Raw genomic sequence first — 115,343 nt, 5'->3', positions numbered from 1 at the left:
CAACCCTTTCTGCTTGTCGTCAAGCAGGGGTGAAATTGGAAGACTCGGTTGTAGGTCAAATCGGATTGGGCGCAGCCGGACTTGCAATCAGTCGAATGATGATGGCCTACGGGGTTAAAAAGATTCAAGGTATTGACATGAATGAACAAGCGTTAGAGCGCCTTGTGCAATACGGTGGTTCACCTGCTAAATCGTTGGAAGAGATTATGGCTACTAGTGATATTGTTATTGCGACAACCGGTGTACAAGGGCTGATCAAACCAGAAATGGTTCGTCCAGGTCAGATTATTTTAGCATTGTCCAATCCACACGCTGAGATTCAACCTGAAATTGCGCTTGCAGCAGGCGCTGCTTTTGCAGCAGATGGACGACTTGTGAATAATGTTCTTGGATTCCCAGGTATTTTCCGAGGTGCATTAAATGCAAAAGCGACTAAGATTACGTATGACATGCTAATTGCAGCTGCACTTGCTATTGTAGATTCAACGAAACCAGGTGATCTCGTGCCACATCCGTTAGACCCGAATGTCCATCAAAATGTTGCGGATGCTGTTGAAAAAGTAGCGAATTCAAGCTTGTTGAAAACTCATGCACATACTCATGCCTAAGTAGTCCATACTACTTTAAAAAAGGATGGGATTACTTTGGCAGATGGAAAATTCACAATGTATGTATCAGTCGCTCATAAACAGATCAATATCCATAAATTCGATTCACCTTACGAATATGTAGTAACTATTCCAAAGGAGTACATTGAAGTTTTTCATCACTTGTTTGATCAGACGCATGAATTAGAATTTACAAACTTTCTGAGATCCCATTTACCATATGTGCCTTATCATTATGACCGGGATAATCATAACGTAGACCTGCGCTTATACAAAATGTATGCGCTCATCCATGAATTTACAGATGATGAATCAAAAGCGTTCATTGAACAACTCCCATTTTTCCGTCAGCCAGTTGTGAATTATAAAGGTGCAGGAAACATGTAAATGGGTAGATCAGCTAGATAGGGTGTGCAAGCGATGTTAACATTTGACGATCTCAAAGGCAGTCGTGTGGAACTCATTTTTGGAGAACAAGAATTAGAAGCGCGTCACGTCCTTGTTGTGCTTAAGCACGAAGGTAAGTGGTTGCTGACCACTCATAAGATACGCGGAGTGGAATTTCCAGGTGGCAAAGCAGAACAGGGTGAAACGATAGAAGACGCTGCAATCCGAGAAGTAATGGAAGAAACAGGGGTAACCGTTAAGAATTTAGTGAAATTTGCTGAGTACGTCGTATATACCGAACCTCCATTTTGCAAGGCAGTGTTTACCGCAGATGTTGCCAATATTGACGAAGACGCAGAACGTTTTGAAACAGATGGAGCTCTTTGGTTAACCGGCGTACAATTAGATCGTTGCGATACGCTTAGCTTCCATATGAAGGATAAAGGGATGAGTGAACTTAGAAGTTGGGTGGAGCAGCATGTACAATGATGCTCAGATCGTTTCGAAGCGAGCCTATCCATCACCGAATCCTTTAGTAGAACTTACTGAAATCACGTATTTCTCAGACGGATTAAAAGTAAAAGGGATGCTTGCTGAACCGAGAGAAGCAGGTAGCTACGAAGGGCTCATTTATTTGAGAGGCGGTATCCAGCACGTCGGGATGGCGCGTCCGGCTCGCGTTGCACAGTTCGCCAGCCAGGGATTTGTTGTATTTGCTCCTTATTATCGCGGAAATCGTGGTGGAGAAGGAAGAGATGAATTTGCTGGTGCGGATCTTCAAGACGCGGTAAATGCGGTCGATGTATTAAAGCAAAGCCCTAAATGGAAAGAAGGACGGGTTCATTTGTTTTCGTTCTCAAGGGGTGGTATCATGGCGCTCTGGACGGCAATTTTACGTGATGATATTACATCAACAGTGCACTGGGCAGGTGTATCAGATGTTGTCTTTACGTATAAGGAACGACAAGATATGCGTCGGATGATGAAGCGTGTAATCGGTGGATCTCCAAATAGTGCACCTGATGCATACCGGGAACGAACAGCGTTGTTCAGAGTGGAAGAAATCGATGCTCCCGTACTCATCATTCATGGCATGAAGGATGAAAACGTGTCGTTTGAACAAGCCATCATGTTAGAGGACGCACTTCGGGAACATCAGAAAACTTATGAAACATGGTATTTCCAAGACTATACCCACCACTTCCCATCGTGGCATAATGCGCAAATTGTTAGGGATCTGACCAAGTGGATGTGCGCTCATCCATAAAAAAAGAAACTTCCTGTTTGGAAATTTCTTCAGACTGTAGACAAACTCCAGAATTTATGGAGTTTACCTACAGTCTTTTTTTACAATAGGATAATCTATGAAAAGTTGATTTTCGCTTCGAGCGGACGCTTTCCGAGGGGCTTGCTCTCAACCGCTTCCCTCACTTTGCTCAGTCCAGGGTCTTCAAGCTTCGCTAATCCCTCCGGAGTCGCCGCTCTCCGCTACAATCAACAGAATCTCCCAACTATCAAATGAGGTGATAGAAATGATGATGAAGAATTAAGTTAATGAACAAGAACAAATGGAAATGCTTACGATTGAACAGTTAGTTCCGCAAGACCGTCTGGTTCTTAAATTAGAGGCAGCAATTGATTTTTCCTTCATTTATCAATAGGTTGGAGAACTACATATACCTATTTGGGAGACCCAGCATAGATCCAGTTGTACTTAATAAAATGTCATTTATTCTATACACTAAGCCCTCTTAGGGGTGTCCATCGCATACCATGCTTCTCCTTGGCATCCACAAAAACGTGTTCAGCGGTCTCTATACATTTCCATAGAATTCTTTGATTTCATACCGGTGTCTCAAGTCTTCTGCTACATCTAGTTAGTCTTGCCAGCTGGACATGTAGCATTCCGGTTGCATTCTTTGATTGAATGGTGTGAACGTCTCATGAGAAATTCAGTTGATCGAAGTGCAGGACGGCGACTCCTGGGGATCAGCGAAAGCTGTGACGAAGAACAGCTTTTGCGAGTAAAAGCGAAGCGTTAGGAGCACATGTTTTTGAAGACCCCGTAGTAGCGAAGCGACGAGGAGGCTGAGGGCAAGCCCCCGGAAAGCGCCAATCCGGAACGGAGATCAACGGCCCGTTATCCTTCTTTTTAAGAGACAACTATGCTAAAAGACAAAAGGGAAGGAAATCAAATCGATTCCCATCCCTTTTATCTACAGTTTGAAAATGAAGAACCTTCCAGTCTGTAAGGTTCTTTTTGATGCTATTAAATAATCGGACCGCCTTTTTGAATGATCTCTTCAGAAACTTGGTCGAACTTTTTGAAGTTGTCTTTAAATAGTTGTGAAAGTTCTTTAGCCTTTGCATCATACTCAGATGCATCGCTCCAAGCGTTACGTGGGTTCAATACTTCACTAGGAACACCTTCAATTTGTTTTGGAATCTGAAGTCCGAATGTTGCTGAAGTTTCTGTTTCTACGTTATCCAATTCTCCGGATAATGCTGCGCGAACCATTGTACGTGTGTGTTTCAAGTCCATACGCTTACCAACGCCATAGACGCCGCCAGTCCATCCTGTGTTGACAAGGAATACGCGAGAACCATGCTCATCGATCTTCTTACCAAGCATATCCGCATAAACTGTTGCAGGTAGTGGTAGGAATGGTGAACCGAAGCATGTAGAGAATGTAGCTTCTGGTGACGTAATTCCACGCTCAGTACCAGCAAGTTTCGATGTGAACCCACTTAGGAAATGATACATGGCTTGCTCCTTCGTCAATTTCGAGATTGGAGGCAACACGCCGAACGCATCAGCTGTTAGGAAAATGATAGTTTCTGGGTGTCCAGCAACTGATGGAAGAACGATGTTGTCGATATTCTCAATCGGGTATGCTGCACGTGTGTTTTCAGTTAATGTAGTATCATCGTAATCAGCAATGCGTGACTCAGTATCGAGTACCACGTTTTCTAGAACTGTACCGAATTGAATGGCACCAAAGATTTCAGGTTCTTTTTCTGGTGATAAGTTGATGCACTTCGCGTAACATCCACCTTCAATGTTGAAGATTCCGTGATCAGACCAACCATGCTCATCGTCACCAATCAGTTTGCGGTTTGCATCAGCAGAAAGTGTTGTTTTACCAGTACCTGATAATCCGAAGAAGAGTGCAGCATCGCCTTTTTCACCAACGTTTGCTGAACAGTGCATAGAAAGTATTCCATTTTCAGGAAGTAAGTAGTTCATAACAGAGAAAATTGATTTCTTCATTTCTCCGGCATATTCAGTACCGCCGATTAGCACGATACGCTTTTCAAGTGAAATGATGACGAATGTTTCTGAATCCGTGCCGTCAACAGCAGGATCAGCTTTGAATGATGGTGCTGCAAGAATCGTGAACTGAGCTTCGTGCATCTTCAATTCTTCTTCAGTAGGTCGGATGAAGAGCTGATGAACGAAAAGGTTTTGCCAAGCAAATTCGTTGATAACTTGGATCGAAAGTTGTGAAGCTTTGTCAGCTCCTGCAAATCCTTTAAATACAAATAGTTCTTCTTTTGCTTGAAGGTGGTTTAAAACCTTCTTATATAGATTGTCGAAGTGAACTTCTGAAATTGGCCGATTCACAGAACCCCAGTCAATTTTATCTTTAGAAGTAGCTTCTTCAGTTATGTAACGGTCTTTAGGGGAACGGCCGGTATACTTCCCGGTTTGCGCTGTAACGGCTCCATCTGCTGAAAGCGTAGCCTCGCCTCGGGAAACTGCTTTTTCGACTAATACAGGTACAGATGGCTGTAATGTAATATTAGTACCAGAAAGAAGTTCTTTGAGTCCATTATCTATTTTCGCTGAAATCATAGGTAGATACCGTCCTTTTCATTAAAGCCCTTTTGTGGGGCTGTCTTATTTTGAATTAGTATAACACATTAAGAATAATAAACTATACTAATTCAAAACTCAAGTGAGAGCTCCAAAAAATTTGACAAGAACTGCGTTTTCTCGTAGCATGGATAGATGAACGGATACTCTTATCCCGAGTCGGCGGAGGGACAGGCCCTATGATGCCCGGCAACCTGCATGGACGTCCTTGTCTATGAAAAGGTGCCAAACCTGAAGCAGGGGGGAACCCTGGACGATAAGAGTGAAAGGTGCCTATGAAACTCATGCCTTTCCTCATGTATGCAATACGTGAGTGGAAGGCTTTTTCTATATGTTTGCCTTTATCCTTGTGAACGTTGAACGACGCTTCTCTTCAGGCGCGGGACGAAAACTGGGAAAACGAGAGTACCGTATCACGAGTTCGCTGTAAGGAAACTTGCGGCTGAAGGAGGAAATCATATGACAAATCGACGACTGTTTACATCTGAGTCGGTAACAGAAGGTCATCCAGATAAGATGTGTGACCAAATTTCAGATGCGATTCTGGATGCGATTATCGAGGAAGACCCGAACGCACGCGTAGCGTGTGAAACGACAATTACAACAGGATTAGTTCTCGTTATTGGAGAAATTACGACGACTACGTATGTCGATATTCCAAAAGTGGTTCGAGAAACCGTAAAGGAAATTGGCTACACACGTGCGAAATACGGATTCGATTTTGAAACGTCTTCCGTGCTAACTTCTATTGATGAACAATCGCCAGATATCGCAGCAAGTGTCGATCGTGCACTCGAAGCACGTGAAGGCTTGATGGATGACGAAGAACTAGAAGCCATTGGTGCTGGCGACCAAGGTCTCATGTTTGGGTATGCATGCAACGAAACAGAAGAATTGATGCCTCTACCAATTAGCCTGGCTCACAAACTTTCCCGTCAACTGACAAAAGTACGAAAAGAAGAGACACTTGACTACTTACGTCCAGACGGAAAAACACAAGTAACGATTGAATATAACGAAAAGAACGAACCGATTCGTGTCGATACAATTGTTATTTCTACGCAGCACCATCCTGAAGTGACACTTGAGCAATTACAGCGTGAAGTGAAACAACATGTCATTGACACTGTCGTTCCAAAGAACTTGCTAGATGATGAAACAAAGTATTTCATCAACCCATCAGGGCGCTTTGTTATAGGTGGCCCTCAAGGGGATGCAGGACTTACAGGACGTAAAATTATCGTTGACACGTATGGCGGTTATGCGCGTCATGGTGGCGGAGCGTTTTCTGGAAAAGATGCGACTAAAGTCGATCGCTCGGCATCATACGCAGCACGTTACGTAGCGAAAAACCTTGTCGCTGCAGGATTAGCGGATCGCTGTGAAGTGCAGCTAGCGTACGCAATCGGTGTCGCTAAGCCTGTTTCAATTTCTGTAGATACATTCGGGACAAGTGATATTTCTGAAAGTCATCTTGTTGAGCTTGTCAGAAATCATTTCGATCTCCGCCCAGCGGGGATTATTAAGATGCTTGACTTACGTCGTCCTATTTATAAGCAGACAGCGGCTTACGGTCACTTCGGTAGAACGGATATCGATCTACCTTGGGAACGTACAGACAAGGCTTCCGCATTGAAAGAAGAAGTTCGTCAACTTAAAGGATAATTACGAAAAAGCAAGGGAGCCGATTTAAGCACCCTTGCTTTTCTTATTTACAGCTTAGTCTTGAAGTTGTTTGTAATGCTGACCTTTTTCTACGTAGCTTTCAACAATTCTTTTCATATCTGCCCGGTCTTCTTCTGTTACTTCACGAACGACTTTTGCAGGGGATCCAAGTGCTAACATACCTGGTGGAATGACTTTACCTGGAGGAACGATACTGCCTGCACCTACAAAGGCACCCTCGCCGACTACGGCGCCATCGAGAATGATTGACCCCATCCCGACTAGTGCTCCTTTTTTAATCGTACAACTATGTAACGTAACTTTATGACCGATTGTGACGTCATCTTCTATGACTAACGGGTTGTTAGGACTTTGATGGAGACAAGATAAGTCTTGAATGCTAACGCGTTTACCAATCCGTGTCGGTGCAACGTCTCCACGAATGACAGTACTAAACCAAACAGAAGAATCAGCACCAATTGTAACATCTCCACTAATTACAGCAAAATCGGCAACAAAAACGGTTTCATCGATGTCTGGCCAAACATCCTTATATGGAACAATCATGAAAATGTCCTCCTTGTTGTACATTGATGTATAATAATCCTATCAAAGTTTTAGGACCTTGTACAAAAAGGAGTTTAAAGTATTGAAATAAATGGAGGGAAGCGCTATGTGGAAATGGGAAGCAGACGGACAAGCAAAAGCAGTCATTGTCATTGTACATAACGCGTACGAAGACCATCAGCGATATGCATGGCTGATACAAAGATTACGTACTTCAGGATTTGACGTAATTACAGGTGATTTACCTGGACATGGACCTGATGAGAAAGGTACACCACATGATGAGACATTCGATTCGTATGTGGATTTTGTGAAAAAAATGATAGATGCTGGATTGAAAGAAAGTGTACCTGTCATCGTCTTGGCACATGGTTTAGGCGCAACGGTCATGATCCATTTACTCCAGCGGCAACGGATTGAATGCGCAGGACTCGTCATCAGTTCACCTTGGTTATCTCTGATTCATCATCCACCAAAATTTTCATCGATGCTGACACGGTTAGCATCTTCCATGAAGTTGGATCATGGTGTCACCTATGACATGCTCACTAAAAACCCTGAAGAGCGTCCGAAAACCCGTCATGCATCCGACGTGAGATCAGTTATGACGGGTGGATGGTACAAAGAACTCACATCATTCATGAAAGGCACTCTTCAGACAGAGAAATCGATACAAGATGTACCAGTGCTCCTACACATTGCTGGAGAGGATCGGATGACAGATACTGCGGAGTCGAAGAAGTGGATGAAACGTCAAAATCTAAGTGAGTTTCAGTATAAGGAGTGGCGTCATTTATATCATGACGTCTATCATGAACCGGAACGTGAAGAGGTCTTATTATATACAAGGTCGTTCATTGACAATGTTTTACGATCACTCGGATACGTGATTGAAAATTGATAAACGGAGGGTCAACTATGGAAGCTGAGTCAAAGAAAGAATTTTGGTCATGGGGGAAGTCCTTGATTGTCGCAGTACTTGTTGCATTCATCGTACGGCAATTCTTATTTACACCTGTCATTGTGTCAGGGGAGTCAATGGAGCCGACGTATCACGATCATAATCGAGTAGTCATTTCGAAAATATCATCACTTGAGCATTTTGATAAGATTGTATTCCATGCGCCAAATGCCGAAGAGGATTTCATTAAGCGAATAATCGGATTGCCAGGTGATACGGTGAAAATGGAAAATGATGTGCTATCTATTAATGGAAAACAGTATAAAGAACCTTACTTGGATTCAAACAAAGCAGCACTTCCAGAAGGGCAGAAATTGACACAGGACTTCGAGGTAAACGTCCCTGAAGGTCAATTGTTTGTTATGGGAGATAATCGAGCAAACAGTATGGATAGCCGAATCTTCGGTAGTATAGATGAAGAATCTGTAGTTGGTAAAGTGAAATTCCGCTTTTATCCATTTAATGAAATCGGGAATCCTAAGTAATCATCTGTTCTGAAAAGGAATATTTCACCTGACTAAGCCAAATGCTTTTGAGACATGCTAGCATTAGACACCTTAGAAAAGGAGTGGCGGCATTGACTGAAAAGCAAACAGGCAAAGACAGACGAGAGAAACAACAGACAGATAGCATGTCTGGAACGGAATACACGGACGGTCAACGACGAACCGACGAAGTCGCGTCGACTGCTTACACAGGAAGTGCAAAAAAGAAGGTCGATTTGCAAAACGATCGGCTGGAAACAGGTGGCTTTTAACTTTTCTACAAAGCCACTACCAAACCTCTGCAGAAATTATGCGGAGGTTTTTTTACTTCGTTCTAGTCTTCATGGACCGCGTTTTATGATAAGTTTAAAAGAACGTATTATTAAGGGAGATTTGATGTACATGGAAGATTTTTTTGAACGTAAAAAAAGACAGCTGAATATCCAATTGAACGATGTGCAAAAACAAGCGGTGCTGACAACGGATGGCCCACTACTTCTCCTGGCTTGTCCAGGTTCTGGAAAAACGACAACCATTATTATGCGCATCGGGTACTTAATAGAAGAACTTGGGATCAAACCAAAACGTATTAAAGCAATCACGTTCAGCAAAGCATCTGCGAGGGATATGCTGAAACGGTTCTCTGCACTGTTTCCGGAATTACCTGCTGCAGACTTTTCTACGATTCACAGCTTAGCCTTTACGATTTCTAAAAAGTGGATAGCAAAGCAAGGGCGACAGTTCACATTACTTGAAGGATATCCTAAGCAGAATGCTTTGAAAGCGGCTTGTCGTCATGTGCTAAAGGAAAATGCAACAGAAGATCAGTTGAACTCATTATCAACCTATATTAGTTTAATGAAGAACCAAATGGTCCCTACAGAAAAGTGGACGGAAAAGGATGAGCCATTTCCGCAAGCGGCGAAAATAGCACGTCAGTATGAAACGGTAAAGAATGTGTCTGTCGAAACCACATTGCTCGACTTTGATGATCTTTTATTAACAGCTGAACAAGCTATGCGAACGGATGAAAATCTTGCTGAAGAATTCCAATCGAAATATGACTATATCCTAACTGATGAGAGTCAAGATACCTCACTCGTTCAGCACAAAATTGTAGAACACCTGACAGCCATGCATGGAAATTTGTGTGTCGTTGCTGATGATGACCAATCAATTTACGCATGGAGGGGAGCGGATCCTGATTACTTAATGGACTTCAAACTTGTGTATCCTGAAGCCAAGCTCTTGTATATGGAACAAAACTATCGATCGTCATCTGAAATCGTGACCACGTCAGCAACATTCATTAAGCGAAATAAAAAGCGTTGGGATAAAAAGATGCATACGGAAAACGGTTCAAGAGGGGCAATTCAACTTAGACGTGTTTATAATTCGAAGCAACAACTAGAGTATGTCACATACGAACTGCTTGCTGAAGAGGATTTAAGTGAAGTGGCAATCCTGTTTAGGAATAATGCGTCCTCTACACCATTTGTTAATGAACTACACCGTCGGGGCATCCCATTTTACATGAAAGATGCTGATGATAAGTTTTTCTCCCATTGGGTTGTACAAGATATTCTCAACTTCATGCGGCTTAGTTTCAATCTGGAACGAAAAGATATTTTTGCAAAGGTCGCGGGAAAAATGCAATTATTTGTTTCAAAATCGATCTTACAGCAGTTCGAACGAAGTACAATCGAGGGGAATGTGTTCGAAGCATTTCAAGGGATGGCGGTTTTAAAAGACAGTCAGGTGAGGAAACTTGATGCGTATAGAGAGGTATACAAAAAAATCCCTGATATGCGACCTGCACAAATCATCCGTATGATTCGCTACGAACTCGGTTATGAAGAAAGTCTACTAAGTATGTCGACGAAGTTCGGCTACCGTGCAGACAGTTTGAAAGGGATTTTAGATACGTTAGAAGGAATTGCTGAACAAACGAGGACGATGATTGAATTTGCGGAACAGCTGAAAACGCTTGAAGAAGCCGTGCAGGAAGCAAAGCGAGAGCCTGTTGGACAAGCAGTGACGCTATCGACTTTCCATAGTGCCAAAGGATTGGAGTTTAAACGGGTGTTTATGATTGACCTTGTTAAAGGCACCATTCCTTCGGAGGAAGACCTCACAGATACACGATTGTTAGAAGAAGCACGACGCTTATTTTATGTGGGCATGACTCGGGCAAAAGAACGCCTAGAATTGTTGTCCTACTCCTCGGAAGACGGGAAGTCGAAAGAAGACTCGAAATTTGTGAATGAAGTTCGAGGGATTTTGTTGCCGAAACGCACTGATTCCAAGAAACCAACGAGTAGCTTGGTGAAGTCAGCACCAAAATCTGTTGCGGTAAATCCGAATGGAATTGGAGACCTCAACCAGTTAGAAACAGGTGCACTTGTCAAACATCGAGTTTTTGGTAAAGGAGAAATCATAGAAGTAAGCGCGGAGTCCATCGAAATTAGGTTTGCTACTGCAACGAAGCGATTAGCGCTACAACCGGTACTGGAAAAGCGAATGTTAGAGACGGCTGACCTATGAGAACGATACTCGCGATCGGAGCCGCTGGGGCATTAGGAGCGTTAGCACGGACTCTCATCGGAATGCTCGTTCCATTGACAAATGGATTTCCTGTAGGAACATTTGTGGCGAACATTGTTGGGACTTTCATTCTTTGTTTTTTGGTTGAAAAAACAATGCATTGGACGTTGGTGAACAAAACGACATATGATGCCATCACAGTCGGTTTTCTAGGTTCGTTTACAACATTTTCGGCTTTTAGTTATGAGACGTTGACGTTGATGCAATCTCACGTTGAAATCGCGTTGTTATATGTGGCTTGTAGTCTACTATTCGGATTATTCGCAGGCGCACTCGGAATTCAACTTGGCGGAAGGGGACAGCAAGGATGACGTGGGTAGATTTAGTAGCTGTTGCGGCAGGGGGATTCACAGGTGCAATCATTCGTTATTTTGTATCAAAAAAATTGAATACTAACTCACTTATTCCATATGGGACACTTGTAGTCAATTTGCTAGGTTGTCTCCTCATCGGTCTCGTAGTTGGATTACAACTTTCATCATCACTAACTTTTTTACTAGCAACGGGCGTAGCAGGGGCATTAACGACCTTTTCCACTTGGGTGAAAGAAATAGTAGCTATGGCGCGTCTTCAAGAATTTGCAAAGTCGGTGGTGTATTTGTTGGGTTCTATCATTTTTGGAATTGCATTTGTCTATGTGGGATATATTGGTGGTACTTTTTTCTAGAGTAACAGTTTAAGAAGCCCCTGTTCGGGAATAGACTTGTGACTGATATTCTTGAACGGAGGCGGACAAGCTTGCAAAATCAAAGTGAAGAACAAAACAAAAAACACCGTCAACTCGAAACATTTCGAACAGACGACAAAAACAAATCTCTTACAACAAACCAAGGCTTGAAAGTGTCAGAGGATGAACACTCCTTAAAAGCAGGAACACGGGGGCCGACACTCATGGAAGACTTCCACTTCCGTGAAAAAATGACCCATTTTGACCATGAACGTATCCCTGAAAGAATCGTCCATGCGAGAGGTTATGCAGCTCATGGAGAATTCGAATTATACGAATCAATGAGTGAGTATACAAAAGCGGATTTCTTACAAACTCCAGGTAAGAAAACACCTGTTTTCACTCGCTTTTCAACAGTGGCAGGAAGCAAAGGATCTGCAGAAACGGTTCGGGATGTCCGTGGATTTGCAGTGAAGTTTTACACGGACGAAGGAAACTATGATCTTGTAGGAAACAACATGCCGGTTTTCTTTATACAAGATGCTATTAAATTCCCGGACTTAATACACGCTGTAAAGCCGGAACCTCACAATGAGATGCCTCAAGCAGCATCGGCACACGATACATTTTGGGATTTTGTTGCGAATAATCAAGAGTCTGCCCATATGGTCATGTGGCATATGTCAGACCGAGCAATTCCACGTAGTTTGCGCATGATGGAAGGATTCGGTGTACATACGTATCGATTCGTGAATGCAGAAGGCAAATCCCACTTCGTCAAGTTCCACTGGAAACCGAAAATGGGTGTAAATTCCCTTGTTTGGGACGAAGCTCAGAAAATCAGCGGGAAAGACCCGGACTTCCATAGAAGAGATCTATGGGAAGCGATTGAAAATGGAGACTATGCTGAATGGGAGCTTGGTGTTCAGCTCATCGAGGAATCACAGGAATTTGACTTTGATTTCGATATTTTAGATCCTACGAAACTATGGCCAGAAGAAGATGTTCCCGTTAAAATCATCGGGAAAATGACATTGAATCGAAATGTTGATAATGTATTTGCGGAAACGGAGCAAGTTGCTTTCCATCCAGGACACGTTGTACCGGGAATTGACTTCTCGAATGATCCGTTGTTGCAAGGTCGTTTGTTCTCGTACACAGATACACAACTAATCAGACTTGGTGGACCGAATTTCCATGAGCTGCCCATCAATCGACCGGTTTGTCCATTCCATAATAATCAGCGAGATGGTTATGGCCGTCAGACCATCAATACAGGTCAGGTGGCCTATCATAAGAATTCGTTAGCAGATAATACGCCATCGACTTCTACTGAAGAAGAGGGAGGATACGTTCACTATCAGGAAAAAGTGGACGGACGCAAAATTGCAGCCCGTAGTGATTCGTTCAAAGATCATTTCTCTCAAGCAAAATTGTTCTGGAACAGTATGTCGGTTGTAGAGAAAAAACATATTGTGGAAGCATTTAGCTTTGAAGTAGGAAAAGTGAAAAGCAAAGATATACGCCAACAAGTCGTAGATATGTTTGGTCATGTAGATAATGGATTGGCTTCTGCTGTTGCTCATGCAGTAGGTGTACATGCACCAAATGCCAGTGAGGAAAGCACGGTTACGAAAAGTTCACCTGCATTGAGCCAAGAGAACAAAGCGAAGTTGCCGAATACACGTAAAGTAGGCGTCCTAATTGGCAACCAATTCGATGACTCTGAAGTGGAAACCATCGTGGAAGCTTGTTTAAATGCAGGCATGAATGTGGATTTAATTAGCGAAAAATATGGAATGGTAACTGGTGCAAATGGGTTGGAAGCAGAGGTGGACGAGACGTTCTTGACGATGCACGCTGTTCTGTATGATGCAATTGTCGTTGCAGGGGGCGATGCTGAAAATCCACAGAAGTTCAAAATGGATACGATTGACTTCCTGAACGAAACGTATAAGCATTTTAAACCGATTGGGATTTTATCAAAAGGTCAAGAATTTGTAGACAATTCCAACGTGGAAATGACAGCGGGGGTTATCTCTTCTAAGAATGATGACTTTGCACAACAGTTTGTGAATGCAGTGGCAGAACACCGTCACTGGGATCGATAAAATACGAAGAGGCAGCTGTCCATTGGGCAGCTGCTTTTCATTCGCTTCACAGTCCAGAAGACATTGTAACAAATAGTAATTTGTATAAAGAAAAGCAAGATAGAAGGATTACGCTAAAAACTATAAATAGGGGCAATGGTATTTCCACCTGCAACGCTACAAGAAGCTGGTGAGGATACAAATAATAATGTTAACAAGGTGGATATAATTCTAAAGTTATAGACCTTGGATTTTTCAGGGCTGCCATGTAGCAGTCCTTTTTTGTGGTTTAAAAATATACACTTGCGTATATAAGTATATGATTATATAATGTGGAAAAGCCTTGGAGGGATGAAAGGTGAACGAATCAGAGGTAGTAGAATTGTATAAAGCATCACAAATTTTCAAGTTGCTTGGAGACAAAACCCGTTTAACAATGATGAAGCTGCTCCAAACACATGATTGTTGCGTGTGTGAATTCGTTGAAATCTTTAAGATGAGTCAACCTGCTATCAGCCAGCACCTAAGGAAACTAAGAGATGTTGGATTGGTGAAAGAAGAACGTAGAGGACAATGGATCTTTTACTCGATAAACAACGAGCACGAAGACTATCCTTTTGTTCAAAGTATCTTGAATCATCTACCTGAACAAAATGGATTGGTTGTTGAATTGGAAGAGCAAGGATTGCGCATTTCTTGCAATTAAGGAGGAGCGTACATTGGTTTCAGTCTTTATCGCATCATTGATTTTTGTTGTGACACTCATATTTGTAATTTGGCAGCCTAAAAATTTGTCTATTGGCTGGTCTGCCTGTATCGGTGCCCTGATCGCTTTACTCCTGGGTGTAGTTGACTTTGGGGATGTTTCCGATGTAACAGGTATTGTATGGAATGCAACGCTTGCTTTTATTGCTATTATTATAATCTCTTTAATATTAGATGAGATCGGTTTCTTCGAATGGGCCGCTCTTCATATGGCACGATTCGCTAAGGGAAGCGGAGTTCGTATGTTTGTGTACGTTAGTATTTTAGGTGCTATCGTTGCTGCATTATTTGCAAATGATGGCGCGGCTTTAATACTGACACCGATTGTTCTAGCGATGGTCCGGAACTTGAATTTCAATGAGAAAATGATTTTTCCTTTTATTATCGCTAGTGGATTCATAGCAGATACGACCTCCTTGCCGTTTGTTGTGAGTAACTTGGTGAATATCGTTTCCGCTGACTTTTTTGATATCGGATTTGTAGAGTATGCATCTAGGATGATCGTTCCGAATCTGTTTGCTTTAGTAGCGAGTATTCTAGTGCTATATCTATTCTTTCGTAAAAGTATTCCTGGCGACTATGAAGTTTCTGCACTAAAAACACCGAGTGAAGCGATCAAAGATCACAAGATGTTTCGACTTTCTTGGGGTGTTCTTAGCATCTTACTAATCGGTTACTTCACAAGTGAATTTATCGGAGTCCCAGTCTCATTTGTTGCAGGAATCGTAGCCCTATTCTTCTTGTACATGGCAAAAAAGAGTTCAGCGGTTCAGACGAAACAAGTGTTGAAAGGGGCACCCTGGGCGATTGTATTCTTCTCTGTAGGCATGTATGTAGTTGTGTACGGCTTGAAAAATGTTGGCTTAACGAGTGTATTGGCGGATGTGATTCAATGGGCTGCCGACCAAGGCTTATTTACCGCAACGATGTCTATGGGCTTTATAGCAGCATTCCTTTCCTCCATCATGAATAATTTGCCCACTGTCTTGATCGATGCTTTGGCGATTGGGGAAACAACGACTTCTGGTCCAATACGAGAAGCTTTAATTTACGCGAATGTGATTGGAGCTGACCTCGGTCCGAAAATCACACCAATTGGATCACTCGCAACTCTTTTATGGTTGTATGTCCTTTCGCAAAAAGGTATTAAAATCAGTTGGGGAACTTATTTCAAAATCGGTATCATCTTAACAATCCCTACTTTATTTATTACATTAATGGGTCTCTATGTGTGGCTATTGGTAGTCTAATATGAAAAAAGAAAAGTATGACAGTAATGCTGAAAAAAACAGTCTATTTCTTATGTACAGGTAACTCATGCCGTAGCCAAATGGCTGAAGGGTGGGGAAAAAAGTTTCTTGGTGAAGACTGGGAAGTTCTCAGTGCAGGCATTGAAGCACACGGAGTAAATCTGAATGCGGTTAAAGCTATGAATGAAATTGGAGTTGACATTTCAAGTCAAACTTCGGATATTATTGATCCTAAAATCTTAAATAGTGTGGATTTTGTTGTAACTCTTTGTGGAGATGCTGCTGACAAATGCCCAATGACACCACCTCATGTACATCGTGAGCATTGGGGATTTGATGATCCTGCAAAAGCAAAAGGAACAGATGAAGAAAAGTGGGCATTCTTCAGGCATGTACGAGATGAAATAGGTGCAAGGATAGAAGTGTTCGCTAAAACGGGTAAATAAGTTATAGGCCGCGGAGACGTCTAGCGATTTTTATTGTGCATGACATATAAGTATATATTTATGAGCTTATGTTAAAGGTTAAATGGCTATTATAGTGGAATTTCTAATCGAACAATTGAATAGACCTTTTTCTGTTCCTTTTACTTCCTTTAATGATAAGGTTCTGGATTGATGGCGGTTGTAAATCCCCGTTCTACTCGAACTAAAAGGAAAACTATTACATAATACGTGGAGGTATTATCATGAAAACTCAAACTGCATGTTGTTCAAGTGCTGAATTACCAATAACTACTAAAAGTAAGAGAAAAGAACACTCGTCGCTGCCAATTGCTATCATAGGAGCTGGTCCTATTGGATTAGCCGCCGCCGCCCACCTAGCGAAGGCAGGAGAGAATTTTATCGTTTTAGAAGCCGGTCCAAGTGTAGGACATCATGTTTTACAGTGGGGTCACGTTCGTTTGTTTTCGCCTTGGCAATATAATATCGATAAGGTAGCCAGAGAGTTACTTGAAGAAAATGGATGGGATACACCAACTCCTGAAGTGCTCCCAACTGGCAATGAGTTAGTGGAAAATTACCTACTACAAGTTGCTGAATTACCACAAATCAGACCTTCAATTCGACTGAATACTAAGGTGATTTCTATTAGTAGAAAAGGGTTTGATAAAATGAAATCAGCCAATAGGGAGAACATTCCTTTTGTGCTGTATATTGAAACTCAGGGTCAAACAAAGCAGATCGAAGCGAAAGCAGTTATTGATGCTACAGGAACATGGGGACAACCGAATCCCATGAATTCCACTGGTATTTGGACGAAGGAAGAGAAGTCTTTTGAGAACCAGGTATTTTATGGCATTCCGAACATTAATGGTAATGAGTATGAAAGGTTTATTGGAAAAAGAGTGGCTGTCATCGGGGGTGGACATTCCGCAATCAATACGATTCTGGAGTTATCCGAGCTGAATGAAAAACATTCTGATCTAAAAATAACATGGATTCTTCGTAAAAATAGTGTGGAAGAAGCATATGGTGGCGAAGAGAAGGATGCCCTTCAGGCACGGGGGGAACTTGGATCGCGCATTCATCAATTAGTTAATTCAGGACGTGTTCATGTGTACACACCTTTTAGAATCCATAGTGTAGAGAAAAATGAAAGCTCTTTGAAACTAAATGGAGACTTAAAGGGAGAAAGCTTTTCAATTGAAGGACTTGATGAGCTAATCGTCAATACGGGGAGTCGCCCTGACTTTTCTTTCTTAAGTGAAGTAAGGATAAATATTGATGCAGCAACTGAGAGTATTAGTATGCTAGCTCCACTAATTGATCCAAACCTCCACAGCTGTGGGACGGTTCGACCACATGGTGAAGAGGAGTTGAGACAACCTGAGAAAAATCTATACATCGTTGGCATGAAAAGCTATGGACGTGCTCCAACCTTCCTAATGGCGACAGGTTATGAACAAGTACGATCAGTTGTAGCCTATCTGACAGGAGATTTTGAATCCGCGAAGAATGTGGAACTAGACTTGCCCGAGACCGGTGTGTGTAGTATAAACTTAGAATCTACAAAAAAGGATGAGACTTGTTGCGGTGCTACAGCCGGAAGTTGCTAAAGTAGTGAACTCACGATGAGGGTAGGTCATGGAGTTGTTTATCAGTAGGATTGTTTTCCACCTATTTGCTTTTAGTTGTGAAATTGAGAAACTAAAATTTGAAAGAGCAGATGTCTCTGAGACATCTGCTTTTCAATCTTTTCACAACCTGCTAAACTTGTAAGAATGACGAATTGAGTGAGGAATGAACAAAATGGCACAAAGATCGAAAAAAACGAGTAAAACTAAGGGGAGTCTATCTGCACTAATAATTGCTGTGCTTCTCGCAGGCGCCTATTATTTTTTCTTTCAAGAAGAAGATGCAACACCTACACGTGAAGGTCTAATCCCAGTTGAGTTAGTCAAAACGATTGACGGCGATACGATTAAAATCATGTTTGAGGGGAATGAAACGAACGTCCGTTACTTACTCATAGATACACCAGAGACAAACCATCCAAGACTAGGGAAACAACCTTTCGGAGAAGAAGCGAAGCGACGTAACCAAGAACTGATGAATAGTGGAAAGTTGGAGATTGAGTTCGATATTGGGCAAAAGTATGATAAATACGGTCGATTACTTGCCTATATTTACATAGACGGGGAAAGCGTTCAAGAGAAGTTACTGGAAGAAGGGCTAGCTCGAGTTGCTTATGTGTATCCACCGAACACCCGTCATCTGGATGAATATGAAAAAGTTCAAAACGAAGCAAAGAAAAAAGGCATTGGAATTTGGACGTTAGAAGATTATGCAACTGATCGTGGATTCGACAGTGACACCTATCCTGTTAAAGGTGAGACTACTTCAAATCCTGATACGAAAAATCCCTCCACACAACCTACCGAACAGTTTGCAAATTGTACCGAACTTCGGAAAGTCTATCCAACTGGTGTGAAAAAAGCTCATCCTGCCTACAGTGAAAGAATGGATGGAGACAAAGACGGTGTCGCTTGCGAACCTAGATAATTAAAATGGATGACTTGACAAACTTAAAAGTCATGGTAAGATTTCAATAATCATTCAAACCGAAAAGTAAATAGTCATTCAAAGTGATGATGCAGTAGTGAACGAAGATAGCAGCAACCAGAGACTGGATAGGCGGTGTAAGTCCAGGCACTTCGTTCGTGAATTACGTCAACAAGCAATCTTTGAATCCAATGAAGTGGATAAGCGATGTCAGCTTGTCAACATGGGTGGTACCGCGGAGAACTCCTTCGTCCCTGTTTTAGGGAACGAATGGAGTTTTTTTGTACGCAAAAACCGAGGAGGACATCGTCATGTTTCACATTCAACCATTACTCAAACCCACATTCACAGAGTCCATCTCACTGATTGCTGTGATCATTTGCATGATTAGTGCAAGTATTATCGGATTTGGAGCTGTTCCACATTTACCGATTTTGGCATCCATTTTACTTCTAATCGGATATGGACTAGTCAAAAAAGTATCATACCGCAATATCCAAGATGGGATGACAGAAGGATCTGGAGCCGGGATGGGCGCAGTATTTTTGTTCTTCTTCATCGGGATGCTCATAAGTAGCTGGATGATGAGCGGAACGATTCCGAGCCTGATCAATGCTGGTTTTCAACTCATAACCCCGTCCTACTTTTACGCGATTGCGTTCACAGTAACCGCGATTATCGGGATATCCATCGGGAGCTCGTTGACAACTGTTGCAACAGTAGGCGTAGCGTTGCTCAGTATGTCAGGCGTACTCGGTCTATCACCTGCGATTGCTGCAGGTGCGATTGTCTCAGGTGCATTCTTCGGGGATAAAATGTCTCCATTATCCGATACAACGAACTTGGCTTCCTCAATTGTCGGAGTTGACTTATTCGCCCATATTCGCAATATGATGTGGACGACCGTTCCGGCATTTGTTCTCTCGTTTGGGATATTTGCGATTCTTTCACCCTCAGCAGGGGATGCTAAGTTGGATACAATCCGGTCGTTTCAGGAGGCACTTAAGGAAACCGGTCTCGTTCACTGGATTTCGTTCTTGCCTTTAGTAGTACTTATTGTTTTGACACTAATGAAAGTCCCAGCCCTCTTGACGTTGGCGGCAAGCACAGCTTCAGCAGTCGTAATCGGATGTGCCTTACATGCATATAGTGTCTCTCAAGTTTTTGCAATCTTGTTTGATGGGTTCAAGTCCGAAACAGGTGTCGAAGCGGTAGACAGTTTACTAACTCGCGGTGGTATTAGCAGCATGTTCTTCACGATTACACTAGTCATCTTAGCGCTTACTATGGGCGGATTGTTGTTTAAGCTAGGAATCGTCCAAACATTACTTGCAACAGTGGAGCAATCCTTACGTTCTGCAAGTTCAGTAATTGGAGCGTCTGCGTTAACTGCTATCAGCATCAACGTACTGATTGGTGAACAATATTTATCAATCTTACTAACAGGTCAAGCATTCCAAGGTCAATTTAAGAAATTAGGACTTGCAAGCAAAAACCTGAGCCGGGTTATGGAAGATGCAGGGACCGTCGTCAACCCTCTTGTCCCATGGAGTGTGTGCGGGATATTCATTGCAGATGTCCTAGGCGTGCCTGTAGGCGATTATTTCGGATTTGCGTTCTTCTGTCTATTTTCACCAATTTTAACAGTTCTGTTCAGCCTGTTCGGTAAAACGCTAACGTATGAAGACTCCGCAAAAGAATCCCATTCCTAACATATAAAAAGCAGTGGCACCGAAACTTGAGCCACTGCTTTTGTTCATTCTAATGAAAACTTTTCTTTGTAGTTGGTCGCGTCTTTCAATGCTTGTTCCTCTTGCGGGATGCGGACGGACATCATCCAGGCATTTAGCAAAGTGAAAGTAATAGCCGTGAAATAAGCACCGAATATCATGGGTAGGACAAGGATTTCTGTTGCAACGATGACATAGTTAGGGTGCCTGATGAATTTATAAGGTCCCTTCATGACAACATCTGCACCTGGAAGAATGATAATTTTAGTGTTCCAATACTTTCCGAGTGAAGCAAGACACCAAACCCGCAACACCTGTGTTAACAAAAATATCGTCAATAAAATTCCCCAGATTGGAGATAATTCTGGTTTTCGGATGAGTACTTCTACTAGTAAGGAAACAAAAAAGGCGGTATGAAGTAGTACAATAGCAGGGTAATGACTCGCACCGACTTCGTATGCCCCTTGAGCTTTCATCCGTTTCTCATTGTTTTTAGCAATGACTAATTCCGCGAGTCTTTGAAGAATGACGATTGAAATAACAATCCAGAAGAACAATGTATCCACCTCATTCCCATTTCAGCAGTTGAAGTTCCCCACAAAATCCTGGACCGAGGGCAGCGAGCACACCATATTCCCCTTGTGCAGGCTTTGCTTCCATGAATTCCTTCAATACGTAAAGAACCGTGGGGGACGACATGTTTCCATTCATCCGTAATACATTCCTTGATATCTCAGTCATTGAACTATTGAAGTTGAGCGCCTCTTCGTACGCTTCTAACACTTTTTTTCCTCCAGGGTGGGCGACGAAATGGGAAATGTCTTTGTCTGTGACGTTGTACTTGTTTAAAAATTGATGAACAAACGGTCCAAGCCAGTCACTGATGATGACAGGAATACTTTTGGAGAAGACGACGTATAATCCGCTATTTTTTACATCCCATCCCATGACGTCTTCAGAATCAGGCATCAGCTTGGACGTCGTAGCAACAATCGAAGGGCGGACTTGCTTCGAACGTAACTTGGATTGATCACCAGCAATAAGTGCACAAGCGACTCCGTCTGAAAATAACGAGACACCGACGAGATTACTCTTTGAATAATCGTCTTTCTGGAACGTCAGACTACACAATTCAATTGCAAGGACGAGTACATTCGCTTCTGGATACGCCATGCAAAATTCATTGGCACGACTTAGCCCGGAAGCGCCACCAGCACAGCCAAGCCCCCATAAAGGAATACGTTTCACATCATCTCGAAAGGGTAGATTATTCATAATACGTGCATCGATACTAGGGGTGGCAATGCCTGTACTCGAAACAAAAATAATGGCATCAATATCTTGATAGTCTACTTTCTGATCTAGCATACTGGATTCGAGGCACGCAGTGATTGCAGCTGTGCCATATTCAATCGCATGTGATATGTACAATTCGTTACGCTCTTCAAAATCATGGGCTTGCCCATACCAATCGAGTGGCATGCAGACATTGCGTTGTTCAATATCACCGTTTTGAAACACAGTTAACAGCCGTTCAATATCTTTAAAACGTCCACTGAAAACCGAACGTGATAATTCAACTGCTTCTTCCTGCTTAATAAGATTAGGTGGTAAATGTGTGCTTACGGATACGATTTGGGGCATGTGTGGACCTCCTATTGTCTTTAGTTCACTAATTTCCTATAACAAGATCGTGTAAACGTTATTAAACAATAAATGAGAAAGCGATGAGGAGTCTTGTACCCTTATTAGAACAAGGCAGCATACAAGTACCTACGGAAGAACACTAATTGGCTATTACCGTCCAACATAAACCAACTAAAGGAGAGGATTAGTATGAAGCTGATTGAAACGCCAAGGCAACTTGACAGTAAAGCGAAATCTGTAGAACAAGTATGTGCGATTCCAAATGCCAACGTATTAAATATCCAGCTGCGTGCAGGTGAGGAAGTGTCCGAGCATGACACAGACAGGGAAGTACTGATCATCGTTAGAAAAGGGAGAATCCGTTTTATGGTTGAAGGTACACCAACTACAGTCACAGGGGAAACTATCCTTCACATGGTCCCTAACGAGAAACATAGTTTGATCGCAGAGACCGATTCGGATATTTGCGTTCTTCAAATTACACCTTAACGAAATAATGGTATGCAGAAAGATAAAGGATTATGAGTACAAGCCTGAACGAAACGTATAATTAATTACTGAGAAATAAGCTTCGAAAGGCTACTTTGAAACGCTTCGTTTTGTTCAACGGAGCGTTTTTTAGGTCCTTTTAAGCGACCTCCCGCTTGGCGAACTTTTTGAGCAAAGTGCCGGGAATACAACAGCTGATCGATGTTTTCATCCGTGTACCATCTTCCGTTTTGGTCAATCGGACGCCCTCCTTTAGCTAGCGCCATGGCAGCAAGACCATAATCTTGGGTGACGACAATGTCTTTGGGCTGAATACGGTTCACAAGAACAAAGTCTACCGCATCCGCTCCTTTTGAAACAACGATTGTTTCAGCACCATCGCGAACCATTTCGTGAGCGGTGTCGCAAATCAGCAAACAAGGAATTTGATGGGCCATTGCAGTGCTAATGGTGATGTCAACAACAGGACATCCATCGGCATCGACTAATATTTTCATCTTTCTTCACCCCACTTAATAAGAGCGTATCACAGCAACCTATAAAAAATCATTTTTTCAGTCTTTCGAATGTTTTTTATCAAACTCCATAGGGAATACTTAAAAAAAAGTAAGTGATCAGAAGGGAGAGATTTTGTTGAATACACCTGAGAATAGTCAAATGACTGTGGAAGAAGCGGAAGAATATGGACGGCAGATGGATGCTAAAAACCGCGCTTTAGAGAAAACTCATTATCTGGATGAAACTCCTGTGGAAGAAGGAAAAGTGACACCTCCCCTTTCGGATGAAGAGATTAAGAAACGTACGGGTGCTGGAAATTTTGACAAAGTTCAAGATACAGGAGCGATGGGCTCCATTAATAGTTAAACCATTCCTTACTCGGGATGGTTTTTTGTATGCTATCAATTATTAGAATCCTCTGTTTTCACATGGTACACTAGTGAAGGATTATTAGTTACATAACGAATCTATAGAAGAATGGGGATAACGATAATGACTGAAGTGAAGTTGCTCTTTTCACAAGACGCAGTAATTCAACAGAATGAGGGGCTTAAAACGTTTGTAAACCAATTAAAGGCTGGGTCAGGAAGTGCAGTCTTTTCAGAAGGGCAGCAATGGTATGTAATGTCAGTGAAAGGCGGGAAAACAGGTTGCTTGGAAACTATTCGGGCGACGGCGGGAACTGCAGCTAGAGAATTGAGCCGTGCGAAAGTAGCTTCAGCAAAAATAGAAGTTAGTGGGCTCGGTAATGAATTTTCAGATGTAGAAATCGAAGAAGCGGTCACTGCTTTTGTAGAAGGCTGGCATTTGGGAGCCTATCAGTTCCTAACGTACAAATCGGATGCAGAACCGTTCTGTACTAAATTAACAATTGAAGGTGCATCTGAAAAAGCTGTTCAAACTGGTGAACAACGCGCTGAAGCAGTCTCGTACTCACGTGATCTGATGAATGAATTATCGGATGTATTGAACCCGGAATCCTATCCAGACCGTCTGAAAGAAGTGTTCCAAAATACAGATGCGAAAGTAATTGTTCATGACAAAGCGAAGCTAGAAGAGATGAAGATGAATGGTGTCCTTACTGTCGGCAGAGGAAGCCGATATGCTCCATCATTTGTAGAAGTCTCTTATTGCAAAAATCCTTCCAAACCATTAGTTGCACTTGTAGGTAAAGGCGTCACGTTCGATACGGGCGGAATCAGCTTGAAAAGCGGAAAAGATTTAAGTGATATGCGAATGGACATGGGTGGCTCAGCTGCGGTTGCAGGAGCTATGAAACTACTTGTAGAAAGCGAAGCTGATGTCAACGTTGTGGCGCTCATTCCAATGGTTGAAAATACGCCAGATAATACAGCTGTGTTGCCAGGAGAAGTCATTCAGTACAAAAACGGTAGTACGGTCCAAGTTGGTAATACGGATGCAGAAGGCCGTTTGATTTTAGCAGATGGATTAATTCGTGCGGGCGAACTGAATGCGGCTTTTGTCGTGGACATCGCAACATTAACAGGATCAATCGAAAACGCATTAGGATCTGATATCGCAGGTGTGTTTGGTGATGATGAACTTGCAACCAAGATGAAAGAAATTGGTGCGAAAAACGGAGATGCGGTATGGCCAATGCCGTTAATCGATGCGTATGATGAAACCCTGCAAAGTGATTATGCAGATTTCAATAACATCAGTTCACTCAGCTTTGCAGGATCCATTACAGCAGCGCTCTTCCTACGCCGTTTCGTATCTAAAGATACACGCTGGTTGCATGTGGATATGGCAGGAATGATGCAAAAGACATCAAACTCGGGATATTATCCTAAAACAGCAACAGGGTATGGCGCACGTTTATTGGCGGATTATGTGGTTGAGATTTCTCAGTAACAATAGTGGAATGTTGGACCAAAACGCATTGCTCTCAGCAGTGCGTTTTTTTGGTTCTAAGATGAAGGATAAAGATTTTATTTCATGTGATGCAATCGTGAATCTGTCCCTTTAGATATGATTTCTGTTATGATAGGCGGACTTATTAGAATAGGAGAGTGAAACATGGATACGAATGTCTTTGAAGAGATGGCTAAAAAATACGATACAGAAGAAAGAAAGGAATTAGCTAAAATCATCGTTCAGGAAATAAAAAAGGAATTACAAAATAGTGAAACAAAATCTTTAATCGACTATGGAAGTGGTACAGGTCTAATCAGTTTAGAATTATCACAGGTAGTCGATTCTATTTTGTTAATAGATTCATCTAAACAAATGTTGGAGATCGCAGAAGGAAAAATTTCGCAAAAAGGAATTCCGAATGCAACAGTTCTTTACTCAGACTTTACGAAAGAAACACCAGAACTAAATGCAGATATCGTTGTCGTCTCACTAGTTTTACTTCATATTCCAGATACTAAAAAGATATTAACAGAACTATTCAGCATTCTAAATAAGGATGGCAAGCTAATTATAGTAGATTTCGATAAAAACGAACAAATAGATCATCCGAAAGTACACAACGGTTTTTCACATGAAGAGTTGAAAAACATATTGAAAGAAGTTGGATTCAAGACAGCTGAAATTAGAACATTCCATCATGGTCGTCGTATTTTCATCAAACAAGATGCTTCCATGTTCATATCTAGTAGTATAAAGTAATTACTTATTAGTACTCTTTTAATACTAATGAATAGTTGACATGAAGATAAAAATTGCCACAGATACACCAAAAGCGCATTGCTCATTCAGCAATGCGTTTTTTTTGATCAGCGTAGCAAGTGGGGAAGTTAAGATCGTCTACATTTGAGTACAGAACTCTTATAAAATGTCTCTTGTAAAAGTATTTATATACTATTTGATAAGGAATGGAAATATTATCTAATAAATAATTGTTAAAAATGTTACAATAATACTGTCTATTTGAAATGGATTTTAAAATGGTAAACTTCAAGCCATTTGATTGAGTATGAGTGATACTAAATAGAAACCATTAGGGGGAAATCAAATTGAGTAAACAGGAGTTATATGTAATTGATAAAAAAGAAGGCGTCGAATGGGAATATGGTAAGTTACTGTCCATGATGGAATATACAAGAGTGACCACATTAGCTGAAGTGAAAGATTTAACAATTGAACAACTGGATTTCCTCATCAACGATGAAGCAAACTCCATCGGTATGCTTCTTGAGCATATGAATTCTGTCGAAAAAGCATATCAAATCAATACATTTGAGAAACGTGAATATACGGAAGAGGACATCAAAGTGCTTAATCCAGGCTTGGAACTTGGCGCTGCAGCAAGGGAACAAATTAAAGGGAAACCAGCTGAATTCTACTTAGAACAATTGGAGCAGACGAGAGAAAAGACTATTGAGACATTCCGGACATTGCCCGATAACTGGTTGTTTGAACAAACGCCATTTTGGGACGGAGAGCTCACAAATAACTATTTCAAATGGTTTCATGTCATGGAGGATGAATTGAATCACCGTGGCCAAATTAGATTGATTAAGAAAATCATGAGAAACTCATGAAAATGATAGGAAGTGTAAAGGGTTTTCAAGAATCATGCCAACCTGTCTGAAAACCTTTTACATTCCGCTTTAGACGGCACGCTGATTCCTACGAAGTCGGCCGTCTTCAGAGCACATTAAAATAAGTAGCATTTTCTTCAAACGGGATAAGATAACAAGCTAGCATGAACAGTTGCTTTCCGTTACGGTGCACGCTTTCCGCGGGCACGGCCTCAGCCGCTTCCTTCGCTTCGCTCCGTCCAGGGTCTTCGGCTCGCGCTGTTCCCACAGGAGTCGGCGCCTGCACTTCAAGCAATAGAAAGTATATTCATAAAGGATTCTTTCATCAATCGGCCATTAAGTGTAATGATCGATGGTTGGAGTACAAAAAATTAAAACGGAGTAATTTATGATTATTTTAATAAGTGCTGTAGGCAGTACAGGTAAAACCTTGATGGCTCAAAAGTTGTTAGAGAAGTACCACATTTCTTATCTCTCTATAGATCATTTGAAAATGGGGTTGTACAGAGGAGATAGGCTTTGTGGATTCACATCACTTGATAACACGGAAGTCATTGGAGATAAGCTTTGGCCAATAATAAAAGGAATCATTAGGACAAATATTGAGAATGAGCAACATCTCATCATTGAAGGCTGCTATATATTACCTCACTATCTGAAGGACCTTGACATCAATTATTCAGAGAAAATTATTTCAGTATTTCTAGGTTTTTCAACGAATTATATTCAAGAGAACTTTGAAGCGAGAATAGTGAAATATAGGAATGCTGTTGAACTTCGTAGTTGGCCAGAAGAGAGAACGATAACAGAATTGATCGAGGAACATAAGGAATTTAAATCACACTGCTTGCAATTAGGTGTTAGATATTTTGAAATCGATAACGACTATGACAAAGAAATATTGGAAGTCTATGACTATATAGATGCTGAAAAACTGAGAATCGATTTAATATAAATTGAGACTACTATTGATAATCATTTAACTATTGAGGAGATTGCTTAATAAGTAAATACATCTATACCGCAAACGTGCCATATAGACGAAGAAGGCGTTTGCCATTCATAAGAGAATTAATTAGATAGCATCGTTTTTGGGGGGAAATATAGTGGAGAATAACGAACTTTTAAAAAATGTAAATGCTTTGATACAAATGCACTCAGATGGACTTTTAGGCGGAGAAATAATGCCCGAGGATGTATTGGTTGATGTAGTTAAAGAAAATGAACTAATGGATGTTTTAACACTTGCCATGTCCTTAAATTATCAGAGAAATTCTTATTCGTTGTGGGAGTCCGTTGTTAACGCATATCAAGATCCACAAACGAAGTGGATATTTAATCCTATTCTTGTTGTAAACAAAAATACAGACGAACTTCGTGAAGCGTTATTACTACATCGTGTCGGACTACAACCGAATCGTCATCCTGAAATTTGGCAACGTGTTGCCAAAGGGATTGTAAAATCATCGGAACAAGGAAATGTGCAGGGATTAATTGAGTCTGTTCAATTCGACATTTCACCCCTGAAAGAGATAATGCAAGTATCAAGAAAGCCAGAATTCCCATACCTTTCTGGTCCAAAGATATTTAATTATTGGTTATATGTTTTGGAAAGCTATACACAAGTTTCCTGGAGATCGCGGGAACTAATTACTATTGCTCCAGATACGCATATTCTAAAAGCCACTGTGAAATTGGGATTATGTTCAGAAGATGTACTTAATGGTGGAGTAGATGACCGAATAACTGTTGCATCTGCTTGGGGAAAAGCTCTTGAAGGAAGCGAATTAGCACCGATTGATGTACATACTCCGCTATGGTTATGGAGTCGGGCTGGGTTTCCTAAAATATCTTATTCAACAAAAGGTCCTTTTACGGCATAAGGGAGTGCCGTTAACGAGCGCATTAGCTGAACAGCTACATAGCAGAATCGGACCATTTTATCTAAGTGTAGGGAGGAATTCAAATTAAAAAGTTTTATGTAGCATCTAGCCTCAAGAATATTGATTTAGTTCGCCATGTAAGCACGAGATTAGTAGATAAGGGGTTTATTCATACGTATGATTGGACTAAGAACGAAGATGCTTCAACGATTGCAGATTTGAAGGAAATAGGATTCCATGAAAAAAATGCGGTTTTAGATGCCGATTTTATTATAGTTTTATTGCCAGCTGGAAAAGGAAGCCATATTGAATTTGGAATTGCACTCGGTCAAGGAAAAAAAGTATATCTTCATTCACCAAATGACGATCTAAATAATTTAGAAACAACTAGCACATTTTATCATTTATCAAGTGTCAAAAAGAGTAATGGAACAATTGATGAATTAATAAGCAGAATCACAAAAAAACAAATGACATTCAACTAATAAGGGGGAATTGCCGCATAAGGTTTTTCCTCCAATCGGGCCATTTTTTTTAAGATTAAAATGTGATTTTAATGGGGTGAGAAACATTCTTCAGTTTGTAAATATTAACCTAGATTCAGAAAAGCATCGTGAAATAGTGACTAAATTCCGAAGAGATTCGTTTGAAGTAAGTTTTGGTGATGGAATTGATTTTGATGAAGAAGATTACCTACATTGGTTAAAAGAAAAAATAGTCGATAACCCAAATGGTTTTGTTTTAGTTATGGAAGACAATAAATATGTGGGGCAAATTGAATTAACAATTAGGGAATACGAGGGTAAAAATATAGGTTACGTTCACTTGTATTATCTAATTTCAGAGGAACGGAGCAAGAGCAAAGGTCAAAAATTAGATGACTATGCAAGAGAGTTTTTTAAAGACAATAATATTAATGAATTTCATTTAAGGGTATCCCCAACCAACATCTCTGCAATTAAATTTTATTGTAAAATTGGTATGAATGAAATTGGCCTTGAAGTGAATGGAAAGGTAATCAGAATGCAAGGATTTGTGTGATTTTTTAAGGATAGATATTCCGAAATTGGGCACTAGTCTGGAACAAGGAGTAGCGCACATTAAACAATCAGGCCAGATTGCGGAAGGTCAGATAGGTATTAGAAATATGAAGGGGGAGTTATTAAGGATTACAATTATAGTGAGATAACACAAGAGCAAGCAGTAAGTATTGCTTCAAACTGACATTATGACGGGAAATATTCCTTTTATGGCGAATTATAGAATCAAGTAAATGACTAATGTTCTCGTACTTTATTCCATATTAATTGTACTCCTATTAGTTGTAGTGATGTATTTTGTTAAGTTTAATACTAAAAAGTGAATTCATATCATAGGCAAGCAATTGGTGCAATTCTGGTATATAGGATCTGCACCTATTCAATAATAGAGCCAGATTTAGAAAAAAGTATGATTAGTGGGAGTGGAGTGAACTGGTTAAAACAGTAACTTTTTCATTTGCCAGTAGTACATTCGAAGGCACTGAGGTAAGAGAGATATTTACTTTTGAAGAATTAGAGATCGATGAAAGTCTGGATGAAAAAGAATTAGGAGTTGAACTCGATCGAATTTATCAGATGTGGATTTGGGATAAGATTAATATAGCGGGAAGTATCGTTATAGATGAACCTGATATATTTCAATAACGCCTGTCTTATAAACTGGGGAAGTTGCTGAAGAAGAACTGTTCCCAAATGGGGGGCTTTAACAATACAAGGTTTGCGCATCAAACGAACCAGATTCTGAAATGAACCGAACCGATTGTGTAAAAGTTCTAATATCTAAAAAGAGTTTGCTTAGAAGTATTGTTCATACTCCAAAAAGTCATTATTAGAAAGGAAGGAAAGCCAAAATGGCAAAAAAAATATTAATGAGTGATCCATTAGTTTCTGAAATTAGTGTGCCATTTTCTCAAGAGCCATTTGTAGACCTAATCAACTTTGATTCGGAAATCATAGTGGATCAATCACTTTCCAACAGAAGTCATTACTTTTCTTTTGTTCGCCTTTCCGTAGCCGAAAAACTTACTGTAGCTAAAAAGTTTCTTCCAAAAGATATTCGTTTTTTAATTAAGGAAGGTTATAGACCATTACATATTCAAGAGTTAGCTTATGAGAGGTCGATACAGCGTGTGAAAGAAAATACTTTAAATCATGATTTAGAATTTTTAAGGGGTGAGGCATCTAAGTACGTGGCACCCCCAGATGTAGCACCACATTCAACAGGTGGTGCAATAGATTTAACCTTAATTAATTCAAATAATATTGAACTAGATCTTGGTACAGTTTTCGATGCAATTCCACATGAAACGGAAAATGCAACTTTTTTGGATGCAAAAAATATCACTGAACAAGCAATACGAAATCGTCAAATTTTAGCACATGCTCTTCAGTCAGCTGGCTTTGTTAACTACTTTACTGAATGGTGGCATTGGTCGTATGGTGATAGGTACTGGGCTGTTATGACTAACGTGGATCAGTCGCTTTATAATCCTATTTCTGAACATGATTTGCAGGAACAGTTTTAAAGGTATAAATTCTAACCAATTGATTATGAAAGAAGCTTAAGCAAAAGGGCCATTTTGTGAGAAGTAAATGAGGAAGAGAAAAAAATGGTGTTAAAAGAAACTTAGGATCAATAATTTTAACGAGTGTTATTGTAATATCTGTGGTATTTTGGTTCGTGCAAAAAGAGCCATATAGTACAGAGCTGGTTATGGATTCATTGTGGGCTAAATATGAAGTGCAAAGTACTCAAATTGGCATTACTGATCCTGTTATAACGATAGACGTATACGATAAAAATGATATACCTGAAATTGAAAAGTATTTAAAAGCCAAATTGTCTAAAGATGATTTAGAGCACTATGAAATCGAGATATTTTCTCGGTGGTCGTGAATTATTTGGTAAGACTATAATAAACTATTTACCACAATAGGGCGCTTATCTGGAATAAAGATATGCGCCCTGCATTGAAGAATTGGGACATTTTGATGAAGAAGAATGAGATTGTAAATAATCGAGGGTGGAGAGTTAATGAATAACAGCTCTTACCATATTTCCGTCCATATCGTCAATGTTATACTATTGGGATTTATATGTCTTTTTTGCTAATCGCTAGTTTTAGTGTTAGCGCACCTATAGATGATCCTATCGATAAAGCATTTCGAAACTGTTCTATTGGTTTTATGTTCGTCCTGTGGGCAGTTAATTATTGGCTCCAATACAAATCCAAGAAGAAAAAATGGTATCTGCCAATAGCTGGAACTGTCCTTTACCTTGCCATCGTTTTGTTTGTCTTGGGGTATGTTACCCCATTCATAGGAGAGTTGCTTATAAAATAATCGTTTCCTAATAGAGTGGGAATTTTTGATAGTGTACTCTAGTTGATTGGAGTGGAAGGCGGTGACTCCAGCGGGAACAGCGCGAGCTGAAGACCTCGCAACGAAGCGTAGCGTAGTGAAGAGGCTGAAGACGTGCCCGCGGAACGCGTCCGCCCGGAACGGAAATCAACGGGTTGCAGACTGTTCCGTAATTGGGCGAGATTCTAGCATGGGGTTTGTGCAGCAATCGGACAATTTTAAGCACTATGATAATTTAATAAGAAGGAGTGATTAAACTTTGAAGATTAAACAGTGGATGTCAAATCAGGGAAAGGCAATTACAATTTCAACTTTAATAGTCGTAGTTGGTTTTTTAGTAATTTCACAAATGTATTTTACTTATAGTGAAAATCGTGCAATGTCTAATGGTTGTTACGACAAAGGTGGTTTACCAATAGTTGAAAAATCTTGGCTTAGTATTACTAATTTTGATTGCGATATGAATCCTTAATAACAGAATCGTTGGAATTTCAGTAACGCGACGATGTCGCAATAAGGACATTTAATTAAAAAAATATTAAAAATATAGAATGATTATTTATTAATAAAAACGAAGTACAAAGGAGCCTACTATTGGAAATAGAGTTTAATAATTTTTTTAAGGAAGAATTAACTATTAATGAAATTCAAGAAGCCATAGAAAACGGAGAAGTGACCTCCAAAGAGTTGATTATGTATTATCTTCACAGAATAGCAGAGTATGACCAAGATGGTCCTAAAATAAATTCTATTCTTGAAATAAATCCTGATGCAATATTCATTGCTGAAGCATTAGACCATGAACGAAAGGTGAAGGGTGTTAGAGGTCCTTTACACGGTATTCCTGTTGTTCTGAAAGACAATATTGAAACGAATGATTCAATGCATACTAGTGCAGGAACACTTGCATTAGAGAATCATATTAGTAGTAATGATGCATTCCTTGTTGAAAAGCTCCGTAACGCTGGTGCAGTAATCTTGGGTAAGGCTAATATGACCGAACTAGCTAATGGGATGTCAAATACAATGTGGGCAGGCTATAGTTCCAGAGGTGGGCAAGTATTAAATCCATATGGAGATGCTAATCTTTTTGTTGGTGGATCAAGTTCAGGTTCGGCTGTGGCTGTAGCTGCAAATTTCTCCGTATTATCCGTAGGGACTGAAACAGATGCATCAATTCTTAGTCCTGCTATTCAAAACTCGGTAGTCGGCATTAAACCCACTGTGGGTTTAATAAGCCGACAAGGTATAATCCCTTTTACATATTCTCAGGATACGGCGGGGCCAATGGCAAGAACTGTTAAGGACGCATCTATTTTATTGGGTGCTTTAGTTGGTGTTGATAAACATGACCCCGCTACCCATAAGTATGAAGGAATATCACGATTGGATTATTCGGAATTTTTAGACCTCCAGGGATTGAATGGAGCGAAAATTGGTGTATTCAAAGGTGGTTCTAAAACGTTTTATGAATCTGAAGAATATGACGCGGAATTGTTTGAGCATGCCATACAGACCTTAAATGAAGAAGGTGCCCTGGTCATTGAAGATATAGAAATCCCTTCTTATCATAGAGAGTGGAAAAGGGAAGTACTACTATCGGAGTTGAAACATAGCCTAGAAAATTATCTTTCCAAACTCCCTTCACATTTACCTATACATTCAATAAGTGAACTGATTCAGTTTAACAAGAGGATTGCAGACAGAGCATTGAAATACGGGCAGAATAAGTTGGAGGAAATTGTTGTATTACCCAATACGTTAAGTAATCCGGACTATTTAAATGCAAAACTAGAGGATTTATATTTTTCCCAATATGGGATTGATTTTGCTTTGAAAAAGTATGATCTTGATGCAATACTTTTCCCCTCATATATAGGTTCAACAATCTGTGCTAAAGCCGCGTATCCATCGATAGCTCTACCTGCTGGATACAAGGAAAGTGGAAGACCATTTGGTATAACTTTTGCAGGTGGCGCCTTTAGTGAAGGGATATTAATTAAATTAGCGTATGCTTTTGAACAAGCTACAAAACATCGGAAAAGCCCAAAATTAATCTAGAAGACAAATATAATTCAGCCCAAAAAGAAATACACCCCCTAAAAAAATTCGCTTCGGATATAAAATCTATTATTAAGTAAACCAACTAACGTGAGCGATTGCGGGATAAGGATCATGCCACACTAGGTCCACATAAAAATGAAGAAAGGAAGGAATTAAATTGAAAAAATACTATGCTTCTCACTCTTTAATCGTTGTGATTTTTACTGTCGTGTTGCTTTATAGCCTCATGAGTAAACTGTTTATTCCGGTTTTAATTGCAGCGATTATTGGAATACCTTTAATAATTTTAAACCAAAAGAAAAATCATCCTCAAAGTAAATCTGGAAATGCTAAAATGAGCAGAAACTAGTGGAAAAAAACTTTTTATACTTTTTATAATCGTGGGCAATTTCGCAACAAGAATTTGTCCGCGTTCAGCAATATGGCCATTTTACAGAGCAGACCTAGTAAAGGAGATATCTTAAAATGCGATTTTACGATACACCACTTAAAGAGTGTTGTTTAATGATTTAATTGCTGTTGAAGAACATGACCATGAACATGAACTCATTTACTTTTTTGAAAAGGGATACGTGACAGCTCTTGGTGAATCCGAAGTGTTGAGTAGTGATTTAAATATAGTTCTTGAAAACAATCAAGTAGCTCCTGAATTTGGGATACAAAGTTTATCTGGTGAAAAGATTAGATTGTCCGATTACAGAGAGAAAAAATTATTTTTTAATTTTTCTTTAGTCTCGCACGTTATTCCATATTAAGTTCACTCATAGTAATTGTGGTTATGTATTTTGTTAAGTTTAAGACTAAAAAGTGAGTCATGTCATTGGCAATACATAGGGGCAGTAATAAATTAGGGTGCACCCTCAAATGGGCAGTCTTGTGAATATTCAATAGTCTGGTTCCTCGCTAAAACAGAGGAATTAGGCTATTTTGTTTTCGATTAGTATGTTGTAGTAGACGTTTTTGTTTCGTTAGAGATATCTAAGAAGCTTGTAATTATAGAACTTGAACTAGCTTGTAGATGAAGTGAAAATGTTGTTTGTTTAAAAATTTGCAACCGATTTACTTCCTCAATCGACTATCTTGTATAACGGAGAGGAGAACCAAAATGGATATAACAAAACTAGTGAAAAAGGCAAAAAGAGGTGATGATGTATCATTTGAACAACTGATTAGTTCTGTGCGACAAAAACTGTATAGAACAGCTTTTGCATACGTCAGAAATGAACAAGATGCTCTTGATGTTTACCAAGAAACAATTTATACAGCCTATATTTCAATAAGGACATTAAAAAAGCCGGAAAGTTTTTCTAGTTGGATTACAAAGATTCTAATTTTTAAAGCGGTTGATTTTATTCGAAAAGAGTCTCGCCATTTTACTACAGACAATGAGGAGATCTTTACTGAATTATACGCTTCTGAAAACTTTGATTTTATTACGCATTCGGCAGACCTATCAGAGTCCCTCAAATTCATAAATCCAACTGCTAAAACCATAATTCTTTTGAGGTATTATCACGATCTGTCCATTAAGGAAATTGCCAAACTCATGAATTATCCGGAAGGAACTGTAAAATCGCACTTAAACAGAGCGAAAAAAGAGCTAAGACCTATTTTAAAGGAGGGTTATCTTTATGAATAAAGACAAATTTACGCAATCTATGGAAAAGATAAATGTTCCTGTTGAAAAGCTAATGGCGAGGGAGAATGCGGCTATATTTCGAGCAAGAAAAAAAAGAAAAGTAGGCAGTAACACTAAGCGTTCAATTTTGGTTGCTTGTGGATTATGTATAACTCTGCTTGGTTCTGGATTTGTTTCAACAGGAATGGCAGAAGCACTATCAAATATTCCTCTTATCGGACCGATTTATAAGGATTTCAAAGACATTGCGTCAGATGAAATTGAAGACAACAAACTTACGACAATAATTGATAAACAAGATAGCAAAAATGGCTTAACAATGACTGTAAAAGAGGCGGCATATGATGGTAACCGGTTAATCGTCACAGTGGTTTATGCGGGAGAAAAAGACTTATCGATGAAAGAAGAAGTTGTCGGGCATAATTATATAACAATTAATGGAGAACCGATTAAGCCGGCAATGGGTTCTACAGGGCAAAATGATGTGAATTCGAAAACAATAATTGAACATCATCAATTTACCTTTTCTAATTTTAATGAGTTTGGCGAAAAAGTTGAGATTGCCGTCCATGGAGAAAACCTATTTGGCTATGAGGGCAAATTGATGGTGGATTTCCAGCTTGAAAAAGTAAAAGGTGATGTAACTGAGATTTATCCGGAAGTTACAACTGAAATGCATGATGAAGTTTTAATTACAGCAGACAAAGTAACATTTTCACCTCTATCGACAAGAATTGATCTCACAATTGATTACCCTATAGAAATGGATGAAAATGATAGCTGGCCATGGTTTGATTTCAGCGTTGTCGATGATAACGGTCATATATATGATAAACTGAAACTACAAACAGGTATGGCTGCTGGTACCTATGGTCATCACATGGTATTGACTTTACCTCCGATGGATACAAGACCAAAATCATTTACACTTAAGCCAAGTCATTCAAATATTGAAGGTTTTAGTAAGGAAATAAAGGAACTAGAATTACTCGTTCCTTTAAGTGAGAGTAAATAAAACTTTGTTTGCTAAATTACTTATTCTAGGGAATATCTTAAGCTAACGCAAGAATGGTTAAAAGCTTATAAGAATCTTGTGAATAATAAACGGACGTATTTGCTTAACAAGCAATTTCGTCTATATGGCAATCAGACCAGATAGCTTAGGAATCACTTTCGGTATGTGAAGATGATTGTTGTTAATTAAATCGGGGGGGAAATTGAATAGGTTTTACACATAGACGAATACTCAGAAATTTTTATCTGAGTATTCGTTTTTTAACTCTGCACAATCTTATTATTCTCCTGTTACAAATAGCTGATAGCCCATATACATGGCCAACCCCCAAATAATCAGAGCGGAAATTTGATTCATACGCTTTAACAATTTTCCACTGGTGTCGATTTGACCAATTTTTTTCCGGTAATAGCTAATGAAAAGAACCAAATCCAAGAAATCAGGATACAGGTTAACGTGAAAATCCATTTATCAAATCCTGTATAGACTAATGAACTTGTTCCAATCACCCCTATTGTGTCCAGAATAGCATGAGGATTCAATAATGAGACAGAAGCTGCAAATACTATTTGACGTTTTGAAGAGAAAGGACTGGATTCTTGTTGTTTCTTTAGTTCTGGATTATCTTTCCAAATTAACCACCCCATGTATGTTAAGAAGAGAACCCCAATACAAAACATGACTGTTCTTAGCCACTCTATGCTAAAAATAATAATAGATACCCCACCGACTGCCAATGAAATGAGTAATGAGTCACAAAAACCTGCAGTAATAACAGCAGTCAATGCATGGGTAAATTTCTTATGAGTGGCCCCTTGGTTAAAAATATAAACAGTTTGTATGCCTAAAGGCAAAATTAAACCAAAAGCCAGCATTATTCCGTGAAGTAATGGTTCCACTATGTTCCCCTGCTAATCGTATAGTAAGAATAACGAATATTTCTTTATATGTCTTCAATCAGTTGGATGGAAATGAGCCAAACCATTTTGATACGATTAAAGAAAGAGGAGAATTAAGAGGAGAGAAGGAATGTATTAGAAATGGAATGGAAACCACAAAAGTCAATCTCAATATTTCTATATCAGCAAATCTTGAATTATATGAAGCTGAAAATATTGAATGGAAATGGACAATCGGTACGAAAATACCATTACAACGAATTTTAGCAAAACATTATGAAGTAACCGATGTACTATAGTCACTGCACTTGAGGAATTGACAGCTGATGGATAGATAGAATCTAATGCAAATCGTTAAAACAAGTATATTTTCAGAAAACCAGAGAGGAGACCGTATATATGTATGAACCGAAGATGAAAGAAAACGACAATATTGTAACGGGCTTTATAGAAAGTGTGGAAAATGAAAAGAAGAAGGCAGATGCCTATCAGTTATTAGAAATCTTTGAAGAGGTGACTGGTTACGAGGCCAAAATGTGGGGGACAAGTATAATAGGCTTTGGCAACTATCACTATAAATATGCATCAGGACGCGAAGGGGATTCGCCTTTAGTGGGGTTTTCACCAAGGAAGGCAAAGATAAGTCTTTATTTGGATTATGAAAGTGAAGAAAGAGAAGAGCTATTAGAAAACTTCGGTAAATACACGAAGAGTAAGGCTTGTATTTATGTAAATAAATTGGCTGATATCGATACCAATGTTTTAAAAGATTTAATTAAACATACAGTAGGAAAGTACCGGAATCTATATCCTAATGAATGAAGTTAAGATTAAGTTATTCCGCAGACATGAACGCTTGTAGAACATGCGTCATTTCTATTATTCAACAACTAAGGGCTTAATATAGGGAGGCGGATAAAATGGATGAAAAAAATGATACAGAAATAAAACGCTCTTCAAAAGCGGAAAATATTCTATCTCAGATCAATAGGAACACTAAACTAGGCGACTTACGAAAAATCGCAAAGGACATTAAAAAAGATCACGAACTAGCTATGGAACTGTGGTCAACCGAAGAGTTTTTGCCCAGACTATTAGCGATCTTACTTATGGACAAAAAACTTCTTTCAAAAGATGTGCTAAATGAGCTTGATAAAGATATGCAGACTCACACGTTTAAAGAGCGGAATAATTTAATGGATTGGTTAATGGCTAATCAGCTCACCAAAGACAAGAAGAAAATCGCATGGATGGAGTCGTGGGAAAATAGTCCTTCTGCTCTTCAAAGGCGAGCTTTTTGGTATTATCAAGGGAGATTGAGATGGACTGGACAAACACCGCCTGATAACACGGCAGACTTGCTATCTGCAATAGAAGCTACTATTACGCAAGAAGAACCAGAAGTTCAATGGGCTATGAATTTCACCGCGGGCTGGATAGGGGTTTATGATGAAAAGAATCGTGCACGTTGTATGAAACTTGGGGAGAAAACGGGTCTTTACAAAAATGAAAAAGTAGGTAAAGGATGTACTCCTAGCTATTTACCAGAGTTCATAGTGATTGAAGTGAACAAACGACGTAATAAGTAGTTACCTCTGAAATAGTAGTAGGGATTAAGGTGAATAATAAATGAATTTAAAGACTTAACGTGAAAATTGTATTGAGCTTGGACCTAAATATTTAGAAAACAACGGGTATTGCGACTGATTAGTGAAATATGAGAGGAAGATGTAAAGGATTAACCACTATTGCATTTTAAATCTGCAGAGCGCTGATTCTCAAGAAGAATAACTTTCCAGCTGTGCAGTACTTCGATACTTTTCATTAGATGAACAGACTTCAGAGGAAGAATTTCTAATGGAATGGAAAAATGTTAAGTGTTCTTAGATGTATTAGAGGAATATAAGAAATTAGAAGGGTATGCACTTCAATGGGGGGGCAATTCTGGAATAAGGATTATGCCGCTAAAGGTCCAGATTCTTTAACAAGGATTAACAATTATTTGAATTATAGGCTAAGAGGACGGGAATTTTGAAATAATAATTTCCAGCCATATATGATAATCCTAGGGAGTGATACATATCGAAAGCTATACAGATCTCTTGCCTAGACATAAGTACGATGATGGTCGTGTTGAAATGATTAAAAAAATGGATAGAGATGAAATATTACCATTATTACCTGGTTTACTCGAATGGATTCAAGATATAAATTGGCCAGTGGCACCAAGTGTAGTGAAAATACTTTTAACCTTTCCAGAGGAAATCGTCCCACATGTGCAAGATGTGTTAGCTTCCGATGATGATAACTGGAAGTGGTTTATTCTACACTTTTTAGTTGTTGAATTGCCAGTAGAGTCAAAAGTTCAGTTTGAAGAGTATTTAACAAGGGTGACCAAAACACCTACAAAAAATGAGCTCTTTGAAGAACTTGCTGAAATTGCAAAAGAAATTTTAGAAGCCCTGTAAAATAAGTTGTTTATACAACCAACGAGCCGATTAAGGGATTAAGTATTCCCTTTAAAACGGAAAAAGCTAGTTCAATCAGGAGTCGAGAATTTAGGTAAATACGAAAAAATATACCTAGGAGGGTTTGTTTGAAAAAGTTCCGGGGGAAAAGACGGTGGTTTCGTAATTTATCGAGAGAAGTAACATTAGAAGATTGTAATTTACAATGTGATAATGATGCTTGGTTTGACTTATGGCATAACCATCTCGATTTTTCTGGATATGGAAATCATAGTTTGAGATTACGAAGAAAACAAATTCAGGCACATATAGACTTATATAAAAATATATTAAAAAAGCTTGAAACTATAAAAAAACCATACCAATCCTGGGTTCATATTGACGATGAAAACGCAGGTAGTGATGCAGTTTTTATTCATACACCAAATCCAAATGAAGATAAATTCCCTCTTAAAGTAGAAAGTTTGAACTGGAATTGCACAATCCCAACTGTTTTCCAAGATTTAATTAATACAAAAGATTTTATGGTGGGACAATATAAAGCTGAAGGTGGTTATATTATCCAGTCCAAAACTCATGGGAATAGAGTGAATTCATATTGAACTAACGGGGCAATTCTTCAAAAAGAATCGTGTCAATCCCCATAAAATAAGTCGTGAATTTAAAGGAGAGTTGCAGATTTATAATCATGTAGGAAGGTAGAGGATTTGAATGGAAATTAATATAAAAATAGCTAGTATTGATGAGTTCTACGATATTAACTTGATTGTTAAAGATGGACAGGACGAACATTCAAAAGCATTACCCTATATTTTTACTAAGGTTGATCAAGTAATGCCTGAAAGCTACTTTCGCAAATTATTGGAAGATCCAAAAACTGATATTTTGGTCGCGAAAATAGGTGTAGAAGTAGTTGGGTATGCAGTAATGGAACTGAACGAGTCACCACCATTTCAGTCTATGACGCCAAGGACTTTTGCCTACATGAATGATTTTGGTGTTAAAAGCAGTTGTCAAAGAAGAGGAATTGGAAGAGCATTATTTAATGCGTGTGTGGAATGGGCTAAAAATAAGGGGGGATCCTCATTAGAATTAACTGTTTGGGAGTTTAATGAGAAAGCTATTACTTTTTATGAAAGTTTAGCAATGGAAAATCTCAGTAGGAAGATGACTTTGCGATTATAGTAACTTTAAGCGATTAGGGGACAATTTTTTATAAGCGATTTACTCATTGCCTCAATAAGTACTAACGAGGTATAGAAATAGCAAAAGGATGGCAATTGCCATCCTTTTTAATTTAATCGCAATAGATTCATTATCTGGATTCTATCTTGGATTCCATTTACGACCACCACTTTAAAAATATAGTATCATATTGTAGATAGTCTTTATTAGTTCATTTATGTGGTAAGTTTTTTAAGACTATTATTCACTTGTAATAATAAAATCACCTCGACGAATTACTGCGAATACAGCCCCGAGGCCTAACAAAATTGCTGCAAGAATAAATGTTAACCTAACATCCCAAAGCTCTGCAATCGCTCCGAAACTTAATGAGGAAATACCGAATAACAGTGATATTAAAGCACTTTGAACGGCATAAATCTTAGGAAGTTCTTCAGTAGTTGCAGATTTTTGAATCATTGTCTCACTAACAATGCCTTTCACTTGCTGAACAATTCCATTCCCTATAACAAGTAGAATAGCAATCCAAGGAATGGAGGTTACTCCGAAAAGGAGGGTGACCACGCTAATGCCGAATGAAGACAGAATAAGCAAGCGTTGTAGATTGTATTCAATCCCACGTACAAATCGAGAGCAGATGACCCCACCAATTATCATGCCTAAGAAGAAGGCTGTATTAATGTACCCCCACCAAGCTTCCGTTTGACCGAGAACTTCTGACACGAAAATATAAAGGATAGAAGCAATCCATACAACATTGGCGATTGCCTCAAAAATAATAATCACATGCAGACTTCTGAAAAGCGGGTTTCTCCATATAATCTGCCAACCTTCTGTAAGCTCACTACTTCGTTTACCTTCCGCTTCCTTTTTTTGGAATGGAGTCGAATCGCGAATTCCGAACATCATCAGCGTTGCAATGATATACAACCCAACTGTACCCCAAATAACAAATTGCCCACTCGTTAATGCGACGGCTATCCCTCCTAGTGCCCAGCCACCTAAATTCACGGTTTCCGAGACAATCGAGAAGAAACTGTTCGCTTTCACGAGTTGTTCTTTTGGTACCAATCGCGGTAGCATAGCATGACTTGCGGGGGCCGCCCAGCCATCTAGAAAGGCAATCGACCCCACAAACATTAAAATGATGAACAGACCTGAAGTTGTTTCAAAGATTAACAAAATCGATAGGACAACTAACAATACGGTCTTACATACTTGCGAGTAAACGAGCAACGTCTTTAAGGGAAATCGATTCAGCAACCAAGGAGAAATCATTCCACTTATAAAACGACCAAACATATTGATGAAAGGCACCAATGCTAATGCAAAAGGCGACTCAGTAAGTGTATATAAAACAGAAATGATCCCAACAATATAAAAAACATCCCCTAGATTAGCCATTGCTTGGCCGATCCAAAGAAAACGAAACGATTGGTTTTTCATTCTTACTACCCCTTTGTAATTAAATTTGAAAAATTAAGTTCATAGGGTAGTTTTACACTCGTATTATTCCTCCTTTGATTAGAACAACTTCATACGTAAAAACATAAAAACCTTTAACTCATGAATTGCTATCTAAAAGAAGGGTAGTAAGAATGAAAGAAATTTCATATAATTCCCATTATATCAACAAGCCGAATATATTACTAGTCTATTTTGACTTCTTTAAAACCATACCTAGATATCAAATTCAAAATGCTATCGGATGTAAGTCTTTTCTCTATTTCTAATCATTCTATTAATTCGAGGGTAGAATACGTTATTAGTTAAGGTGGTAATGGAAATTAGACTATAGAAACAACAGTACCTGATGTTGAGGGGCATATACCTCACTTGCAGAACAAAGGTTATTAGATAAACTTAACAACCATTATTTTGTTCGAGATAACGATCAAAATAATGGTTGTTTCTATTTGTGTAAGTTCAATGGAAATAGATAGATGTGTACTAGTGTTTATCATCATATACGCAATAAGGAGATGGAATATTGTGATAAAATAGAAGTGGAGGTGACAAATTTGACTGACCATGAAGTAAAGAACTGGGGACGGGTGATCAAGTATCATCGTCAGCAACAAGGACTAAAGCAAGATGATGTATCAGTGGGGATTTGCACACCATCTTACTTGAGTCGTATAGAAAATGGTGTTGTCATCGCTGAACAAAAAGTATATGAAATGTTATTAACCCGCTTAGGGATTGACCTGGCTCAAGAAAAAGGGAATTTGGAGATGAAGCATTCTTTCCTTGAAACAATATATGCGAAATTACTATCAAATGATAGCCTTACAGAAAACGAATTAACGAGATTAGAATCTTATCATACGGAGATTTTACAACAAGAGATCGATTTGGTAGCTGGACTTGTTTATTGTCGGTACTTGTTGTCTATGGATGCGATAAACAAAGCTCGAGTGCTACTTGTGAAAATCGAACCATTTATCACCTGGCATCAGGACAGAATCACCCAAATGTATATTGCAATCACGACGAATGTCCATCTAGCCTTTTTAGAGTTCCACCAGATTATCTTAAGAGAAGACAAACAACATGTCAGTAATTATATGAATACTGCCAACCGTTTTGAACAAGCAAATTATTTTTATCACTTGGCATTTGCTCATCATCGCTATTATTCATTCCAACAAGCGCTAGATTACATTAATAAGGCGACACAAGTTTTTACTCACGAATTCAAACCATTGTTTCAATTAAAGTTGTATTCAATGAAGGGAGTTATTCTGAATGATCTACATAGATTCCAAGAAGCATTAGTAGAGTTTGAAGCTGGGCAGGACTTGTTGAGCAATGTTGAAGCTATTCAAACACCTAGGCAATGGAGTTCTCTTTACAATAACATTGCCTATTGCTACGAATGTCAGGGCTTATTTAAGGAAGCTATGTCCTATTATGAACAAGCGAATCGCTTTGGCGAAGATTTACATACCGTTATTAATTGGATGCGTGCTAGTTATCAAGAACGGGATGAAGCAATGTTAAATCAGTTATTTATCGAATACCCGAAAGAACGATTTAACGTGACTCATCATCACTATCAACTGCTTTTATTAAAATGTGCAAGTGATGCGAACTTTACACTCACAAAGTTAAAAGACCTTGAAGAACTCGTTTTCCCATATTTCAAACAGCAAGAATACTATTCACTTACATTGTACTACGCTCCATTATGGGCAGCATTTTATGAGGAACTTCATGCTTATAAGCAAGCAACTATCTGTTTAAAACATGCATTGATTGCGAGTGAAAAAGTACGTCAGCGTATGAGTAGCTAGAAGTACGTATGGCGATTTAAGCTTCTCTTTATGTACAGGTTGGCACAGTGACCAAGTGTTAGAAATGATTACAGGTCTGATGAAAGGAGTATGGAAAAGATGAAAGAAGACAATTTTCAAGAACCCTACAATGACTTGATGAGTGACATTATTAAGAAGCACGCAGAAGAGGGTGGGATGGACAATTTACCTGGAAAAGGGAAACCTTTGAGTCCAGACTATTTCTCGGGAGATACGTTACAACATTTTCAACGAATAGCTAAGGACGCAGGATACAAGCCTCATTGGCTAATTTTACAACAAGAAATTCGAGAAGATGTTCACCTACTTGCTGATTTTTACAAGGCCGATATAACACTAGATCTAGAAAAGCGTTTAGAGAAAATTAACGAAAAGGTCTACAAATATAATCGAATATGTCCTCGTCCCATGCAGAAGGGCCATGTTTCCTTGGATACTATAAAAAACGTGTTAAAAAGAAGTGAGTAACCTCTATAGTGAGTAGATTTCTTTACGAAGGGGTCGTTTTGCGTTGGGTACATTAAAGGAATGGAAAGACCCTGGCATATTGTTGTCGTCAATAGCGATTGCCAATATCGGTAACTTTATTTACCTGATAGCGATTAATATAATTGTATTTCAACTCACGGGTTCTGCAGCAGCTGTTGCGGGACTCTGGATTATTAGTCCACTTACGAATATCTTCACTAAATTTTGGACAGGAAGCCTTATCGATTATAGAAGTAAGAGGAAAATTATGATGAGTACGTATGTAATTCGAGCTGTATTCATTAGTCTTATTCCTTTTGCTCCAAATATGATTGTTGTATATGGAATCCTGATTGTGCTCAGTATAGCGAACTCTTTCTTTCATCCAGCTTCAACGACCTATTTAACCATTGTGGTGCCAATCGAAAAAAGAAAGCGGTTTAACGCAATCCGTTCTTTTGCAAGTTCAGGTGCCTTCATTATAGGTCCAGCTATAGGAGGCGCTTTGCTCTTTTTATTGTCTTATGAAATAACGTTATGGATCAACGCTGTATTATTTGTTGTAGCGGCCTTGTTGTTGCTCTTGCTCCCAGAGAAAGAAACCATTGATAAAAATAAGGTTCCTGCGTTGACGATTTCGCAAGTAGTGAGTGATTTCATCGTTGTTAAGGACTTTTTCGTTGCGAATCGATATGTTTCTGCGATTTATCTTGGATTCACCATAATTATGATTTTCTCTTTTACAATGGATACTCAAGAAGTCGTCTTTACTCAGCGGGTGATTGGTCTTTCTGAAATTGACTATAGCTTGCTTGTCAGTATCACGGGTTTAGGCTCTGTGCTCAGCGCTATATTATTATCGCTTTTTTCAACTAAATTTTCTCTGAGATATATGATTTCTATAGGACTAATTATGATGACAATAGGTTATGTGATTTACGCGTTCTCATGGTCGTTTTTATCAATAGTGATTGGTTTTTTGATTTTAGGGTTCTTTAACGTGTTTTTAAATGCAGGGATCATGACGTTCTATCAAAATAATGTGCCAGTTGCGGTAATGGGGAGAGTAACCAGTATTTATCAGCTCATTCAAAGCGTGGTGCAGGTTGTATTTATACTTGGTATCGGCGTCTTAGGAGATGTTTTGTCTTTACGAGTTGTCATTGCTTCATTAGCAATTGTGATGCTTTTAATATCTGTTATATATACCTGTTTAGTTCTGAAAACAGATAAAAAGCGATTTTTTCTAGAGGATATAAACTAATCAAAGGAAGAAGAAATCATTCAATTTTCAGGTTGTATAAAAGAGTAAAAGCTACTATACAATCTGGCAATTCTAATGTTTAATAAATTCAATGAATGCCCCCGCGATGGTTGATATAACTGACAGTCGCGGGGATGTTTTTATAGCCAAGCCTCCTTTAAAATCTTCACACCCTTCTGTATTTCCTCGCAGGTTAGATTACTAAAGCCAAGTTTTATAATAGGCATTTCTGGATAGTTATCAATGAAATAGATGGATGTAGGATACACTTTAATGCCTTCCGCGGCAGCACGCTCAATTAGCCAGCTCTCAGAATGTTTTTGATGGATCTGAACTAATAAGTATAAACCAGACTGTTCTCCAATAATTGAAATATGTTGTTTGAACTGCTTGTTTAGCTCGGCAACTAAACAATTCATCTTACGCTTATAAACAAGGCGCATTCGTTTAATATGGCGGTTCCATTCACCCTCTTCCATAAATTTAGCCATTGAAAGTTGGCTAAGAAGGGAAGTCGTGCTCTCGAAATGCTGAAATTGTTTTTTATAATTGTCTAAAAGCAACTTTGGCAAAACCATATAACTTAAGCGGATTCCTGGGAGAAAGGATTTTGAAAAATTGCCCAGATAGATGACTTTTTTTGAATCAATGGAAGCTAGTGCTGGAAATGGTTGTTGTGTGTAACGAAACTCACTATCATAATCGTCTTCAATAATATATCCATCTCTCTTATTGGCCCATTGAATGAGTTTTTGTCTTTGTTGAATAGACATACTTACCCCCATTGGACTCTGATGGGAGGGCGTTACGTAGATTAAACGTGACACCATGTTTTCTAAATGTGAAAAATCAGCTCCTGATGCATCGACAGGTAAAGTTTCAAGTGAGAAAGAATGGAATAGGAAGGCCGCTTTTGCACCGTCATACCCGGGGTCTTCCAAGATCGTGCTTCCGAAATCATTCTTCAGGATATGTCCAAGATTTATCAACATATGCTGAGTGCTACTACCAATGATAATTGCGTTCGGGTCTGTTTTTACCCCGCGAGATTCGAACAAATAGGTGGCGATTTGTTCACGCAAACACATTTCACCAAAGGGATCCCCATATTGAAAGCTTTCCTGAAGTGCTAATACTGAATTAGAAATTCTTCTCCAAGTTTTTAAGGGGAAGTTTTTCTGATTTACAGCGCCTGCCTTAAAGTCGATTAAATATGTTGTCTTAGGCTCAGTTTGACTTTCAGAACTATTAATAGGGATAGAAATGTAACCCTCTTGGAATAAGGAAGGTTCTAGTTCATTAACTGTGTAGCCTTTTCTTTCTGCTCCACGGATATAGCCTTCTGCAGCAAGCTGTTCATAAGCCATTAAAGTCGTATTGCGACTGACTTGCAGGGATTCTGCCAACTGACGTAAGGAAGGTAATTGTTCGTTTGCTGGCAGATCCCCATTCTCGATTAATAATTTAAACTGATTATATATCTGTTTGTATTTAGATGAATGGCTCTCTAAAGCAAAGATAATGTTTTTCATTTTAAATAACCTCTGTCATGTATATTTTGTCAAAACTGTGCCTTTTGCAATGTCAATTATTATATTACTATTATCTCTAACGGAAGTCACCTTTGCTTAAAAAAGCCTACGTCTCATCGATCAGGATACTGAAATGGAGAGATGGGCTTAAGAGTTGCACTAAATAGGGATAGGCGTGGAAGTACCCTTTACCCATAAACTTCCTTAGATAGTGGAAAACTCTAGCGAAGTGTGATAGTAAATGATTTAAATCTGAAAGGAGCATTAAATTCATATGACTATACATATAAAGAGGTGTACTTTAGAAGATTTATACAGTCTTCAGAAAATTAGCATTGAGACATTTGAAAAGACATTCAGCAAACAGAACTCACCAGAGAACATTACCGGTTACATGGAGAAGGCATTTACCTTAAGACAATTAGAAAAGGAATTATTTAATCCATCTTCACAATTCTTTTTCATTTATTTCAATAATGAGGTCTCTGGATATTTAAAGATAAACGTTGATGAGGCTCAGTCTGAAGATGTAGATCAAGATTCACTTGAGATTGAGAGGATATATATCAAAAAAGAATTTCAAAAACGAGGACTTGGAAAGTGTCTTCTAAATAAAGCGCAGGAAATTGCTAAAGAATGCGGGAAAAAGAAAATCTGGCTTGGAGTATGGGAGAAGAATGAAAATGCGATTGCATTTTATAACACACAGGGATTTTTCCAGAGTGGAACCCACACTTTTGTTATGGGGGATGAAGAGCAGGCGGACTTTATCATGACGAAAACACTGTTATAAATTCTTGAAAGGCGGTTTATCATGTATATTCCAGATTACTTTAAAGTCGATAATATCGAAGAAATTTCACACTTTGTACAAAAAAACTCATTTGGTACAGTCGTAACAACAGTACAAGGGAAGCCAATTGCCACACATTTGCCGATGCAATTATCAAAAATAGCAGATGATTATTTTATAACAGGGCATCTTTCTTATGGGAACCCTCAATGGAAAACTTTCGACACTTGCGATGAAGTACTGGTTATGTTCCAGGGGCCCCACGCATATATCTCTTCTTCCTGGTATGAAGGTGAGAATGTCCCAACATGGAACTATCAATCTGTTCATGTATATGGCGAAGTAAGTATTTTGGACAAGGAAGAGTTGAAAGAGGACTTGACAATGCTATTGCAAAAATACGAAAAACATCGTGAGGAACCGGTTTTATGGGATAGACTTTCAAATTCTTTGTTAGAAAAACAACTAAATGGTATTGTCGGATTTAAAATCAAAATACAAGAAATCCAAGCGGCATATAAACTAAGCCAAAATAGAAATAAAAAAGACTATACTAACATTATTGATAAACTGAATGAGGAAGAGGACTTCAATTCTCATAAAATTGCAGAGGTTATGTCGAAGAGAAATTCGTAATTATTGGAGGTAACAGCTAAACTTACCTTATAACAGATAGCGGTAGATACAAAGTCAATTTCATATACATTTTTTATTTCTCTTTAATTAATGTAATATTTAGATATCCGTGTTAAAGTTTAAATATACTATTGAAAGGTGTGATTACAATGGAAAATATTATTACTTATAATCAGGAAAATCGTTTTATCGGGGGACGTTACGAGTAATTCATGAAGAATCTCATTGAATGCTCGTAAATTTGATAATTATTGGAGGAGCATTCATGTTAACAAATCAAGGGTTTAATTTATGGTCGGATAACTATGATCAAACAGTTCAAGTCAGTGAAGAGAATCATCTATACCCTTTCGCTGGATATAAGAAAATACTAAATACGATTTTTAATGAAGTGATGCAAAAGGAGAATTCCAAAGTTCTTGATATTGGATTTGGAACAGGTGTCTTAACAAGTAAACTTTATGCAAATGGACACCAAATTGATGGAGTAGACTTTTCATCAAAAATGATTTCCATTGCTCAATCTAAAATGCCTAATGCCAACTTGTTCGAGTGGGATATTTCAGTAGGTCTACCTCCAGAGATTCTTGAAAATAAATATGATTCTATTATAAGTACTTACACATTGCACCACTTAACTGACGAAGAAAAAATATCATTTATTACCGACCTAATTCCTCTTCTTAAGAAGGGGGGTAAGATAGTCATCGGAGACATTTCCTTTGAAAATCGAGGGAAATTAGATAAATGTCGTCAGGAAAGTATTGAATACTGGGATGATGATGAATTTTATTTTGTGCACGATGAAATTAAATCTTCCTTACCGTATCCGTGTGAATTTCATTCGATTTCTCATTGTGGGGGCGTATTCATTATTTCTGAATGACAACTTATTCTTTATCGTAGCGGCAAAGGGTTTACCTTTTGCCATCCCGTGGATTTTAAACGTAAGGTAATTAGGCATTGTGCCATGTTATCATCATCGTTTTAACCACTTATAGAGAATGAAGAGTGCGCTGCAAATTAGCTCATCCTATCCTTATTACGAAAACAGAAGACGAGCTTACCTGTAAAGTCAGGTAGGCTCGTCTTGTTAGTTCACATGAAGTAGAACTTCGTTTTTCAGTTTAACGACACACGACAACTTCACGTTCAAAATGTGCTTTTTTAGCAATACAACGATCTACTATTTCAAATCCAGAATCGATGAGTAAATCATCCATCGATTCTATAGTGACGATGACAAGTTTGTCTGTCAGTGTGCGGGCTGATTGTAAAATCGATGCTTGTTGCTCCCGGGTAACGTGTGTGTACAAGTTATATGGCATATCGATGATTGCTGCGTCATAATGGCCAGGGGCTTCTTCGATTGGGCCAGGTGTTACATCACCCGTTAATCCGAAGTGCGCTATGTTTTTTCGTGAGCCGAGCACAGCAAGTGGGTTGATGTCCCTGCCGTCCATGTCGATTCCCATTGATAATGCTTCAACAAGCACGTTCCCGATGCCGCAGCATGGGTCAATTGCTTTTACCCCTTTGGGATGTGGAACGGCGATATTCGAAACCGCTCGAGCGACACGCGTGCTGAGGGCAGTGGAATACATTTCAGGTTTTTTTACGTGTAGGTTCCATACAGCAACACTTTCTGTTAAATACCCAAATAGATAGCGATTACCAATCTGGACAACACCATAAAGAATGTCCGGATTATCTAAATCTGCTTCACCAGACATAGCCATTCCAATGTCCCGTTCAATTTTTCGGCGATTTGGATGTGACAGTTTAGGTGTGTCTCCTAACGGTATTGTATTGAGGCAACGGATGAGGAATGTTTGTCCCTCATCAGAAAATGTTGAAACGTACTCAGTAATCTCTGAAACTGAATCGCACATAATCAGTACATCTAAACGCTCCCTCATGAAAGGACTACGACTCGGGTCAATACAGACGTTATTGAGGATGAAATTTTCATACGTATCCTGATTGAAAAAAGCGCGCATTTCAAGCCGACACAAGTCGTGTTCATCGACATGCCGGCTATATGTGTAAAGGTAATTGACTGCTACCTCGTTCACGCTTCTTCCTCTAATGCGATGAGCATGTTAAAAACAAATTTATAAACAAGTTCTAGCGTTTCGTCAAATGTGTCATTCTCCGAGAAACCGTCCACATAATCAAGAGCGATATTTACATCCCACAGTCCATCATCGGATGAAAACATTAAACTGCGTGTACCAGGTGCAGTTCCAAGTTGTGCGTCGATGTATTTTTTTAGCCATTCGCCATGCTTTTTCTGAACCTGAAGTCCAAATAATGCAGTAATCGTTCCAAATACATCATCCATCTCAAGGACAATCCCATCGATTCCAATTGTCGCAAATAACGATTCTTCTGCAAACATGTAATCATTTGGCTGCGTCTTCACATATGAGACAGCTAGTTTCCCAGCATTTACAGGCGTTTCGATTGGCTCATCTGTTTCTTTGTTAGAAAGGCTATAGGACGGTGCGAAAGCAGGTGCTTCAAGTACCTTTACATCCGATGAAAGTAATCCGTTCTTCTCTAGAAATTCCTTTTGCAAGGCGTTCAACGGAATACCTTCTTGCGCATCGTGTCCTGCCATATAATTGGTCATCCATTTTGTAATCATTTATCACAACTCCTTCAATACTCTCCAGTATACCTTAAATGATCGACCACAGTCACTCGTTCTCATCGTACCAAGGATTCACATGAATCAGGACCTCACCGACGTCAGGATTCGCTTCCTTAATAGCGTTTCTAAGGGTACTCGTGATGTCGTGTCCTTGTTGAATCGTGAGCTCTGCTGGAATACTTATCCGTATATCCACAAGTACATAATGGCCGTGCTCACGTGCCCGAAGGCGGTCAATTCGTTTGACCTCGGGAATTTCTTCTATTAATTGATTGAACAACAGCAGCCGTTCTTCACTAACGGTTTTTTCCATTAGAATATCAAGCGCTTCTCTTCCAATATGAATCGCAAGCCGCAGTACGAGAATTGCAACGATCAGTCCAGCAAACGGATCGCCATATGAGAGAATTGGGATGTCGAAGTGAAAACCGATTAATCCAAGCCCAATACCGACAACAGCTGCCATGGAAGCATACACATCAGCTAAATGATCATAGGCTGTTGCGATGAGGCCTTTACTGTTTTCTTGTTTTCCAATTCGCATTGTGTAGAAATAGAGCGCCTGTTTCCAAATCATAGAAACGATTGCAGTGATCAAGGCAAGGACACTTGCTTTAGCAGGCTCTTCGAAAAACGTGAGAAAGGCTTCTATAGCGATGTAAATGGCAGCTGCCCCTAAAATGAGTCCTACGAGAGCGGAACTGATAACTTCTGCTTTTCCGTGCCCATATGGATGATCTTCATCTGGCGGACGTTTGGAAAAGCGCATTGAGGTTAAGGCTGCGGCAGAAGCTACCACGTCGCCTGCGTTGTGAAAGCCATCTGCTAACAAAACAGGACTATGAAATAGATAGCCTACAATGATTTTTAAGATGGTGAGGAAGATGTTGCTAATTAGACTAACCCAGATTGCAATTAGGGAAGACAATGAGTGTGTTGTGTTTGTCATAATCAGATAACCTCCAATTTATAAAGTTGCAGAGGGGAAACAAAAACCCCTGACGTAGGTTTGTCAGGGGGGGAGATAGAAAATTTATAGGATTGGTCATTAATGAGCATAGTATACATAGTTATCACTCGATTCCTATTAGATGCGTACCGATAAGTATACCTCTTTGACAAACACAATACAAGCTGAGAAGCTAAGGAGAGAAGATTGCAAAAAGTATAGTTATGAATTATAATTCATCTATTATAATAATTATACATAAAGATGGAGGCTGAGCTACATGAAACTTTGGGGTGGAAGATTTTCATCTAAAGAACACGAGCGTATGGAACAATTTAATACATCTTTACCTGTAGACAACCGATTAATTGAACAGGATATCGCTGGAAGTCTCGCCCATGTGGCTATGCTTGTCCACTGTGATTTGTTGACACCTGAAGAAGGAGAACTGCTCCTCAATGGATTGGAAGAGATTCAAAATGATATTTCTTCTGGAAAGTTATTAGTAGAAGGGGATTATGAAGACGTGCATTCGTTCGTCGAAGTTCAACTGACAAAGCGAATCGGGGAAACAGGGAAGAAGCTACATACAGCACGCAGTCGTAATGACCAAGTCGCAGTCGACATGAGACTGTATGCTAAAGCTAAAGCGAAGGAAGTCTCAGATTTGCTGCAAAATCTGATGGATTCCTTAACTACAAAGGGACAAGCAAATGATGTTATTATGCCTGGATATACACATTTGCAACGAGCACAAGTCATCACTTTCAGCCATCACTTAGGTGCATATGTCCAAATGTTTTTACGCGATAAGAAACGAATTGAAAACGCCGCAGAACTCATGGATGAAAATCCATTAGGTTGCGGTGCATTAGCAGGAACAACACATGAAATTGATCGTGATGTAACAACAGCACTCCTTCACTTCGCTAAGCCAGTGGACAATTATATCGACGGCGTAAGCGACAGAGACTATCTATTAGAACTCATGTCGGATTTCTCCATCATAATGATGCACTTAAGCCGCTTAAGTGAAGAGCTAATTCTTTGGAGCAGCCAAGAATTCAAATTCGTCACGATGTCCGATGCATTTTCAACAGGCAGCAGCATTATGCCCCAAAAAAAGAATCCGGATGCTGCCGAACTCATTCGAGGTAAAACAGGACGTGTCTACGGTTCGTTATTTGCGTTATTAACCACACTTAAAGGATTGCCACTCGCTTATAACAAAGACATGCAAGAAGACAAAGAACAATTCTTCGACGCAGTGGACACCATCATTGATTGCATCGACATCATGTCCAGCATGATCGACACAATGCAAGTCAACGCCGACCAAATGCGCAACGCCGTTAAAGCCGGATTCCTAAACGCGACAGAAGTCGCCGACTACCTCGTCAGCAAAGGCACACCATTCCGCGACGCCCACAGCATCGTCGGTCGCCTCATCATCTATTGCGAACAACAGAAAAAAGGCATCGAAGAACTAACAATCGCAGAACTAAAAAACTTCAGCGAATCCCTAGACGAAGACATCTTCGTCTACATCGACTACGATGAAATCTTAAATAAAGGCACAAAGAAATTTATGAAAGTGGGTCAATGAGTTTATCTTCATGCCCTCTTTGAAGTGACAGTGAACTAGATGTTTCCCCTAACACTCCGTTGATTGGAGTGAAAGGTGGCGACTCCTAGGGGATAAGCGAAGATTGAAGACCCCACAGAAGCGCCGAGGAGGCTGAAATCACCCCCCCTGAAAAGCGTCCACCTGTAACGGAAATCAACACCGTCTAATTTTACTCTTTTCAAGAAAAAGGCTGTCCAGAAATCAGTAAAACTGACATCTGAACAGCCTTTTTAATCTCTAAATTACCCCATAATGTGATAACCGGCATCCACATAAACCACTTCGCCAGTCACGCCACTAGACAAATCACTCAACATCACCATACTCATCTTCGCCACTTCTTCCAACGTAATGTTTCTACGCAATGGCGCCTTTTCTTCAATTTCATGAAGAATCGTATTAAACGAAGGAACCCCTTTAGCAGACAACGTACGTACCGCTCCAGCTGATACCGCATTCACCCGGATATTCTCTTTTCCAAGATCATGAGCTAAATAACGCATCGATGATTCAAGCGCAGCTTTTGCAACACCCATCACATTATATCCATCCAATACCCGCTCAGCTCCAAGATAACTCATCGTAATAATCGATCCGCCCTCAGTCATATAGCGACGCGCTTCACGAGCAGTCGCAACTAGAGAATACGCACTCGTATCTTGCGCAAATGCATAGCCATCACGTGACGTTTCTACAAAATCATTATGCAAATCTTCAGCGTGTGCAAATGCTACAGAGTGAACGACACCGTGAATGACACCAACTTCAGTACCAATCTTTTCAAACGCAGTACGAATGCTTTCATCTTCGTTCACATCACATTCTGCAACGAAACGAGCCGTCAGTTCATTTTTCTCGAGTGCCTTTTCAAGTTTCGCGAGAGAACGCTCTTTACGATAAGTGAAAATAACATTTGCGCCTACCTCAAAAAGTGTTTTCGCGATTCCCCAAGCGAGACTACGTTCGTTCGCAACACCCATAACAACAATATTTTTCCCTTTAAGTTTCAGTAAATCTTCCATGATTCAGTGGCCCCCTTAAAATCGTTCTATTATATTTTTTAGTTAGCAGTCAGTATCAATACCTGGTCACAAAATAATTATAGCACAGTTTGTTTTTACAGTTCCATCATGAGTATGAAACGGAATTAGAAGGTGACACTAAGGTCAACTTTCTAAAAAAAGGAGTGCTCATGATGATCCGTTTAAAGACAGGGCTAGAAGGTAGGAAAACACAATTTGGTATCATGCAAGATCGACTCGAAGAATCTGGCTATCATCTCGGAGGAAACTGGGACTACCACACAGGATATTTTGACCGGATTCTGAATCGGGAAGAAGGGGAGACCATCTATATCCGTGCACCATTCGATGTCATTGCAGGTATGTTGGATCAAGACAATGCATCCATCCAGTTTAAAACTCCATATATCATTAAGCATGTCATCAATGTCGGATTTGACTCGGAAGAAAATTCACTTTTGACATCCACATTCAACCAATTTCAGGAGCCTCTCGATAAGGACGGAAGGATTCCAGATAAATCAAAATGGCAGGAAATTGGTGTAAGAGAAGTGGATCGTCTCCTTGCCATTTTAGAGTGAAAAATGAAATGATTATTTTCTGAAAAATATCTATACAGAAGCCTCTGATTCGTGTACGGTATAGGTATTAAACCTATTCAGGAGGCTTCTAATGATTAAGAAAATCCTATTCCAACTTCTTATCCTTGCACTCATATTTTCAATAAGCAATCCAGCATCGGCAGGGAAGGTGTTCAGTGACGTTGGTGATCAATATTCAGCAAAAGCTGAACTTGAATTTCTAGCTGAACAAGGCATTGTTCCTTCAGGTCCTTCTGTTGCTTATGGCATCAATCAATCGATTACACGATTAGAAGCTTCTGAAATGCTTGTTCGTGCGCTGAAACTCGACACTACAAATCGTCCTGACCCACAGGTGGTAGATGTAAAAAAAGGATCTGCTGCTTATGACATCATTGCAACCGTTGTAGATGAAAACATTATGGTTGGGAATTTGAAAAAGGAATTCAATCCAAATGCCTTGTTAACGCGTGCAGAAATGGCGGCAATACTTGTGCGTGCTTTCGATCTACAACAGCCTAGCAGCTCAAAGAAGTTTCAGTTTGTAGATGTGAATGTAAAAAGCTTTGCTGCACCATCAATCAGTACTCTATTCGCCAACAACATCACATTCGGTTATCCGGATCATACGTTCAAACCGACGATGACATTAACACGTGCCCATTTCGGAATTTTCCTAGCGCGAATATTGAATCCGGAATTCCAGGAAACATTAACGTGTTTTAATCCAGTAACGGAAAAGACGTATTATGTAAATGTGGCGGTTACGACTCTATGGAAAGCACCTAATGCGGCTAGATTAATTGACAGACCAGCTGTTTCAACACCAACAGATATTCGAAAATGGACGAAAACGATGACGATACCACAAAAACAATGGCTCGTCGGTAAAACAGAAACACAAGCCCTCTACGGACAAGAGGTAGTTGTACTTAAAACTTCAGGAAAATGGATGCAGATCGCTGTAAAAGATCAGTATTCACCTAAAAACAAAGCTGGCTATCCAGGTTGGGTTCCTGTGTCTCATATTAAAGAGTCATATGCGGATTTTGGACAGTGTGCAACTGCTAAGGTGAAAGCACCAATCGCAAACTTATATCAAAATGAAACCACTGCTAGACCGTTCATGGAAATCAGTTTCAACACGATTCTTCCTGTTCTCGAAGAGAAAGGGGATTGGGTAAAAGTTCAGACTGCAATAGATGGGGCCAAATATGTACGTAAACAAGATGTGAGTGTGCTTCAAAAAGGAAGTCAACTTCCTGCACCAACATCACAGGATATCCTAACAACTGCGAAAAAATTTAACGGACTCCCATACTTATGGGCTGGTACTTCAGGGTTTGGTCTGGATTGCTCAGGGTTCACGTACTCAGTTTATAGACAGCATGGCATTGATATTCCTAGAGATGCGAGTGTTCAAGCTACACATGGAACAGCCGTGAAAAAGAGTGAACTTCAACCAGGTGATCTATTGTTCTTTGCTTACAATAAAGGTAAAGGGTCCGTACATCACGTCGGAATGTATATCGGAAACGGGAAAATGATTCATTCACCAAATCCAAAGAAAACAGTCGAAATCCTATCGATAGATGCAGAGCCATATCGTACAGAATTCTCAGGAGCTCGTCGGTATTTAAAATAGGATGCACAAAAGCCCATTCGCAAATAAGAGCGAATGGGCTTTCCTATGTGTTACTTAAGAATATCGTTATATAACAAACCGTCATCGTCTAAAGAAATCACTTTCAAACGATTTTCTTTTTTCACATAGACGCTTTTAACCTTTTTTATGCCGCTTTCATCTTCAAAGAGAATCACACGTGTTCCAGGATTATCCGACTCTACGATTCCTTTAAGACCTTCAATATCCCCAACTTCTGCAATCTTGCTGTACTCCTCGTATGTTGCAAGATCACTATTCTTTGTAGCTGTTTCAGAAGCTTGTTCTTCCGCTTTGTTATTGTCTTCAGGAGCAGTGTTGACGGAGTTTTCTTCTAATGAATTTGTGTTTTCATCAGAAGTATCCGACTCTTGTGCCGGCTCATTACTCGTACAACCCGCTAGCATGAATGACAACGCACCTAATAGTAGTAATTTTTTCATTTTTAATGACCTCCGTAATAGTTTTTCCAATTAGGCATTTTAACGAGCTTGGTTCTAGAAGGCAACAAATTGGTCTGACTTCGTCCATATTCAATAGTATTTCGACAAAATCCTTTATAATTCGTTCGATGTTTGTTACGCTCTAAATGAGAATAGGTCGGCTAATCCATTTATGTAAAGTTTCTTGAGGAGTTGTGACTGTATTGACGTTTAAAAAGAATTTCATCATTGGTCTCATGCTATTTGCATTGTTTCTCGGCGCTGGGAATATTATTTTCCCACCAAAATTAGGTCAATTAGCAGGAAGCGAATTGGCGCTAGCAATGTTTGGTTTTTTAATTACAGGTGTCGGGCTACCGCTTTTAGCGGTTTTGGCAATTGCCCATGCTGGAGGCGATTTACGCTCAATCGCAGATCGTGTTCATCCAACTTTTGGGTTGTTCTTCACTATGATTGTGTATTTAGCAATAGGTCCGTTTTTTGGCATTCCAAGGACAGCTACCGTTTCTTACGAAATTGGTATCGCCCCATTTTTGTCTGGTGATTTTGCGACTACACAATGGCCAATCCTTATTTTTAGTATTCTGTTTTTTGCGATTACTATAGGGCTGGCATTGAACCCTGCAAAACTCGTAGACCGTATCGGTAAGTATTTAACACCAATTCTGTTCTTAGTAATTGCACTCCTTGCCATCAAGAGCTTTGTAGATCCAATTGGTGCCATTAATCGTCCAGATGAAACATTTGGAACACATCCTTTCTTTAAAAGCTTTGTTGAAGGATATTTGACAATGGATGTCATCGCGGCGCTTATTTTTGGTAGTGTCATTACGGCTGCCATCCATGCAGAGGGTGTAAAAACCTCTAAAGGACTTATGAAGTCCATGGTTGTAGCTGGAAGCGTCGCTGCAATCGGCTTAAGCTTTGTATACATATCATTAGGGTTCATTGGGGCAACAAGCCTAGATGCAATTGGAATTCAAAAAAACGGGGGTATCGTTTTATCACTTGCATCTGAACTGTTGTATGGCTCATTTGGTCCTGTAATTTTAGCAATTACAATTCTATTCGCTTGTTTAACCACTTCAGTGGGTCTTGTTTCTGCTTGTGCTCAATTTTTTTCTCAAGTTGTTCCAACCTTGTCGTATAAGACATTTGTTGTGATCTTTGCGGTGTTTAGTACCGTAGTTGCAAACGTAGGGCTAACTCAATTGATTTCACTTTCTATCCCTGTTCTGTTGATGATTTATCCACTCGCTATTGTGTTAATGTTGTTATCCTTTGTAGACAATGCTTTTTGTAGAAGACCGATTGTTTACATACTTGCCTTATTTGGAACAGCCCTAGTTAGCATTTTTGATGGTCTTGCCGGTGGCGGAATCGTCGTTCAACCGGTTGTGAACATTCTTCAGCATTTGCCGCTGTATGAACAACAAATAGGCTGGCTGTTACCAGCAATTATTGGCGCTGGAATTGGCTATGTCATCACTTTGGTTTCCCCCTCTAAAGTATAAGAACAGCTAACGCTCCATGTTTAGATTTGGTCTATTGAAGGAAGACTAAAGGTAACTGGACAAAAAGGAGAGGGTACCATGAATGCAAAAGAAACTGCACAAAATATTTTGGACAACAGCTATATCGGAACGATGTCAACTGTAGAGGCGAACAAACCTTTTAGCAGATATATGACGTTTTATCATGAGGATTTCACTCTGTACACAGCGACATCTAAAAAAACAGAAAAAGTCGATGAGCTCGAGAAGAATCCAAACACATATATTTTACTTGGGTACAATGACGAAGGATACGGGGATGCTTTTTTAGAGATAGCAGGGACTGTCACGATTTCTGACGAAGAGCGATTAAAGGAAAAGGTTTGGAACGAGCACATGAAACCTTGGTTTACGGGTCCAGAAGATCCGGACTTAGTCATTTTAAAAGTAGTACCGGATTCCATTAGGGTGATGAACAAAAAAGGTGAAGCACCCCAAACAATCACGCTTTAACAAATAAAAGGATGAGCATTGTGCTCATCCTTTTTTACATGTCACCTTCATATTCACGACGTGCATCTTTTACTATGGACTTTAACTCTTTTTCATCAGCTCCACGCAAAAAGTAGGCAACAGCGGCTTTTCCAATTGCATACGTACCCCCGCTAGCAATACTTGCACTAATTGCAGAACCGGCACCTGGAATGACGAGATTTGCAAACTTACTCCCTTGCTGGGCAATCATGCGCAATGTAAAACCGGTTGCGCCAATACCACCTAGTGATATGAGAACTTCGCGTGCAGTTTTAAAGTCAAGTTCACGCCCTGACAAATAGGCAATAATCATGAGCAATATCGATTGTAATGCAAGTAAAACAGCGATGTCCGTAGCAATTAGCGGACTCAGTGCGACCGTCCCAGCTAATGCAGTGAAGACTTTTATGAATCGCAATGCAATACGCTCAGAAATGGTGTTCAGTCGAATCGATAATCCCAGATGAATGGCTGCCCGGATGTCCAGGCTGTCTTCTAAAAAATCGATCAGTTCCTCGATTCCATAGCGTCCATCAAATTCAATTGTGCACTTGTTATCATCTTCATCAGACCATTCAATGTATGAAGATACGGGGAGAAATGCGGTAGCTGACAAATCATTCTTTTCAAAAATCCGTTTAAGTTGTTCGGTTTTTTCAGTTATCAATTGAGTTTTTGCAGCAGGGTAGTTTTCAGGTTCCTTCACACGAGAGGGATTTAAGTCATCCACTTGTGTAATGACCGCAATCAATGGAAGTCCTTCTGCTGCTTTTTTCATGATCTTTTTCGTCACAGCAACATCTTTATCGATATGAGCCCGTTCCGTGGCTTTTTGCAAAAATAGGACCGCATCCGGCTCGAATGAATGTATGACGTCTTTTAATGTATCCTCAGCTTTTGTATCGAATGTTTCCGATTCTCCAATACCACGAGTGTCAATCACTTCAAAGTAAACATGCCCATCTGCCTCATAGGCATAGCGTTTTGCTTCTTTTGTGCCAATCTCCACTTCACTCACTTCAGCTAGATATCGTCCACTGAGTGCGTTAATAAGACTGCTTTTTCCGACGCCTGTCCTACCAACTAATACAAAACGTGGAGGGCGTGGATTTTTTAGACCTTCCAACAGGTTTTGTAGTTCATCATCGTCCATCATAATATCCATCATTTTCTTTCGTTGTTTTTCGGAAATTAAATTACCAGGAATTTTTGTAAAAAGCTCTTCAATGTAATTGGACAAATTACCAATGTGTTGAAGTCGCTGACGCATTTCGTCAAATTGGGATTCCATGGGCAAACATCCTCTCTCGATTGTTCTATACTTATTTTGTACCCACAACGGTTTCACTTCAAGCGGTAACTACCTCTACATATTTAAAGTGTACCTAACGTAATAGGAAATTGCATGGTATACTGAAAAACGAAAAATTCGAGCGGATTTATTGGAGGAATTGCATATGAAACAACTTGCAGGAGGCATTCAATGGGCAGTATTTTTAATGGCGTCTTCAATCGCTGCACCTATTGCAATTGCCCACGTATTTGGAATGGATTCAGGGGATACCGCCCTGTTTTTACAACGGACTATTTTTGTATTAGGTGTTGCATGTCTATTACAAGCATTACTCGGCCATAAGTTGCCGATTAATGAAGGACCAGCTGGTTTATGGTGGGGAATCTTTGTTGTCTATGCTGGTATGGTTGGAGTGTTTTACAGCACTGCCGATGATGCATTACAAGCCCTCCAAAGTGGGATGCTGTACAGTGGAGTATTGTTTATCATCCTTGCAGCAGCAGGCGTCATTACAAAAATGAAAAAACTGTTCACACCCGCCATCACGTTCACGTATTTAATGTTGCTAATTTTGCAGTTGAGCGGAACGTTTGTTAAGGGCATGGTAGGTGTGGAAACTCCAGCAGATGTGATTGATTTGCGTATGGTCTTCGGTAGTTTGGTCGTGCTGATTATCACATTTGTTGCAATGGGCAACAAAAGAGAATGGGTATCCAAATACGCTGTGTTGCTTTCGATTGTTGTTGGTTGGGCGATTTTCGCAGTTATTGGTCGTGCTCCAAGCGTAGGGATCGTCTCCGACCATATCATTGAATTGCCAAAAGTATTTGTCTACGGACCGCCAGTTTGGGATGGTGGCGTTGCAGTAACAGTTGTTTTCATAACACTGTTGTTAATCGCAAATATGTTAGCTTCCATTCGGGTCATGGAAAATTTGCTTAAACAGAAGTTTTCCATGCAAGTAGAAGACCGTGTTCGCCAAGGTTCTTTCGTGTCAGGGATTAACCATTTACTATCAGGTGTGTTTTCTGCAATTGGTCCTGTTCCAATTTCCGGCGCAGCTGGATTCGTTGGAACAACGGGAATGGCATCCATCATACCTTTCATAGTAGGGAGCGCCTTAATCGTTGCAATTACGTTTTTTCCAGCTATTATGGCCATATTTGCATCGCTGCCAGCACCTGTTGCATATGCCGTTACGTTTGCTATTTTCACTAAGATGGTATCCATGGCGTTTTCTGAGCTGGATGAGGATCCTGAAAAAGAGCGTGCACGAAAAGCCGTTGCGATTGGTCTGATGACCGGAGTAGGGATTATGTTTGTTCCTTCTGCAAGTTTTGCTCAAATGCCAGCTGTTCTGGCTTCAGTATTATCAAACGGACTAATAACAGGTACGATTGTAGCGATTGTCATAGAACAACTATCCCTTCGACTAAGTAAGCATCCGTAAAAATCTTTTTGTTTCTAGGTTTGTGTTCACTTCATAAGTGGGAATAGTGGTTAGAGTTGAACGGAAAACTAGAGGGAGATATTTATGAAGCTGACAACAGGACAAACTTATTGGGATAAAACAGCAAAACCCACTTCGAAGTTCTCGGTACTCGAAGAAGATTACAACGCAGAAATTGTAATTATAGGCGGGGGGATGTCTGGAACACTAGCTGCGTATAAGCTAGCTTCCGCAGGCAAGAAGGTGACAGTTATAGACCGTTGCGAAGTTGGAAGAGGAAGTAGCTCTGCTAATACGGGACTTCTTCAGTATGCAAGTGACACGATGCTTTCTGAATTTGTAGATCGGATCGGTGAAAAAGACGCCGTACTCTTTTACAAAATGTGTCTAGAAGCGATGGATGAGTTAACAAAGATTGCTTCCACATTGTCTAAATCTACTGGGTATCGTTTGCGCGACAGTATTTTCTATGCGTCCACGCCTAATGATGTGGATAAATTGAAAAGAGAATACAGTTATTTAAAAAAATATGACTTTCCAGCAGAGTATTTAGATCATCAGAAGTTGGTTGAAGAATACGGAATTGACAAACCAGCAGCATTGCGGACTTGGCACGATGCTGAAGTGAATCCTTACCAATTCATACAAGCGCTGACTGCAGAAAATTTAAAAATGGGTGTTACGTATTTTGAACATACATCAGTCAATTTAGATTCCTTGGTTGAAAATACAGTAATGACTGAATCTGGCGCTAAGATTTCATTTGACTCAATTATTATCGCAACCGGATACAGCAAGCTATACAGCGAGCTGAACGGTAAAGCGCATATCAATCAGACATTTGCGATTGCGACAAAACCGATTGAAGGGGAACTTTGGAAAGATAGCGTGATGGTGTGGGAAACCAAAAAGCCATATCTCTATTTCCGAACCGCTCCAGGTGGCAGAATGATTGCAGGAGGTTTAGACGAAGAATCGAGTGAGTTGTACGATGATCCAGAATTTATCCAACAAAAAGGTCAGGAAATTTTAGATGAAATAAAAGAAATGTTTCCACACTTAGATGTTCAAATTGATGATGCATGGAATTCGTTGTTCGGCATTTCAAAAGATGGATTACCATTCATGGGTGCTGCGCCTCATCAAGACAATGTCTATTACTTGCTTGGATATGAAGGCAATGGGACGTGTTATTCAATGGCAGGAGCTTCAATCATTAAAGATTTACTGGACGGCACTCATAACCCATATGCACACATCGTCAAGCCTAGTCGATAAAAAACGTTCGAATCTGTCTCTATTTTGACAGGTTCGAACGTTTTTAGGTAGGATTTTAGAAATTCAATCCTGCAAATGTATTACCGCCTTCAATCGTTCCAGTTTCAAAACCTTTAGTGAACCAATCTTGACGTTGCTTGGAACTTCCATGCGTAAAGCTTTCAGGGACAACATATCCTTGGGACTTTTTTTGGATTGTATCGTCACCAACAGCACTCGCTGCTGTCAAAGCTTCTTGCAAATCACCTTTTTCTAGCAAATTCTTTTGTTTCGCGCGACCTGCCCAGACGCCAGCATAGTAATCGGCCTGCAATTCAAGTCTCACGGAGTACTTATTATATTCCTCTTTACTTAAACGATTTCGAAGAGCATTCATTTTATCACTTGTTCCAAGCTGTTTTTGAACGTGGTGCCCGACTTCGTGTGCAATGACGTAAGCCATCGCAAAGTCACCAGGAGCTTGGAAATTTGATTTTAGTTCATCATAAAAACTTAAATCGATATAGAGCTTTTCGTCACCTGGACAGTAGAAAGGGCCAATTGCTGAACTGGCTGATCCGCATGCGGACTGGACGCTACCTGTATACATAACCAGTGTTGGGTCTTCATAGGTCATGCCTTCTTCAGCAAATACTTCAGACCACACATCTTCCGTATCAGCAAGAACGACTGAGACGAAATCCGCAAGCTCACGTTCCTCTGCCGTTTCTTCATAAGGTTGGGTCTGAGCCGTCTCTTCACCAGAGAGTGTACCGAGCAGTTCAGAAGGATCACCGCCTAATAATAGAACAACGAGTGCAATGACAACGGTTCCGATTCCTCCCCCGACAATTGCTGTTCCACCTCTTCCGCGTCGATCTTCTACGTTTGTACTTTCTCTTCGTCCACGCCATTTCATAAGCATAACCCCTTGTATTCAATATAGAGTGCTGTAGTTCTTAAGCGTTCTATACCCATAATTGAAGGGGACCTATCCTGAAAGAAGAAAAAGCTTGTGAATCATTATCTGTTCAGTTTCCAAATTGAATAATTCAAAGCCCATGCAAAAGAAACCCAGCCCATATAAGGAACGAGTAATTTCCCTGCCATTTTGTCAACCTTGTTGAATTCATAAGCTGTTAACGAGATCATGGCAAACAAAGTAGTCATTTCAATCAGCGCTGTTCCACGTAAGTTCCATTTGAAAAAGAGAAATGACCAAATATAGTTAAGACCTAATTGTAGCTCATAGGGAGTCAGCACTTTTTGCGCGTCTCTAGGATTTGAATGCTGTTCAGCGCGATATTTTGCATAGCCCATTAAACCATATAAAGCAGTCCATGCGATCGGAAATAGAGAAGGAGGCGGGCTGAACGACGGCTTTTTTAGTTGAGAATACTGCTTTTGAGTATTTCGATTCGCTAGCCAACCGGTTATTGATCCTCCAATTACAGGGACTAAAATATTTCGAGCTAATTTACCCCAATTTGTGGTTGCAACAGTAGTAGTGTTTTTCAATTTTAACGACTCCTTTCAATTATTTTTCTTATTCCCTAAATCGAATCGGGAAAACGGATTTCAACAGAGTTGAATAGAATAGATGAACAAAGAAAACCGATATGCGAAGAAATGGAAAGGATGAAAATAAATGAGTGAGCAACAACGTCAGACGATGATTGTAACGGGAACTGGAAATGTAACGGGAGAACCTGATTTAGTCACGATACAGCTTGGAATTACAACGCATTCAGAACAATTAGCGGATGCGCAAGCAGAGAATACTAAACGTTCGCAGTCAGTAATTGATCGACTTACTACATTAGGAATACCGAACAACGAAATTCAGACCTCATCTTATACGGTATCTCCCCAATATGATTACATCGAAGGCCAACAACTTTTTCGAAATTATGAAGTGCAGCATCAACTCCGTGTAACGGCAAGGGATATACCAAGCATTGGGGAAATCATTGACGGTGCCGTACAGTCAGGTGCAACGGATGTGTCTTCAATTCAGTTCAGTATCGAAAACTCATCCGGTCTTTATGAACAGGCATTAAGTAAAGCTGTTGGAAATGCACAAGCACATGCACAAGCGCTTGCACAAGCGGCTGACGTTGTACTGAATCATGTACCTGTGAATATTCAAGAAGCTGTACAAAGTGAGGCAAGACCATTCACGGTTCAAATGGCAAAAATGAGCGCTGCTCCTCGAATTGAACCAGGAACATTAGACATACAAGCGACTGTTACTGTAACGTATAGTTTTCGTTAACTAAACAAACATGGAAGATATTGCATACCGTTGAAAGATACAGGGTTATAGAGAAATGTCACATTTTCTTCAATTCATGTCTTACTGTTTCTGTCCAAAAGATGATATAGTAGTATGAAGGAAATTTGTCTTCTAACTTCTTATCATTCTTTAAAGGATGCGAACTTATGCAAAAAACAATGGAGCGAGCGCTCGAAAAAGAACAGCATGCGTCAACGCTTGCTAGTGATCTGAAATATTTGTTTAAAGGCCCTGTGTTAATTGCAAACATTCTTCCTGTTTTTGCAGGATTTTGGCTTGGTATCTATTTCTATGGTGGCACATTTGCGGAATACATGTCACTTTTCTTCTTAACGATGGCAGGTAGTACGATGCTTATGGCGGGGGCACTTACGCTAAATAACTGGTATGAAGTTGACCTAGACCGAGTAATGGCCCGTACTCAGAAACGACCTACTGTAACTGGCAATATCTCTATGGCAACCATTCTTAAAATCGGGATTGTGTTATCAGTATTAGGAATAATCCTGTTATATGTAGCTGCACCAAGCGCTGCAATTTATGGGTTTATAGGCTGGTTTACGTATGTAGTCCTCTATACGATGTGGTCAAAGCGGAAATACACACTCAATACGGTGATCGGTAGTGTATCAGGTGCGGTTACTCCACTTATCGGATGGGCAGCAGTGGGATCGACTTATCACATGGTACCAATTATGTTGGCAATCGTGTTGTTCATCTGGCAGATGCCTCACACATTTGCGATTGCTATTAAGAAATTGGATGAATATCGGGCTGCAGGTGTTGCGATGCTCCCAGTGGTTAAAGGAATTCCCATGACCAAGCGTCAGTCAATCGTCTATACCGTTTGTCTATTGCCACTACCATTTTTCTTGGCGGCATTCGGCACGGGGTTCATCGTGTTAACAACGGCTATGAACATCGGTTTCTTCATTCTTGCTCTAGCAGGGTTATTCGTGAAAGATGATTATAAATGGGCACAATGGATGTTCTTATACTCAGTGAATTACATGACCATTTTCTTCATGTCGATGATCCTCATGACTACTTCAATTCTGTAAGTATACAAAGAAAAGGCAGAGTGCATATGCGCTCTGCCTTAGACTGTAGACAAACCCTAGTAAACATAGGGATTGCCTGCAGTTTTTTTCTTTTACAATAGGATTAACTATGAAAAGTTGATTTTCGCTGCGAGCGGACGCTTTCCGAGGGGCTTGCTCTCAGCCAATCGAACGACGAAGGGTTCGATTTGCCGTGTTTTAGCGAACTTTGCTGAAATTAAGGCAGCACTCATCTCCCTCGCTTTGCTCAGTCCAGGGTCTTCGAGCTTTCGCTGATCCCTCCGGAGTCGCCGCTCTCCGCTACAATCAACAGTATCTCCCAACTATCAGATGGGGTAAAGGAAATGGTGATGAAGAATCAAATCATAGAACGGGAACAGATGAAGATGATAACAATCTAACAGTTAGTTCCGCAAGACCATCGGGTCCGTAAATTAGAGGCAGCAATTGATTTTTCCTTCATTTATCAATTGGTTGCAGATTTATATTCACTACTCGGGAGACCGTGCATAGATTCAGTTGTTTTCCATAAGATGTAATTTATTTAATACCCTAAATCTTCTTAGGGCTGTCTATCGCATACCATGCTTCTCCTTGGCCTCCGCAAAACACGTTCAACGGTCTCTTTGCATTTTCATAGACTTCTTTGATTTCATATCGGTTTCTCAAGTCTTCTGCTGTATCTAGTTATTCTTACCAGCTGGATATGGAGCACTCCGATTCCATTCTTTGATTGAATGATGTGAATGTCTCATGAGAAGTCAGTTGATTGAAGTGCAGGACGGCGACTCCTGGGGATCAGCGCAGCGCGAAGACCCCACAGGAGCGAAGCGACGAGGAGGCTGAGGGCAAGCCCCCGGAAAGCGCCCGTCCGGAACGGAGATCAACGGCCTGACATCCTTCATTTCCAGAGTCAACGATGCCAAACAGAGAAAAGGGATGGAAATCAAATCGATTCCCGTCCCTTTTCTCTGTTTAAAAATGATACGACTTGCTTGTCAAAAATCCATAAAAGAATCTTGTTCCGCACGTTGAATGTCTTCTGCGATCAGTTGTAAATCATCTGCAGTAATTGTTAAGATTTCATACGAATGCTTTTCGGCAAACTTTTCGGCCATCCGTTTCATGAACTTTGGAGAACCCTCGTTTTCTTCGTCGTAAACGACAAGTAGGCCGTCTGAATTTCTCAGTAAAAATTTATCGCGCTCGATGAATTGCCAAGGTGCTTCATATGGGCGCTTCGTCAAGCTCACTTGATAATCCGCTATAAGTTGAAGCTCTTCATAATCTTGTTTTTTCGCATCGTTCCAATTTTTATCCTGCTCTAAAAAAGGTGTAATGAGTGCTAGTTGAAGATCAGGAAAAGTATCTCTCAGATCATCCACGACTTGTCCCCCCCAAGTTTCACACCCAGGCTGACCGCTAATAATGACCCATTCCAATCCATTCTCGACAAGTCCTTGAAGCCTGTCTGTCAAAGCTTTTTTTATGATATTAATTCCTGGGTGCTTTGCGTCAAAAATCCCAAGTTCATGGGGTTTATAGCCAGTAACAATTACTCGTTTCATGAAAACTCTTCCTTTCTACTCAACTTCACAATGCATGGCAGCTTTAGCTTCTTGCCAGGGGACCGCGTACCCTTTGCCTTTTGCACAAAACACCGATGAAGACGAGTATTCCGGGTCAGCCGATTTGTCGTATCCAATCTGATCTATCACTTGTTCTGGATTGTGACAAGGGCCATATCCGTCCAATGTCAGAATGAGTACACCTTTGCCTCCTGTGTAGGAAGCAAACTCTGTACTATAATTCATGAAAGTTGCAACAGGAACACGACCAGTGACAGTTGTAGTGTTCCCAGAGGTTTCAGGGGCATGGAAAATTCCATGCGCCGTTTGTATGTCCGTCAGTGCTCGTCCAATAAGGTCACTATCGATTTTCATTTTAAATGCATAGTAGGGCTCAAGAAGTAGGTTTTCCGCTTGTTCCAAACCTTGGCGAAGTGCCCGAAACAGGGATTCTCTGAAATCACCACCAGAGGTATGCTCGTTATGTGAACGCCCCGTTAGTAACGTAACGGAAATATCGGTAAGCGGGGAACCCGTTAAAATCCCATGATGATCACGTTCAAACAAGTGTTTTTCAATGACACGCTGGTGACCATGGGATAGGTCGTCCGTATGGCAACGTGACGTAAAGTGAATGCCTGAACAACGCTCGGCAGGTTCCATTTTAACGTGCACTTCGGCATAATGTTTTAACGGTTCGAAATGGCCGTATCCCGTAACTGTAGAAGCAATTGTTTCTTTATAAAGAATGGTGGGAGTTCCGAAAGTAACAGTCATATTGAACCGCTCTTGTACAATATGTTGCAACACTTCAAGCTGGATGACCCCCATGACGCGGATTTCAATTTCTTGGCTATGCTCATTCCATACCGCATGTAGTGTTGGATCTTCAGCATCGAGCATGTTGAACACGTTCCAAACGTCTTTACTGGAATAAGAGGGATCATACTGGACAGCGGCTTTAAGTGCAGGTTTCGAGCTGTAAGGGTTAGGTTCGTCCTTGAGACCAATCGTGTCTCCAGCAGATGCGTTCGTTAGACCGGTTACAGCGATTAAATCACCTCCAGTTGCATCGGGGATTGGGGTGAATTTGATACCGTTATATATCCTGATTTGTGTAACTTTTTCATCCAGACCACCGACCGTCAATTCATCACGTACATGAAGAGTACCGCTTAAAATTTTTAAAAACGTGATGCGTTGGCCATTCTCATCATGGCGAATTTTATAGACAGATGCAGTAAATGGCTTACTGTCTTTTTCTGTTTCTGGACAATCTATGAGATGTACAAATGAAGAAAAGAAAGAATCGATGCCAATGTCCTTCAATGCAGATCCTTGTCCTGTTGGAAAAACTTTACCTTCCTGAATAAGGAGTTTTAACGTCTTCATCCAATAATTTGCATCGTATCCAGCATCCAAATAGCGATCCAGTAAAGAATCATCACGCTCCGCAAGCCACTCTGCCAATTCTTCTGTCATCGTTCCATCAGGAGCAATCTGACCCAAGTCAAAACAATCTGCAGACAATGATTCTTGAAGGTCAACCATTACAGCAGCTGCATTAGCTGTGTCACGATCCATTTTGTTAATGAATAAAAATGTAGGAACCTTGGCATCTCGCAGCAATTGCCAAACCCGCTCCGTATGCCCTTGGACACCATCGACAGCACTCACTAATACAATCGCTGCGTCCATCACTTGGACTGCCCGTTCCATTTCAGGGGAGAAGTCGGCATGACCTGGAGTATCAATCAATGTAAACGAGCTTCCCTCATATTCAATCTCCGCTTGTTCTGCAAACACAGTAATTCCTCGAGCGCGTTCAATCGAATGATTATCCAAAAAGGCATCTTGATGATCTACACGTCCACGTTCCCGTATCTGTTTCGTCAAGAAAAGAAGTTGTTCTGAAAATGTCGTTTTCCCCGCATCTACATGCGCGAGAATTCCTATTGTTTGTTTCATCTATGTACCCGCCATTTCCCAAAGTCGTTGTACTGACAGTATAGCACCAACACGATTTTAGATGAAATACGGGATTTGCTTTACGAGAATTGAAGTACCAACCAAAAAACATGCAATCCAGAGATCATGGCGTAAAGACCAATCGTAAATTGGAGGAGTCTTTGCACAAATCTAGAATGAGCAACTGCCGATTGAATTCTAAAAAGACTCATTGGTAGGCCGAGCTTCACAAAGTAAAATCCAATAATACTTCTTTTATATACATATTCCATCATGGGATTGGCTTCCTCAATTAGCTCAAAACGTAATCCGAAATCGGTTGCAAGAGCGTCAAAAATAGACAAGCTTACTAATATCCAAAGCATTCGATTCGAACCAACTAAAACAGAGCTTTTCAGCATCTCCAAATTCTGCATAGTAACTCACCTTTCTGATATACATGGGTATCAGCATGCATACTAGAAAGAACATCTATACAAGTAGTTGAAATTCTATTATTCAAAAAGTCTTCGCCTGGAAAGTATACCAGCACAGTTTAGGATGTTGTTTAAAGTTTTATTTTGAGCACTTACAATGGAAATTGATTATTTTGAAAAAAAGTGCAATATAAGAAGTGGAAATTTGATACAATTTAATAGAGACGAAATACTTATTTCAGGAAAGAGTCAAGCTAACGGTGAATACAGTTACTTTCTGCTTCAGAGGGCCTACATTTCGAGGGGCGTGGCTTGAACCTCCTTGTTCGCGTAAAGAAAGCCCGCGGCCGCCGGGGTCTCAAGACGAGTGCAAAGATATGCTCTTAACACTTTGCTTTTGTTCGCAAAAGCCGTTCTTCGATTTGTCTTTCGTTGATCCCTTCGGAGTCGGCCATCTTCCGCTACAAGCAACTGAGCATAGTACTATAAATCGATTCTTCTACAAATGAACCATTTTATAGAATAATTAAAGGGAGGAAGATATGGGCATTTTAAATGGAAAAATAGCTATTGTAACTGGTGCAAGTCGTTCTCAAGGTATTGGCTCTGCAATTTGTTTAATGCTTGCAGAAGCAGGTGCAGATATCTTTTTTACCCATTGGAGCGATTATGACAAAAATGAAGGTATTGGTGCAGAAGAAGGTTATCCATATGTTTTAAGTAACAAGATAAAAGATTTTGGAGTACGGTGCCATCATATGGAGGCTGATTTGTCAGAACCAGAAGCACCAACAAAGATTTTAAATTGTACTGAAAAAACTCTTGGTACAGCAAGTGTGTTAATAAACAATGCCACCTATCAAAAAACAGTTAACTTCCGTTCAATGAATGCAGAAATTCTTGAAAGACATTATCAGATAAACAACAGTGGAACAATTCTACTCAGCACGGAATTTGCTAAAAGGTTTGAGAGGGCTTTTCCCGGTAAAAGTGGTGGAAGAATTATTAATTTCGTCTCAAAAGGGCCAGACCCCAATAATCTAGCCTATATTGCTTCGAAAGGTATGCTAATTGCAATAACTGAACCATTATCAGTGGGACTCGCACCAATAGGAATTACCGTCAATTCAATAGACCCAGGGCCCACTGATTCAGGCTGGATGGATGAAGAACTAAAAGATTCATTATCACAATTCTTCCCTACAGGGCGTGTTGGACAACCGGATGATGCCGCTAGATTAATAAAATTTTTAGCTAGTGATGAGTCCGAGTGGATTACAGGTCAAGTCATAAAATCTGAAGGTGGGTATGCAGGTCGATAATATAAATATGGAAAATGGTTCGATTAAGGGACATGAGCTAAGAAAACAACAATTTATTTTAAATTGTAAAAATGGGTGGTGATTAAGTGGAGTTGATATTTATTCGTCATGGTCAAGGTGAACACACACTAGACATACCAAATAGCTTGTACTTAAAGAATCCTTCATTAACAGCAAAAGGAATAAATCAAGCGGAGTTGTTAAGAAAAAAGTTTCTTATAACGGATGAGGATATTTTATTTATAAGCCCTATAAGAAGAACCATAGAAACTGCACTGATTTGGACTAAGAATATGGACTGCCGTAAGATTGTAAGTCCGTTAGTTTCTCCGCGAATATTTCCTACTCGTACAAATGCAGAGACATTGCCTTGTGATGAATTAATTGATTTAGAAATAATAAAAAGTGATTATCCGAATCTAGAACTAGATACAAATGTGGCTACTTATTTATGGCATGAGGGTATCAATACTATGCCAGATAGAGAATACAATAAGATTGCACACGAATTTATTGCGAGTTTGAAGTTATTGAAAAGTAATAAAATATATATAGTATCGCATGATGGTACAATCACTGCTTATCGTCAGTTTATATCTGGCTGTAGTTTGTCGAGAGAAGATTTTTTGGATGAAACAGGATGGTTTGAAATTAAATGTTGAATTATAACTATGTAGTTAGGAGTTCTATTCTTTTATGATTTTCAGCAAAATGCTGTGATTGCTTGATAAGGTCTAGCGTCTATATCGCAATTTGGCCATTTGTAGCTATAGGATGTAATTTATGGGGGGCTCAATATGAAGGACAGAGTATTGTCCATAGTAATATTGTTTTTTGTTTTAGGAAGTGTAGTTGTAAGCAGCATGGCATCGCTAAGTCGTACCTTTCAATCAAATTTTTATATCGTAGCTATGGTGATGCTAATCATGATTGGGATACTATATCTTCTTGAAAAAGTTAAAAGCATTAGAGAATAAACAGTTTGAATTGCCGTCGATCTAACACCGTTGTTGGATAGGGACTGCGTTACAATCAGGCAAGATGATTAGAAACTGAAAAGGAGGAGAGGAAAATTAATTTAGATTCTATTAATAGCACCGTTAACTTAGGAGATGTTGTATTTCTACTGGTTTCACTAAGTTTTACGGTGATAATTATAGCTTTGATAGTATTATTAATTCGTTCTAAAAATAAGCGGAAACAGCAACTCGATAGAATTGAAAAGAAAATAGATAACCTTAATCAGTAAAAAAATGAATAATCACACAAGCGGATAGGGAGCGGAAGAAGCACTGTACCTGAAAGGGGACATTTTGTGGTAAAGCGTAAGTTGAAATGGAGGTTTATCGTGCTTAAAATTATTTACTTTACTCTAGCAATAGTTGTAATCACTTTATCGGGTTATAGCCTAATCACTAAAGACTTTTCGCTAATGTCTTACATGATGTTTGCATTGGGGTTGCTCATGCTTGTTATGGGAATTACTGAGTTTCAAAGAATGAAAAAGGCGAATGCAATAATGATCGTATTTGCTTCTACATTTATTTTTTTCGTTGCAATTTATACTTTTTAACTTTTACCAAAAAAGGGGGCTCTTGCTGGATAAGGATCATGCCACAATAGGGCCATTAAACGGCATAAGGCTAATTTCGCTAACGGGTAGTTTAGTGAAAAATCAAAAGGAAAGTTAGGTGCTAAACATGTTTTTTGTTCAAATGTCTGGTTTCCCTGGCTCTGGAAAATCAACGTTATCCCGACAAATTGGTAAGAGAACAGGAGCAGTCCTAATAGATCATGACATTGTAAAATCTGCTTTATTAAATTCAATAGCTGATATTCCGTTTGATCTCAATACCGCTGGTAGGATTTCATACAATATTGATTGGTCTTTAATTGAATTTCACTTATCACAAGGACAAAGTGTAATATTTGATAGTCCCTGCTTTTATCAGGAAATGGTTGATAAAGGAATAGACTTGTCTAAAAAATATAATGTGAAATACAAATACGTTGAGTGCTACCTTAACGATTTCCATGAGGTTAATTATAGATTAATAAATCGAGAAAGAATGGTTAGTCAAATAAGGGAGATAAGTTCTGAAGCGGTTTTTAAAAGTACCATAGAAAATAGCAAAAGACCAACTAATTATCAGTGCCTAGTTGTGGATACTGGAAAGCACCCAGAAAGCTACATTAATCAGGTTATAAATTACATAAATGATTGAGTAATAAATTCATTCGTAATACAAGAATCGGGGGTGATTCTTTGGTAATACACTCTTAGTTGAGTGGAGTGCAAGCCGTCGACTCCGAGAGGATTAGCGTGTGCTTGAGACCCTGGACGTAGCGTAGCGAAGGAAGCGGCTCAAGCCACGCCCTCCGGAAAGAGTCCGTCTGGAACGGAAATTAACGGCGTTACACAGTTCCAGAATAGGGGGCGTTTGCGTTATAAGCGATTTCATCTATATCGCAATCTCGGCCAGAATCTTTAAATAACACTAAACTGATGAGGGAGTGAAATTGGTGAAAAGATTATTTTTAATAATGTTCTCTGCTATTGCAATCTTATCTCTATCAGCATGTGCACAGAAAAAGTTAAGCTTTGAAGAAGTGGATACTGTTCCTAAAAAAGTAACAGAAGCAATAAACCCTGATGATCGACTTCAAATGATTAATAAAAATGGTAAAGTGTCTTACATTGTTTTTCAATCACATGAAGATGTTAAATCCAGTTTGGAATCAGTAAATAAAACAGCACTTATCAAGTTGGATGAAGTGGATGCGAGCGATAATGAACTAAAGCAATATATATACACGTTAACAATAGATGAGTCTCATGACACAATTGATATCAAAGTTAACGGTGAATCAACGCCTTATCCTATGACTATTATAGATTAACGGTGCGATTGCTTAATAAGTAATTGCTCTAATTTGCAAACGGGCGCGATTGCGTTATAAGTGATTTCTTCTATATCGCAATCGGGCCAGATCGGCTATTAGAATGGGTTACTGGGGAGGAATTTGTATGTGGAGTTTTAGAACATTTAAAGACAAACGTTACTGGATTCTTTTAATACCAGCCATAATTATTTTGCTACTATTTGCATTTTTCACCCCGGATTACATTCTTCAAAAACCTTTTGTTGCACCAATAACTATACTTTCAAGTGGGGTTTTATTCTGATCCACATACCACCTTTGGAAATACTTTGGGGATAAAAAGAAGAAGGAACATACAGAAGATAATCACGAGATGTAACCCTGAGTGTTAAGGAATTGTCCGCAATTCTTGAATAGGGATCTTCGCACCGTATTGAAGAATCGGGCCATTTAAGGGAGTAAGTTATATTCAAAGAAAGGTGGAATCGGAATGGATTGGTTGTGGGCGTGGTTTGCTTTTTCACTTGCTGCAGGTGCGTTTTATGAATCTTCTCAAGTGAAAAAAGAGAATAAAAAGCTAAAGAAGAGAATTGAAATGTTGGAAGAAGAAGTATATAAATAACTTCCGCAATTGGTCCATTTGATTGTTAAAGAACAGAGGAGGGAATAGTTTTGGGTTTGTTAATAGGTTTTTCTATTATCATAATTTTCCTATGGTCAATCGACTCTCAACTAAGAAAAGGTACAATGCAAAATGAAGAAATTAAAGAGTTATTGAAGAAATTGACCGATAACAACAGATGACATCTTACATAATCGGTGGCGATTGCTGAATAGGTGATCGCTCTACATTGCAATCGGGCCAGATTAATTGGGAGGAAGCATGGTGAAAAGTCGAAAAAAACGTCTCATTTATTTAAGTGTATTTTTTTCAATTTTCTTGATGTTAACTGTGTTGTACTTTACCAAATATTATTGCTTACCTGAGCAAGGTTTAGGTGTGACTAAATTAGTAGCCTATGTACTTCTTATTTTTGTAATCATTTCTTTAGGTGAATGGTTTAGAGCATTTGACAAGAATAGTTCAAGATACAAAAAATATTTATTTAATAGTTTGATGGTTATTTGGGTTTTATTTTTACTGATATTCTTTAAGAAAATTATTTTTAATTTTTAAACTAACGGGTGCTTTATTTCAATATCAATCTGCCGCATTCGGGCGCGATTGTTTGATAGCACACTCTAGTTGATTGAAGTGGAAGGCGGCGACTCCAGCGGGAACAGAGCGAGTTGAAGACCCTGCAACAAAGCGTAGTGAGGAGTCTGAAGCCGTGCCCGCGGAACGCGTCCGCCTTGAACGGAAATCAACGGGTTGCAGACTGTTCCATAATTGGGCGCTTTTCTTGCAGAGAGTTTGTGTTTCAACCGGACCAAATTGATGGGGAAGGATTGACAGTATGTCTATTATTTTTTTGGAGTATGTATAATTATAGGATCTGGTTTAATATCTCATTCAATGTTAGTTCATTAATCATCCATAGCGCGTGATAATGGAATACAGATGTGCCACAACAGAGTGATAGGATTGTTTAAATAAAATTATTATAAGTGGGTCTAGTAGGTTGCGAAGATTTTTGATTCTATTCTTAGTAATGGGGAGCATGTTAACTGGATGTGGGAAAGAGGAAGTATCTTTTTCAGAAGTCAGTATTGATAAAGTAAAAAAGGATGTAAAAGATTTTATATTACATATAGATACTTCCGAAAGTGATAACGGAAATGGCATATATATGTTCAATGATTCGGAAAAAGTTCGTTATCTCTATCTTACTCAAGACTTTTTGGAAGGCGAAAATGGTTTTGGGAGTTTGGACATTAAGGTCGATGATAATTCATGGAGCATATATTTAAACGAAAGTTCAGATGTAAAGGGTATAGAAGACGAATATAAATTATACAAAATCAAGTTGAATGAGGAATTTGAATACGGGAAAGTATTTAAAAATGGTGAGGAAACCCATTTTCAAACAATAGGTGCGTAAAGAAATTGAAGCGGTTTTAAAAAGTTTTTTGGTAAATGACTCTTTATATTGAGGTGAAACCGTGTTTAAAATAATTGTCTTGATTCTGTTTTTAATTTTTATGTATTTTGTTTTGTTCTGTGAAAAAAGAGCTTTCAGGGTTACGATTCTCCTTTATTTCACTTTGCTTTCAATCGTATTTTTATTAGGAATCTCCAAAATAACGGATAAGTATCACTTATATGATGGACCTGTATTGGATGGCGGTTTTCAAAGACTTAATGATTGGGTAGGGTTCTTTTCTTTCTTATATATTTTACCTACGCTTGTAATTATTGCTTACGTTTCATTTAGAATAGCAAAAAAGCTATTTGCTAAAACTTGGTTAAGAGTCGTCGTGTATCTATTATGGATTGCTTTATTGATAGGAATTAGTTTTATTTCGCTCATTATTTTCACGTTAATCTTTTATGGATTTGCTCCTTAACTAATTAAAATTCCTTTTAAAGCAATCATCCAGGAATGAAGGCTAAAATACAGTATTCTAGATTGAATAACTTATGAGGTGGAAAATGATCTATATAGAAACTGCAAGATTGACATTACGGGATTGGAAAGAAACCGACTTAGAACCATTTCGAAGACTAAATGCGGACGAAGAGGTCATGACCTATTTTCCTGAGACTTTAACATCTGAAGAAACAAATGCGTTTTATAAAGCCATTATATCTGAAATTGAAGAATGTGGTTTTGGACTCTATGCCGTGGAAGAAAAAACAAATAAGGAGTTTATTGGGTTTTTAGGATTTCATAGGGCAACCTTTGACGCTGATTTTACTCCATGTATAGAAATTGGTTGGCGACTCAAAAAAGAAGCTTGGGGGAAAGGATATGCCACAGAGGGAGCGGCAGCCTGCTTAGAATATGGATTCAGTGAACTTAATTTTACTGATATTTATAGTTTTACGGCTGCTATCAATTCCCCTTCAAAAAACGTGATGAGAAAAATCGGTATGAATTTTATTGGGGATTTTGATCATCCGAAAGTTAAAGATGACAGTGCATTAAAAAAACATGTTCTATTTCATATCAATCAAAAGTGAATTAATAAAGGAACTCTAGTTTTCGCAAGTTTCTTTTATAAAGCAAATTTAAGGGCTGCCCAAAGTGTCATGTAAATGACATCTTGGAACAGCCCTTTTGACATTAATGGATCGCAGACTTGAACCGTGATCCGTGAGTTTCTTGTGTATCCATAATGGTCGTAAATGCAGATGGATCGATATCATGAACAATTTCTTTTAACTTCGTCAACTCAAGACGTGTCACCACTACATAGATGACATCCTTCTCATCATCGCTATATCCACCTTTACCGTGCAACTTCGTCACGGAACGACCTAAGCGTTTGCTAATGGCAGCGGCCATTTCTTCAAATTCGTCCGAAACGATTATGGCAGCTTTCGTCTCGTCAAACCCTTGAATCACCGCGTCAATCGCTTTTGCCGCTATGTAATAGGTCAAAATGGAATACATTGCTTTTTCAGGGCCGAGCACAAAACCTGCCCACCCGAAGATAAAGATGTTAAGGAACATCACAAATTCACCAACAGAATAAGGAACTTTTTTCGTCAACAAAATCCCCAATATTTCAGTTCCATCCAGTGCCCCACCATTTCGAATGACAATTCCAACACCCGCTCCAAGAAGTATGCCTCCAAAAGCTGTCGCAAGTAGTGGGTCTGTCACGAATGGACCAACCGCTTTTAATGGAAATTCAATAACAGCTAAAAATACAATGGCGAACGTAGAAGAGAGGAAAAAGTTTTTTCCGATATGCTTGTAACCAAAAAATACAAACGGTAAGTTGAAAATCAGAATCAATATTCCAAAGGGGATGTCGCTTAAGTAATTGATGATTAGCGAAATACCGATAATCCCACCGTCGATAACAGAGTTTGGTATTAAAAATAATTCCAAAGCAACTGCTGCTAGCCCAGCACCAAACGCGATAAATAAATATCGACGTACAAAATGCCAAAATGTCTCCTTTTTATGCTCCTTAATCATAGGAAGTAACCACCTTTGTTCTATAGAGTTGTACCCAAATCACTATCAATATTTGGGAAGGAAGGAGCCAAAATATGTGGAATCATTCTGTCTAACTAAGTATAACATTGTAACCGTTTACAGAAAAACTATTGACAATGCAGAAAAGCGAGTTTATTATTCGATTAACGACTATTAAGCGACAGTTAGTGCTAGTCTGACATTTTAGTGGGGGTGGTTCCAAGTGGAACAAAGAAAAACTAGAGAAAAACGGGACATAAATTTCTGGATGGCAATTTTGCCGTTGGTCATTATGATTGGCGTCATGCTTGTCACAGTAGTCTGGCTCGAACAAGGCCCTCATATGCCATTAATCGTTGGAACATCGGTTGCATCATTAGTAGCATGGAAATATGGATTCAATTGGAAAGAAATAGAGGAAATGATGTATAAGGGAATTCGTCTCGCACTTCCAGCAGTCGTGATCATCATGCTTGTAGGACTCACGATCGGTGCTTGGATGGGTGGAGGAATTGTCGCTACGATGATCTTTTATGGGCTAAAACTAATTACGCCTGCTTGGTTCTTAGTAGCAATCATGATTATTTGTTCGATCGTTTCACTCGCAATCGGAAGTTCATGGTCTACTATGGCTACGATTGGGGTTGCAGGAATGGGAATCGGACTTAGCATGGGGATCCCAGCTGGTATGGTTGCTGGAGCAGTCATTTCAGGTGCTTATTTTGGGGATAAAATGTCACCGCTTTCAGACACAACAAATTTAGCTTCTGGCTTGACCGGTACAGATCTATTTGATCATATCAAACACATGTTATATACAACGATTCCGGCGCTCATCATCGCATTTGGCGTGTTCACAGTACTCGGAAGACGTTTTGCGGATGGTAATCTAGATATGGATAAAATCGCTCAAACTTCTATCGTCATGAAAGAGAGCTTCCTGATTTCGCCTTGGTTACTACTTGTACCACTTGCTGTAATAGTTATGGTGGCACTAAAAGTTCCAGCAGTTCCAGCACTTATTGTTGGAATTGTAATGGGATTCCTAAGCCAGATTTTTATTCAGGGTGGTTCTATAACAGAAGCATTGGTCGCATTACAAGAAGGGTTTTCTATTAAAACAGGGAACGAACTCGTTGATAATTTGTTTGATGGCGGTGGACTGGACTCGATGATGTATACCGTATCAATGACAATTGTTGCGATGACTTTTGGAGGGATCCTAGAGTATTCCGGAATGCTAAAGGCAATCATGGATCAGCTTTTGAAAGTTGTAAAGTCGACATCGTCATTGATTATCTCAACGATTGGTGCTTGCTTTATGACTAATGCAACATGTTCTGAACAATACATTTCAATCGTTGTACCTTCACGTATGTTCAGTAAAGCCTATAAAGATAAAGGTCTCAGTTCGAAAAACCTGTCTCGTGCGTTAGAGGATGGGGGGACGTTAACCTCTGTATTCATCCCATGGAATACGTGTGGGGTCTTCATCCTAGGAACACTTGGTGTGGGCGTAACAGAATACGGACCTTACGCAATTATTAACTTTGTCGTACCTATACTGTCAATTATTTACGCGTTGACTGGATTCTCTATTGTAAAAATGACAGCAGAGGAAAAACAACGTGTGGAGGAAGAAGAAAAGAAACTATTAGGGGATTCGTTCGAAGAAGAGCAAAAAGAACAGCAAGTTCCCGTACATTCATAAAAAGAGAGGCTGTTCAGGAAATCAGGTAATCACTGGTTTGCTGTACAGCCTTTTCTTTAATACACAGGAAAAGTTAACTCATAAACCGCTCGAGGGCGCCCTTGCCGATAGGTCATTTCTTCGCCAACAGTGTTTGCATACGCACTCGAAAGTAATTTTTTTATGGTCCGTTCAGCAGTTCGGCGAGAAACCCCTAGGTGACTCGCTAAATCATTTGCAGTGAATTGAGTGGATTGATGGCTTTGCCCGAATGTAGCAAGCTTTGATAACACAGCTGGACTGAGAGCTGTTTTTTCTGCGATTTCTGCGAGAAGTGGTTCAATTACCCTCAATTCAATAGCCACTCCAGTAGATTGAAGAAGACTATGCAATTCTTTTTTTTCGTCTAACAAATAAGGACCTTCGTTCTGTTCGGTATACATATATCTGAGAGCACTCAGGGCGTTCTCCTTTGCGGAAGTAAGTGTCCGACCACTTCCGAAAGCTAGTTGACCGCTCACTTGTGTAGCTACTTGTTGAAATTCAGGCATGTGCAAGGCGGACTGAATAGCACCTTGGGTTGTGTAAAATAGGATGCCTTCTTCTGCATGGATGCAATGGGCGTGCAATAAGTGAGCAAGCTTTTCAGAAACGTCATTCATCTCAGTTTTGAGTTTGGAGTCATCTAAAATACCTGCGGCGATTTTAGATGTTTCGCTTTTTTGTAAAAGTGCTTCTTGGCAAACACGGTCAATTGTTTTTAAGAACGAACTTTTTACACTAATCATTTTAAAAACAGGGATTTTAAGTTCAATTAAACGATCATGAACTGCATGAACACTAGTTACCGCTACATTTAAAGGATTTTTCTCATATGCTGAAGAGTGAAATTGAACAAGTTCGTCTATAACATAGTCTTCTTCTAATTGATAGATAAGAGGGCGCTGTTCACTAGCCTTAATATCTGCTAACACGTTTTCTAAGACGATAGATTCACGAACATCGATGGACATCTTTTCGAGTTCTAACGGTTGTTTTAATGAAATTGCAAGTAAGGTAGTTGTGATTTCCGTCTCATCTTGTTTTAGATAGACGGCAGGTACAGGAATGGATTGCAAGACATCAGTGGAAGCGACGTAAGGAAGCGATCCTGAAAAAAGAATTGCGTCACAAGGGAGTAACTTTTTCAAGAGGTCAGGTGCTTCGCTAGGAAGGGTATATGGATACAAATCTAAAATGATTTCACTGCGTTGCTCAGTAAATTGTATTGCACGTTGACAGAATTCCTCTGATCCGAATATCGCAACTTTTGTTCTCATATGCAACCACCTTTTTAATTAGCGACTATTTAACGACAATGATACAATGAAAATAATAACTTGCCAAGCAGGAAGGGGAAATTTGTATGAAAATTAAAGAAATTGAGATATTTGCTATAAGACTACCACTCCATGAACCATTCGTCATTAGTTATGCAACGTATGATGACATGCCTTCGATTATCGTCAAGCTCACTACTGACACTGGAATCGTCGGATATGGTGAAGCCGTTGCAGATGACCACGTCACAGGAGAGAGTTGGGAAGGGACGTTCTCAGTGCTTCGCCATACGTTAGCTCCAGCTGTTATCGGACTGAATCCGAGTGAATTTGAACGCCTTCATGAAACAATGGACAAAGAAATTTACGGTGTACCAACTGCGAAAGCAGCCATTGACATAGCATGTTTCGATGCTGTTGGTAAAAGTCTAGGAATACCAGCCTATCAATTACTTGGTGGCCGTTATCATAATGAATTCCCGATTACACACGTTCTAAGTATCGGAGAGCCGGAAGCGATGGCAGAAGAAGCTGCCCAGCGTATGGAGGCAGGATATACATCCTTTAAAATGAAGGTCGGAACTGATGCGGCTGAAGACGTGAAACGCATTCAAGCGGTTCGTAAACGCGTTGGAGAAACGATTGCAATTCGAGTAGACGTCAACCAAGGTTGGGTCAATAGTTCGACCACTTTACAGGCTATGAAGAAGTTGGAAGCTTGCCATCTTGACTGGCTAGAACAGCCCGTTAAGGCAGATGACATCGATGGATTGGTCGAAGTGAAATCGAAGAGTGCAACACCTCTGATGGCGGATGAAGGACTTCGTGGAGTACGAGAAATGCGAGAAATCATCGCAAAACGTGCGGCAGACAAAGTGAATATTAAGTTGATGAAATGTGGTGGGATGTATCCTGCTATGAAGCTGGCACACATGGCGGAAATGGCGGGAATCGATTGTCAAGTAGGCTCAATGGTCGAGTCTTCAATCGGATCAGCAGCAGGATTCCACGTAGCGTTTTCTCAAAAAGCGATGTCTAGTGTTGAACTGACGGGGCCACTTAAATTCAGCAAAGATGTTGGAAATCTACAATACGATGTTCCATTCATTCGGTTGAACGAAAAGCCAGGTCTCGGAATTGAAATTGACGAAACGGTGTTGGCGGAACTGACTGTATTCAGTGAAAAAGTGGTGTCTTTATGAAACAGGTCACACTGAAAGATGGAACCTCACTCCCAGTCGTCAAGTTAACGAAGCATGATTTACCTGAAATCACTCAGTTGCAAACGAAAGTCATTGAGCATTTATCCGAGAAAACATTTTTGCAGCCGTTATCAGAAGAGGAATTCGAATACATCTTAGATGGAAACGGATTGCTTGTTGGTGTTCGTTCTGATGGGAACCTCATTGCTTTTCGAGCGCTAATGGATCCGGGCGAAGACCCTGAACACCTAGGTGAAGATGCAGGCATTCCTAAAGAGCAGTGGAGTTCCGTCCTCTATTCGGAAATTACTAATGTACATCCTGATTTTCAAGGGAACGGGTTACAGCGTCAGCTCGGGAAAATTGTTATGGAAGAGGTCGATGCAGATCGGTATAAGTATGTCTGTGCGACAGTTGCACCGTTTAACATTGCGAGCATTAAAGACAAGTTTGAATTAGGAATGCATATCGCTGCCCTTAGTGTGAAATATGAAACACTTACCCGTTATATTATGACGAAAAAATTAGCAGCTGACGTGTCTGTTATGAGTGATGACTCCATTGAAGTAGAGATGGGAGACACATCAAAGCAGCAGAAATTATTAAAAAGAGGTTGGATTGGCACTTCTATTCATAAGGGTGATGTAGGATTTATCGTCTTATATAAGAAAGTGATTTTATAAGGACTATCGGAATAATAATATTTCCGAAAAACTAGAACTAAGAGCTTGTCTATAAGTAGAAGATTCTCACACTATTTTAAATGCTGCCTCTAAATTACGGAACGATATTGCGAAACTAACTGATAGAAGGCAAGTAGCTCCTACTATTCCCGTTCATTGTCATCATTTATATCAGTACAATAGATAATTGAGAGACATTGTTGTGTGTAGCAGAGAGCGTCCGCTCACAGCGAAAATTACCTTTTCATAGAAAATGCTAATGTAAAAGAAAAAATGTAGACAAACTCCATGATTATTGGAGTTTGTCTACAGTCTTAACCGGCCATCAGTAATTATAAACTGGGGACCGGTTTTTTAGATTCATTTCTTATTTTGTTTTCGCTGTTTCATGAGCGACTCGATATTGTCGAGTTCCCGTGCCATTTCTGCTCTCATTTCTGAAGCGGAAAGTTTTTGGTTTTTCGGTGTTTGCGGAAGTGAAGCTGCATTCTTTCCACCTTTTGCATGTTCATCGCGTCCCATAGTCATGCTCCTTTCAACAGGTCTCATCATCTTCAGTATGTGCAGAACTTAGTCATCGATACTCGAAGGATGGCCAAATGAAAACGTGTATTCAGGGGAATACTTAGGAGACTTTGTCGGGTCAATTGAATAGAGAATTATTTCTGATACATCCAATGCCAATGGTTCAAATAGTTCTTGTTCGATTGGAAGAGAGCGATCATCCTTTTTCTTTTTAGCGATTGTAACGTGCGGTGTGTAGCCTAATGTAGCCGGTTTTTGTAATATGGATTCCAGACGCTCAGATAGTTGTTGGTAAAGTTTGTTTAACTGGCAGCTTTGTTGAACGGAAAAGTACACAACACGAGGACCAGCAGGATTTCCAAAAAATGATATGCCGTTTAGCGCTATCGAAAATGTTTCCGTGCTAGTCGCGACGAGCTGCATTTCTTGCTTTACAAGTGCAAGTTGGGAACGGTTAAGTCCACCGAAAAAGAGCAATGTGATGTGCAGATCATCGGGGTGCGGTATGACCTTGTAATGTGTTGGGAGATCATACTGTAGACTACTCGCTGTAAGTTTTTCTTTGACCAATTCAAAAGGGACATAGATCGCTGCAAAATAATGCGTCATGGCAAACTCTCCTTTGTGATTCATAGTATAGCAAGAAACGATTGGTACTATGTGCTGGGTAACCTGCCTCAATAGGGATGCATACACTATCAGGGAGCGAGAGATGAATCGATGAAAGGGGATTGCGTGAAACATTCAACTGGTAATAATCCTGAAATGCATAACCAAAATGCCAAACAACGCCAATTAGGAGAATATCGTGTCAATAACTATGGAAAACCGTTGACAACCAATCAAAGTCTTAAAGTATCAGGAGACGAAAATTCTTTAAAAGCAGGAGTTCGTGGCCCGACTTTGTTGGAAGATTTTCACCTACGAGAGAAAATCACACATTTTGATCACGAGCGGATTCCTGAGCGAGTTGTTCATGCCCGTGGTTATGCTGCCCATGGAGAATTTGTTTTACACAAATGTATGAAAAAGTATACAACAGCGAAATTTCTTCATGAAGTCGGAAAAGTAACACCGCTGTTTACTCGCTTTTCTACTGTAGTAGGAAGTAGAGGCTCTACAGAAACAGCCAGAGATGTTAGAGGATTCGCAGTTAAGTTTTATACTGAAGAGGGGAATTATGATTTAGTCGGAAACAATATACCAGTTTTTTTCATACAAGATGCTATTAAATTCCCGGACCTTATACATGCTGCTAAACCAGAACCTCAAAACGAATTTCCACAAGCTGCGACAGCTCATGATACTTTCTGGGATTTTGTTGCAAATAATCAGGAGTCGGCCCATATGATTATGTGGACCATGTCCGATCGTGCAATACCAGTTAACTTTCGAAAAATGCAAGGATTCGGTGTGCATACATTTCGTTTTGTCAATTCAGAAGGAAAAGCACATTTCGTGAAATTTCACTGGAAACCCCGATTAGGCATACACTCTCTTGTATGGGACGAAGCACAAAAGATTGGTGGGAAAGATCCGGATTTCCATCGCCGTGACTTATATGAATCGATCGAGGCAAAAAACTACCCGAAGTACGATTTAGGAGTCCAAATAATCCGAGAAGAAGATGAATTCATGTTTGACTTTGATATTTTAGACGCCACTAAAATATGGCCGGAAGAAATTGTTCCAGTTGAAATAATTGGTACGATGACGTTAAATCGAAACGTCGATAATGTATTTGCGGAGACCGAACAAGTGGCTTTTCATCCCGGAAATGTGGTACCAGGAATCGATTTTACGAATGACCCATTATTGCAAGGCCGGTTATTTTCGTACTTGGATACTCAATTGCTTCGATTAGGTGGACCCAATTTCGCTGAGATTCCGATTAATCGTCCTGTCTGTCCGTTTCACAACAACCAAAGAGATGGGTTCAGCAGACAGCGTATCGACGTTGGGCAAGTAAGCTACCATAAAAACTCACTCGCGGATAATACACCTTCACCTACACCTGTCGACAAAGGTGGATATGAGCATTACCAAGAAAAAGTGGAAGGGCACGTCATACGTGCTGGAAGTCCATCGTTTGATGATCATTTCTCTCAAGCAAGACTGTTTTGGAACAGCATGGCACCTTATGAGAAGCAACACATTATCGATGCGTTCAGTTTCGAAGTCGGTAAAGTACAAAGTCAATCTGTACGCCAACAAGTTGTAGATATGTTTTGTCATGTCGATAGCGGGCTCTCAGCTGCAATTGCAAATGCCGTAGGTGTGAAACCTCCAGAATGCACTCCAGCTGATACTACAGCGTCTTCTCCAGCACTCAGTATGGAGAATACAGTCTTCGTTCCAGAAACCTTGAAAGTAGCAATTCTAATAGGAGAGGGATTCGATAGTGCAGTCATTAGGAATGCAGTTCAATCACTTCGAAACGAAAGCGTTACAATCGATATCGTTAGTGAAAAGTTAGGAACAATTAAAGGGACTGCAGGGAAAACTGCCATTGCGAATCAGACATTTATAACAGCATCTCCTGTTTTGTATGACAGTATTCTTGTGGGTGGTGGAGCGTCGAACAATTCTGCGGAGTTTGACAGTAACATGAAAAATTATATAGAGGAAACATGGAAGCATTATAAGCCGATAGCCTTTACAACTGAAGGATCTCGTTATATTGCAGAAACTTCTGTGCAGGAGGGTCCAGGAATTATAGTAGAGAAAAAGGTAGATGATTTTTATTGTGCTTATATTAATGCGTTAGCAAAACAACGTTTTTGGGAACGGAATATTTATAAATAACCCACATCCAAAGCGTATGAATAACATTTCAATTTCTCACCATCCTAGGAATGTACGATTACATTTCTAGAAATGAGGAGAGACGAATGGGAATTTTAAGTGGTAATCCAAAAGATGAGCCATTGCACTACGGAGAGGTCATTGGATGTTGGGCTTATGTTGGTGCAAACAAAGGACTGATCAGCGCTTATCAGACCTTTATTAATCATGCGGGTGACGAAGGGCTCAAGAAGCTCCTACATGAAGCTGTAGACATGATGAAGGACCACGACAAACAGATCGAAGAAGTGTTGAAAGAAAATGGTATTATGCCTCCGCCAACACTTCCTGACCGTCCGACTTGTTCTGCAGATGATATCCCTCCAGGTGCACGATTCATGGATCCTGAAATCAGTGGTGCAATTTCGATTAACGTCGGTCAGGCGTTAGTTTCATGTAGTCAGGTGATGGGGCAATGCTTGCGTGAGGACATTGCGACAATGTTTGCGAAGTTCCATGCTGACAAAATCATGTTTGGTGCAAAGCTATTGAAACTGAACAAAGAAAAAGGATGGATCATCCCCCCGCCCATGCACATGAGCGGACAACAATCCAAAGAGTGAAATGTCGGGCTAGGTGACTAAATCACTTGAAAAGTTAAAGTAGAGAAGAGCGGACGTTGCTTTCTTCTCTGCTTTTTTCTATAGGTGTCTACAAAAGAAGAGTTGAGCGAAATCGATTCTTCACTACATAGGAAATGATATACTGAAATCTATAAGGGGGAGAGTTAAATGGAGAAATTACAGTCACAAGAGCAATTTGAAGAACTTAAAAAAGGGGAACGAACGGTGTTTTTGTTTTCTGCAGATTGGTGTCCGGATTGTCGAGTCATCGATCCGTTATTGCCTGGGATTGAAGCGGATTACCCGGAATACGAATTTGTCTATGTAGATCGTGATGAGTTCATAGACATTTGCGCAGAAAACGACATTTTTGGTATCCCAAGTTTTCTTGTTTACAGCAAAGGTGAAGAAAAAGGACGATTGGTAAGTAAAGACAGAAAAACTCGTGAAGAGATTACAGGGTTTTTGGATAATCTGGAAGCTTAAAAAGAAAATGGAAAGGGTTGCTGCTTGAGAAGTCATAGAGACTCCACTGGCAGCAACCCTTTCTTTTACTTACGAAACCCCTTTTTTACCTCTTCAAGAATAATTTTAGCACCCGCAGGGCTGACGAACATACCATTAGACAGTTCGAAATTATCGGAAGTGATTTCTCCGGTAATCACACAAGCTTCACGGATCTTATAGCTCCTAAGAATAATGGTTTCATCCTCCGTGAAAAATTCAAGTGGTTGTCCTTCAGGAAGTTTCATTGTCTCACGCAATTCGATTGGGATAACTATTCTCCCTAGATGATCAACTTTTCTTACAACGCTCAAGCTCCTCATAAGAGAACCTCCTTCAATGGTACCTGAATTCTTCTATAATCATACAATTCTATGTTGAGAAATGCAAAATAATGGTCGATTTTTTGTCGAAAGTTCATTAATGGTGAATATTTAGAATGAATGAACTTCTATTTCTTATCATTGTCAATAGTCACAAATGACGTGTAGTTTGGTAGAATAGTACAGTTGGCAAGAATGGAGGGACACGATGACTTTTACTCAATTTAAGAAATCAGCGGTTTTTGACTACATACAAATTATTGTAGGTTCGGCATTTGTCGGACTGGCATTTACTATTTTCCTATTACCTTCACGAATAGCTGCAGGTGGAGTTTCAGGGATCAGCACAATTGTTTTTGAACTATACGGATTTAATCCCGCATATGTACAGTGGCTTATTAACTTACCTCTGCTCATTTTAGGTCTCGTTCTTGTTGGAAAAGACTTCAGTTGGCGCACCATTGTGGGAACATTTTTTGTGCCTTTTTTCATTTTCATAACTACGGATATTAATGTTCCGATTCATAATCCGTTATTAAGTTCTATTTATGGTGGAATTATGCTTGGTATCGGTCTAGGAATTGTTTATAGAGGAAATGGTTCAACAGGTGGAACTGCACTCATAGCTCAAGTTCTGAAGAAGTATACCAACTTTTCCAGTGGCTTTGCTCAGCTAATAGTTGACGGTGCTGTCGTCATCATCTCGGCTTTTGTCTTTGACCTGGAACTCGCACTTTATGCCATGATGGCAATCTATGTGACGAGTAAAGTTATCGATTTTGTGCAGCTTCAGACATCGCCGACTAAACTGATTCTGATCATTACGGATCAAGAGGAAAAAGTTCAAACACTTATTAATAACGAACTTAATCGAGGGTTAACAAAAGTGAAGTCTTTGGGAGGTTATTCAAACCAGGAGAAAACCATGATCCTGTGTGTCGTTGAGCAATCAGAAGCTATTTACTTTAAAAAGATTGTGCAGGAGCAAGAGCCGACATCTTTCGTAATTTTCTTAAATGCATCTGAAATCCTAGGAAGAGGGTTTTCCAGGGCCCAATACGACGATTGAGTAGTTGCTAGCCTGTCAGTAAACTCAATCCGGTTAAATGTTAGACTATACAAATAAATTAGAAATGGTATACTGTTTAGTAATTGAATACGCTTATCGAGAGAAACCGAGGGAAATGGCCCAATGACGTTTCAGCAACCCCTGATCGATTCAGGAAGGTGCTACTTCCACAAGACTTTGTCTTGAGAGATAAGAGGAACGGCTATTAGCTTCCACTTTCTCTTTTGTAGAAAGCGGAAGTTTTTTTGATGGGCTGAATAGGAGTGAAGAATTGTGCCAATTACAATACCAAAAGCGTTACCCGCGGGAGAACTACTGAAGCAAGAAAAAATATTTGTGATGGATGAAGAACGCGCTACCTCACAAGACATTAGACCACTTCGCATACTAGTCGTGAATTTAATGCCTCAAAAGGAAAAAACGGAACTGCAACTTCTGCGTCTGTTAGGTAATACTCCTCTTCAAGTAGATGTAACTTTTTTACATACAGAAACGTACGTATCGAAAAATGTTAGTAAAAACCATTTGGATACATTTTACAAAACATTCCCTCAAGTGAAAGACGAAAAATTTGATGGAATGATCGTAACGGGGGCACCTGTTGAGCAAATGGAATTCGAACAGGTTGAGTATTGGGGAGAAATGCAGGAAATTTTAGATTGGGCATCAGCGAATGTGACATCTTCCATGCATATCTGTTGGGGAGCCCAGGCAGCCCTTTATCATTACTATGGAGTGAACAAACACCAACTGCCATCTAAGTGTTTTGGGATATTTGATCATCTCGTTACCAATCCAACTGTCAATCTTGCACGTGGATTTAATGACCTATTTCCTGCTCCACACTCCAGACATACAGGAATTTCACAATACGAAATCGAACAGCATGACTCTTTGAACCTACTGGCATATTCGGAAGAGGTTGGTCCCTTTATCGTGCTATCTAATGATGCAAAAAACATTATGATTACAGGGCACTTAGAGTACGATGCGGGAACGTTGCAGGAAGAATATGAGCGTGATGTAGCAAAAGGACTTGAAATTGATATTCCTAAGAATTACTTCCCGAATGACAATAGCTCGTTGAATCCGCTGAATACATGGCGTTCCCATACACATCTCTTATTTTCAAATTGGCTAAATTACTATGTCTATCAACAAACTCCATTCGTATGGAAGTAATGAAATTTGTGGAAAGGCAATTGATGATCCGCTGAAGAACTTGTAGTTCTCAGCGGATTGGACTATAATGAATGACAGTCAGTCATTGGTGGAGGGATCTTATGAACAAGAGAGAAAAAATTGTTCAGTCTGCAATTCAAGTGTTTACTGAAAAAGGCGTAGAAAAAACGACTGTTTCACATATTGTTAAAGCTGCCGCGATTGCACAAGGAACGTTCTACTTATACTTTCCTTCTAAATTATCGCTCATGCCCGCGATTGCTGAAGTGATGGTACAGCATACTTTAAAAACGGTAATAGACGCTGTTAAAGATTCTGCATCGTTTGATGAGCAATTGAAACAGTTTGTCGATGCGATTTTTGCAGTTAACAAAGAACACCACGAGATTCAGGCGATGATCTATTCAGGTTTAGCTTCAACTGAACATTTGAAAGAGTGGGAGAGCGTCTATGCTCCCATTTACCAATGGGTAAGCGCACTTGTGGAAAAGGTGCAGAAGCAAGGAGTCATTCGTGTTGACAGTCATCCAGATCGACTAGCAAAACTCATTATCGGATTGACAGAGTCCGCTGCAGAGCAAATTTACTTGTACGATGAAGACCTTGACCAAGAAATTCGCGCTACTGAACAAAAAGAGGAAACTCTGTTGTTTTTAATGTATGCCCTTGGCTATTCAAAACAATTAATTAAGAAGTAGGAATTCACCTCGACGTTCAACAATTTATTGTGAATCGAGGTGATCCTTTTTAAGTGTGTACTTATGGAATGAAATGAATGACAATCAGTCAGTCATCTAAGAGAAGGAGCATTTTTATGAGAAAAGAATGGCTTTATGTAGCTGGAACTAGTTTTTTTGAACTTGTATGGATTTTCGGTTTTAACGTAGCTTCTGTATGGTGGCACTGGATTCCGATCGTGTTGTTTATATTCGTCGACTTCCACTTCCTCTCTAAAGCTTGTGCGACATTACCGACAGGTACTGTGTATGCCATATTTGCAGCTATCGGAACCATCGGAACGGCTTTGATGGATGTATTTTTCTTTGGACAAACGTTAAGTGGTGGGAAAATTTTCTTCATCGTCATTTTAGTGACAGGTGTCATCGGTTTAAAACTGGCTGATGGGCATGACGAAAAACTAGCAGCAGAAAGGAATCGTTGACATGGGATGGTTATTTGTAGCATTAGCCGCTGGATTTGAATTTACAGGTGTTATTGGACTAAACAAGTATAGTAAAAAGAAAACGATTCCTTCAGGTATTTTATTTTTAGGTGGATTTAGCATGGCATTCGTATTTTTGTATTCATCGTTCAAGTACTTACAAGTGAGCACAGCATATGCAGTATGGATAGGAATTGGAACTGCAGGTGCCGTAATACTAAATATGATCTTTTTTGGGGAATCGAAAAGTTTAGCAAGAATCGGCAGTCTGGCATTGATTGTCATTGGTGTCATTGGTTTAAAAGCATTGTCCTAAATCATGTTTGATATTTCATTAAAGGTTGCGCATAATGTATGAATAAGGAGACGTGACTATGCGAACTAACTCAAAACAAGCAACACCACAAGCAACAGGTTATAAAGTAAAAAAGGAACAGCCGCTTTTACCTTTTTTGCTAGACACTATTCAAAAAAGTAGAAATGCAGTGAAAGGGATTCTTTCCCGAGGGCAAGTGTCTGTTAACGGAGAGCCAACTACTCAACATGACCGATTATTAAACGTTGGTGATAAGGTTGAAATTATGACCAATCAAGCTGCGAGAAATGACAGTGAACTTTCAGGACTTTCTATAATGTATGAAGATGATGCCATCATCGTAATCGACAAAGAAGCAGGATTATTATCAATGGCTGCAAAGGATAAAAAAGAAGTGACCGCGTTCAGTGAGCTTTCTTCTTATGTAAGAAAAACGAATAGAGGTAATCGGGTATTCATCGTCCATCGTCTAGACAGAGAAACGTCTGGCGTTATGGTATTTGCAAAAACTGAAGAAGTAAAAAAACTCCTACAGAACAACTGGGAAGAATCTGTCCAGGAGCGAGGGTATATCGCGCTAGTTGAAGGCAAAGTGCGTAACGAAACAGGTGAAATTATTTCTTGGCTGAAAGAGACAAGAACATTTAAAGTCTATTCCAACCCCACGGATAATGGCGGTCAAAAAGCTATTACACGTTATAAGCGACTCCAAGCAAGTGCACAGTTTTCACTACTCGAATTGAGATTGGAAACAGGTCGGAAAAACCAAATCCGTGTGCATATGGAGGAAATTGGACACTCGGTGGTAGGCGATAAAAAATATGGTGCTACCACAAACCCTATTAAACGACTTGGTCTTCATGCAACAAAGTTAACGATGATTCATCCGATAACAAAGGAGCAACACACGTTCATTTCTGATCCGCCGTCCTCCTTCTATAAAAAATCAAAATAACCGTGCGCGCCAAAAAGGCGCACACGGTTATTTTTTGAGGCTTCAAAGTACCGTAAAATCATGCGAGGTTTTTACTGTAAAGGGGGCATTCCTGGTTGACCTTGTGCTGGTGCAAATGCATTGAGTAACTCGGTCATATCCTGTGAAGCCAGCTGAGGTACTTGATAGTAATGATGTTTGTTCTGGTAAATGGATAATTCATATGCCATTTCTATACAGTTTGGAACCGAATCAGCTAGCACCCTGCGAACTACAGGATTACACACTTCACAAGCCACCATTGTTTTCATGGAAGCTCCGGCTTTAGCAGAGCTTAATAAGAAACCGGAGATGATTTCATCCGTAATTTCAGAAGCATTCATCATAGGCTTTTTAGGTTGACTTGCCTTCATACCATAAATGAAATCATTTCCTTCTTTCATTTTATAGCTTTGTGTAGGATGAGATGGGTCATGACCTGATTTGAAACTCTCGACTGTAATGTTATATTCATCCAATGTAAAACGGTACTGACGATCGAGAATATCTAAAAGCTCTGGATCCTTCACATGAGGGCGAAGTAAAATCGCCTGGCTAAGGGCGCCTATTGTGCTCGATAATACTTCGTGAACATCAAAAAGCTCATGTCCTCCGTGATTCATGGATGGGGGTACTGTACCAGTGTGCATGTTTTGGTGGGTCATTCCGTTTTGGTTTGTAGTCATTGTTGTCCTCCCTAAAGTATGCTGTTCGTTCATGACTAGTATGTACTTCATGTATCTTTCTATCCTGTGGGATGTTTTGTATGAATAGCGGAACAGCTACTTTCATACAATGGACTACGAATTTTTATGGAAAGGTGTGCATGTTAGTGCAAATACACGTTGTTCAAAAAGGTCAAAGCTTATTTACGATTGGAAAACAATATGGTATTGGATGGGAAGAAATTGCTGAAGCGAATGAGCTGGTCGATTCAGGTAAATTGGCTGTTGGTCAAGCTTTAGTGATTCCAATAACGGGCAGTTATTATTGGGTGCAGCCAGGGGATACTCTTTATGAGATCGCACGTCGAGAAAAGATGACCATTTCGGAATTGGCAAATATCAACAAAATTTCTCTTTCCGCGCCATTAACGGTCGGCCAACGATTATACATTCCACCCGCTCCTAAAACTTCGACTCAATCTTTACTCTACGTGGAGCCAAGAACTCCGGTTTCCCAGGCGATGATTGCAGAAACGGAAAATAGAGTAAGTGCCTTAACGTATCTAGCTATGTTCAGTTATGAAGTAATGCGAGATGGGACATTAAAAGCCCCTTCAATTGCGAATTTACCTACAATTGCTGCGAACGCAGGTGCGCTTAATGCGATGGTAGTAAGCAACTTGGAAGATTTCGCATTTAGTGCTGGCCTTGCTCACGATATTTTTGTAAGCAGGGGAGTTCAAGATTTGTTGTTTACAAATATTTTGGCAGTGGCACAGCAGGTAGGCTATAAAGATATACATTTTGATTTTGAGTTATTGTACCCGGAGGATCGCGACTTATACAATGCCTTTCTGAGAAGAGCTCGCGATCGTTTTCATCCAGCCGGCCTTACAATATCTACAGCACTTGCACCTAAAGTAAGTGATGTCACAACAGGAATTTACGGCGCACATGATTATAAAGCTCATGGGGAGATTGTAGATTTCGTTTCTCTTATGACATATGAGTGGGGATATACGTACAGTGAGCCGCAAGCCGTGAGTCCATTGCCACAAGTGGAGCGAGTGGTAAAGTATGCGGTACAAGAAATTCCAAGAAACAAAATCTTTTTAGGTCAAAATTTGTACGGTTATGATTGGTCGAAACCTTATCCAACGCAAGGTGGTCAACCAGCTAGAGCACTGAGTCCAAAACAAGCTACAGAACTTGCAATACGTGAGAACGAAGCTATTTCATACGACTATGTTGCTCAAGCACCATATTTTACGTATATCGATCAAAATAGTTTACAACATGAAGTTTGGTTCGAAGACGCCAGAAGTATCCAAGCTAAATTTGACTTATTGAAAAAATATAATTTACGTGGCATTATGTACTGGAAATTAGGTCTAGCATTTCCTCAAAATTGGCTACTGCTAGAGGACAATTTTAATATCGTGAAAAAGTAAGATGAAGCCTATCCTATTTCGACAGAACAGAGGAAGATAGAACCTCTGTTTTTGTTTGCAGATTAAAATGTATTTTCAAAAATATTAAATCTAGCGTATACTAATTAAATACAACAAGTTAGATTCGGGATGAAGGGGGAAAAATATGTCGAAATTAAATGTAGAACATGTAGATGTACAAAGGCGTTCAAATGATTATGTGCATCAAGTTTATGAGCAAGTTAAACGAAGAAATGCAAATGAAACTGAATTTCTCCAAGCGATACGTGAAATATTCGATTCACTCCGTCCCGTATTCGCCAAGCATCCTGAATATATTACAAGTGGAATTTTGGAAAGGTTGACTGAACCGGAAAGAATAGTGACCTTTCGTGTTACATGGGAAGACGATACTGGTAAAGTGCATGTTAACAGAGGGTATCGAGTTCAATTTAGTAGTGAACTAGGACCATATAAAGGTGGACTTCGTTTTCATCCTTCTGTGAACAGCAGTATCATGAAATTCCTAGCATTTGAACAAATCTTTAAAAATGCATTGACAGGTCAACCGATTGGTGCGGGTAAAGGTGGCTCTGATTTTGATCCGAAGGGGAAGTCGGATCGTGAAATCATGCGTTTCTGTCAAAGTTTCATGACGGAATTGAGTCGTCATATTGGTCCAGATGTAGATGTTCCAGCTGGCGATATAGGAGTTGGGAAACGGGAAATTGGTTATTTGTTTGGTCAATATAAGCGATTAAAAGGTGGATATGAAGCAGGTGTACTTACGGGGAAAGATCCGAATCACGGTGGCAGTCTTGGCAGAAAAGAAGCGACCGGATATGGAACCGTCTATTTCACGGAAGAAATGCTAAAGGAATATGGCATGTCATTGAAAGAGAAAACAGTTGTGGTCTCAGGTTCGGGAAATGTATCCATTTATGCAATTGAGAAAGCCCAGCAACTCGGTGCAAAAGTAATCGCTTGTAGTGATTCTTCGGGATACATTGTCGACAAAGATGGAATTGACTTAACTTGTGTTAAGCAATTGAAAGAAGTTGAAGACAAACGAATTCAGGATTATTTGAAAGTACATCCCGAAGCTCGTTATTATGAAGATTGTTCAGAAATTTGGACGGTCCCATGTGACATCGTTCTTCCTTGTGCTACTCAAAATGAGCTCGATGAACAGAGTGCCCATCTCCTTATTAAGAATGGTGTCACAGCCATTGGGGAAGGTGCAAATATGCCTTGTACAAATGAAGCGTTGACGGTATTCCAGGAGCACGGAATTCTATTCGCACCCGCAAAAGCTGCCAATGCAGGAGGCGTAGCCGTTTCAGCAATGGAAATGTCCCAAAATAGCATGCGACTCAGGTGGACTGCTGAAGAAGTAGATGAGCGTTTGAAAGTTGTCATGCGTTCCATTTATGAGAGTTGTATGGATGCCGCAGATCGTTTTGGCAAACCTGGCAATCTTATCATGGGTGCCAACGTAGCAGGATTTTTGAAAGTTGCTGACGCAATGGCATCACATGGGCTAAGTTAAGAGTGGACGTTCAGCACATCTTTTAAGGTGTGCTTTTTTTGTTGAGTAAAATCAATTATATATAGCATTTTAGAAAGAATATTTCGTCTATTAAAAGAATCAGTAATTTCTCTTGCATTTATAGTTCAACATGTTATTATAAATATACTTTACAGTGTATAAAGATACATAACATGTGAGAGGAGTTTTAATCATGACAAAGAAAAAAGTGGTATTGGCCTATTCCGGAGGACTTGATACATCAGTGGCAGTTCAATGGTTAACAGAACAGGGTTATGCAGTTGTTGCATGTTGCTTAGATGTAGGAGAAGGAAAAGATCTAGATTTTATCCAGCAGAAAGCACTTCAAGTGGGGGCTGTTGAAAGCTATGTCATCGATGCGAAAGCGGAATTTGCTAAAGATTATGCACTGTTAGCTCTTCAAGCACGTACACTCTATGAAGAAAAGTATCCACTTATTTCTGCACTATCTCGTCCACTTATTGCAAAAAAACTTGTTGAAGTCGCTCATAAGGAAAACGCAGTTGCCGTAGCACATGGTTGCACAGGAAAAGGAAACGACCAAGTTCGTTTTGAAGTAGGTATTAAAGCGTTGGATCCGACATTAGAAGTGATCGCACCAGTACGTGAGTGGAGCTGGTCCCGTGAAGAAGAAATAGCCTATGCTAAAGAGCACAACATTCCGGTTCCTATCGTGTTGGATAGTCCGTATTCAATTGACCAAAACCTATGGGGACGTAGTAATGAATGTGGAATTCTAGAAGATCCTTGGGCAGCACCACCTGAAGATGCTTATGGACTCACTTCCTCTATTGAAGAAGCTCCAGATCAAGCAGATGTTGTTGAAATTACATTTAAACAAGGTGTTCCAGTGAGCTTGGATGGAAAGGCATTTAAGCTAGAAGCCCTCATCCTTCACTTAAATGAGGTTGCCGGAAAACATGGTGTTGGTCGTATTGACCACGTTGAAAACCGCCTTGTTGGCATTAAGTCACGTGAAGTATATGAATGTCCAGGAGCTATGACATTGATCAAAGCACATAAAGAACTTGAAGATATTACTCTTGTAAAAGAGATTGCACACTTTAAACCGCTTGTTTCTCAAAAGTTAAGTGAGCTTATTTATAACGGTCTGTGGTTCTCTCCATTACGAAGTGCCTTGGAAGCGTTCATAAAAGACTCACAACAAGTCGTCAACGGAACAGTGCGTGTGAAACTATTTAAAGGGCATGCCATTGTAGAGGGCCGTAAATCGGATAACTCTCTTTATGATGAAAAACTTGCAACGTATACATCTGATGACGAGTTCGACCAAGCGGCAGCAGTAGGATTCATCAAACTCTGGGGGCTTCCAACAGAAGTCCATGCGGCTGTGAACAAGCAACTCGTTGCGACTAAATCATAATAGAAAGGACCTTCCTTCAATGGAAGGTCCTCAGACTGTAGACAAACTCCAGTAATCACGGGGTTTGCCTACAGTCTTTTTCTTTTACAATAGTATTAACTAGAAAAAGTTGATTTCCGCTGCGAGCGGACGCTTTCCGAGGGGCTTGCTCTCAGCAAATCGAACGACGAAGGGTTCGATTTGCCGTGTTTTAGCGAACTTTGCTGAAATTAAGGCAGCACTCATCTCCCTCGCTTTGCTCAGTCCAGGGTCTTCGAAAAAACGTGCTCCTAACGCTTCGCTTTTACTCGCAAAAGCTGTTCTTCGTCACAGCTTTCGCTGATCCCTCCGGAGTCGCCGCTCTCCGCTACAATCAACAGGATCTCCCAACTATCAAATGAGGTAATGGAAATGATGATGAAGAATCAAATCAAAGAACGGGAACTGAAGGAGATGCTTACAATCTAACTGTTAGTTCCGCAAGATCATCTGGTTCGTAAATTAGAGGCAGCAATTGATTTTTCCTTCATTTATCCATTGTTTGAAGATCTATATTCCCTATTTGGGGGACCCAGCATAGATCCAGTTGTACTCAATAAAATGTCATTCATTCAATACACTAAGCCATCTTGGGTTGTCCAGCGGATACCATACTTCTCCTAAGCATCGGCAAAAACGAGTTCAACTATCTCTTTACATTTTCATATCTGAGTCTCAAGACTTCTGCTACATCTAGTTATTCTTGCCAGCTGAACATGGAGCACCCGGATTGCATTCTTTGCTTGAATGATGTGAATGTTTCATGAGAAATTCCCTTGATTGAAGTGCAGGACGGCGACTCCTGGGGATCAGCGCAGCGCGAAGACCCCGCAGGAAAAGCCGTAACGAAGAACGGGTTTTGCGAGCATAAGCACAGCGTTGGGAGCACATCTTTGCTTTCAAAGCGACGAGGAGGCTGAGGGCAAGCCCCCGGAAAGCGTCCGTCCGGAACGGAGATCAACGGCCTATTATCCTTAATTTTCAGATTTAACGAAGCAAATGTTCAATTGAATGGAATTGAGGTTCTCCTTTCTCATATGTCGCAATGAAGCGGAATCCGATGTGTGAAGCGAGTTGCAGACTCTTTCGAATGTCGAATCCAACATCGGTCGGTCTGTGCGCATCGGAACCGATTGTTAAGATTTCACCACCACAGGCTTTGTATAGTTCAAGGATATCGGTGCTCGGCATGGCAGTGGATAGCCCATAGCGCACACCCGATGTATTAATTTCTATCCCTTTCCCTCGAGGAATAATCTCAGTAAAAATTTCTCTCAAGCACTCATGAAAATCCTGTGAAGGTGCCTTTTTGGCATATCGTTTTATGAGATCCACATGGCCCAAAACACTGTAAGCATCAAACTTACGAATACAACGAAGCAACTCCTGATAATAGGCATCATATGCAGCGTCAATCGTTTGATTCTCAAAAATAGCTCCAAAGTGTAAATCTTGTTTTTCAACAGTATGAAGCGAACAAATAACAAAGTCGAACTCCTCTTCTTGAATTAGGTTTGTGTACTTATCAAGTATATGAGGCTGAACTCCAATTTCCACACCTCGCTTCACTCGAATCTCACTTCCGTAACGGTCTTGTAATTGTGCAATTGCCTCTTTGTAAGCTTGTTGATTAAAATCGAAGATAAAATTTTTATCAGGATATTCAAAGTCGACATGATCTGTAAAACAAATCTCAGTAAGTCCCTTTTGAATGGCAGCATGCACCATTTCCTCCGGTTGTACCTCGCCATCCGCTGAAAATGATGTGTGCAGATGATAATCGAACATCACTATCATACTCCTTTTGGTTGACATTTCTTAATTGTCTATTTATAGTACTAGATAACTTCACCATAGTAAAGCGATAAAGCGGAAAGGGTGCTAGTTTTGAGAAATCTATTTCAATCAGCGGAGGAAGAGTTTGAAATACGCAAAGTTTTTAGAAGCTCCTTTTTACCGAAAGGATATCGTGAAGTCAATTTGCCAGTACTCGAGAGTTATGAAACCTATGAATCACTCCAAACCATTCAAAATCGTAAAAGTCTTCTAAAGCTAATCGATCATACCGGAGACATTTTCGTATTAAGACCCGATGTGACGATACCACTCATGCGTGAGCTTGCAACTACGCATGGAAATTTAGATGAAGAAGTTCGCTGTTGGTATGTGCAGTCTGTTTTCCGGCAATCAGATGACCTCACCATTCCAACTGAGCGAAGGCAAGCGGGAATTGAATTATTCAGCAACCAATCAGCAGAAAATGATGCAGAAGTGATTGGACTCGCTTGTCTTGCACTTACAGAATTAGGACTCCATGACTTTAAGATTGAACTTGGGCATGCTGGAATTTTACAGGAACTGATTCGGATTCTTCAGTTAACGAAAGATGAACAACTTCAAGTGAAATCCTTCATTCAAATGAAGAATAGCGGTGAGCTTGCCAATTTTCTACAGCAACATAACGTTAAAAATCAAACGAAGGATTTACTGCTAGAAACCATCTTCTCATACGGTGAAGCAACTTCTGTTTTCAACCGTTTTCGTGAACATCCTCTGAACAACCAACTTTCTTCTATTATTCAATATATAGAAGCGGTATATGAACTTGTCTTGGAATCCGGTTTTGGAAATCACGTAACTGTAGATCTTGGGATGGTCAATGAAATGGACTATTATTCAGGAATTCAGTTCCAGGGATTCAGTAATAAAATCGGCAAACCCTTACTGATGGGAGGTCGTTATGACGAGGTGAGCCAAAACTTTGGGGCACAGTTACCAGCGGTCGGTTTTGCATGTGACGTGGAAGCGATTTTTACAGTTAAAAACAACAGTGCCAAGACGGGTTGAAGAAAGGAGATGAAACGCGATGGTGCCAATGAAAATAGCAGTTGCGAAAGGAAGGATTGCAGAAAAAGCGAGAGAGTTGTTAACCAAAGGGGGTATTGCATTTCCCGATACCTTATTTGATGAAAGAAAATTAGTCATAACGAGTAAAGACGGGGACTATCAATTGCTATTTGTGAAAGCATCAGACGTACCGACTTATGTTGAGAAAGGAGCAGCTGACATTGGAATTGTCGGAAAGGACACGATTATGGAAGACGGGAAGGATGTCTATGAGTTACAAGACTTAGGATTTGGGAACTGTCAGCTAGTTGTTGCTGGTTTCCCTGATAGTTTCCCGGTAGACACGAAATCGCTGACGGTGGCAACCAAGTATCCCTCGATCGCAAAAGCCTATTTCGATAAAGCCGGTATTCACACAGAGATAAGCCGATTGAGCGGATCAATTGAACTTGCACCGATTGTTGGACTTTCAGAGGTCATCGTGGATATCGTCGAAACAGGTTCGACACTTCGGGATAATGGATTGGTGATTTTACGGGAAATCGCTAAAGTGAGTACACGTGTGATCGTAAATAAAGCAAGCTATGCAACGAAAACGACAGAGGTAAAACACTGTATGGAATTGTTGAAGAATGGAGTTGAAGGACGTCGTGCAGATAATCACAACGCGTGAACAGATGAAACAACGAATGGCACGACAGAAGCCTACTTCGACTGTTGAGCAAACAGTTAGAACAATTATTGACCGGGTTAAACAGTTTAAAGATGCTGAACTACTAGCGCTAACGGAACGTTTTGATGGCGTTACTTTACAAGCGCTTCGGATTTCTGAACAAGAAATCAAGGAAGCCTATAACGAGGTATCATCATCATTACTTCAAGCACTAAAAGATGCACGAGAACGTATTCAACATTTTCACGAACATCAGAAGGAAGAAAGTTGGCGAATTGAACCGGAAGAAGGTGTCTATCTTGGACAGCAAGTACGGCCCCTCGCATCTGCAGGCATTTACATTCCTGGTGGCAAAGCATCTTATCCTTCTACAGTATTGATGAACGCAATCCCTGCAAAAATAGCGGGCGTGAAGCGGCTTGTCCTCACCACTCCACCACAAGTCAACGGATCCGTTAATGCTGCAGTTCTTGTTGCCGCGGACCTATGTGGAGTCGACGAGATTTACAAAGTCGGGGGTGCACAAGCGATCGCCGCTTTAGCATACGGTACCGAGTCGATTCAACCTGTACTCAAAATCACAGGTCCAGGTAATGCATATGTGGCGTGTGCTAAGAAACTCGTGTTTGGTGATGTCTCAATTGATATGATTGCGGGTCCAAGTGAAGTGTGCATTTGGGCAGACGAACAGTCCGATTTATCGTTTGTAGCTGCAGACTTACTTGCTCAGGCTGAGCACGATGAAGACGCATCGGCTTGTTGTCTGGTGACATCTCTAAAATATGCTGAAGCACTTTCTATTGAAGTTTCAAGACAACTAGAGCGTATGGATCGAAAAGAAATTGCAAAAAAGTCCATCCAATCAAATGGATGGATTGCTGTTGTGGAATCTGAAGACGAAGCGATTGAAATTATTAATGACCTCGCACCCGAGCATTTAGAAATCATGACACTAAACCCGGAAAAAAGGCTTGACGACATCGAGCATGCTGGCGCCATTTTCCTCGGGGCATATTCGCCGGAAGCACTAGGCGATTATATGGCAGGACCGAACCATACGCTACCAACGAGTGGAACTGCAAAGTTTTCATCGCCCCTAGGAGTTTATGATTTCATGAAAAAGACGAGTATTATTCGCTATAAGAAGGAAGCTCTTGAACAAGTCTCTGATGCAATTATTGAACTTGCGAAAACCGAGCAACTTAATGGCCATGCACAAGCCATTCGAGTTCGGACACAGGAGGAAACAGAATGAGGACATCGACAATTGAACGGAAAACCGCTGAAACAGATATCAGAATGAAGTTAGCGTTAGATGGTTCAGGAAAGAGTGACATCGATACAGGAGTTGGGTTTCTCGATCACATGCTCGTCCTTACTACTATGCACGGTGGCCTAGATTTGCTAATAGCGTGTAAGGGGGATCTAGAAACGGACCAACATCATAGTGTGGAGGATGTGGGAATTGCTCTAGGAGCAGCATTTAAAGAAGCACTTGGGACCAAAGAGAGTATTGAACGCTATGCATCTGAAACAGTTCCGATGGATGAAGCCTTAGCTACAGTTTCTCTAGATATTAGCGGACGGTCGTTTCTTATTTATAATGTTCCAGGATTAAAAGAAAGAATTGGTATATTCGATACTGAACTAGCTGAAGAATTCTTTCTAGCATTTACTCGCCATGCAGGGGTGACGCTACATATTAATTTACAGTATGGGAAAAACAGTCATCATATTTTAGAATCTATCTTTAAAGGATTTGGTCGCTCAATTCGTATTGCAGCTACAAGAAATGACCGACAAGGAATTCCATCGACAAAAGGGAGTTTGTAACGAATAGATGAAAGGAGTGAGAGGTAATGATCTTATTTCCAGCGATTGATATTCAAAATGGGAAATGTGTTCGGTTGGTGCAAGGGGATTTCAATAAGGAGACGGTCTATCATGACTCTCCACTAGAAATGGGTAAGCAGTGGCTTGCACAAGGTGCAACATGGCTTCACGTTGTGGATCTGGATGGAGCGAACACAGGAAAATCCATCAACCGAGATGCAATTATTGAGCTTGTAAACTCCTTACAACTACCAGTTCAAGTCGGTGGTGGGATTAGATCCATTGAAGCCATTGAAGATTATGTAATAAATGGTGTAGAACGCGTCATTCTTGGGACTTCCGCTATTAATAATCCTTCAATGCTTCAACAAGCGATTACTAGATTCGGTAAACAAATTGCTGTTTCAATAGATGCTAAAAATGGTATTCCGACAATCGCTGGATGGACAGAAGACGCAACAACGGATGTCCCGTCGTTAGTCAAAAAAATAGAGAAAATGGGCGTACAAACTATTATCTTTACAGACATCACGAAAGATGGAATGCTCGCTGGACCTAATTTTGAGGAACTTAAAAAATTACAGAACGAAACGAAAATGGATATCATCGCTTCAGGTGGCGTGACAACTGTACAAGATGTCGAGAAACTGAAGCAGGATTCTCTATACGGAGCCATTGTGGGGAAAGCAATCTATGAAAACGAAACTCGATTCCGAAAAATGATGGAGGTCCTGTAAATGACAATGAGAAAAATAATTGCGTGCCTAGATATAGACAATAAACGTGTAGTGAAAGGGAAGAAGTTTCAAGATGTAAAAGAACTTGCAGATCCAATAGAGCTTGCGAAGAAATATGAAGCAGAGGGTGCGGATGAATTAGTATTTTACGATATCTCTGCTTCGGTTCAACAACGCGGCATGTTCCTAGACTTGATTCGCCAAATTGGAGAAAGCATCGAAATTCCTTTCATAGTGGGTGGAGGGATTCAAACACTTTCAGACGTAGAACTAGCAATCGAAGCTGGAGCCGATAAAGTTTCTATAAACAGTGGAGCGTTAAAAAATCCTGATTTACTACGTGAAGCATCTGAACGGTATGGTTCCAGCAGAATTATGTTGTCGATGGATGTGAGTCAATCCGAATCTGGTCAATGGACAGTTTTTGCAAAAGCAGGTATGGAGGATACGGGAATGGATGCACTCGAATGGGCGAAAAAAGGAGCTCAGTTGGGTGCTGGAGAGATTGTACTGAACTGCATCGATGAAGACGGGATGAGAAATGGCTATAACCTTGAACTTACTAAGGTTGTTGCAGAGTTAGTATCGATCCCAGTGGTTGCAAGTGGGGGAGCCGGCTGTGCTGAGCACATCCGTGATGTGTTTGAACAAACTCAAGCACAATCCGCATTAGTTGCATCCATCTTGCACTTTGATATCGTAGCGCTATCAAAGCTGAAGGAAGCCGCAAGGGGTGTTTCAAGTGAATGGTAAAAAGATTCGTTATAACAGTGAAGGTTTAGTTCCCGCTATCATTCAAGACGCGCAGACTGGCACAGTCCTAATGCTTGGCTATATGAATGAAGAATCACTTCAAAAGACGATGGACACCGGGGAGACCTGGTTTTATAGTCGATCACGAAAAGAGCTATGGAACAAAGGAGCGACGTCTGGTAATCGACAATTTGTGAAACAGCTGGATATCGATTGCGATCAAGATACGATTTTAATCCAAGTAGAGGCACAGGGACCTTCTTGTCATATAGGAACTGATTCGTGCTTTTCTAGAGAAGATTCTGAGGACATCCGAAACAAAAGAACCATCATTCAACAAGTCGCAAAGCAAATCCAGAATAGAAAAAACAATCCTAAAGAGGGTGCGTATACAACCTATCTCTTCCGTGAAGGAATCGATAAAATCTTAAAAAAAGTAGGAGAGGAAACAACAGAAGTAGTCATTGGAGCTAAGAACAATGATTTGAATGAAACGGCGAACGAACTTGCGGATTTGACCTATCACATTCTTGTGTTGTTGGAAGAATTAGGTCTTTCAATTGAAGATGTTAAATCTGTATTGAAGTCTCGGAGAATGGAGGAGGAGGGAAGTCAGTGAATGAGCTATGGAGCGACATGGTCCGAAGAACTGAGCCTTACTCACCAGGCGAACAAGCGAATGGGGAAGGTTGGATTAAGTTGAACACCAATGAAAATCCTTACCGGCCAAGTCCGATGGTGTTTGAAGCATTGAAACATGCACTCACATCAGATCTGCGTAAATATCCGGAGTCCGATCCAGAAAAGCTTCGAGTCGCTCTTGCTGACTTGCATGACGTGTCTGCGGATCAGGTTTTCATCGGAAATGGATCGGATGAAGTACTGGCATTTTCGTTCATGGCATTCTTTACGCCAGGCAAAACGATTAGATTCCCAGCAATCACATATTCGTTCTATCCCACATACGCAGCTCTGTTTACTATTCCATATGAGCCTATACCTCTAAAGGAAGATTTTACTTTGAAAGCCGAAGCTTTTTATATGTCAGAAGGGGGAGTAATCTTTCCAAATCCGAACGCACCTACAGGGATTGCATTATCGCTCGAAGGGCTTGAAAAGATTGTTAGCGAAAATCAGGGACGGACCGTGATTATAGATGAAGCTTATATCGATTTTGGCGGAAAAACAGCGATTCCTTTAATTGAGCGTTTCGACAACTTGCTGATAACCCGAACCATGTCAAAGTCCCGTTCGTTAGCAGGACTTCGAATCGGGTATGCAATTGGCTCCACAATAATGATTGAAGCATTGAATCGCATTAAAAACTCGTTCAATTCCTACACAATTGATCAGTTAGCGTTAGCAGCTGGTGTCGCTTCCGTTAAGGATCCGGACTATTTTCACACGACCGTTCAAGCAATAATTCGTACACGTGAACAATCGAGAAAAGTGTTCGAGTCTGTCGGGTTTAAAGTCTTGCCTTCTACAGCGAATTTCTTATTTGTCCATCATCCAGATATTCCTGCTAAACAACTCCATAAAAGCTTAAAGGACAAACAAATTCTTGTCCGTCATTTTTCCAAGCCTGAGACAGAAGAATGGCTCCGTGTAACAATAGGATCCGATGAGGAAATGGGAACTTTCTTTCAGCAGTTGTTTGACTTAGTGAGTGCGTGGACGGATTGAGATTGACACATTGTCGCCTGAAATAGTTTTCCCGAGACTCTATTTGTTTGGTATAGTGGAGACAAATAGAGAATGGGGGAGTTAGGATGACTGAGCAATTACCAAATTGTCCGCAATGTGGATCGCCATATACGTATGAAGATGGATTACAGTTAGTTTGTCCAGAGTGTGCGTATGAGTGGACTGCGGGAGAAGAACTCGTCCAAACAGAACAATTGGATGTCAAAGATGCCAATGGAAATCCACTTCAAGATGGAGATACCGTAACAGTTATAAAAGACTTGAAAGTAAAAGGCAGTTCATCTGTTTTAAAAATAGGCACAAAAGTAAAAGGGATTCGTCTTGTAGAAGGCGATCACAACATTGATTGTAAAATTACAGGATTCGGCGCGATGAAACTCAAGTCTGAATTTGTCAAGAAGGGTTAAGGGATGATGAAACTATTTAACTCTAAAACAGTAGATATCGTGTTTGCAGTCTTACTTGGATACTTTGCATGGAATCGATACGCAGATGGTCATACAGGCGTCGCTATTCTTTTAGTCGTCGTTGCGTTGCTAAATATCGTGGCGTTCATTGCGAAGTTGAATATCGAGAAGAAAGTGAACCAAAATAAGTGACCAACAGCGACTCTATTATAGAGCGCTGTTTTTCTTCTTTTTTAGTAGGATGGAAAGTACAACGTCAATTAAAAACTAACGTAAAAGGAATAGATTATTATCGTGTAAAGAAGGGTGGTTGTTATGAAGAAAAAACTACTAATTCGTTTGCCGTTTTTAGTGATCGGGGTTCTACTTGCAGTCATTCTCAACCAGTTCACACCACCACTAACTGGTCGGCAATATATGTGGTGGATGGTCGCCTACGTCATAATAGGGATTGTTATTACTGAACTATTAAGGACAAGAAAAAATTAAAAGGATGGAATTCCACATGTCTGACGTCTACTCTGTTCTTAATGGACTTCATTAATTGCTTTGAATCCATCATCACCGTGTGATTAAGTAGAAATCTGTTTTTTTTTCAACTAGCTCCATTATCTTGCATAGCTGTTGTGTCTTATTAAAGAATCCTGTACAATGGACGGATGAAATGCATTATCTGAAATGAGGATGTCTAATGAAAAAATTAATATATGGACTTACATTTGAACAACTTACGGATTGGCTAATAGAAAATGGACAAAAGAAATATCGTGCTGTACAGGTTTGGGATTGGTTGTACAAAAAGCGGGTTACTCAATTTAGTGATATGAAAAACCTTAATAGCGACTGTTTGGAATTGCTGGAAGAGAACTTTGTCATTCAGTCATTGGAGCAGTCAGTGAAACAAGAGTCAGAAGATGGTACCATCAAGTTCCTGTTCAAAATGCGTGATGGGAATTTGATTGAAACCGTTTTGATGAAGTTTCCATATGGACATTCAGTCTGTGTGACCACTCAAGTTGGCTGTAATATCGGATGCAGTTTCTGTGCAAGTGGATTATTGAAAAAGAACCGTGATTTGGAATCCGGAGAGATTGTGGAACAAATTATGAATGTGCAACATCATTTGGATAGCAAAGGTAATGACGACCGAGTAAGTCATATTGTAGTGATGGGAATTGGAGAACCGTTTGATAACTATGAGAACTTGATGAATTTCTTACGAGTTGTCAACGACCAAAAAGGTTTGGTGATCGGCGCACGACACATTACTGTTTCAACAAGTGGTCTAACTCCGAAAATCCGTGATTTTGCAAACGAAAACCTTCAAGTTAACTTGGCAGTATCGTTGCACGCTCCGAATAACGAGCTACGAACACGTATTATGAAGATAAATAGAGCGTATCCAATTGAAAAATTGATGGATGCCATTGATTACTACTTAGAAACAACAAATCGTCGAATTACTTTTGAATACATTTTGTTGAATGATGTTAACGATCATGTTGCTGAAGCAGAACAACTTGCAAAATTGCTCTACAACAAACGTCATTTATCTTATGTGAATTTGATTCCTTATAATCCTGTAGATGAACACGATCAGTATACGCGGAGTGAGCCTGATAACATTAAGAAGTTCTATGAAACGCTTAGGAAGCGGGGAATTGTTTGCGGCGTGCGCATGGAGCAAGGTACCGATATCGATGCAGCTTGTGGACAATTACGTAGTAAACAGATTAAGAAAGAAAAAGTGGTATAAATTGGTTACCCTGTAACAAAAAAGCAGAACGGAAAGTATAACTTTCTCGTTCTGCTTTTTTGTGTCTTCACTTATTCTTCCCTATGAGGATAACAATGAATTGTATGATCAATCCTATACCTAAGCTGAATGAGGAGAATATGTATACAGAAAGAACTCCAATAGATTGGCCAAGCTCTCCTTCAATCGTAATAATACTACGGAAGAATTCTTCAAAGCTGATTAACATCCCAGCCATAAAGAACCAGAACGCTATTCGTAATTTATAATGCAATAGCAATAATGCAATGAGGCCGACCGTTAAGCCGAATACAGAGAAAGCCAAATAGTTTTTCCAACCTAATTCCACTCCACTAATTGTACGGACCCCGACGATCATGAGTACTAACGTGGTTAAGCCCGCAAATAAACCAATTTTTCCTAAGTGACGTTCCATCCAAAGCACCTGCTTTCCATTCACCATCATACCGAAAATAGCAGGTCTCTGCACAAAAAAAGCGCACAACCTCGTGAACGAATGAGGTTGTGCGCTTTAAATTACTTTTATTTATTTGCAATAACGACAAGTTTTCCTTTGTCGAGTTCGCTCTCTGCAGCAGCTGCGTCTTCTTTAGTAAGACCAGCACCGTGCATCTTGCTGCGAAGTTCATCTCCACGAGAGGTAAACATATTCTTCATTGAATCGAGAAAGCCTTGTTCTTTCATACCAGCTTTTTCGGTATCCAATGCGTCTGTAATATGATCTCCACGTTTCTTGTCGTGTGCAAAAACATAAATTTCGTCATTCGTGTAACCTTTTGCTTCAAGTTCATCTACTTTTGCCTTTGCTTGTACTGCGTTTTCTACATAAAATTTTTCAACCATTTGTGAATCCCTCCATTTAGTAATTGCTTCTACAAAGTAATTATTGTTTCATTGTTGCTCTAGTGTTTGTATACCATCTTTCTACTCAAATTAAACAACCAATTTTAAATTGATGTTGAAAACACTTATTAGAGAACGAATGCGGAGAGAAGAATTACAGATAAAGATCACCTCGTAGACGTCGGAATGACTTTAAGAAAAAGGTGGGATCCACATTGACATGGAACGATCGGACGCCTTGATTTGTATGAAGATAAAACAAGCAAGTGCCATCTGAGAACGGGCGATATGAACAATCATGAACCGCATGGATTGGATAGGAGCTTTGCTGAGAGACTATTTTATTTTCATGTAGTGATAGTGTGCAATTTGTAGTAGTTACCGTCTGCTCAATCCAACCTACTGTCTTGTGTGGCACATTATAGGACAAGGTAGCAATTGCTTCTGAGTCCAAAAAACCCCTCCTAAATTCGTCTTATTTCGTATAGTCTTCTACTGTTTTTAGTAAATCATGTACATAATCTTCATCCACATAATTAAATTCACTGACCAGTTTCCCTTCTTTTGCGATTAGATAAAAATTTGTTCCATGGATAACTTGATCAGATGTTTCAGGTTTTTGGATGATGGTTTGGAAATTCTCTCTTGCAAAGTTGGTGATTTCTTGAGAAGAATAGCCAGTAAGAAAATGCCAATTGCTGTTATCATCTGTGTATTGAGAGGCATATGCTTTTAAGGTTTCTGGCGTATCAACGTTTGGATCAACTGTGAATGAAACGAATTGGACATCTAAGTCATGTTTTTTGAATTCTTTTTGCAAGGTTGCCATTTCAGATGTCATTGGAGGACAGACGGTTTTACAACTTGTAAATATGAAATCCGCAATCCACACAGTATCTTTCAATTGGTTAAATCCGAACGATTCACCTTGCTGATCGACAAAAGTAAATGATGAGATCTCTCTTCCCGGAGGTTTAGGGGAAGAACAGGCGGAAAGTAAAACGATAACCACAATCATAATAGGGACGAATCGGGTTGCATTCATGTTGCTTCCTCCTCAGTAAACAAAGGTAGATCAATCGTTACAGTCGTACCTGTCGAAGGGTCACTAGCCATATTGAATGTGCCGTGATGTAGACGAATGATTTCTTTGACAATGGAAAGCCCAAGTCCAGTTCCACCTGTCGTTCGTGTTCGTGCTTTGTCAGTGCGGAAGAAGCGTTCTCCCATCCGACTTAAATCTTCTTTTGAAATCGTCAATCCTTCGTTTTGGACTTCATATCGAATATTATTTCCATGCTCATGTAATCCAATTTGAATCATTCCACCGTCAGAGACATACTTCACCGCATTATCGATTGTGTTATAAAAGACTTGCTGAATTCGATCGGGATCACCAAGGATGATCAAGTCTTCTTCTACCTCGAGTTTAAGTTGTATGGATCGAGCAGCCAAATGGATACGGAACAATTCCACAGTATCGACTAACACTTGCGCAACGACGATTGGCTGGGCTTCGACAGTGAATAGACCTTCTTGAAGGTGGTTTAGATCTGTTAAATCATTGATCAATTTACTAAGTCGTGCTGTTTCTTTTTCAATGGTGTTCAAGTAATTCTCAGAATCCTTATTTGGATTTACGGACTTAGTGATTTGTTTTAAAGCATGCGTATACCCACTAATGTAGGTGAGTGGTGTCCGCATTTCGTGTGCAAGGTTGCTTGTGAATTCTCGTTTACGTTCTTCTTGTGCTTCGAGTGAAGAACTCATTGTATTAAATGCACGTGCCAACTGACCAATTTCATCTGAACGTTCGGTTTCTACTCTTCCAGAATAGTCGCCATGAGAAATATTGGCGGCCAGTCCTTCAAGTTTCCGTAAAGGACTGAAAAGAGAACTCCACACACGATTGATGAGTAAGAAAAGAACTAAGAAAAAGCCTGAACCAGCAGCGATAAGCAATGGAATACTTTCTTTAAACACATCCTGAATCGCAGCAAGGGGAACGTAGATGTAAATAAAACCTATCAATGAATCTTTTCCTCGAATTGGAAAAATTGCACCGAGAATTTCACGATTGAATTCTTCTACATATCCTTTTTTTACAACGTAAGAACCTTTTTCAAGTAACTTTCGGTCTGAACTGTCCACTAAATTTTCGTAGTTAACTTGGTAAGGAAAATAAGAGGATAAGTCGTCCAACTGATCCACGACAACGATTTCGTATTCAGATACGATGTTATACCATTGGATCTTTTCGATAATATCATCGCTCAGTTCCCCGAAATGATAGTGAGCAGCTGTACGTTTCCCCTGATAGACGATCGACTCTTCAATGCTTTCCAAATACAATTTCGAATAGAGAAAATGTATAAAGAAAAAAGAAAACAAAATCGTAAATGCTAGGCTCAAGAAGAACAACGATAAGATTTTTTTACTCAATGTCAGTTTCATGGCCTTAAACCTCGAACTTGTAGCCGATTCCCCAGACAGTTTCTATTTTTTGTCCTTCTTCTCCCAATTTCAACCTCAATGTCTTAATATGTGTGTCGACAGTCCTTACGCTACTGTCGTGATCGTCTCCCCATACAATTTGGAGAAGCTCATCCCGTGAGTAAACGCGTCCTGAATTTTTTGCGAGGACGTAAAGAATCCCAAATTCCTTCAGTGTAAGCGACAATGCCTTCCCATTTAACGTCGCACGGTGTGCCTCTTTATCAATTTCAAGTGGACCAAATGTCAGTGCACTGTGGAGCTCTTTGCGTTGATAGGATCTACGTAAGACGGAAGCAACTCTTGCAAGTAATTCCCCAGGTAAAAAGGGTTTCACAATGTAATCATCACCATGCTTGAGACCTTTGATCTTATCCCATTCTTCTCCTTTAGCCGACAAGAAGATAATCGGAAGATCAATCGTTCGTTTCACTTCTTGCGCAAAGAGGAAGCCATCCATATAAGGCATCATGACATCTGCTAAACAAAGGTCTACACGAACTTCATGTAGCAAAGAAAGTGCGTGGACACCATCTGTTGCTTCTACAACGTGATACCCTTCAGTTTCTAAAAAAGTGCGGATTAGTTTTCTCATTTCTGCTTCATCATCGATTACCATAATTGTATACGAAATCATTTGGTTTCCTCATTTCATCTAGTCAATAATCTATTCATTTTCTCAAAAAACGGTGAACATTCCATGAAGTTTAAAGACTTCATAGATCCTTCGAATTTACTTAGTACAATGATGCTTATAAGCTAATAATACTTGAAAGCACAGCAACCGTTAAGCAAAAAGGAGCGAGGTTCATTTGAAAAAGAAACAGTTGGCAATGAGTACAGCACTGATCGCACTATTAGTAACAGGATGCGGGCAAAATGATTCGGATGTAAATGCAAGTGAAGACGAAGAAGTTGTGGTTGAACCGATCACGGTAGAGCTAACTGTTCCTGAAACAGGGAAAGCCGGAGAATCCATTCAATTAGCAGCGGCGGTCACTCAAGGTGATGAAGCGGTAGCGGATGCTAGTGAAGTTGAATATGAAATTTGGGAAGATGGAAAGAAAGAAGATAGCTGGAAGGTCAAATCCGACCAGAAAACGGATGGTCTTTACGAAGCGGAAGCTAAATTTGAACAGGATGGTTTGTACCATGTTCAAGTCCACGTAACAGCGCGAGATATGCACACAATGCCGATGAAAGAAATTACAATTGGTAAAGGGGCAGTAGAAGGTGATGCAGCTACTGAAGCTGAAGACAAAGAAAGTCATGAGCATCATCATGGAACGGAAGGATTTTCTATGCACTTCATGGAACCTGAAGCTGTAAAGGTGAATGAATCTGCAATGATGAGTGTCCATCTACAGCAAGATGAAAAGCCACTTGAAAAAGCACGTGTACGACTTGAAGTTGTTGTAAATGATAAAACGGATGAAGCACAATGGGTGAAGTTAACGGAAGAGAAGCCTGGAGAATACGCAGGGGACGTGACATTTGAAACTGCTGGAAAAGCAAGTGTTACTGTTCATGTGGAAAATGAGGAAGGATTGCACGAGCATGAAACTCATGAGATAACGATTTCGAAATAATAGACTGTTCGATTCGAAATTTCAGTGCTTACGATATATAATGAAGAAAATAGTTGAAATGGGGAATTTTAAATGGAATATCCAAAAAAAACATGCTCAGTTGAACGACTAGTGACTGTACCAGCAGATGTGCAAAAGGTGTTGGAAGGTAAAAAAACGTCAACTCGGAGAAACGGTGTCTATGCTTACCCTGGCGAGGTTATGGAGTTAGATGGTAAGGGATTTAAAGTCGATTCACTTTATCAACAATCACTTGGTGAAGTGACAGAAGAACATGCTCACCAAGAGGGTTTCGAGAATTTAGACGCTTACAAGCA

The 115,343-nt window shown here is 39.9% G+C and carries 126 protein-coding genes, 4 pseudogenes and 2 riboswitches (2 of these 132 running past the window's edge); of the genes and pseudogenes, 98 read left to right on the top strand and 32 right to left on the bottom strand.

Annotated features, from left to right (window positions below; genetic code table 11):
- The 5 genes and pseudogenes from M3197_RS09340 to M3197_RS09320 all read left to right on the top strand — a co-directional run.
- Nucleotides 1–608: the 3' portion of an NAD-dependent malic enzyme gene (locus tag M3197_RS09340; protein ID WP_251660975.1), read on the top strand. Its footprint begins 736 nt before the window's first position; the window shows 608 of its 1,344 coding nt (coding positions 737–1,344); the start codon falls outside the window, past its left edge; it ends in the stop codon at nucleotides 606–608.
- Between the two features lie 36 nt (nucleotides 609–644).
- Entirely contained in the window at nucleotides 645–995 is a 351-nt protein-coding gene (locus tag M3197_RS09335; protein ID WP_251660973.1) for a transposase, read from the top strand.
- A gap of 33 nt (nucleotides 996–1,028) precedes the next feature.
- Nucleotides 1,029–1,484 carry an NUDIX domain-containing protein gene (locus M3197_RS09330; RefSeq protein WP_251660971.1) on the top strand — a complete coding sequence of 152 codons (456 nt, stop codon included), beginning with the start codon at nucleotides 1,029–1,031 and terminating at the stop codon, nucleotides 1,482–1,484.
- Nucleotides 1,474–2,262, top strand: a complete 789-nt coding sequence (locus M3197_RS09325) for an alpha/beta hydrolase family protein (protein ID WP_251660968.1) — start codon at nucleotides 1,474–1,476, stop codon at nucleotides 2,260–2,262. Before M3197_RS09330 ends, M3197_RS09325 begins: the two co-directional genes overlap by 11 nt.
- Nucleotides 2,263–2,563: 301 nt before the next feature.
- A pseudogene (locus tag M3197_RS09320) lies at nucleotides 2,564–2,735 on the top strand (transposase); the annotation flags it as partial.
- Between the two features lie 529 nt (nucleotides 2,736–3,264).
- Here M3197_RS09320 and pckA read toward each other — a convergent pair.
- A complete protein-coding gene (gene pckA, locus M3197_RS09310) occupies nucleotides 3,265–4,851 on the bottom strand; it encodes a phosphoenolpyruvate carboxykinase (ATP) (RefSeq protein ID WP_125102413.1) in 1,587 nt (528 codons plus the stop codon).
- A gap of 167 nt (nucleotides 4,852–5,018) precedes the next feature.
- Nucleotides 5,019–5,135: riboswitch (SAM riboswitch) on the top strand.
- Between the two features lie 196 nt (nucleotides 5,136–5,331).
- Between pckA and metK the strand changes: the two genes are divergently transcribed.
- Nucleotides 5,332–6,537 carry a methionine adenosyltransferase gene (gene metK, locus M3197_RS09305; RefSeq protein ID WP_251660967.1) on the top strand — a complete coding sequence of 402 codons (1,206 nt, stop codon included), beginning with the start codon at nucleotides 5,332–5,334 and terminating at the stop codon, nucleotides 6,535–6,537.
- A gap of 54 nt (nucleotides 6,538–6,591) precedes the next feature.
- On the opposite strand, the gene M3197_RS09300 is transcribed toward metK, so the two are convergent.
- Entirely contained in the window at nucleotides 6,592–7,104 is a 513-nt protein-coding gene (locus M3197_RS09300; RefSeq protein ID WP_251660964.1) for a gamma carbonic anhydrase, read from the bottom strand.
- A gap of 106 nt (nucleotides 7,105–7,210) precedes the next feature.
- Here M3197_RS09300 and M3197_RS09295 point away from each other — a divergent pair, with 106 nt between their 5' ends.
- The 13 genes from M3197_RS09295 (at nucleotide 7,211) to nhaC (M3197_RS09235) (ending at nucleotide 20,643) form a co-directional block, all read left to right on the top strand.
- On the top strand, nucleotides 7,211–8,005 hold the full coding sequence (locus M3197_RS09295) for an alpha/beta hydrolase (protein ID WP_251660962.1): 795 nt from the start codon (nucleotides 7,211–7,213) through the stop codon (nucleotides 8,003–8,005).
- A 17-nt stretch (nucleotides 8,006–8,022) separates the two neighbouring features.
- The gene (lepB, locus tag M3197_RS09290; protein WP_251660960.1) at nucleotides 8,023–8,550 is read left to right on the top strand and encodes a signal peptidase I; all 528 of its coding nucleotides are present in this window, start codon (nucleotides 8,023–8,025) and stop codon (nucleotides 8,548–8,550) included.
- Nucleotides 8,551–8,642: 92 nt separating this feature from the next.
- The gene (locus tag M3197_RS09285; RefSeq protein WP_251660958.1) at nucleotides 8,643–8,822 is read left to right on the top strand and encodes a hypothetical protein; all 180 of its coding nucleotides are present in this window, start codon (nucleotides 8,643–8,645) and stop codon (nucleotides 8,820–8,822) included.
- Nucleotides 8,823–8,952: 130 nt separating this feature from the next.
- Nucleotides 8,953–11,094 (top strand): ATP-dependent helicase, encoded by a 2,142-nt coding sequence (locus tag M3197_RS09280; protein WP_251660956.1) that lies wholly within the window; start codon nucleotides 8,953–8,955, stop codon nucleotides 11,092–11,094.
- Nucleotides 11,091–11,465 carry a fluoride efflux transporter FluC gene (locus M3197_RS09275; protein WP_251660954.1) on the top strand — a complete coding sequence of 125 codons (375 nt, stop codon included), beginning with the start codon at nucleotides 11,091–11,093 and terminating at the stop codon, nucleotides 11,463–11,465. The genes M3197_RS09280 and M3197_RS09275 overlap by 4 nt, the downstream gene beginning before the upstream one ends.
- Nucleotides 11,462–11,821, top strand: a complete 360-nt coding sequence (crcB, locus tag M3197_RS09270; RefSeq protein WP_251660952.1) for a fluoride efflux transporter CrcB — start codon at nucleotides 11,462–11,464, stop codon at nucleotides 11,819–11,821. The genes M3197_RS09275 and crcB overlap by 4 nt, the downstream gene beginning before the upstream one ends.
- A 71-nt stretch (nucleotides 11,822–11,892) precedes the next feature.
- Nucleotides 11,893–13,932: a catalase gene (locus tag M3197_RS09265; RefSeq protein ID WP_251660950.1), complete on the top strand. Its 2,040-nt coding sequence runs from the start codon at nucleotides 11,893–11,895 to the stop codon at nucleotides 13,930–13,932.
- 337 nt (nucleotides 13,933–14,269) lie between these two features.
- Nucleotides 14,270–14,617: an ArsR/SmtB family transcription factor gene (locus tag M3197_RS09260; RefSeq protein WP_251660947.1), complete on the top strand. Its 348-nt coding sequence runs from the start codon at nucleotides 14,270–14,272 to the stop codon at nucleotides 14,615–14,617.
- 13 nt (nucleotides 14,618–14,630) lie between these two features.
- Nucleotides 14,631–15,926 carry an arsenic transporter gene (locus M3197_RS09255; protein WP_251660945.1) on the top strand — a complete coding sequence of 432 codons (1,296 nt, stop codon included), beginning with the start codon at nucleotides 14,631–14,633 and terminating at the stop codon, nucleotides 15,924–15,926.
- Between the two features lie 26 nt (nucleotides 15,927–15,952).
- Nucleotides 15,953–16,372 (top strand): arsenate reductase (thioredoxin), encoded by a 420-nt coding sequence (arsC, locus tag M3197_RS09250; RefSeq protein WP_251660943.1) that lies wholly within the window; start codon nucleotides 15,953–15,955, stop codon nucleotides 16,370–16,372.
- 242 nt (nucleotides 16,373–16,614) lie between these two features.
- Complete coding sequence (locus M3197_RS09245) at nucleotides 16,615–17,985, top strand: FAD-dependent oxidoreductase (protein WP_251660941.1); 1,371 nt, start codon at nucleotides 16,615–16,617, stop codon at nucleotides 17,983–17,985.
- Nucleotides 17,986–18,169: 184 nt separating this feature from the next.
- Nucleotides 18,170–18,931 (top strand): thermonuclease family protein, encoded by a 762-nt coding sequence (locus M3197_RS09240; RefSeq protein WP_251660938.1) that lies wholly within the window; start codon nucleotides 18,170–18,172, stop codon nucleotides 18,929–18,931.
- Between the two features lie 311 nt (nucleotides 18,932–19,242).
- The gene (gene nhaC, locus M3197_RS09235; protein ID WP_251660936.1) at nucleotides 19,243–20,643 is read left to right on the top strand and encodes a Na+/H+ antiporter NhaC; all 1,401 of its coding nucleotides are present in this window, start codon (nucleotides 19,243–19,245) and stop codon (nucleotides 20,641–20,643) included.
- Nucleotides 20,644–20,687: 44 nt separating this feature from the next.
- Here the strand turns inward: nhaC (M3197_RS09235) and M3197_RS09230 are convergent, their stop codons facing one another.
- Both M3197_RS09230 and M3197_RS09225 read right to left on the bottom strand, forming a co-directional pair.
- A complete protein-coding gene (locus M3197_RS09230; RefSeq protein ID WP_251661047.1) occupies nucleotides 20,688–21,218 on the bottom strand; it encodes an isoprenylcysteine carboxyl methyltransferase family protein in 531 nt (176 codons plus the stop codon).
- A gap of 10 nt (nucleotides 21,219–21,228) precedes the next feature.
- Entirely contained in the window at nucleotides 21,229–22,305 is a 1,077-nt protein-coding gene (locus M3197_RS09225) for a type III polyketide synthase (RefSeq protein ID WP_251660933.1), read from the bottom strand.
- Nucleotides 22,306–22,497: 192 nt separating this feature from the next.
- Here M3197_RS09225 and M3197_RS09220 point away from each other — a divergent pair, with 192 nt between their 5' ends.
- Nucleotides 22,498–22,797 (top strand): AraC family ligand binding domain-containing protein, encoded by a 300-nt coding sequence (locus M3197_RS09220; RefSeq protein ID WP_251660931.1) that lies wholly within the window; start codon nucleotides 22,498–22,500, stop codon nucleotides 22,795–22,797.
- Between the two features lie 65 nt (nucleotides 22,798–22,862).
- Here M3197_RS09220 and M3197_RS09215 read toward each other — a convergent pair whose 3' ends face one another.
- On the bottom strand, nucleotides 22,863–23,294 hold the full coding sequence (locus M3197_RS09215) for a YaiI/YqxD family protein (RefSeq protein WP_251660929.1): 432 nt from the start codon (nucleotides 23,292–23,294) through the stop codon (nucleotides 22,863–22,865).
- Nucleotides 23,295–23,430: 136 nt separating this feature from the next.
- Here M3197_RS09215 and M3197_RS09210 point away from each other — a divergent pair, with 136 nt between their 5' ends.
- The 16 genes from M3197_RS09210 to M3197_RS09135 all read left to right on the top strand — a co-directional run bounded on the left by M3197_RS09210 (nucleotide 23,431) and on the right by M3197_RS09135 (nucleotide 36,809).
- Nucleotides 23,431–23,661, top strand: coding sequence for a hypothetical protein (locus tag M3197_RS09210; protein WP_251660927.1), 231 nt, complete (start codon nucleotides 23,431–23,433; stop codon nucleotides 23,659–23,661).
- 126 nt (nucleotides 23,662–23,787) lie between these two features.
- Entirely contained in the window at nucleotides 23,788–25,170 is a 1,383-nt protein-coding gene (locus M3197_RS09205; protein WP_251660925.1) for a leucyl aminopeptidase family protein, read from the top strand.
- A gap of 165 nt (nucleotides 25,171–25,335) precedes the next feature.
- Nucleotides 25,336–25,932 carry a class I SAM-dependent methyltransferase gene (locus tag M3197_RS09200; RefSeq protein ID WP_251660923.1) on the top strand — a complete coding sequence of 199 codons (597 nt, stop codon included), beginning with the start codon at nucleotides 25,336–25,338 and terminating at the stop codon, nucleotides 25,930–25,932.
- 419 nt (nucleotides 25,933–26,351) lie between these two features.
- A complete protein-coding gene (locus M3197_RS09195) occupies nucleotides 26,352–26,807 on the top strand; it encodes a DinB family protein (protein WP_251661045.1) in 456 nt (151 codons plus the stop codon).
- Nucleotides 26,808–27,195: 388 nt separating this feature from the next.
- Nucleotides 27,196–27,762, top strand: coding sequence for a 2-phosphoglycerate kinase (locus M3197_RS09190; RefSeq protein ID WP_251660921.1), 567 nt, complete (start codon nucleotides 27,196–27,198; stop codon nucleotides 27,760–27,762).
- Nucleotides 27,763–27,913: 151 nt separating this feature from the next.
- On the top strand, nucleotides 27,914–28,690 hold the full coding sequence (locus tag M3197_RS09185; RefSeq protein ID WP_251660919.1) for a hypothetical protein: 777 nt from the start codon (nucleotides 27,914–27,916) through the stop codon (nucleotides 28,688–28,690).
- A gap of 218 nt (nucleotides 28,691–28,908) precedes the next feature.
- The gene (locus M3197_RS09180) at nucleotides 28,909–29,175 is read left to right on the top strand and encodes a hypothetical protein (protein WP_349774113.1); all 267 of its coding nucleotides are present in this window, start codon (nucleotides 28,909–28,911) and stop codon (nucleotides 29,173–29,175) included.
- Nucleotides 29,176–29,251: 76 nt separating this feature from the next.
- Entirely contained in the window at nucleotides 29,252–29,731 is a 480-nt protein-coding gene (locus M3197_RS09175) for a GNAT family N-acetyltransferase (protein ID WP_251660917.1), read from the top strand.
- Nucleotides 29,732–30,581: 850 nt separating this feature from the next.
- Complete coding sequence (locus M3197_RS09170; RefSeq protein WP_251660915.1) at nucleotides 30,582–31,256, top strand: M15 family metallopeptidase; 675 nt, start codon at nucleotides 30,582–30,584, stop codon at nucleotides 31,254–31,256.
- Nucleotides 31,257–31,366: 110 nt separating this feature from the next.
- Nucleotides 31,367–31,627: a YolC/YozM family protein gene (locus M3197_RS09165; RefSeq protein ID WP_490723208.1), complete on the top strand. Its 261-nt coding sequence runs from the start codon at nucleotides 31,367–31,369 to the stop codon at nucleotides 31,625–31,627.
- Nucleotides 31,628–32,350: 723 nt separating this feature from the next.
- Nucleotides 32,351–32,563, top strand: coding sequence for a hypothetical protein (locus M3197_RS09160; protein ID WP_251660911.1), 213 nt, complete (start codon nucleotides 32,351–32,353; stop codon nucleotides 32,561–32,563).
- A 122-nt stretch (nucleotides 32,564–32,685) separates the two neighbouring features.
- On the top strand, nucleotides 32,686–34,152 hold the full coding sequence (locus tag M3197_RS09155) for an amidase family protein (RefSeq protein WP_251660909.1): 1,467 nt from the start codon (nucleotides 32,686–32,688) through the stop codon (nucleotides 34,150–34,152).
- Between the two features lie 160 nt (nucleotides 34,153–34,312).
- A complete protein-coding gene (locus M3197_RS09150) occupies nucleotides 34,313–34,504 on the top strand; it encodes a hypothetical protein (protein ID WP_251660907.1) in 192 nt (63 codons plus the stop codon).
- Nucleotides 34,505–34,649: 145 nt separating this feature from the next.
- Nucleotides 34,650–34,910, top strand: coding sequence for a hypothetical protein (locus tag M3197_RS09145; RefSeq protein WP_251660906.1), 261 nt, complete (start codon nucleotides 34,650–34,652; stop codon nucleotides 34,908–34,910).
- A 350-nt stretch (nucleotides 34,911–35,260) separates the two neighbouring features.
- Nucleotides 35,261–35,794, top strand: a complete 534-nt coding sequence (locus M3197_RS09140; RefSeq protein ID WP_251660905.1) for a sigma-70 family RNA polymerase sigma factor — start codon at nucleotides 35,261–35,263, stop codon at nucleotides 35,792–35,794.
- Nucleotides 35,787–36,809, top strand: a complete 1,023-nt coding sequence (locus tag M3197_RS09135) for a DUF4179 domain-containing protein (RefSeq protein WP_251660903.1) — start codon at nucleotides 35,787–35,789, stop codon at nucleotides 36,807–36,809. The genes M3197_RS09140 and M3197_RS09135 overlap by 8 nt, the downstream gene beginning before the upstream one ends.
- A gap of 279 nt (nucleotides 36,810–37,088) precedes the next feature.
- Here M3197_RS09135 and M3197_RS09130 read toward each other — a convergent pair.
- Nucleotides 37,089–37,708, bottom strand: a pseudogene (locus M3197_RS09130) (LysE/ArgO family amino acid transporter).
- A 62-nt stretch (nucleotides 37,709–37,770) separates the two neighbouring features.
- Here M3197_RS09130 and M3197_RS09125 point away from each other — a divergent pair.
- From M3197_RS09125 to M3197_RS09100, 6 genes are all read left to right on the top strand, one after another.
- On the top strand, nucleotides 37,771–38,007 hold the full coding sequence (locus tag M3197_RS09125) for a hypothetical protein (protein WP_251660900.1): 237 nt from the start codon (nucleotides 37,771–37,773) through the stop codon (nucleotides 38,005–38,007).
- Nucleotides 38,008–38,107: 100 nt separating this feature from the next.
- Nucleotides 38,108–38,530: a DUF1801 domain-containing protein gene (locus tag M3197_RS09120; RefSeq protein ID WP_251660898.1), complete on the top strand. Its 423-nt coding sequence runs from the start codon at nucleotides 38,108–38,110 to the stop codon at nucleotides 38,528–38,530.
- 98 nt (nucleotides 38,531–38,628) lie between these two features.
- Nucleotides 38,629–39,297 (top strand): DNA alkylation repair protein, encoded by a 669-nt coding sequence (locus M3197_RS09115; RefSeq protein ID WP_251660896.1) that lies wholly within the window; start codon nucleotides 38,629–38,631, stop codon nucleotides 39,295–39,297.
- Nucleotides 39,298–39,780: 483 nt separating this feature from the next.
- Entirely contained in the window at nucleotides 39,781–40,176 is a 396-nt protein-coding gene (locus M3197_RS09110) for a DUF5071 domain-containing protein (protein ID WP_349774112.1), read from the top strand.
- A 128-nt stretch (nucleotides 40,177–40,304) separates the two neighbouring features.
- Entirely contained in the window at nucleotides 40,305–40,778 is a 474-nt protein-coding gene (locus tag M3197_RS09105; RefSeq protein WP_251660892.1) for a hypothetical protein, read from the top strand.
- Nucleotides 40,779–40,887: 109 nt separating this feature from the next.
- Complete coding sequence (locus M3197_RS09100) at nucleotides 40,888–41,361, top strand: GNAT family N-acetyltransferase (RefSeq protein ID WP_251660890.1); 474 nt, start codon at nucleotides 40,888–40,890, stop codon at nucleotides 41,359–41,361.
- A gap of 240 nt (nucleotides 41,362–41,601) precedes the next feature.
- Here the strand turns inward: M3197_RS09100 and M3197_RS09095 are convergent, their stop codons facing one another.
- Nucleotides 41,602–42,807, bottom strand: a complete 1,206-nt coding sequence (locus tag M3197_RS09095; RefSeq protein ID WP_251660888.1) for an MFS transporter — start codon at nucleotides 42,805–42,807, stop codon at nucleotides 41,602–41,604.
- A 575-nt stretch (nucleotides 42,808–43,382) separates the two neighbouring features.
- Between M3197_RS09095 and M3197_RS09090 the strand changes: the two genes are divergently transcribed.
- From M3197_RS09090 to M3197_RS09080, 3 genes are all read left to right on the top strand, one after another.
- The gene (locus M3197_RS09090) at nucleotides 43,383–44,657 is read left to right on the top strand and encodes a helix-turn-helix domain-containing protein (protein ID WP_251660887.1); all 1,275 of its coding nucleotides are present in this window, start codon (nucleotides 43,383–43,385) and stop codon (nucleotides 44,655–44,657) included.
- Nucleotides 44,658–44,756: 99 nt separating this feature from the next.
- Entirely contained in the window at nucleotides 44,757–45,146 is a 390-nt protein-coding gene (locus tag M3197_RS09085; protein ID WP_251660884.1) for a DnaJ family domain-containing protein, read from the top strand.
- Between the two features lie 43 nt (nucleotides 45,147–45,189).
- Complete coding sequence (locus M3197_RS09080) at nucleotides 45,190–46,410, top strand: MFS transporter (RefSeq protein ID WP_251660882.1); 1,221 nt, start codon at nucleotides 45,190–45,192, stop codon at nucleotides 46,408–46,410.
- Between the two features lie 140 nt (nucleotides 46,411–46,550).
- On the opposite strand, the gene pdxR is transcribed toward M3197_RS09080, so the two are convergent.
- A complete protein-coding gene (gene pdxR / locus M3197_RS09075) occupies nucleotides 46,551–47,942 on the bottom strand; it encodes a MocR-like pyridoxine biosynthesis transcription factor PdxR (protein ID WP_251660880.1) in 1,392 nt (463 codons plus the stop codon).
- Nucleotides 47,943–48,216: 274 nt separating this feature from the next.
- Here pdxR and paiA point away from each other — a divergent pair, with 274 nt between their 5' ends.
- From paiA to M3197_RS09060, 3 genes are all read left to right on the top strand, one after another.
- On the top strand, nucleotides 48,217–48,735 hold the full coding sequence (gene paiA / locus M3197_RS09070) for a spermidine/spermine N(1)-acetyltransferase (RefSeq protein WP_251660878.1): 519 nt from the start codon (nucleotides 48,217–48,219) through the stop codon (nucleotides 48,733–48,735).
- 21 nt (nucleotides 48,736–48,756) lie between these two features.
- A complete protein-coding gene (locus M3197_RS09065) occupies nucleotides 48,757–49,371 on the top strand; it encodes an FMN-binding negative transcriptional regulator (RefSeq protein ID WP_251660876.1) in 615 nt (204 codons plus the stop codon).
- 265 nt (nucleotides 49,372–49,636) lie between these two features.
- Entirely contained in the window at nucleotides 49,637–50,257 is a 621-nt protein-coding gene (locus tag M3197_RS09060) for a class I SAM-dependent methyltransferase (RefSeq protein WP_251660875.1), read from the top strand.
- A 241-nt stretch (nucleotides 50,258–50,498) separates the two neighbouring features.
- On the opposite strand, the gene M3197_RS09055 is transcribed toward M3197_RS09060, so the two are convergent.
- From M3197_RS09055 to M3197_RS09045, 3 genes are read right to left on the bottom strand one after another with little or no spacing between them, the layout of a single operon-like run.
- On the bottom strand, nucleotides 50,499–51,446 hold the full coding sequence (locus tag M3197_RS09055; protein ID WP_251660872.1) for a TRM11 family SAM-dependent methyltransferase: 948 nt from the start codon (nucleotides 51,444–51,446) through the stop codon (nucleotides 50,499–50,501).
- A complete protein-coding gene (locus tag M3197_RS09050; RefSeq protein WP_251660871.1) occupies nucleotides 51,443–52,021 on the bottom strand; it encodes a hypothetical protein in 579 nt (192 codons plus the stop codon). Before M3197_RS09050 ends, M3197_RS09055 begins: the two co-directional genes overlap by 4 nt.
- Nucleotides 52,022–52,073: 52 nt before the next feature.
- A complete protein-coding gene (locus M3197_RS09045) occupies nucleotides 52,074–52,976 on the bottom strand; it encodes a cation diffusion facilitator family transporter (RefSeq protein WP_251660869.1) in 903 nt (300 codons plus the stop codon).
- Nucleotides 52,977–53,256: 280 nt separating this feature from the next.
- Here M3197_RS09045 and argH point away from each other — a divergent pair, with 280 nt between their 5' ends.
- A complete protein-coding gene (argH, locus tag M3197_RS09040) occupies nucleotides 53,257–54,582 on the top strand; it encodes an argininosuccinate lyase (RefSeq protein ID WP_251660867.1) in 1,326 nt (441 codons plus the stop codon).
- Between the two features lie 263 nt (nucleotides 54,583–54,845).
- On the opposite strand, the gene fabI is transcribed toward argH, so the two are convergent.
- On the bottom strand, nucleotides 54,846–55,625 hold the full coding sequence (gene fabI, locus M3197_RS09035; RefSeq protein WP_251660865.1) for an enoyl-ACP reductase FabI: 780 nt from the start codon (nucleotides 55,623–55,625) through the stop codon (nucleotides 54,846–54,848).
- A 173-nt stretch (nucleotides 55,626–55,798) separates the two neighbouring features.
- Here fabI and M3197_RS09030 point away from each other — a divergent pair, with 173 nt between their 5' ends.
- Nucleotides 55,799–56,206 carry a YugN family protein gene (locus M3197_RS09030; RefSeq protein ID WP_251660863.1) on the top strand — a complete coding sequence of 136 codons (408 nt, stop codon included), beginning with the start codon at nucleotides 55,799–55,801 and terminating at the stop codon, nucleotides 56,204–56,206.
- Nucleotides 56,207–56,297: 91 nt separating this feature from the next.
- Nucleotides 56,298–57,851 (top strand): NlpC/P60 family protein, encoded by a 1,554-nt coding sequence (locus M3197_RS09025; protein WP_251660861.1) that lies wholly within the window; start codon nucleotides 56,298–56,300, stop codon nucleotides 57,849–57,851.
- A gap of 50 nt (nucleotides 57,852–57,901) precedes the next feature.
- Here the strand turns inward: M3197_RS09025 and M3197_RS09020 are convergent, their stop codons facing one another.
- On the bottom strand, nucleotides 57,902–58,312 hold the full coding sequence (locus M3197_RS09020; protein ID WP_251660859.1) for a hypothetical protein: 411 nt from the start codon (nucleotides 58,310–58,312) through the stop codon (nucleotides 57,902–57,904).
- Nucleotides 58,313–58,506: 194 nt separating this feature from the next.
- On the opposite strand from M3197_RS09020, the gene brnQ reads away from it, so the two are divergent.
- On the top strand, nucleotides 58,507–59,826 hold the full coding sequence (gene brnQ / locus M3197_RS09015) for a branched-chain amino acid transport system II carrier protein (RefSeq protein ID WP_432813987.1): 1,320 nt from the start codon (nucleotides 58,507–58,509) through the stop codon (nucleotides 59,824–59,826).
- A 78-nt stretch (nucleotides 59,827–59,904) separates the two neighbouring features.
- Entirely contained in the window at nucleotides 59,905–60,318 is a 414-nt protein-coding gene (locus tag M3197_RS09010; RefSeq protein ID WP_251660857.1) for a pyridoxamine 5'-phosphate oxidase family protein, read from the top strand.
- A gap of 34 nt (nucleotides 60,319–60,352) precedes the next feature.
- On the opposite strand, the gene M3197_RS09005 is transcribed toward M3197_RS09010, so the two are convergent.
- Nucleotides 60,353–61,630: a GTPase gene (locus M3197_RS09005; RefSeq protein ID WP_251660855.1), complete on the bottom strand. Its 1,278-nt coding sequence runs from the start codon at nucleotides 61,628–61,630 to the stop codon at nucleotides 60,353–60,355.
- Nucleotides 61,631–61,796: 166 nt separating this feature from the next.
- Between M3197_RS09005 and M3197_RS09000 the strand changes: the two genes are divergently transcribed.
- Nucleotides 61,797–63,083, top strand: a complete 1,287-nt coding sequence (locus tag M3197_RS09000; protein WP_251660854.1) for a purine/pyrimidine permease — start codon at nucleotides 61,797–61,799, stop codon at nucleotides 63,081–63,083.
- Between the two features lie 84 nt (nucleotides 63,084–63,167).
- Nucleotides 63,168–64,361, top strand: a complete 1,194-nt coding sequence (locus M3197_RS08995; RefSeq protein ID WP_251660852.1) for an NAD(P)/FAD-dependent oxidoreductase — start codon at nucleotides 63,168–63,170, stop codon at nucleotides 64,359–64,361.
- Between the two features lie 55 nt (nucleotides 64,362–64,416).
- Here M3197_RS08995 and ypfJ read toward each other — a convergent pair whose 3' ends face one another.
- Together ypfJ and M3197_RS08985 are read right to left on the bottom strand one after the other, a co-directional pair.
- On the bottom strand, nucleotides 64,417–65,259 hold the full coding sequence (ypfJ, locus tag M3197_RS08990) for a KPN_02809 family neutral zinc metallopeptidase (RefSeq protein ID WP_251660850.1): 843 nt from the start codon (nucleotides 65,257–65,259) through the stop codon (nucleotides 64,417–64,419).
- Nucleotides 65,260–65,363: 104 nt separating this feature from the next.
- Nucleotides 65,364–65,858 carry a TspO/MBR family protein gene (locus tag M3197_RS08985; RefSeq protein ID WP_251660848.1) on the bottom strand — a complete coding sequence of 165 codons (495 nt, stop codon included), beginning with the start codon at nucleotides 65,856–65,858 and terminating at the stop codon, nucleotides 65,364–65,366.
- 130 nt (nucleotides 65,859–65,988) lie between these two features.
- On the opposite strand from M3197_RS08985, the gene M3197_RS08980 reads away from it, so the two are divergent.
- From M3197_RS08980 to M3197_RS08970, 3 genes and pseudogenes are all read left to right on the top strand, one after another.
- Nucleotides 65,989–66,615 carry an SIMPL domain-containing protein gene (locus M3197_RS08980; protein ID WP_251660846.1) on the top strand — a complete coding sequence of 209 codons (627 nt, stop codon included), beginning with the start codon at nucleotides 65,989–65,991 and terminating at the stop codon, nucleotides 66,613–66,615.
- A 167-nt stretch (nucleotides 66,616–66,782) separates the two neighbouring features.
- A complete protein-coding gene (gene cyoE, locus M3197_RS08975) occupies nucleotides 66,783–67,697 on the top strand; it encodes a heme o synthase (RefSeq protein WP_251660843.1) in 915 nt (304 codons plus the stop codon).
- Nucleotides 67,698–68,041: 344 nt separating this feature from the next.
- A pseudogene (locus M3197_RS08970) lies at nucleotides 68,042–68,233 on the top strand (transposase); the annotation flags it as partial.
- A gap of 462 nt (nucleotides 68,234–68,695) precedes the next feature.
- On the opposite strand, the gene M3197_RS08965 reads toward M3197_RS08970, so the two are convergent.
- The 3 genes from M3197_RS08965 to M3197_RS08955 all read right to left on the bottom strand — a co-directional run bounded on the left by M3197_RS08965 (nucleotide 68,696) and on the right by M3197_RS08955 (nucleotide 71,649).
- The gene (locus M3197_RS08965; protein ID WP_251660841.1) at nucleotides 68,696–69,265 is read right to left on the bottom strand and encodes an SLOG family protein; all 570 of its coding nucleotides are present in this window, start codon (nucleotides 69,263–69,265) and stop codon (nucleotides 68,696–68,698) included.
- Between the two features lie 15 nt (nucleotides 69,266–69,280).
- The gene (locus tag M3197_RS08960) at nucleotides 69,281–71,233 is read right to left on the bottom strand and encodes an elongation factor G (protein ID WP_251660839.1); all 1,953 of its coding nucleotides are present in this window, start codon (nucleotides 71,231–71,233) and stop codon (nucleotides 69,281–69,283) included.
- An 80-nt stretch (nucleotides 71,234–71,313) separates the two neighbouring features.
- A complete protein-coding gene (locus M3197_RS08955; protein WP_251660837.1) occupies nucleotides 71,314–71,649 on the bottom strand; it encodes a DUF5658 family protein in 336 nt (111 codons plus the stop codon).
- A gap of 542 nt (nucleotides 71,650–72,191) precedes the next feature.
- Between M3197_RS08955 and M3197_RS08950 the strand changes: the two genes are divergently transcribed.
- The 10 genes from M3197_RS08950 (at nucleotide 72,192) to M3197_RS08915 (ending at nucleotide 78,978) form a co-directional block, all read left to right on the top strand.
- On the top strand, nucleotides 72,192–72,971 hold the full coding sequence (locus M3197_RS08950) for an SDR family oxidoreductase (protein ID WP_251660835.1): 780 nt from the start codon (nucleotides 72,192–72,194) through the stop codon (nucleotides 72,969–72,971).
- 86 nt (nucleotides 72,972–73,057) lie between these two features.
- Nucleotides 73,058–73,633: a histidine phosphatase family protein gene (locus M3197_RS08945; RefSeq protein ID WP_251660833.1), complete on the top strand. Its 576-nt coding sequence runs from the start codon at nucleotides 73,058–73,060 to the stop codon at nucleotides 73,631–73,633.
- 770 nt (nucleotides 73,634–74,403) lie between these two features.
- Nucleotides 74,404–74,544, top strand: coding sequence for a DUF3953 domain-containing protein (locus M3197_RS17465; RefSeq protein ID WP_432813990.1), 141 nt, complete (start codon nucleotides 74,404–74,406; stop codon nucleotides 74,542–74,544).
- 127 nt (nucleotides 74,545–74,671) lie between these two features.
- Nucleotides 74,672–75,196 carry a P-loop nucleotide/nucleoside kinase family protein gene (locus M3197_RS08940; protein WP_251660831.1) on the top strand — a complete coding sequence of 175 codons (525 nt, stop codon included), beginning with the start codon at nucleotides 74,672–74,674 and terminating at the stop codon, nucleotides 75,194–75,196.
- Nucleotides 75,197–75,494: 298 nt separating this feature from the next.
- A complete protein-coding gene (locus M3197_RS08935) occupies nucleotides 75,495–75,872 on the top strand; it encodes an LptM family lipoprotein (protein ID WP_251660829.1) in 378 nt (125 codons plus the stop codon).
- A 127-nt stretch (nucleotides 75,873–75,999) separates the two neighbouring features.
- Entirely contained in the window at nucleotides 76,000–76,158 is a 159-nt protein-coding gene (locus M3197_RS08930) for a hypothetical protein (RefSeq protein WP_251660826.1), read from the top strand.
- Between the two features lie 186 nt (nucleotides 76,159–76,344).
- Nucleotides 76,345–76,476, top strand: coding sequence for a hypothetical protein (locus tag M3197_RS17365; RefSeq protein WP_285851257.1), 132 nt, complete (start codon nucleotides 76,345–76,347; stop codon nucleotides 76,474–76,476).
- A 264-nt stretch (nucleotides 76,477–76,740) separates the two neighbouring features.
- Nucleotides 76,741–77,031, top strand: a complete 291-nt coding sequence (locus tag M3197_RS08925; RefSeq protein WP_251660824.1) for a hypothetical protein — start codon at nucleotides 76,741–76,743, stop codon at nucleotides 77,029–77,031.
- Nucleotides 77,032–77,506: 475 nt separating this feature from the next.
- Nucleotides 77,507–77,896, top strand: a complete 390-nt coding sequence (locus M3197_RS08920) for a hypothetical protein (RefSeq protein ID WP_251660822.1) — start codon at nucleotides 77,507–77,509, stop codon at nucleotides 77,894–77,896.
- Between the two features lie 551 nt (nucleotides 77,897–78,447).
- Complete coding sequence (locus M3197_RS08915) at nucleotides 78,448–78,978, top strand: GNAT family N-acetyltransferase (RefSeq protein WP_251660820.1); 531 nt, start codon at nucleotides 78,448–78,450, stop codon at nucleotides 78,976–78,978.
- A gap of 103 nt (nucleotides 78,979–79,081) precedes the next feature.
- Here M3197_RS08915 and M3197_RS08910 read toward each other — a convergent pair whose 3' ends face one another.
- Nucleotides 79,082–79,945, bottom strand: coding sequence for a YitT family protein (locus tag M3197_RS08910; protein WP_251660818.1), 864 nt, complete (start codon nucleotides 79,943–79,945; stop codon nucleotides 79,082–79,084).
- A gap of 268 nt (nucleotides 79,946–80,213) precedes the next feature.
- On the opposite strand from M3197_RS08910, the gene nhaC (M3197_RS08905) reads away from it, so the two are divergent.
- Nucleotides 80,214–81,656, top strand: a complete 1,443-nt coding sequence (nhaC, locus tag M3197_RS08905; protein ID WP_251661039.1) for a Na+/H+ antiporter NhaC — start codon at nucleotides 80,214–80,216, stop codon at nucleotides 81,654–81,656.
- Between the two features lie 56 nt (nucleotides 81,657–81,712).
- On the opposite strand, the gene M3197_RS08900 is transcribed toward nhaC (M3197_RS08905), so the two are convergent.
- On the bottom strand, nucleotides 81,713–82,954 hold the full coding sequence (locus M3197_RS08900) for an HTH domain-containing protein (RefSeq protein WP_251660816.1): 1,242 nt from the start codon (nucleotides 82,952–82,954) through the stop codon (nucleotides 81,713–81,715).
- A gap of 86 nt (nucleotides 82,955–83,040) precedes the next feature.
- Here M3197_RS08900 and M3197_RS08895 point away from each other — a divergent pair, with 86 nt between their 5' ends.
- Both M3197_RS08895 and M3197_RS08890 read left to right on the top strand, forming a co-directional pair.
- Nucleotides 83,041–84,156: a mandelate racemase/muconate lactonizing enzyme family protein gene (locus M3197_RS08895; RefSeq protein ID WP_251660815.1), complete on the top strand. Its 1,116-nt coding sequence runs from the start codon at nucleotides 83,041–83,043 to the stop codon at nucleotides 84,154–84,156.
- Complete coding sequence (locus M3197_RS08890) at nucleotides 84,153–84,839, top strand: GNAT family N-acetyltransferase (protein WP_251660813.1); 687 nt, start codon at nucleotides 84,153–84,155, stop codon at nucleotides 84,837–84,839. The genes M3197_RS08895 and M3197_RS08890 overlap by 4 nt, the downstream gene beginning before the upstream one ends.
- A gap of 360 nt (nucleotides 84,840–85,199) precedes the next feature.
- Here the strand turns inward: M3197_RS08890 and M3197_RS08885 are convergent, their stop codons facing one another.
- Both M3197_RS08885 and thpR read right to left on the bottom strand, forming a co-directional pair.
- Nucleotides 85,200–85,361, bottom strand: a complete 162-nt coding sequence (locus M3197_RS08885; protein ID WP_251660811.1) for a hypothetical protein — start codon at nucleotides 85,359–85,361, stop codon at nucleotides 85,200–85,202.
- Between the two features lie 48 nt (nucleotides 85,362–85,409).
- Nucleotides 85,410–85,973 carry an RNA 2',3'-cyclic phosphodiesterase gene (gene thpR, locus M3197_RS08880; RefSeq protein WP_251660809.1) on the bottom strand — a complete coding sequence of 188 codons (564 nt, stop codon included), beginning with the start codon at nucleotides 85,971–85,973 and terminating at the stop codon, nucleotides 85,410–85,412.
- 111 nt (nucleotides 85,974–86,084) lie between these two features.
- On the opposite strand from thpR, the gene M3197_RS08875 reads away from it, so the two are divergent.
- The 3 genes from M3197_RS08875 to M3197_RS08865 all read left to right on the top strand — a co-directional run bounded on the left by M3197_RS08875 (nucleotide 86,085) and on the right by M3197_RS08865 (nucleotide 89,257).
- Nucleotides 86,085–88,169: a catalase gene (locus M3197_RS08875; protein ID WP_251660807.1), complete on the top strand. Its 2,085-nt coding sequence runs from the start codon at nucleotides 86,085–86,087 to the stop codon at nucleotides 88,167–88,169.
- Nucleotides 88,170–88,255: 86 nt separating this feature from the next.
- Nucleotides 88,256–88,771, top strand: coding sequence for a DUF3231 family protein (locus M3197_RS08870; RefSeq protein ID WP_251660804.1), 516 nt, complete (start codon nucleotides 88,256–88,258; stop codon nucleotides 88,769–88,771).
- Between the two features lie 168 nt (nucleotides 88,772–88,939).
- Nucleotides 88,940–89,257: a thioredoxin family protein gene (locus tag M3197_RS08865; RefSeq protein WP_251660801.1), complete on the top strand. Its 318-nt coding sequence runs from the start codon at nucleotides 88,940–88,942 to the stop codon at nucleotides 89,255–89,257.
- A gap of 65 nt (nucleotides 89,258–89,322) precedes the next feature.
- On the opposite strand, the gene M3197_RS08860 is transcribed toward M3197_RS08865, so the two are convergent.
- On the bottom strand, nucleotides 89,323–89,598 hold the full coding sequence (locus M3197_RS08860) for an AbrB/MazE/SpoVT family DNA-binding domain-containing protein (protein ID WP_251660799.1): 276 nt from the start codon (nucleotides 89,596–89,598) through the stop codon (nucleotides 89,323–89,325).
- 208 nt (nucleotides 89,599–89,806) lie between these two features.
- Here M3197_RS08860 and M3197_RS08855 point away from each other — a divergent pair, with 208 nt between their 5' ends.
- The 6 genes from M3197_RS08855 to M3197_RS08830 all read left to right on the top strand — a co-directional run bounded on the left by M3197_RS08855 (nucleotide 89,807) and on the right by M3197_RS08830 (nucleotide 94,282).
- On the top strand, nucleotides 89,807–90,667 hold the full coding sequence (locus M3197_RS08855) for a YitT family protein (RefSeq protein WP_251660797.1): 861 nt from the start codon (nucleotides 89,807–89,809) through the stop codon (nucleotides 90,665–90,667).
- 90 nt (nucleotides 90,668–90,757) lie between these two features.
- Nucleotides 90,758–90,863, top strand: a riboswitch (SAM riboswitch).
- Between the two features lie 77 nt (nucleotides 90,864–90,940).
- Nucleotides 90,941–91,849, top strand: a complete 909-nt coding sequence (gene metA, locus M3197_RS08850; RefSeq protein ID WP_251660795.1) for a homoserine O-acetyltransferase MetA — start codon at nucleotides 90,941–90,943, stop codon at nucleotides 91,847–91,849.
- Nucleotides 91,850–91,950: 101 nt separating this feature from the next.
- Nucleotides 91,951–92,547: a TetR/AcrR family transcriptional regulator gene (locus M3197_RS08845; protein WP_251660793.1), complete on the top strand. Its 597-nt coding sequence runs from the start codon at nucleotides 91,951–91,953 to the stop codon at nucleotides 92,545–92,547.
- A 116-nt stretch (nucleotides 92,548–92,663) separates the two neighbouring features.
- Nucleotides 92,664–93,011, top strand: a complete 348-nt coding sequence (locus M3197_RS08840) for a DMT family transporter (RefSeq protein WP_251660791.1) — start codon at nucleotides 92,664–92,666, stop codon at nucleotides 93,009–93,011.
- Between the two features lies 1 nt (nucleotide 93,012).
- Nucleotides 93,013–93,327 (top strand): DMT family transporter, encoded by a 315-nt coding sequence (locus M3197_RS08835; protein WP_251660789.1) that lies wholly within the window; start codon nucleotides 93,013–93,015, stop codon nucleotides 93,325–93,327.
- Nucleotides 93,328–93,385: 58 nt separating this feature from the next.
- A complete protein-coding gene (locus tag M3197_RS08830) occupies nucleotides 93,386–94,282 on the top strand; it encodes an RluA family pseudouridine synthase (RefSeq protein WP_251660787.1) in 897 nt (298 codons plus the stop codon).
- Between the two features lie 71 nt (nucleotides 94,283–94,353).
- Here the strand turns inward: M3197_RS08830 and M3197_RS08825 are convergent, their stop codons facing one another.
- Nucleotides 94,354–94,986: a spore coat protein gene (locus M3197_RS08825; RefSeq protein ID WP_251660784.1), complete on the bottom strand. Its 633-nt coding sequence runs from the start codon at nucleotides 94,984–94,986 to the stop codon at nucleotides 94,354–94,356.
- A 140-nt stretch (nucleotides 94,987–95,126) separates the two neighbouring features.
- Between M3197_RS08825 and M3197_RS08820 the strand changes: the two genes are divergently transcribed.
- From M3197_RS08820 to M3197_RS08805, 4 genes and pseudogenes are all read left to right on the top strand, one after another.
- A complete protein-coding gene (locus M3197_RS08820) occupies nucleotides 95,127–96,416 on the top strand; it encodes a glycoside hydrolase family 18 protein (RefSeq protein ID WP_285851253.1) in 1,290 nt (429 codons plus the stop codon).
- Between the two features lie 145 nt (nucleotides 96,417–96,561).
- Nucleotides 96,562–97,944, top strand: a complete 1,383-nt coding sequence (gene gdhA, locus M3197_RS08815; RefSeq protein ID WP_251660782.1) for an NADP-specific glutamate dehydrogenase — start codon at nucleotides 96,562–96,564, stop codon at nucleotides 97,942–97,944.
- A gap of 190 nt (nucleotides 97,945–98,134) precedes the next feature.
- A complete protein-coding gene (locus M3197_RS08810; RefSeq protein ID WP_349774118.1) occupies nucleotides 98,135–99,349 on the top strand; it encodes an argininosuccinate synthase in 1,215 nt (404 codons plus the stop codon).
- 447 nt (nucleotides 99,350–99,796) lie between these two features.
- Nucleotides 99,797–99,946 (top strand): annotated as a pseudogene (locus tag M3197_RS08805) (transposase); the annotation flags it as partial.
- Nucleotides 99,947–100,354: 408 nt separating this feature from the next.
- Here the strand turns inward: M3197_RS08805 and M3197_RS08800 are convergent.
- A complete protein-coding gene (locus M3197_RS08800) occupies nucleotides 100,355–101,155 on the bottom strand; it encodes a histidinol-phosphatase HisJ family protein (RefSeq protein ID WP_251660778.1) in 801 nt (266 codons plus the stop codon).
- Nucleotides 101,156–101,254: 99 nt separating this feature from the next.
- Here M3197_RS08800 and M3197_RS08795 point away from each other — a divergent pair, with 99 nt between their 5' ends.
- The 12 genes from M3197_RS08795 (at nucleotide 101,255) to rlmN (ending at nucleotide 110,080) form a co-directional block, all read left to right on the top strand.
- Nucleotides 101,255–102,214 (top strand): ATP phosphoribosyltransferase regulatory subunit, encoded by a 960-nt coding sequence (locus M3197_RS08795; protein ID WP_251660776.1) that lies wholly within the window; start codon nucleotides 101,255–101,257, stop codon nucleotides 102,212–102,214.
- Between the two features lie 19 nt (nucleotides 102,215–102,233).
- Nucleotides 102,234–102,887 carry an ATP phosphoribosyltransferase gene (hisG, locus tag M3197_RS08790; RefSeq protein ID WP_251660774.1) on the top strand — a complete coding sequence of 218 codons (654 nt, stop codon included), beginning with the start codon at nucleotides 102,234–102,236 and terminating at the stop codon, nucleotides 102,885–102,887.
- On the top strand, nucleotides 102,847–104,142 hold the full coding sequence (gene hisD / locus M3197_RS08785) for a histidinol dehydrogenase (protein ID WP_251660772.1): 1,296 nt from the start codon (nucleotides 102,847–102,849) through the stop codon (nucleotides 104,140–104,142). Before hisG ends, hisD begins: the two co-directional genes overlap by 41 nt.
- Nucleotides 104,139–104,720, top strand: coding sequence for an imidazoleglycerol-phosphate dehydratase HisB (gene hisB, locus M3197_RS08780; RefSeq protein ID WP_251660770.1), 582 nt, complete (start codon nucleotides 104,139–104,141; stop codon nucleotides 104,718–104,720). Before hisD ends, hisB begins: the two co-directional genes overlap by 4 nt.
- Before the next feature lie 26 nt (nucleotides 104,721–104,746).
- Nucleotides 104,747–105,457 (top strand): 1-(5-phosphoribosyl)-5-[(5-phosphoribosylamino)methylideneamino]imidazole-4-carboxamide isomerase, encoded by a 711-nt coding sequence (gene hisA / locus M3197_RS08775; RefSeq protein WP_251660769.1) that lies wholly within the window; start codon nucleotides 104,747–104,749, stop codon nucleotides 105,455–105,457.
- Nucleotides 105,458–106,210, top strand: coding sequence for an imidazole glycerol phosphate synthase subunit HisF (gene hisF, locus M3197_RS08770; protein ID WP_251660767.1), 753 nt, complete (start codon nucleotides 105,458–105,460; stop codon nucleotides 106,208–106,210). It abuts the gene before it with no gap.
- Nucleotides 106,191–106,829: a bifunctional phosphoribosyl-AMP cyclohydrolase/phosphoribosyl-ATP diphosphatase HisIE gene (gene hisIE, locus M3197_RS08765; RefSeq protein WP_432813986.1), complete on the top strand. Its 639-nt coding sequence runs from the start codon at nucleotides 106,191–106,193 to the stop codon at nucleotides 106,827–106,829. Before hisF ends, hisIE begins: the two co-directional genes overlap by 20 nt.
- The gene (hisC, locus tag M3197_RS08760; RefSeq protein WP_251660763.1) at nucleotides 106,826–107,896 is read left to right on the top strand and encodes a histidinol-phosphate transaminase; all 1,071 of its coding nucleotides are present in this window, start codon (nucleotides 106,826–106,828) and stop codon (nucleotides 107,894–107,896) included. Before hisIE ends, hisC begins: the two co-directional genes overlap by 4 nt.
- Before the next feature lie 86 nt (nucleotides 107,897–107,982).
- On the top strand, nucleotides 107,983–108,324 hold the full coding sequence (locus tag M3197_RS08755; protein ID WP_251660760.1) for a zinc ribbon domain-containing protein YjdM: 342 nt from the start codon (nucleotides 107,983–107,985) through the stop codon (nucleotides 108,322–108,324).
- Nucleotides 108,325–108,327: 3 nt separating this feature from the next.
- Nucleotides 108,328–108,516, top strand: a complete 189-nt coding sequence (locus M3197_RS08750; protein ID WP_251660759.1) for a hypothetical protein — start codon at nucleotides 108,328–108,330, stop codon at nucleotides 108,514–108,516.
- 123 nt (nucleotides 108,517–108,639) lie between these two features.
- Nucleotides 108,640–108,813, top strand: coding sequence for a hypothetical protein (locus M3197_RS08745; protein ID WP_251660757.1), 174 nt, complete (start codon nucleotides 108,640–108,642; stop codon nucleotides 108,811–108,813).
- A 202-nt stretch (nucleotides 108,814–109,015) separates the two neighbouring features.
- On the top strand, nucleotides 109,016–110,080 hold the full coding sequence (gene rlmN, locus M3197_RS08740) for a dual-specificity RNA methyltransferase RlmN (protein ID WP_251660755.1): 1,065 nt from the start codon (nucleotides 109,016–109,018) through the stop codon (nucleotides 110,078–110,080).
- 67 nt (nucleotides 110,081–110,147) lie between these two features.
- On the opposite strand, the gene M3197_RS08735 is transcribed toward rlmN, so the two are convergent.
- From M3197_RS08735 to M3197_RS08710, 6 genes are all read right to left on the bottom strand, one after another.
- Nucleotides 110,148–110,516, bottom strand: a complete 369-nt coding sequence (locus M3197_RS08735) for a hypothetical protein (RefSeq protein ID WP_251660754.1) — start codon at nucleotides 110,514–110,516, stop codon at nucleotides 110,148–110,150.
- Nucleotides 110,517–110,623: 107 nt separating this feature from the next.
- A complete protein-coding gene (locus tag M3197_RS08730) occupies nucleotides 110,624–110,944 on the bottom strand; it encodes a YflT domain-containing protein (RefSeq protein WP_251660752.1) in 321 nt (106 codons plus the stop codon).
- A 154-nt stretch (nucleotides 110,945–111,098) separates the two neighbouring features.
- Complete coding sequence (locus M3197_RS08725; RefSeq protein WP_251660750.1) at nucleotides 111,099–111,398, bottom strand: hypothetical protein; 300 nt, start codon at nucleotides 111,396–111,398, stop codon at nucleotides 111,099–111,101.
- Between the two features lie 21 nt (nucleotides 111,399–111,419).
- Nucleotides 111,420–111,989 (bottom strand): SCO family protein, encoded by a 570-nt coding sequence (locus M3197_RS08720; protein ID WP_251660748.1) that lies wholly within the window; start codon nucleotides 111,987–111,989, stop codon nucleotides 111,420–111,422.
- A complete protein-coding gene (locus M3197_RS08715) occupies nucleotides 111,986–113,398 on the bottom strand; it encodes a sensor histidine kinase (protein WP_251660746.1) in 1,413 nt (470 codons plus the stop codon). Before M3197_RS08715 ends, M3197_RS08720 begins: the two co-directional genes overlap by 4 nt.
- 4 nt (nucleotides 113,399–113,402) lie before the next feature.
- Nucleotides 113,403–114,074 carry a response regulator transcription factor gene (locus M3197_RS08710; protein ID WP_251660744.1) on the bottom strand — a complete coding sequence of 224 codons (672 nt, stop codon included), beginning with the start codon at nucleotides 114,072–114,074 and terminating at the stop codon, nucleotides 113,403–113,405.
- A 175-nt stretch (nucleotides 114,075–114,249) separates the two neighbouring features.
- Between M3197_RS08710 and M3197_RS08705 the strand changes: the two genes are divergently transcribed.
- Nucleotides 114,250–115,026, top strand: a complete 777-nt coding sequence (locus tag M3197_RS08705) for a FixH family protein (protein ID WP_251660742.1) — start codon at nucleotides 114,250–114,252, stop codon at nucleotides 115,024–115,026.
- 72 nt (nucleotides 115,027–115,098) lie between these two features.
- On the top strand, nucleotides 115,099–115,343 hold the 5' portion of the coding sequence (locus tag M3197_RS08700) for an ASCH domain-containing protein (protein ID WP_251660740.1). The gene runs 85 nt beyond the window's last position; 245 of the gene's 330 nt are visible here — the first part of the coding sequence; its start codon is at nucleotides 115,099–115,101; its stop codon lies beyond the right edge, outside the window.

The sequence above is a fragment of the Sporosarcina aquimarina genome (genome assembly GCF_023715615.1).
In the GTDB taxonomy this organism is placed as follows: domain Bacteria; phylum Bacillota; class Bacilli; order Bacillales_A; family Planococcaceae; genus Sporosarcina; species Sporosarcina aquimarina_A.
The sequence above is the reverse complement of the archived record's forward strand: the minus strand, read 5'-3'. Positions and strand labels throughout refer to the sequence as shown.

Coding starts and splice junctions, on each gene's coding strand:
- M3197_RS09330 (WP_251660971.1), top strand. CDS start 1,029: ATGTTAACATTTGACGATCTCAAAGGCAGTCGTGTGGAACTCATTTTT.
- M3197_RS09325 (WP_251660968.1), top strand. CDS start 1,474: ATGTACAATGATGCTCAGATCGTTTCGAAGCGAGCCTATCCATCACCG.
- pckA (WP_125102413.1), bottom strand. CDS start 4,851: ATGATTTCAGCGAAAATAGATAATGGACTCAAAGAACTTCTTTCTGGT.
- metK (WP_251660967.1), top strand. CDS start 5,332: ATGACAAATCGACGACTGTTTACATCTGAGTCGGTAACAGAAGGTCAT.
- M3197_RS09300 (WP_251660964.1), bottom strand. CDS start 7,104: ATGATTGTTCCATATAAGGATGTTTGGCCAGACATCGATGAAACCGTT.
- M3197_RS09295 (WP_251660962.1), top strand. CDS start 7,211: ATGTGGAAATGGGAAGCAGACGGACAAGCAAAAGCAGTCATTGTCATT.
- lepB (WP_251660960.1), top strand. CDS start 8,023: ATGGAAGCTGAGTCAAAGAAAGAATTTTGGTCATGGGGGAAGTCCTTG.
- M3197_RS09280 (WP_251660956.1), top strand. CDS start 8,953: ATGGAAGATTTTTTTGAACGTAAAAAAAGACAGCTGAATATCCAATTG.
- M3197_RS09275 (WP_251660954.1), top strand. CDS start 11,091: ATGAGAACGATACTCGCGATCGGAGCCGCTGGGGCATTAGGAGCGTTA.
- crcB (WP_251660952.1), top strand. CDS start 11,462: ATGACGTGGGTAGATTTAGTAGCTGTTGCGGCAGGGGGATTCACAGGT.
- arsC (WP_251660943.1), top strand. CDS start 15,953: ATGCTGAAAAAAACAGTCTATTTCTTATGTACAGGTAACTCATGCCGT.
- M3197_RS09245 (WP_251660941.1), top strand. CDS start 16,615: ATGAAAACTCAAACTGCATGTTGTTCAAGTGCTGAATTACCAATAACT.
- M3197_RS09240 (WP_251660938.1), top strand. CDS start 18,170: ATGAACAAAATGGCACAAAGATCGAAAAAAACGAGTAAAACTAAGGGG.
- nhaC (WP_251660936.1), top strand. CDS start 19,243: ATGTTTCACATTCAACCATTACTCAAACCCACATTCACAGAGTCCATC.
- M3197_RS09225 (WP_251660933.1), bottom strand. CDS start 22,305: ATGCCCCAAATCGTATCCGTAAGCACACATTTACCACCTAATCTTATT.
- M3197_RS09220 (WP_251660931.1), top strand. CDS start 22,498: ATGAAGCTGATTGAAACGCCAAGGCAACTTGACAGTAAAGCGAAATCT.
- M3197_RS09215 (WP_251660929.1), bottom strand. CDS start 23,294: ATGAAAATATTAGTCGATGCCGATGGATGTCCTGTTGTTGACATCACC.
- M3197_RS09205 (WP_251660925.1), top strand. CDS start 23,788: ATGACTGAAGTGAAGTTGCTCTTTTCACAAGACGCAGTAATTCAACAG.
- M3197_RS09200 (WP_251660923.1), top strand. CDS start 25,336: ATGGATACGAATGTCTTTGAAGAGATGGCTAAAAAATACGATACAGAA.
- M3197_RS09195 (WP_251661045.1), top strand. CDS start 26,352: ATGATGGAATATACAAGAGTGACCACATTAGCTGAAGTGAAAGATTTA.
- M3197_RS09190 (WP_251660921.1), top strand. CDS start 27,196: ATGATTATTTTAATAAGTGCTGTAGGCAGTACAGGTAAAACCTTGATG.
- M3197_RS09170 (WP_251660915.1), top strand. CDS start 30,582: ATGGCAAAAAAAATATTAATGAGTGATCCATTAGTTTCTGAAATTAGT.
- M3197_RS09140 (WP_251660905.1), top strand. CDS start 35,261: ATGGATATAACAAAACTAGTGAAAAAGGCAAAAAGAGGTGATGATGTA.
- M3197_RS09135 (WP_251660903.1), top strand. CDS start 35,787: ATGAATAAAGACAAATTTACGCAATCTATGGAAAAGATAAATGTTCCT.
- M3197_RS09120 (WP_251660898.1), top strand. CDS start 38,108: ATGTATGAACCGAAGATGAAAGAAAACGACAATATTGTAACGGGCTTT.
- M3197_RS09115 (WP_251660896.1), top strand. CDS start 38,629: ATGGATGAAAAAAATGATACAGAAATAAAACGCTCTTCAAAAGCGGAA.
- M3197_RS09100 (WP_251660890.1), top strand. CDS start 40,888: ATGGAAATTAATATAAAAATAGCTAGTATTGATGAGTTCTACGATATT.
- M3197_RS09095 (WP_251660888.1), bottom strand. CDS start 42,807: ATGAAAAACCAATCGTTTCGTTTTCTTTGGATCGGCCAAGCAATGGCT.
- M3197_RS09085 (WP_251660884.1), top strand. CDS start 44,757: ATGAAAGAAGACAATTTTCAAGAACCCTACAATGACTTGATGAGTGAC.
- pdxR (WP_251660880.1), bottom strand. CDS start 47,942: ATGAAAAACATTATCTTTGCTTTAGAGAGCCATTCATCTAAATACAAA.
- paiA (WP_251660878.1), top strand. CDS start 48,217: ATGACTATACATATAAAGAGGTGTACTTTAGAAGATTTATACAGTCTT.
- M3197_RS09065 (WP_251660876.1), top strand. CDS start 48,757: ATGTATATTCCAGATTACTTTAAAGTCGATAATATCGAAGAAATTTCA.
- M3197_RS09060 (WP_251660875.1), top strand. CDS start 49,637: ATGTTAACAAATCAAGGGTTTAATTTATGGTCGGATAACTATGATCAA.
- M3197_RS09050 (WP_251660871.1), bottom strand. CDS start 52,021: ATGATTACAAAATGGATGACCAATTATATGGCAGGACACGATGCGCAA.
- M3197_RS09045 (WP_251660869.1), bottom strand. CDS start 52,976: ATGACAAACACAACACACTCATTGTCTTCCCTAATTGCAATCTGGGTT.
- argH (WP_251660867.1), top strand. CDS start 53,257: ATGAAACTTTGGGGTGGAAGATTTTCATCTAAAGAACACGAGCGTATG.
- fabI (WP_251660865.1), bottom strand. CDS start 55,625: ATGGAAGATTTACTGAAACTTAAAGGGAAAAATATTGTTGTTATGGGT.
- M3197_RS09030 (WP_251660863.1), top strand. CDS start 55,799: ATGATCCGTTTAAAGACAGGGCTAGAAGGTAGGAAAACACAATTTGGT.
- M3197_RS09025 (WP_251660861.1), top strand. CDS start 56,298: ATGATTAAGAAAATCCTATTCCAACTTCTTATCCTTGCACTCATATTT.
- M3197_RS09020 (WP_251660859.1), bottom strand. CDS start 58,312: ATGAAAAAATTACTACTATTAGGTGCGTTGTCATTCATGCTAGCGGGT.
- M3197_RS09010 (WP_251660857.1), top strand. CDS start 59,905: ATGAATGCAAAAGAAACTGCACAAAATATTTTGGACAACAGCTATATC.
- M3197_RS09005 (WP_251660855.1), bottom strand. CDS start 61,630: ATGGAATCCCAATTTGACGAAATGCGTCAGCGACTTCAACACATTGGT.
- M3197_RS09000 (WP_251660854.1), top strand. CDS start 61,797: ATGAAACAACTTGCAGGAGGCATTCAATGGGCAGTATTTTTAATGGCG.
- M3197_RS08995 (WP_251660852.1), top strand. CDS start 63,168: ATGAAGCTGACAACAGGACAAACTTATTGGGATAAAACAGCAAAACCC.
- ypfJ (WP_251660850.1), bottom strand. CDS start 65,259: ATGAAATGGCGTGGACGAAGAGAAAGTACAAACGTAGAAGATCGACGC.
- M3197_RS08980 (WP_251660846.1), top strand. CDS start 65,989: ATGAGTGAGCAACAACGTCAGACGATGATTGTAACGGGAACTGGAAAT.
- cyoE (WP_251660843.1), top strand. CDS start 66,783: ATGCAAAAAACAATGGAGCGAGCGCTCGAAAAAGAACAGCATGCGTCA.
- M3197_RS08965 (WP_251660841.1), bottom strand. CDS start 69,265: ATGAAACGAGTAATTGTTACTGGCTATAAACCCCATGAACTTGGGATT.
- M3197_RS08960 (WP_251660839.1), bottom strand. CDS start 71,233: ATGAAACAAACAATAGGAATTCTCGCGCATGTAGATGCGGGGAAAACG.
- M3197_RS08955 (WP_251660837.1), bottom strand. CDS start 71,649: ATGCAGAATTTGGAGATGCTGAAAAGCTCTGTTTTAGTTGGTTCGAAT.
- M3197_RS08950 (WP_251660835.1), top strand. CDS start 72,192: ATGGGCATTTTAAATGGAAAAATAGCTATTGTAACTGGTGCAAGTCGT.
- M3197_RS17465 (WP_432813990.1), top strand. CDS start 74,404: ATGTCTTACATGATGTTTGCATTGGGGTTGCTCATGCTTGTTATGGGA.
- M3197_RS08940 (WP_251660831.1), top strand. CDS start 74,672: ATGTTTTTTGTTCAAATGTCTGGTTTCCCTGGCTCTGGAAAATCAACG.
- M3197_RS08930 (WP_251660826.1), top strand. CDS start 76,000: ATGTGGAGTTTTAGAACATTTAAAGACAAACGTTACTGGATTCTTTTA.
- M3197_RS17365 (WP_285851257.1), top strand. CDS start 76,345: ATGGATTGGTTGTGGGCGTGGTTTGCTTTTTCACTTGCTGCAGGTGCG.
- M3197_RS08920 (WP_251660822.1), top strand. CDS start 77,507: ATGGGGAGCATGTTAACTGGATGTGGGAAAGAGGAAGTATCTTTTTCA.
- M3197_RS08915 (WP_251660820.1), top strand. CDS start 78,448: ATGATCTATATAGAAACTGCAAGATTGACATTACGGGATTGGAAAGAA.
- M3197_RS08910 (WP_251660818.1), bottom strand. CDS start 79,945: ATGATTAAGGAGCATAAAAAGGAGACATTTTGGCATTTTGTACGTCGA.
- nhaC (WP_251661039.1), top strand. CDS start 80,214: ATGGCAATTTTGCCGTTGGTCATTATGATTGGCGTCATGCTTGTCACA.
- M3197_RS08900 (WP_251660816.1), bottom strand. CDS start 82,954: ATGAGAACAAAAGTTGCGATATTCGGATCAGAGGAATTCTGTCAACGT.
- M3197_RS08895 (WP_251660815.1), top strand. CDS start 83,041: ATGAAAATTAAAGAAATTGAGATATTTGCTATAAGACTACCACTCCAT.
- M3197_RS08890 (WP_251660813.1), top strand. CDS start 84,153: ATGAAACAGGTCACACTGAAAGATGGAACCTCACTCCCAGTCGTCAAG.
- M3197_RS08885 (WP_251660811.1), bottom strand. CDS start 85,361: ATGGGACGCGATGAACATGCAAAAGGTGGAAAGAATGCAGCTTCACTT.
- thpR (WP_251660809.1), bottom strand. CDS start 85,973: ATGACGCATTATTTTGCAGCGATCTATGTCCCTTTTGAATTGGTCAAA.
- M3197_RS08875 (WP_251660807.1), top strand. CDS start 86,085: ATGAAAGGGGATTGCGTGAAACATTCAACTGGTAATAATCCTGAAATG.
- M3197_RS08870 (WP_251660804.1), top strand. CDS start 88,256: ATGGGAATTTTAAGTGGTAATCCAAAAGATGAGCCATTGCACTACGGA.
- M3197_RS08865 (WP_251660801.1), top strand. CDS start 88,940: ATGGAGAAATTACAGTCACAAGAGCAATTTGAAGAACTTAAAAAAGGG.
- M3197_RS08860 (WP_251660799.1), bottom strand. CDS start 89,598: ATGAGGAGCTTGAGCGTTGTAAGAAAAGTTGATCATCTAGGGAGAATA.
- M3197_RS08855 (WP_251660797.1), top strand. CDS start 89,807: ATGACTTTTACTCAATTTAAGAAATCAGCGGTTTTTGACTACATACAA.
- M3197_RS08845 (WP_251660793.1), top strand. CDS start 91,951: ATGAACAAGAGAGAAAAAATTGTTCAGTCTGCAATTCAAGTGTTTACT.
- M3197_RS08840 (WP_251660791.1), top strand. CDS start 92,664: ATGAGAAAAGAATGGCTTTATGTAGCTGGAACTAGTTTTTTTGAACTT.
- M3197_RS08835 (WP_251660789.1), top strand. CDS start 93,013: ATGGGATGGTTATTTGTAGCATTAGCCGCTGGATTTGAATTTACAGGT.
- M3197_RS08830 (WP_251660787.1), top strand. CDS start 93,386: ATGCGAACTAACTCAAAACAAGCAACACCACAAGCAACAGGTTATAAA.
- M3197_RS08825 (WP_251660784.1), bottom strand. CDS start 94,986: ATGACTACAAACCAAAACGGAATGACCCACCAAAACATGCACACTGGT.
- M3197_RS08820 (WP_285851253.1), top strand. CDS start 95,127: ATGTTAGTGCAAATACACGTTGTTCAAAAAGGTCAAAGCTTATTTACG.
- gdhA (WP_251660782.1), top strand. CDS start 96,562: ATGTCGAAATTAAATGTAGAACATGTAGATGTACAAAGGCGTTCAAAT.
- M3197_RS08800 (WP_251660778.1), bottom strand. CDS start 101,155: ATGTTCGATTATCATCTGCACACATCATTTTCAGCGGATGGCGAGGTA.
- hisG (WP_251660774.1), top strand. CDS start 102,234: ATGGTGCCAATGAAAATAGCAGTTGCGAAAGGAAGGATTGCAGAAAAA.
- hisD (WP_251660772.1), top strand. CDS start 102,847: ATGGAGTTGAAGGACGTCGTGCAGATAATCACAACGCGTGAACAGATG.
- hisB (WP_251660770.1), top strand. CDS start 104,139: ATGAGGACATCGACAATTGAACGGAAAACCGCTGAAACAGATATCAGA.
- hisA (WP_251660769.1), top strand. CDS start 104,747: ATGATCTTATTTCCAGCGATTGATATTCAAAATGGGAAATGTGTTCGG.
- hisF (WP_251660767.1), top strand. CDS start 105,458: ATGACAATGAGAAAAATAATTGCGTGCCTAGATATAGACAATAAACGT.
- M3197_RS08755 (WP_251660760.1), top strand. CDS start 107,983: ATGACTGAGCAATTACCAAATTGTCCGCAATGTGGATCGCCATATACG.
- M3197_RS08750 (WP_251660759.1), top strand. CDS start 108,328: ATGATGAAACTATTTAACTCTAAAACAGTAGATATCGTGTTTGCAGTC.
- M3197_RS08745 (WP_251660757.1), top strand. CDS start 108,640: ATGAAGAAAAAACTACTAATTCGTTTGCCGTTTTTAGTGATCGGGGTT.
- rlmN (WP_251660755.1), top strand. CDS start 109,016: ATGAAAAAATTAATATATGGACTTACATTTGAACAACTTACGGATTGG.
- M3197_RS08735 (WP_251660754.1), bottom strand. CDS start 110,516: ATGGAACGTCACTTAGGAAAAATTGGTTTATTTGCGGGCTTAACCACG.
- M3197_RS08730 (WP_251660752.1), bottom strand. CDS start 110,944: ATGGTTGAAAAATTTTATGTAGAAAACGCAGTACAAGCAAAGGCAAAA.
- M3197_RS08720 (WP_251660748.1), bottom strand. CDS start 111,989: ATGAATGCAACCCGATTCGTCCCTATTATGATTGTGGTTATCGTTTTA.
- M3197_RS08715 (WP_251660746.1), bottom strand. CDS start 113,398: ATGAAACTGACATTGAGTAAAAAAATCTTATCGTTGTTCTTCTTGAGC.
- M3197_RS08710 (WP_251660744.1), bottom strand. CDS start 114,074: ATGATTTCGTATACAATTATGGTAATCGATGATGAAGCAGAAATGAGA.